106 protein-coding genes and 1 tRNA gene (1 of these 107 only partly in view) are annotated in these 114,261 nt (G+C 57.6%); 68 read left to right on the forward strand and 39 right to left on the reverse strand.

All coding sequences use genetic code 11. The features are described from left to right. Positions 1-91 precede the first annotated feature (91 nt). The 3 genes from ACW5XD_RS08605 (at position 92) to ACW5XD_RS08615 (ending at position 4,163) form a co-directional block, all read left to right on the forward strand. Positions 92-1,852 carry a polysaccharide deacetylase family protein gene (locus ACW5XD_RS08605; RefSeq protein WP_456494531.1) on the forward strand — a complete coding sequence of 587 codons (1,761 nt, stop codon included), beginning with the start codon at positions 92-94 and terminating at the stop codon, positions 1,850-1,852. Then, on the forward strand, positions 1,836-3,149 hold the full coding sequence (locus tag ACW5XD_RS08610) for an O-antigen ligase family protein (protein ID WP_456494532.1): 1,314 nt from the start codon (positions 1,836-1,838) through the stop codon (positions 3,147-3,149). The genes ACW5XD_RS08605 and ACW5XD_RS08610 overlap by 17 nt, the downstream gene beginning before the upstream one ends. A 93-nt stretch (positions 3,150-3,242) precedes the next feature. After that, a complete protein-coding gene (locus tag ACW5XD_RS08615; protein WP_456494533.1) occupies positions 3,243-4,163 on the forward strand; it encodes a glycosyltransferase family 2 protein in 921 nt (306 codons plus the stop codon). 325 nt (positions 4,164-4,488) lie between these two features. Here ACW5XD_RS08615 and ACW5XD_RS08620 read toward each other — a convergent pair whose 3' ends face one another. Beyond that, the gene (locus ACW5XD_RS08620; RefSeq protein ID WP_456494534.1) at positions 4,489-5,505 is read right to left on the reverse strand and encodes a glycosyltransferase family 9 protein; all 1,017 of its coding nucleotides are present in this window, start codon (positions 5,503-5,505) and stop codon (positions 4,489-4,491) included. A 167-nt stretch (positions 5,506-5,672) separates the two neighbouring features. Continuing rightward, the gene (locus ACW5XD_RS08625) at positions 5,673-6,536 is read right to left on the reverse strand and encodes a YicC/YloC family endoribonuclease (protein WP_290066155.1); all 864 of its coding nucleotides are present in this window, start codon (positions 6,534-6,536) and stop codon (positions 5,673-5,675) included. A 281-nt stretch (positions 6,537-6,817) separates the two neighbouring features. Here ACW5XD_RS08625 and rph point away from each other — a divergent pair, with 281 nt between their 5' ends. From rph to ACW5XD_RS08670, 9 genes are all read left to right on the forward strand, one after another. Continuing rightward, positions 6,818-7,534, forward strand: a complete 717-nt coding sequence (gene rph / locus ACW5XD_RS08630) for a ribonuclease PH (protein ID WP_456494535.1) — start codon at positions 6,818-6,820, stop codon at positions 7,532-7,534. A gap of 75 nt (positions 7,535-7,609) precedes the next feature. Next, the gene (gene pyrE, locus ACW5XD_RS08635; RefSeq protein WP_456494536.1) at positions 7,610-8,263 is read left to right on the forward strand and encodes an orotate phosphoribosyltransferase; all 654 of its coding nucleotides are present in this window, start codon (positions 7,610-7,612) and stop codon (positions 8,261-8,263) included. A gap of 195 nt (positions 8,264-8,458) precedes the next feature. Continuing rightward, complete coding sequence (locus ACW5XD_RS08640) at positions 8,459-10,888, forward strand: heavy metal translocating P-type ATPase (protein ID WP_456494537.1); 2,430 nt, start codon at positions 8,459-8,461, stop codon at positions 10,886-10,888. Beyond that, positions 10,885-11,274 (forward strand): Cu(I)-responsive transcriptional regulator, encoded by a 390-nt coding sequence (gene cueR / locus ACW5XD_RS08645; protein WP_456494538.1) that lies wholly within the window; start codon positions 10,885-10,887, stop codon positions 11,272-11,274. The genes ACW5XD_RS08640 and cueR overlap by 4 nt, the downstream gene beginning before the upstream one ends. Before the next feature lie 125 nt (positions 11,275-11,399). Next, the gene (locus tag ACW5XD_RS08650) at positions 11,400-12,554 is read left to right on the forward strand and encodes a diguanylate cyclase domain-containing protein (RefSeq protein WP_456494539.1); all 1,155 of its coding nucleotides are present in this window, start codon (positions 11,400-11,402) and stop codon (positions 12,552-12,554) included. Positions 12,555-12,585: 31 nt separating this feature from the next. Further along, positions 12,586-12,849: a YihD family protein gene (locus ACW5XD_RS08655; RefSeq protein ID WP_042870400.1), complete on the forward strand. Its 264-nt coding sequence runs from the start codon at positions 12,586-12,588 to the stop codon at positions 12,847-12,849. 195 nt (positions 12,850-13,044) lie between these two features. Next, positions 13,045-14,493: a cytochrome c oxidase accessory protein CcoG gene (gene ccoG, locus ACW5XD_RS08660; RefSeq protein ID WP_456494540.1), complete on the forward strand. Its 1,449-nt coding sequence runs from the start codon at positions 13,045-13,047 to the stop codon at positions 14,491-14,493. Between the two features lie 131 nt (positions 14,494-14,624). Next, the gene (locus tag ACW5XD_RS08665; protein ID WP_456494541.1) at positions 14,625-15,614 is read left to right on the forward strand and encodes a serine/threonine protein kinase; all 990 of its coding nucleotides are present in this window, start codon (positions 14,625-14,627) and stop codon (positions 15,612-15,614) included. Between the two features lie 182 nt (positions 15,615-15,796). Beyond that, positions 15,797-16,405: a thiol:disulfide interchange protein DsbA/DsbL gene (locus ACW5XD_RS08670; protein ID WP_456494542.1), complete on the forward strand. Its 609-nt coding sequence runs from the start codon at positions 15,797-15,799 to the stop codon at positions 16,403-16,405. Positions 16,406-16,510: 105 nt separating this feature from the next. Here the strand turns inward: ACW5XD_RS08670 and phnE are convergent, their stop codons facing one another. The 5 genes from phnE to ACW5XD_RS08695 all read right to left on the reverse strand — a co-directional run bounded on the left by phnE (position 16,511) and on the right by ACW5XD_RS08695 (position 21,689). Next, positions 16,511-18,046, reverse strand: coding sequence for a phosphonate ABC transporter, permease protein PhnE (gene phnE, locus ACW5XD_RS08675; RefSeq protein WP_456494696.1), 1,536 nt, complete (start codon positions 18,044-18,046; stop codon positions 16,511-16,513). Then, positions 18,046-18,807 carry a phosphonate ABC transporter ATP-binding protein gene (locus tag ACW5XD_RS08680; protein WP_456494543.1) on the reverse strand — a complete coding sequence of 254 codons (762 nt, stop codon included), beginning with the start codon at positions 18,805-18,807 and terminating at the stop codon, positions 18,046-18,048. The genes phnE and ACW5XD_RS08680 overlap by 1 nt, the downstream gene beginning before the upstream one ends. Further along, positions 18,804-19,649 carry a putative selenate ABC transporter substrate-binding protein gene (locus ACW5XD_RS08685; protein WP_456494544.1) on the reverse strand — a complete coding sequence of 282 codons (846 nt, stop codon included), beginning with the start codon at positions 19,647-19,649 and terminating at the stop codon, positions 18,804-18,806. The genes ACW5XD_RS08680 and ACW5XD_RS08685 overlap by 4 nt, the downstream gene beginning before the upstream one ends. A 124-nt stretch (positions 19,650-19,773) precedes the next feature. Then, the gene (gene pncB / locus ACW5XD_RS08690) at positions 19,774-20,952 is read right to left on the reverse strand and encodes a nicotinate phosphoribosyltransferase (RefSeq protein WP_456494545.1); all 1,179 of its coding nucleotides are present in this window, start codon (positions 20,950-20,952) and stop codon (positions 19,774-19,776) included. A 101-nt stretch (positions 20,953-21,053) separates the two neighbouring features. Next, complete coding sequence (locus ACW5XD_RS08695) at positions 21,054-21,689, reverse strand: nicotinamidase (RefSeq protein WP_456494546.1); 636 nt, start codon at positions 21,687-21,689, stop codon at positions 21,054-21,056. A 75-nt stretch (positions 21,690-21,764) separates the two neighbouring features. Here ACW5XD_RS08695 and ACW5XD_RS08700 point away from each other — a divergent pair, with 75 nt between their 5' ends. Beyond that, the gene (locus tag ACW5XD_RS08700; RefSeq protein WP_456494547.1) at positions 21,765-22,415 is read left to right on the forward strand and encodes an NUDIX hydrolase; all 651 of its coding nucleotides are present in this window, start codon (positions 21,765-21,767) and stop codon (positions 22,413-22,415) included. Beyond that, a complete protein-coding gene (locus tag ACW5XD_RS08705) occupies positions 22,412-22,909 on the forward strand; it encodes a DUF523 domain-containing protein (RefSeq protein ID WP_456494548.1) in 498 nt (165 codons plus the stop codon). The genes ACW5XD_RS08700 and ACW5XD_RS08705 overlap by 4 nt, the downstream gene beginning before the upstream one ends. On the opposite strand, the gene ACW5XD_RS08710 is transcribed toward ACW5XD_RS08705, so the two are convergent. The 3 genes from ACW5XD_RS08710 to ACW5XD_RS08720 form a co-directional block, all read right to left on the reverse strand. Beyond that, positions 22,840-23,799: an acyltransferase gene (locus ACW5XD_RS08710; protein ID WP_456494549.1), complete on the reverse strand. Its 960-nt coding sequence runs from the start codon at positions 23,797-23,799 to the stop codon at positions 22,840-22,842. The genes ACW5XD_RS08705 and ACW5XD_RS08710 overlap by 70 nt on opposite strands. Positions 23,800-23,808: 9 nt before the next feature. Then, positions 23,809-24,708, reverse strand: a complete 900-nt coding sequence (locus tag ACW5XD_RS08715; RefSeq protein WP_456494550.1) for an acyltransferase — start codon at positions 24,706-24,708, stop codon at positions 23,809-23,811. 135 nt (positions 24,709-24,843) lie between these two features. Further along, positions 24,844-26,358 (reverse strand): YifB family Mg chelatase-like AAA ATPase, encoded by a 1,515-nt coding sequence (locus ACW5XD_RS08720; protein ID WP_456494551.1) that lies wholly within the window; start codon positions 26,356-26,358, stop codon positions 24,844-24,846. A 384-nt stretch (positions 26,359-26,742) separates the two neighbouring features. Here ACW5XD_RS08720 and ilvG point away from each other — a divergent pair, with 384 nt between their 5' ends. The 6 genes from ilvG to ompA all read left to right on the forward strand — a co-directional run bounded on the left by ilvG (position 26,743) and on the right by ompA (position 34,498). After that, positions 26,743-28,389, forward strand: coding sequence for an acetolactate synthase 2 catalytic subunit (gene ilvG / locus ACW5XD_RS08725; RefSeq protein ID WP_456494552.1), 1,647 nt, complete (start codon positions 26,743-26,745; stop codon positions 28,387-28,389). Further along, positions 28,386-28,649: an acetolactate synthase 2 small subunit gene (ilvM, locus tag ACW5XD_RS08730; RefSeq protein WP_456494553.1), complete on the forward strand. Its 264-nt coding sequence runs from the start codon at positions 28,386-28,388 to the stop codon at positions 28,647-28,649. Before ilvG ends, ilvM begins: the two co-directional genes overlap by 4 nt. Before the next feature lie 12 nt (positions 28,650-28,661). Then, positions 28,662-29,606 (forward strand): branched-chain amino acid transaminase, encoded by a 945-nt coding sequence (locus tag ACW5XD_RS08735; protein WP_456494554.1) that lies wholly within the window; start codon positions 28,662-28,664, stop codon positions 29,604-29,606. A gap of 142 nt (positions 29,607-29,748) precedes the next feature. Further along, positions 29,749-31,590 (forward strand): dihydroxy-acid dehydratase, encoded by a 1,842-nt coding sequence (gene ilvD, locus ACW5XD_RS08740; RefSeq protein WP_456494555.1) that lies wholly within the window; start codon positions 29,749-29,751, stop codon positions 31,588-31,590. Positions 31,591-31,593: 3 nt separating this feature from the next. After that, complete coding sequence (gene ilvA, locus ACW5XD_RS08745) at positions 31,594-33,114, forward strand: threonine ammonia-lyase, biosynthetic (RefSeq protein WP_456494556.1); 1,521 nt, start codon at positions 31,594-31,596, stop codon at positions 33,112-33,114. Positions 33,115-33,391: 277 nt separating this feature from the next. Next, positions 33,392-34,498 (forward strand): porin OmpA, encoded by a 1,107-nt coding sequence (gene ompA / locus ACW5XD_RS08750; protein ID WP_456494557.1) that lies wholly within the window; start codon positions 33,392-33,394, stop codon positions 34,496-34,498. Between the two features lie 48 nt (positions 34,499-34,546). On the opposite strand, the gene ACW5XD_RS08755 is transcribed toward ompA, so the two are convergent. After that, on the reverse strand, positions 34,547-34,999 hold the full coding sequence (locus ACW5XD_RS08755) for an HPP family protein (RefSeq protein ID WP_456494558.1): 453 nt from the start codon (positions 34,997-34,999) through the stop codon (positions 34,547-34,549). Positions 35,000-35,077: 78 nt separating this feature from the next. Here ACW5XD_RS08755 and ACW5XD_RS08760 point away from each other — a divergent pair, with 78 nt between their 5' ends. Both ACW5XD_RS08760 and ACW5XD_RS08765 read left to right on the forward strand, forming a co-directional pair. Further along, positions 35,078-35,632 (forward strand): TetR/AcrR family transcriptional regulator, encoded by a 555-nt coding sequence (locus ACW5XD_RS08760; protein ID WP_456494559.1) that lies wholly within the window; start codon positions 35,078-35,080, stop codon positions 35,630-35,632. Positions 35,633-35,684: 52 nt separating this feature from the next. Then, positions 35,685-36,782: a hypothetical protein gene (locus tag ACW5XD_RS08765; protein WP_456494560.1), complete on the forward strand. Its 1,098-nt coding sequence runs from the start codon at positions 35,685-35,687 to the stop codon at positions 36,780-36,782. Positions 36,783-36,852: 70 nt separating this feature from the next. On the opposite strand, the gene priA is transcribed toward ACW5XD_RS08765, so the two are convergent. Beyond that, positions 36,853-39,060, reverse strand: coding sequence for a primosomal protein N' (gene priA, locus ACW5XD_RS08770; RefSeq protein WP_456494561.1), 2,208 nt, complete (start codon positions 39,058-39,060; stop codon positions 36,853-36,855). 146 nt (positions 39,061-39,206) lie between these two features. On the opposite strand from priA, the gene rpmE reads away from it, so the two are divergent. The 3 genes from rpmE to ACW5XD_RS08785 all read left to right on the forward strand — a co-directional run bounded on the left by rpmE (position 39,207) and on the right by ACW5XD_RS08785 (position 42,398). Beyond that, the gene (rpmE, locus tag ACW5XD_RS08775) at positions 39,207-39,422 is read left to right on the forward strand and encodes a 50S ribosomal protein L31 (RefSeq protein ID WP_033129027.1); all 216 of its coding nucleotides are present in this window, start codon (positions 39,207-39,209) and stop codon (positions 39,420-39,422) included. A 116-nt stretch (positions 39,423-39,538) separates the two neighbouring features. Continuing rightward, on the forward strand, positions 39,539-40,972 hold the full coding sequence (locus tag ACW5XD_RS08780) for a DUF2867 domain-containing protein (RefSeq protein WP_456494562.1): 1,434 nt from the start codon (positions 39,539-39,541) through the stop codon (positions 40,970-40,972). Between the two features lie 181 nt (positions 40,973-41,153). Continuing rightward, entirely contained in the window at positions 41,154-42,398 is a 1,245-nt protein-coding gene (locus ACW5XD_RS08785) for a malic enzyme-like NAD(P)-binding protein (protein WP_456494563.1), read from the forward strand. 76 nt (positions 42,399-42,474) lie between these two features. Here the strand turns inward: ACW5XD_RS08785 and ACW5XD_RS08790 are convergent, their stop codons facing one another. The 4 genes from ACW5XD_RS08790 to trmA form a co-directional block, all read right to left on the reverse strand. Next, positions 42,475-42,657, reverse strand: coding sequence for a hypothetical protein (locus ACW5XD_RS08790; RefSeq protein ID WP_456494564.1), 183 nt, complete (start codon positions 42,655-42,657; stop codon positions 42,475-42,477). Positions 42,658-42,711: 54 nt separating this feature from the next. Further along, positions 42,712-44,037, reverse strand: coding sequence for a two-component system sensor histidine kinase RstB (rstB, locus tag ACW5XD_RS08795; protein WP_456494565.1), 1,326 nt, complete (start codon positions 44,035-44,037; stop codon positions 42,712-42,714). Positions 44,038-44,076: 39 nt separating this feature from the next. Further along, entirely contained in the window at positions 44,077-44,787 is a 711-nt protein-coding gene (rstA, locus tag ACW5XD_RS08800) for a two-component system response regulator RstA (RefSeq protein ID WP_456494566.1), read from the reverse strand. 249 nt (positions 44,788-45,036) lie between these two features. Continuing rightward, on the reverse strand, positions 45,037-46,143 hold the full coding sequence (gene trmA, locus ACW5XD_RS08805) for a tRNA (uridine(54)-C5)-methyltransferase TrmA (RefSeq protein WP_456494567.1): 1,107 nt from the start codon (positions 46,141-46,143) through the stop codon (positions 45,037-45,039). A 173-nt stretch (positions 46,144-46,316) separates the two neighbouring features. On the opposite strand from trmA, the gene ACW5XD_RS08810 reads away from it, so the two are divergent. The 7 genes from ACW5XD_RS08810 (at position 46,317) to ACW5XD_RS08840 (ending at position 52,604) form a co-directional block, all read left to right on the forward strand. After that, positions 46,317-47,462, forward strand: a complete 1,146-nt coding sequence (locus ACW5XD_RS08810; RefSeq protein ID WP_456494568.1) for a DUF5610 domain-containing protein — start codon at positions 46,317-46,319, stop codon at positions 47,460-47,462. A gap of 90 nt (positions 47,463-47,552) precedes the next feature. Beyond that, positions 47,553-48,086, forward strand: coding sequence for an ATP--cob(I)alamin adenosyltransferase (locus ACW5XD_RS08815; RefSeq protein ID WP_456494569.1), 534 nt, complete (start codon positions 47,553-47,555; stop codon positions 48,084-48,086). 99 nt (positions 48,087-48,185) lie between these two features. Next, positions 48,186-49,868, forward strand: a complete 1,683-nt coding sequence (locus ACW5XD_RS08820; protein ID WP_456494570.1) for an HAD-IIIC family phosphatase — start codon at positions 48,186-48,188, stop codon at positions 49,866-49,868. Beyond that, positions 49,861-50,091 (forward strand): acyl carrier protein, encoded by a 231-nt coding sequence (locus ACW5XD_RS08825; protein ID WP_456494571.1) that lies wholly within the window; start codon positions 49,861-49,863, stop codon positions 50,089-50,091. The genes ACW5XD_RS08820 and ACW5XD_RS08825 overlap by 8 nt, the downstream gene beginning before the upstream one ends. After that, positions 50,088-50,852, forward strand: a complete 765-nt coding sequence (locus ACW5XD_RS08830) for an AAC(3) family N-acetyltransferase (RefSeq protein ID WP_456494572.1) — start codon at positions 50,088-50,090, stop codon at positions 50,850-50,852. The genes ACW5XD_RS08825 and ACW5XD_RS08830 overlap by 4 nt, the downstream gene beginning before the upstream one ends. Beyond that, a complete protein-coding gene (locus ACW5XD_RS08835; RefSeq protein ID WP_456494573.1) occupies positions 50,842-51,246 on the forward strand; it encodes a VOC family protein in 405 nt (134 codons plus the stop codon). Before ACW5XD_RS08830 ends, ACW5XD_RS08835 begins: the two co-directional genes overlap by 11 nt. Next, a complete protein-coding gene (locus ACW5XD_RS08840; protein WP_456494574.1) occupies positions 51,243-52,604 on the forward strand; it encodes a DUF4910 domain-containing protein in 1,362 nt (453 codons plus the stop codon). Before ACW5XD_RS08835 ends, ACW5XD_RS08840 begins: the two co-directional genes overlap by 4 nt. Positions 52,605-52,637: 33 nt before the next feature. On the opposite strand, the gene ACW5XD_RS08845 is transcribed toward ACW5XD_RS08840, so the two are convergent. The 6 genes from ACW5XD_RS08845 to pseF are packed head-to-tail and all read right to left on the reverse strand — an operon-like array spanning position 52,638 to position 57,308. Next, positions 52,638-52,772: a hypothetical protein gene (locus ACW5XD_RS08845; protein WP_456494575.1), complete on the reverse strand. Its 135-nt coding sequence runs from the start codon at positions 52,770-52,772 to the stop codon at positions 52,638-52,640. Next, positions 52,769-53,029 (reverse strand): hypothetical protein, encoded by a 261-nt coding sequence (locus tag ACW5XD_RS08850; RefSeq protein ID WP_456494576.1) that lies wholly within the window; start codon positions 53,027-53,029, stop codon positions 52,769-52,771. Before ACW5XD_RS08850 ends, ACW5XD_RS08845 begins: the two co-directional genes overlap by 4 nt. Beyond that, positions 53,026-54,321 (reverse strand): motility associated factor glycosyltransferase family protein, encoded by a 1,296-nt coding sequence (locus tag ACW5XD_RS08855; RefSeq protein ID WP_456494577.1) that lies wholly within the window; start codon positions 54,319-54,321, stop codon positions 53,026-53,028. Before ACW5XD_RS08855 ends, ACW5XD_RS08850 begins: the two co-directional genes overlap by 4 nt. Continuing rightward, positions 54,314-55,360 carry a pseudaminic acid synthase gene (gene pseI, locus ACW5XD_RS08860; protein ID WP_456494578.1) on the reverse strand — a complete coding sequence of 349 codons (1,047 nt, stop codon included), beginning with the start codon at positions 55,358-55,360 and terminating at the stop codon, positions 54,314-54,316. The genes ACW5XD_RS08855 and pseI overlap by 8 nt, the downstream gene beginning before the upstream one ends. Positions 55,361-55,366: 6 nt before the next feature. Further along, positions 55,367-56,623 (reverse strand): UDP-2,4-diacetamido-2,4,6-trideoxy-beta-L-altropyranose hydrolase, encoded by a 1,257-nt coding sequence (gene pseG / locus ACW5XD_RS08865; protein WP_456494579.1) that lies wholly within the window; start codon positions 56,621-56,623, stop codon positions 55,367-55,369. Next, positions 56,613-57,308: a pseudaminic acid cytidylyltransferase gene (pseF, locus tag ACW5XD_RS08870; protein ID WP_456494580.1), complete on the reverse strand. Its 696-nt coding sequence runs from the start codon at positions 57,306-57,308 to the stop codon at positions 56,613-56,615. Before pseF ends, pseG begins: the two co-directional genes overlap by 11 nt. A 163-nt stretch (positions 57,309-57,471) precedes the next feature. Between pseF and ACW5XD_RS08875 the strand changes: the two genes are divergently transcribed. The 22 genes from ACW5XD_RS08875 to ACW5XD_RS08980 all read left to right on the forward strand — a co-directional run bounded on the left by ACW5XD_RS08875 (position 57,472) and on the right by ACW5XD_RS08980 (position 81,710). Continuing rightward, positions 57,472-58,011, forward strand: a complete 540-nt coding sequence (locus ACW5XD_RS08875; protein WP_456494581.1) for a GNAT family N-acetyltransferase — start codon at positions 57,472-57,474, stop codon at positions 58,009-58,011. A gap of 2 nt (positions 58,012-58,013) precedes the next feature. Continuing rightward, a complete protein-coding gene (locus ACW5XD_RS08880; RefSeq protein WP_456494582.1) occupies positions 58,014-58,241 on the forward strand; it encodes an acyl carrier protein in 228 nt (75 codons plus the stop codon). Further along, on the forward strand, positions 58,241-58,990 hold the full coding sequence (locus ACW5XD_RS08885) for an SDR family oxidoreductase (protein WP_456494583.1): 750 nt from the start codon (positions 58,241-58,243) through the stop codon (positions 58,988-58,990). Before ACW5XD_RS08880 ends, ACW5XD_RS08885 begins: the two co-directional genes overlap by 1 nt. After that, complete coding sequence (locus ACW5XD_RS08890; protein ID WP_456494584.1) at positions 58,990-60,360, forward strand: AMP-binding protein; 1,371 nt, start codon at positions 58,990-58,992, stop codon at positions 60,358-60,360. The genes ACW5XD_RS08885 and ACW5XD_RS08890 overlap by 1 nt, the downstream gene beginning before the upstream one ends. Continuing rightward, positions 60,360-61,418 (forward strand): LuxE/PaaK family acyltransferase, encoded by a 1,059-nt coding sequence (locus tag ACW5XD_RS08895; RefSeq protein WP_456494585.1) that lies wholly within the window; start codon positions 60,360-60,362, stop codon positions 61,416-61,418. Before ACW5XD_RS08890 ends, ACW5XD_RS08895 begins: the two co-directional genes overlap by 1 nt. Further along, on the forward strand, positions 61,415-62,602 hold the full coding sequence (locus ACW5XD_RS08900) for an acyl-CoA reductase (protein WP_456494586.1): 1,188 nt from the start codon (positions 61,415-61,417) through the stop codon (positions 62,600-62,602). The genes ACW5XD_RS08895 and ACW5XD_RS08900 overlap by 4 nt, the downstream gene beginning before the upstream one ends. A gap of 170 nt (positions 62,603-62,772) precedes the next feature. Then, entirely contained in the window at positions 62,773-63,726 is a 954-nt protein-coding gene (locus tag ACW5XD_RS08905) for a glycosyltransferase (RefSeq protein WP_456494587.1), read from the forward strand. After that, complete coding sequence (gene glf / locus ACW5XD_RS08910) at positions 63,723-64,883, forward strand: UDP-galactopyranose mutase (RefSeq protein ID WP_456494588.1); 1,161 nt, start codon at positions 63,723-63,725, stop codon at positions 64,881-64,883. Before ACW5XD_RS08905 ends, glf begins: the two co-directional genes overlap by 4 nt. 23 nt (positions 64,884-64,906) lie before the next feature. Continuing rightward, positions 64,907-67,312 carry a hypothetical protein gene (locus ACW5XD_RS08915; protein WP_456494589.1) on the forward strand — a complete coding sequence of 802 codons (2,406 nt, stop codon included), beginning with the start codon at positions 64,907-64,909 and terminating at the stop codon, positions 67,310-67,312. After that, a complete protein-coding gene (locus ACW5XD_RS08920) occupies positions 67,309-68,526 on the forward strand; it encodes a glycosyltransferase (protein WP_456494590.1) in 1,218 nt (405 codons plus the stop codon). The genes ACW5XD_RS08915 and ACW5XD_RS08920 overlap by 4 nt, the downstream gene beginning before the upstream one ends. A gap of 145 nt (positions 68,527-68,671) precedes the next feature. Beyond that, on the forward strand, positions 68,672-70,141 hold the full coding sequence (locus ACW5XD_RS08925) for a glycosyltransferase (RefSeq protein WP_456494591.1): 1,470 nt from the start codon (positions 68,672-68,674) through the stop codon (positions 70,139-70,141). A gap of 54 nt (positions 70,142-70,195) precedes the next feature. After that, positions 70,196-71,374, forward strand: coding sequence for a glycosyltransferase family 2 protein (locus ACW5XD_RS08930; RefSeq protein WP_456494592.1), 1,179 nt, complete (start codon positions 70,196-70,198; stop codon positions 71,372-71,374). A gap of 31 nt (positions 71,375-71,405) precedes the next feature. Continuing rightward, on the forward strand, positions 71,406-72,806 hold the full coding sequence (locus ACW5XD_RS08935) for a class I SAM-dependent methyltransferase (protein WP_456494593.1): 1,401 nt from the start codon (positions 71,406-71,408) through the stop codon (positions 72,804-72,806). Between the two features lie 156 nt (positions 72,807-72,962). Next, complete coding sequence (locus ACW5XD_RS08940; RefSeq protein WP_456494594.1) at positions 72,963-74,252, forward strand: hypothetical protein; 1,290 nt, start codon at positions 72,963-72,965, stop codon at positions 74,250-74,252. Positions 74,253-74,702: 450 nt separating this feature from the next. Further along, positions 74,703-75,296 carry a D-sedoheptulose-7-phosphate isomerase gene (locus tag ACW5XD_RS08945; RefSeq protein ID WP_456494595.1) on the forward strand — a complete coding sequence of 198 codons (594 nt, stop codon included), beginning with the start codon at positions 74,703-74,705 and terminating at the stop codon, positions 75,294-75,296. A 2-nt stretch (positions 75,297-75,298) separates the two neighbouring features. After that, a complete protein-coding gene (locus tag ACW5XD_RS08950; RefSeq protein ID WP_456494596.1) occupies positions 75,299-76,315 on the forward strand; it encodes a Gfo/Idh/MocA family protein in 1,017 nt (338 codons plus the stop codon). After that, positions 76,305-76,970, forward strand: coding sequence for an SDR family NAD(P)-dependent oxidoreductase (locus ACW5XD_RS08955; protein WP_456494597.1), 666 nt, complete (start codon positions 76,305-76,307; stop codon positions 76,968-76,970). The genes ACW5XD_RS08950 and ACW5XD_RS08955 overlap by 11 nt, the downstream gene beginning before the upstream one ends. Then, on the forward strand, positions 76,967-78,040 hold the full coding sequence (locus tag ACW5XD_RS08960) for an AroB-related putative sugar phosphate phospholyase (cyclizing) (protein WP_456494598.1): 1,074 nt from the start codon (positions 76,967-76,969) through the stop codon (positions 78,038-78,040). Before ACW5XD_RS08955 ends, ACW5XD_RS08960 begins: the two co-directional genes overlap by 4 nt. A 17-nt stretch (positions 78,041-78,057) precedes the next feature. Further along, positions 78,058-78,984 carry a phosphoglycerate dehydrogenase gene (locus ACW5XD_RS08965; protein WP_456494599.1) on the forward strand — a complete coding sequence of 309 codons (927 nt, stop codon included), beginning with the start codon at positions 78,058-78,060 and terminating at the stop codon, positions 78,982-78,984. A 1-nt stretch (position 78,985) separates the two neighbouring features. Further along, the gene (locus ACW5XD_RS08970) at positions 78,986-79,684 is read left to right on the forward strand and encodes an SDR family NAD(P)-dependent oxidoreductase (protein WP_456494600.1); all 699 of its coding nucleotides are present in this window, start codon (positions 78,986-78,988) and stop codon (positions 79,682-79,684) included. A gap of 15 nt (positions 79,685-79,699) precedes the next feature. Continuing rightward, positions 79,700-80,824 carry a cytidylyltransferase domain-containing protein gene (locus tag ACW5XD_RS08975; RefSeq protein WP_456494601.1) on the forward strand — a complete coding sequence of 375 codons (1,125 nt, stop codon included), beginning with the start codon at positions 79,700-79,702 and terminating at the stop codon, positions 80,822-80,824. 103 nt (positions 80,825-80,927) lie between these two features. Next, positions 80,928-81,710 (forward strand): hypothetical protein, encoded by a 783-nt coding sequence (locus ACW5XD_RS08980; RefSeq protein WP_456494602.1) that lies wholly within the window; start codon positions 80,928-80,930, stop codon positions 81,708-81,710. Between the two features lie 18 nt (positions 81,711-81,728). On the opposite strand, the gene pseC is transcribed toward ACW5XD_RS08980, so the two are convergent. The 11 genes from pseC to ACW5XD_RS09035 form a co-directional block, all read right to left on the reverse strand. Further along, positions 81,729-82,856 (reverse strand): UDP-4-amino-4,6-dideoxy-N-acetyl-beta-L-altrosamine transaminase, encoded by a 1,128-nt coding sequence (gene pseC / locus ACW5XD_RS08985; RefSeq protein ID WP_456494603.1) that lies wholly within the window; start codon positions 82,854-82,856, stop codon positions 81,729-81,731. Beyond that, positions 82,853-83,857, reverse strand: a complete 1,005-nt coding sequence (gene pseB, locus ACW5XD_RS08990; RefSeq protein WP_456494604.1) for a UDP-N-acetylglucosamine 4,6-dehydratase (inverting) — start codon at positions 83,855-83,857, stop codon at positions 82,853-82,855. The genes pseC and pseB overlap by 4 nt, the downstream gene beginning before the upstream one ends. A gap of 221 nt (positions 83,858-84,078) precedes the next feature. Beyond that, on the reverse strand, positions 84,079-85,908 hold the full coding sequence (gene malZ / locus ACW5XD_RS08995; protein ID WP_456494605.1) for a maltodextrin glucosidase: 1,830 nt from the start codon (positions 85,906-85,908) through the stop codon (positions 84,079-84,081). A gap of 5 nt (positions 85,909-85,913) precedes the next feature. Further along, positions 85,914-86,762, reverse strand: a complete 849-nt coding sequence (locus ACW5XD_RS09000; protein ID WP_456494606.1) for an HDOD domain-containing protein — start codon at positions 86,760-86,762, stop codon at positions 85,914-85,916. A gap of 70 nt (positions 86,763-86,832) precedes the next feature. After that, entirely contained in the window at positions 86,833-87,252 is a 420-nt protein-coding gene (locus ACW5XD_RS09005) for an META domain-containing protein (RefSeq protein WP_456494607.1), read from the reverse strand. Positions 87,253-87,440: 188 nt separating this feature from the next. Further along, positions 87,441-88,802, reverse strand: coding sequence for a molecular chaperone (gene yegD / locus ACW5XD_RS09010; protein WP_456494608.1), 1,362 nt, complete (start codon positions 88,800-88,802; stop codon positions 87,441-87,443). 178 nt (positions 88,803-88,980) lie between these two features. After that, complete coding sequence (locus tag ACW5XD_RS09015; RefSeq protein ID WP_456494609.1) at positions 88,981-89,970, reverse strand: 2-hydroxyacid dehydrogenase; 990 nt, start codon at positions 89,968-89,970, stop codon at positions 88,981-88,983. 77 nt (positions 89,971-90,047) lie between these two features. Further along, positions 90,048-90,539: a CreA family protein gene (locus ACW5XD_RS09020; RefSeq protein ID WP_456494610.1), complete on the reverse strand. Its 492-nt coding sequence runs from the start codon at positions 90,537-90,539 to the stop codon at positions 90,048-90,050. A 21-nt stretch (positions 90,540-90,560) separates the two neighbouring features. Beyond that, positions 90,561-91,007 carry an Mpo1 family 2-hydroxy fatty acid dioxygenase gene (locus tag ACW5XD_RS09025; protein ID WP_456494611.1) on the reverse strand — a complete coding sequence of 149 codons (447 nt, stop codon included), beginning with the start codon at positions 91,005-91,007 and terminating at the stop codon, positions 90,561-90,563. Between the two features lie 114 nt (positions 91,008-91,121). Then, the gene (locus tag ACW5XD_RS09030; protein ID WP_456494612.1) at positions 91,122-91,985 is read right to left on the reverse strand and encodes a hypothetical protein; all 864 of its coding nucleotides are present in this window, start codon (positions 91,983-91,985) and stop codon (positions 91,122-91,124) included. Positions 91,986-92,170: 185 nt separating this feature from the next. After that, positions 92,171-92,557, reverse strand: coding sequence for a TraR/DksA family transcriptional regulator (locus tag ACW5XD_RS09035; protein WP_042870327.1), 387 nt, complete (start codon positions 92,555-92,557; stop codon positions 92,171-92,173). A 466-nt stretch (positions 92,558-93,023) separates the two neighbouring features. Between ACW5XD_RS09035 and ACW5XD_RS09040 the strand changes: the two genes are divergently transcribed. The 9 genes from ACW5XD_RS09040 to ACW5XD_RS09080 all read left to right on the forward strand — a co-directional run bounded on the left by ACW5XD_RS09040 (position 93,024) and on the right by ACW5XD_RS09080 (position 102,168). Next, positions 93,024-94,355: a glutamine synthetase family protein gene (locus tag ACW5XD_RS09040; protein ID WP_456494613.1), complete on the forward strand. Its 1,332-nt coding sequence runs from the start codon at positions 93,024-93,026 to the stop codon at positions 94,353-94,355. A gap of 90 nt (positions 94,356-94,445) precedes the next feature. Further along, a complete protein-coding gene (locus ACW5XD_RS09045) occupies positions 94,446-95,807 on the forward strand; it encodes an aspartate aminotransferase family protein (RefSeq protein WP_456494614.1) in 1,362 nt (453 codons plus the stop codon). Positions 95,808-95,861: 54 nt separating this feature from the next. Beyond that, entirely contained in the window at positions 95,862-96,959 is a 1,098-nt protein-coding gene (locus ACW5XD_RS09050) for an extracellular solute-binding protein (RefSeq protein ID WP_456494615.1), read from the forward strand. A 139-nt stretch (positions 96,960-97,098) separates the two neighbouring features. Next, positions 97,099-98,160: a polyamine ABC transporter substrate-binding protein gene (locus tag ACW5XD_RS09055; protein ID WP_456494697.1), complete on the forward strand. Its 1,062-nt coding sequence runs from the start codon at positions 97,099-97,101 to the stop codon at positions 98,158-98,160. A gap of 75 nt (positions 98,161-98,235) precedes the next feature. After that, entirely contained in the window at positions 98,236-99,390 is a 1,155-nt protein-coding gene (potA, locus tag ACW5XD_RS09060) for a polyamine ABC transporter ATP-binding protein (protein ID WP_456494616.1), read from the forward strand. Beyond that, positions 99,387-100,292 carry an ABC transporter permease subunit gene (locus ACW5XD_RS09065; protein ID WP_456494617.1) on the forward strand — a complete coding sequence of 302 codons (906 nt, stop codon included), beginning with the start codon at positions 99,387-99,389 and terminating at the stop codon, positions 100,290-100,292. The genes potA and ACW5XD_RS09065 overlap by 4 nt, the downstream gene beginning before the upstream one ends. Further along, positions 100,289-101,131 carry an ABC transporter permease subunit gene (locus ACW5XD_RS09070; protein ID WP_456494618.1) on the forward strand — a complete coding sequence of 281 codons (843 nt, stop codon included), beginning with the start codon at positions 100,289-100,291 and terminating at the stop codon, positions 101,129-101,131. Before ACW5XD_RS09065 ends, ACW5XD_RS09070 begins: the two co-directional genes overlap by 4 nt. A gap of 89 nt (positions 101,132-101,220) precedes the next feature. Next, entirely contained in the window at positions 101,221-101,937 is a 717-nt protein-coding gene (locus ACW5XD_RS09075) for an MOSC domain-containing protein (protein WP_456494619.1), read from the forward strand. 154 nt (positions 101,938-102,091) lie between these two features. Continuing rightward, a tRNA-Pro gene (locus ACW5XD_RS09080) sits at positions 102,092-102,168 on the forward strand. A 332-nt stretch (positions 102,169-102,500) separates the two neighbouring features. On the opposite strand, the gene ACW5XD_RS09085 is transcribed toward ACW5XD_RS09080, so the two are convergent. Both ACW5XD_RS09085 and ACW5XD_RS09090 read right to left on the reverse strand, forming a co-directional pair. Then, positions 102,501-103,028 (reverse strand): AbiTii domain-containing protein, encoded by a 528-nt coding sequence (locus ACW5XD_RS09085; RefSeq protein ID WP_456494620.1) that lies wholly within the window; start codon positions 103,026-103,028, stop codon positions 102,501-102,503. A 122-nt stretch (positions 103,029-103,150) separates the two neighbouring features. Continuing rightward, positions 103,151-103,615, reverse strand: coding sequence for a thioesterase family protein (locus tag ACW5XD_RS09090; protein ID WP_021138466.1), 465 nt, complete (start codon positions 103,613-103,615; stop codon positions 103,151-103,153). A gap of 133 nt (positions 103,616-103,748) precedes the next feature. Between ACW5XD_RS09090 and recQ the strand changes: the two genes are divergently transcribed. Next, entirely contained in the window at positions 103,749-105,572 is a 1,824-nt protein-coding gene (gene recQ / locus ACW5XD_RS09095) for an ATP-dependent DNA helicase RecQ (RefSeq protein ID WP_456494621.1), read from the forward strand. Positions 105,573-105,665: 93 nt separating this feature from the next. Here recQ and ACW5XD_RS09100 read toward each other — a convergent pair whose 3' ends face one another. After that, positions 105,666-105,965: a c-type cytochrome gene (locus tag ACW5XD_RS09100; protein WP_456494622.1), complete on the reverse strand. Its 300-nt coding sequence runs from the start codon at positions 105,963-105,965 to the stop codon at positions 105,666-105,668. A gap of 104 nt (positions 105,966-106,069) precedes the next feature. On the opposite strand from ACW5XD_RS09100, the gene ACW5XD_RS09105 reads away from it, so the two are divergent. From ACW5XD_RS09105 to ACW5XD_RS09115, 3 genes are all read left to right on the forward strand, one after another. Further along, positions 106,070-107,497: a protein adenylyltransferase SelO gene (locus tag ACW5XD_RS09105; protein ID WP_456494623.1), complete on the forward strand. Its 1,428-nt coding sequence runs from the start codon at positions 106,070-106,072 to the stop codon at positions 107,495-107,497. 10 nt (positions 107,498-107,507) lie between these two features. Further along, the gene (locus tag ACW5XD_RS09110; RefSeq protein WP_456494624.1) at positions 107,508-107,795 is read left to right on the forward strand and encodes a DUF3630 family protein; all 288 of its coding nucleotides are present in this window, start codon (positions 107,508-107,510) and stop codon (positions 107,793-107,795) included. 133 nt (positions 107,796-107,928) lie between these two features. Further along, positions 107,929-108,603: a 7-cyano-7-deazaguanine/7-aminomethyl-7-deazaguanine transporter gene (locus ACW5XD_RS09115; RefSeq protein ID WP_005328443.1), complete on the forward strand. Its 675-nt coding sequence runs from the start codon at positions 107,929-107,931 to the stop codon at positions 108,601-108,603. A gap of 269 nt (positions 108,604-108,872) precedes the next feature. On the opposite strand, the gene rraA is transcribed toward ACW5XD_RS09115, so the two are convergent. Further along, positions 108,873-109,358 (reverse strand): ribonuclease E activity regulator RraA, encoded by a 486-nt coding sequence (rraA, locus tag ACW5XD_RS09120; protein WP_456494625.1) that lies wholly within the window; start codon positions 109,356-109,358, stop codon positions 108,873-108,875. A 146-nt stretch (positions 109,359-109,504) separates the two neighbouring features. Here rraA and ACW5XD_RS09125 point away from each other — a divergent pair, with 146 nt between their 5' ends. Next, positions 109,505-111,358: a methyl-accepting chemotaxis protein gene (locus tag ACW5XD_RS09125; protein WP_456494626.1), complete on the forward strand. Its 1,854-nt coding sequence runs from the start codon at positions 109,505-109,507 to the stop codon at positions 111,356-111,358. A 71-nt stretch (positions 111,359-111,429) separates the two neighbouring features. Here the strand turns inward: ACW5XD_RS09125 and mgtE are convergent, their stop codons facing one another. Further along, the gene (gene mgtE / locus ACW5XD_RS09130; RefSeq protein ID WP_456494627.1) at positions 111,430-112,854 is read right to left on the reverse strand and encodes a magnesium transporter; all 1,425 of its coding nucleotides are present in this window, start codon (positions 112,852-112,854) and stop codon (positions 111,430-111,432) included. Positions 112,855-112,995: 141 nt separating this feature from the next. Continuing rightward, positions 112,996-114,261, reverse strand: the 3' portion of a protein-coding gene (gene cysG, locus ACW5XD_RS09135) for a siroheme synthase CysG (RefSeq protein WP_456494628.1). It continues 141 nt past the right edge of the window; only the last 1,266 of its 1,407 coding nucleotides appear in the window; its start codon lies beyond the right edge, outside the window; it ends in the stop codon at positions 112,996-112,998.

The raw sequence follows: 114,261 nt of genomic DNA on the forward strand, positions 1-114,261 counted from the left end.
CGGGGGGCCCCTTACCGCTCCCGGGCCCCCCGGGGTTGCCCCCCCCGGCGGCGGGGGCCCCGCCCCCCCCCCCTCGATCGGATACGCTTCCATGAACATATTGATGGCACTCTCCCAGCTCGAAGTGACGGGAGCTGAGGTCTATGCTACCACGGTCGGTAACGAATTGACCCGGCGTGGTCATCAGATTTTCTACGTATCGGACACGCTGACCAAGCCGACCCGGGGCCCCGTGTTCAAGCTGCGTTTCAACAAGCGCAGCATACTGCGCCGCTTCTGGCATGTGTTTTATCTCATCTACCTCATCAAGAAGCACCGTATCCAGTTAGTGCATGCACACTCCCGAGCCTCCGGCTGGAGCAGCTATGTGGCCTGCAAGCTGACCGGTACTCCCATGATCACCACGGTACATGGCCGCCAGCCGGTACACGCCTCCCGCAAGGCTTTCCATGCCCTCGGGTTCCGGGCCGTTGCCGTCTGCGAGGATATTGCCCACCAGATCGTCGACAATCTGGGGGTGGATCCGGCCATAGTGCAGGTGCTGCGCAACGGCATCGAGACTGACAAGTTTCAGCCCGTGCCGGCCCCGGACAATGCAACGCCGGTGATCGCCATCATAGGGCGGCTGAGCGGCCCCAAGGGCGAGCTCTGTTATCGCCTGCTGGACGAGGTGCTGGATCTGGATGCCTGTCAGGTAAGGGTGGTGAGCGGCAGTCAGCTGCCAGAGCGTTTCCACCGCTTCCAGAACCAGGTCGATTTCGTTGGTTATGTGGATGATGTCCCCGCTTTGCTGGCGGGATGTGATCTGGTGATCGGTGCCGGCCGGGTGGCGATGGAGGCACTGTTATGCGGACGTCCTGCTTTTGCCATCGGCGAGGCCAAGGCGATTGGACTGGTGACGGAACAGAACCTGGCCGAGGCGCTGGCCAGCAACTTTGGTGACATAGGCCCCCGAGATCTGGCGATCGATTTTGCCGCTTTGAAGACACAGATAGCACCCGCATTGGCCAGCAAGAGTGTGCCTGAGGCCGTTCGCCAGCGCATTCAGGTCGAATATGGCTTGGCGGGGGTGGTGAGCGGGCTGGAGTCCATCTATCAGGATGCGGTGGTCGAAACCCTGCGCCGCGAGATGCCGGTCATCATGTACCACCGTTTCATCGAGCACGAGAGCGAGAAGGGGGTGCACGGCACCTGGATGCCGATCGCCATGTTCGAGAAGCATCTTCGCTTAATGAAATGGCTGGGTTATGAAACTCTGACCTTCCGCGATCTGGCGGACAAGGGCTTTATCCATCGCCTGGAATATGGCAAGAAGTTCCTGATGATCACCGCCGACGACGGTTATCAGGACAACCTGACTCGCATGCTGCCGCTGCTTGAAAAATACGGTTACAAAGCCGTGGTGTATGTGGTGACCGGAGAGGAGCATAATCGCTGGGACGTGGAGCATGTCAGCAACCCGGATACTCAGGTTTCCTTGATGAATGGGGAACAGATAAAGGCCCTTGTGGCCTCCGGCCATGTGGAGATCGGTGGCCATACCCTGACTCACCCCAGGTTGAGCAAGCTGGCATCCGAGCAGCAAGCCCATGAAATTCAAGAGAACAAGCGACAACTCGAGATCCTTCTAGGCCACCCCTTGCTATCGTTCGCCTACCCTTATGGAGATATGGATGAGAGTGCCAAGGTGCAGGCACGGGCCGCAGGCTACCGTTTTGCCGTGGCGACCAACAGTGGTCCCAGAGCCATGCATCAAGATCCTTACCGGATCCGTCGCATCGCTATTTTCCCTCGTACCGATGTTTTTGGCCTGTGGCGCAAAATCCGGGGGAATTATGTATTCAGAAAATAAGGCTATGGTAGAGAGAAATATGCCGTTAAAGACAGAAATTTCAGTCAATAAGTACCCCTTGTGGCTGCGCAGTGACCAACTTTTCCCTCTGTTAGTTCAATTGTCAGCCTTTCTGTTTGGTGTGTTGGCGCTGGCCGTGCCTAGTGGTTATTCCTACGGCCCCGCCCTACTGTTACTGGCAGGTCTCGGTTTTATTGGCATCAAGCGCTCTGCTTGGAGATTGTCGCGTGAGTTCCAATTTATCGGACTTGGCTTGTTGACGTATTTTATCGTTATGGCTATTTCTGTCTGGCTGGATGGTGGCAAGATAAGCGAAATCGACAGGGCCAGCCGAGCATTGATGGCTGTCGTAATGTTGCCCTTACTAGCTAGCGTACCAGTACGCCTGCCTATACTGCTGTCAGGTTGTGGTGTCGGTGCTCTCCTCGCATTTGGCATCGCCATTCATGATAAGTTTATCTTGGGTTATGAACGGGCATTTAACGATATAATGCCGATTCAGAGTGGCAATATTGCAATGTCGTTGGGATTGTTTTGCCTGTGTGGCCAATTTTGGGCGCAGAAGACGGGACGGTTCATTTTCTCGCTATTTATGTTGCTTGGGACCTGTGCTGGGATGGGGGCCAGTTTCCTCTCGGGTACGCGCGGGGGTTGGGTACTGTTACCAGTTATTTTATTTACTATCGCGATGTTGTTTAAGGAGTGCCTGTATCGCAAGGCGACCTTGGCTATGATTGTAGGGGGCTTGTTATGTGGTGGATTTTTGATTGTCCAACCGCAGAGTGGTGTGGAAGCGCGGATAGAGATCGCTCAGAAAGATATCAGTCAATATCTCGACAAAACCAACCTCAACACCTCTTTAGGCATAAGGTTTCAGCTTTGGCAGAGTGCTTGGCAGAGCTTTACCGAAAAGCCGTTATTTGGTTGGGGTAACCATGGGGTTAGGGAGTCTCAGAAAGCGCAGTTGATACGTGGTGAGATCAGCCAGTTTATCTATGATTTTAACTCCCATGCCCATAACCAATTCCTCGATGAAATGGCAAAACGAGGTATTGTTGGCCTTGGTACGTTGCTGATGCTGCTGTTGATTCCCCTACTCTTAGTAAAAAAACGTTTGCACCTACCCCATGATTATGATGTGCATTGTGGGGCTGCATTAGTTATTGTTACTGTCTTTTCATCGGTAGATTACTGTCTCAGTCAGGCTTTTTTTGGTCACAATTCAGGTATTACTTTTTTTGTTTCATCCTTGGTTATGGCTGCATCTATTGTTTTAAAGGGAAGTCAAAGCAAATAAAAAATTAATGACGCTAAATAGGAAGGTTATACAGTTTTATGAGTATGGTTAGTTTTATAATGAACTCTAATATGAAAATTAAAGAGGTGTGGTGTGAGGGTTTGCATTTCAATTATAGTTTTAAATTATAACTCCTCAAAATATACAATTAATTGTATTGATAGTATATTAAAAGGTTCATATCAGCAGTATGAAATAATACTGGTTGATAATAATTCGAATGCAGATGAACGTGGTATTATTATTGATTACTTGAATGTCAAAAATAATGATAAAATTCTCTTTATAGAGAATGATATTAATTTTGGCTTTGCTCTTGGCAACATATTTGGAGTGTCGGTAGCAAAAGGAAAATACATATTTATTCTTAACAATGATACTCTGGTGGATGAGTGCGCGCTTGATATACTTCATTCATTTATGGAGGATAATCCAGACGTATCGTTGTGTATACCATCTCAGTATAATAAAGATGGTGTATATCATCCATCCTTTGCCTATTTACCATCAGTAGCTAATCAGTGGTTTGGTAACGGGTTGTGTCGAATGTTAAAACCATCAGAATATATGGATAGGAGGAAGGAATATAAAGCTCCATTTCGTATCCAAATGGGCAGTGGAGCATCAATGTTTTTTCGCGCATCTGATTATTTTAAAATTGGAGGTTTAGATCCTAATTTTTTCCTTTACTGCGAGGAAGAGGACATCTGTATTAGAATGAGAAAAGAAAAGATGAATATATTTTTTGTCCCAGATGCAAAGATAATTCATTATGGTGGTGGGAGTACGAATAGAAATATAGAGGTGGAAATAGAATTTTATAGATCTTTGTTTTATTTCTTTGACAAAAACTACAAATATTTTTCTGCAAAACTTCTTAAGTTTAGATTTTTTATTAAAGAACTCATAAAGTCATGTAAAAAACCAACCAGACTTAAGCTACTTTTTGCCATGATAATATATTCATCACTGTCTCACTCATTAAGACATAAACAACGAGGTTTGAAGGGTTAGTTTTATTAAATAGTTGGTGATCTTGATAGAGGGTAACTTAAATTGGGTTGCTGTCTTCGTATTTTTAAGATGATTGGGTTTATAATAACGTAAATTTAAATTTTTTTAATTTTAGTTTATAATCTAATCATCTTGAAATTTTAAAAAAACTACCTGGAGAGAATATCTTTAACCAAATTTTAAATATTAAAATATGTGCCGGGTAAGGAAATTATTATATTAATAGTGAAACCTATTTTCGTGTGAAGCGGGCACACCAGTAACTGGTGAAAGAACTATTCTGTTCTTTTCGTTACTGGCGAGGCGTATATTCGTAGTCAATTATTTATATCTTGTCGTGAGCTATACCTACCTTAGTCCAGAGTTGGGCCAGTCTATCTTGCACATTCAGGACTTCCTGCTCGGGATCCCGGTGGTCGGTGTCGATGAACTGATAGCGGGGGTGGGAAACAGGGTTGGCAATGGTCGAGTGGCCCAGCGGGGAGACAATTGTCAACAGTGGTATGTCCAGTGCCTGTGCAATATGGCGGGGGCCGGTATCGTTGCCGACAAACAGTTGGCAATGGGCGAACAGCCCCACTAGCTCCCGCACCGAGCGGGTCTTGATCTGATCAAACACGCTGGCCTGCAAGGCGGTAGGCAGCAGCGGCTTGAGACCGCGGTTGTACTCCTCCTCTCCCGGTCCGCAGTAGATCAGGATCTGGGCGTTGTGCTGTTCGATGAGCCATTGGGCAACTTGGGCGAAGCAGTCGATGGGCCAGCGCTTGTAGTGCCCCAGCGAGTTGACGCCCATGGCGATCAAGGGCCGAGCGAGATCGACGCCAGCCGCCTGCAAGGTTTCCCGTCCCTGCTGCTTCTCCTCCTCGCTCAGCCAGAGATGGTAATTGCGATCTTCTTTGGCCAGTTTGAGGGGCTTGAGCAGCGAGAAGCGGTCGTCGATCAGGGTACTGTTGCCCTGGAATTCGGTGTCTTTGCGAAAGCGTACTATGTGGTTGTGGCCGAGCCGCCAGGGGAAGGAGTCAAATCCTATCCGCAACCTGGCGCCGGAGAAGAGACAGGTCAGCAGGCCTATCATCTGGCCTTGGCTGTTGACCACCACGTCATAGTGTTCGCGGCGGATATCCAGCAGCAGGCCCTTCATGTAGCGCCAGTCGTTGCGCCTGGCCTTCTCGATAATGAGGAGTCGATCGATATTGGGATTGCCCTGCGCCATACCCGCGCAATAATCCATGACCAGATAGTGAACTTCCCCGGTTGGATCGTTCTGCTTGAGGTTGTTGCACAGCGCGGTGGAGATCAGCACATCCCCTATCTGTTTGGTTTGTACTACAAGGTATTTCATAAGGCAGGCCTCAATAGAGGTCGTTGTTGAGCATCAGCGTGACAGCATACCGCACAAGCGAGTCAGATGCTGTCGGTCAGGAATGAAAATCCGATCTGGCTCAAGCCAATGGCGGTGTGGTACAGGCTTGGAGTAGAAGCCCGTCATTGACGGGCTTCTCGCAGCCATTACTCGATGTTCTGGATCTGCTCGCGCATCTGCTCGATGAGCACCTTCAACTCGACGGCGGACTGGGTCACCTCGGCGTTGATGGACTTGGAGCCCAGCGTGTTCGACTCGCGGTTGAACTCCTGCATCATGAAGTCGAGACGGCGGCCACAGGCGCCACCCTTCTTCATGATCTTGACGGTTTCGCTGATGTGCATCTCCAGTCGGTCCAGCTCTTCGGCCACGTCGATCTTCTGGGCCAGCAGCACGATTTCCTGCTCGATCCGGGCCGGATCCAGCTCCACCTTGGCCTCGGTCAGGCGATCGGTGAGCTTCTGGCGCTGCCACTCGATGATCTGCGGCAGGTGTATGCGCACCTTCTTCACTTCCACCTGGATGCCATCCAGACGCTGCTGGATCAAGTTCTTGAGGTTGGCCCCTTCGCTGGCGCGGGAGGCGATGAAGTCTTCCATGGTCTGGTCAAACCCGCCGAGCAGCTCGGTGGCGACCGCGTCCATGTCCTGCTCGGCGGCGGCCATGACACCCGGCCAGCGCAGCACGTCGACCGGGTTGAGCTGGCCTTGGCCCGCTTCTTTCATTACCCAGTTGGCGCTGTCGATGATGAGCTTTGCCAGCTCTTCATTGATATGCAGCTGGCTGGCGGCGGCCTGAGCGGCTTCGAAACGCAGGTTGCACTCCACCTTGCCGCGTTGCAGCTTGGCACGGAAACGCTCACGCAGCACCGGCTCCAGGCTGCGCAGTTGCTCCGGCAGACGGATATAGGTTTCCAGATAGCGCTGGTTTACCGAACGAATTTCCCAAACGGCTGTGCCCCAGTCGCCCTTGAATTCCTTGCGGGCGTAGGCGGTCATGCTGTGAATCATTGATTGTTCCGGGCTTGATGAAGTGGGCAGCCAGTATACTCAGCCAGACTTGTCCCGTCAGCCATAGCCGTGGCGTTAGCACCCGTTCCGGCTTTTTGTGGGACTAGGCCCAGCACGGCCCAGACTCCTCAGCAAGGGTGATAGACACCGATTAGGGTGCGGTTCCTCACCGTTGTGATGGCCGTTCACGACTGATCGGGAATAGCTTCTTAGCGGCTGATATTTGGGGCTGGATCACTTATACTCCTTCGCCAATTTGAGCCAGCCCAGAGGTCCGTTCCATGTCACGTCCCAGCGATCGCAGTGCCGCGCAACTTCGCCCGGTTACCATTACCCGCAATTTCACCAAACATGCAGAAGGCTCAGTGCTGGTGGAGTTCGGTAACACTCGCGTGCTCTGCACCGCCAGCGTCGACACCAGCGTACCTCGCTTCCTGAAAGGGAAGGGCCAGGGTTGGGTCACCGCCGAATACGGCATGCTGCCGCGCTCCACCCATTCGCGCATGAACCGCGAAGCGGCCGCCGGCAAGCAGAGTGGCCGTACCCTGGAGATCTCCCGGCTGATCGCCCGCTCCCTGCGTGCTGCCGTCGATCTGACCGCGCTGGGCGAGCACTCCATCACGGTGGATTGTGACGTGCTGCAAGCCGATGGCGGCACCCGCACCGCTTCCATTACCGGTGCCTGCGTGGCGCTGGTGGATGCGCTGAACTGGATGGTCGAAAAAGGCATGCTCAAGCAGAGCCCGCTCAAGCAGATGATCGCCGCCGTCTCCGTCGGCATGTATCAGGGCGAAGCCATCTGCGATCTGGAGTACATCGAAGACTCCGCCGCCGAGACCGACATGAACGTGGTGATGACCGAAGATGGTCGCATCATAGAGGTGCAGGGCACCGCGGAGGCCGAACCCTTCACCCATGAGGAGCTGCTGGCGATGCTGGGGCTCGCCAAGGGCGGCATTGAAGAGATCATTGTGCTGCAGAAGCAGTCACTTGCATGATTTTAAAAACGCGGCCTGGTCCGCGTTTTTTTATACCCCCACACAAGTAAACGACAAGCCAAGCAAGGAGCCAGAATGAAAGCCTACCAGCGTCAATTTATCGAGTTCGCCCTGGAGAAGCAGGTCCTCAAATTCGGTGAATTTACCCTGAAATCCGGTCGTAAAAGCCCCTACTTCTTCAACGCCGGTCTGTTCAACAGCGGCCGCGATCTGGCCCGCCTCGGCCGCTTCTATGCCGTCGCCCTGATGGATGCCGGCATCGAGTTCGATGTGCTGTTTGGCCCGGCCTACAAGGGGATCCCCATCGCCTCCGCCACCGCAGTGCAGCTGGTGGAGCAGCACGACGTGGACGTGCCCTGGTGCTTCAACCGCAAGGAGGCCAAGGATCACGGCGAGGGCGGCAATCTGGTGGGCAGCCCGCTCAAGGGGCGCATCATGCTGGTGGACGACGTCATCACCGCCGGCACCGCCATCCGTGAATCCATGGATCTGATCCAGGCCAACGGTGCCTCCCTGGCTGGCGTACTGATCGCGCTGGACCGTCAGGAGAAGGGCAAGGGGGAGCTCTCAGCCATTCAGGAGGTGGAGCGCGACTATGGCGCTCACATCATCGCCATCATCCAGATGAGCGACCTGATCCAGTATCTGGAAGAGAAGCAGGCCGAGCAGCCGGCGCTGGCGGCGCAACTGGCCGCCATGCAGGCTTATCGCGCCCAGTACGGCATCTGATAGTCGGCTGGCCTTATAAGGCGTGACGTCAATACGGCGGCGCCCGTCGCCTGCCCGGGGGATCCGGCAGGGAGCGGGCGCCGTTTTTTCATGTTTAAAAAAGTGCGTGTCGTGGCTTGAGCTTACCCTTACAGTAAAGGTTAGGGTTTAGCGGTCGGCAGCCAGTTTGGCCGATTGGTTCCGAGGAGGAACAGCATGAGCACCCAACTTCAACCCCCCATTCATCTGCAACTGCCGCTCAGCGGCATGAGTTGCGCCAACTGCGCCAGCCGCATCAGCACAGCCCTCAACCAGCTCGATGGCGTGACGGCCACCGTCAACTTCGCGCTGGAGCAGGCCGCTATCGACCTTGCCAGCCCTGACCGTTTGCCGGCAGTGCTGGAGAGCATCAAGGCGCAGGGTTACGGCTACGGCCACGAGACCCTCTCCTTCCAGATCAGCGGCATGACCTGCGCGGGCTGTTCAGCACGTCTCAACAAGATGCTGGCGGCGCTGCCGGGCGTGCTCTCGGCCGAGGTCAATTTCTCCATCGAGCAGGCCCGCATCGAGCTGGTGCCTGGCATGCAGACCCCGGCCTCGTTGCGCGAACAGATAGAGGCGCTTGGCTTTGGTGCCCAGCTGGCGCAAGGCTCGGCCAGTGCGCGCCGCCAACAGTTGCAGGCGCGTGAAGAGCAGGAGGCCGCCGCTGCGCACAAGGCGTTGATCCAGGTGGTTATTTCGGCCCTGCTGACCCTGCCGCTGCTGGTGGGCATGATCGCCATGGCGGGGTTGCTTCCCTGGCATATACCTGCCTGGCTGGAGCTGATGCTCGCCACCCCGGTGCAGTTCTGGATTGGGGCCCGCTTTTATCGCGGCGCCTGGCTCGCCCTCAAGAATCGCTCCGCCAACATGGATGTGCTGGTGGCGACCGGCACCAGTGCCGCCTACTTCTACAGCCTCTACCTGCTGCTGACCTTAGGCGTGGCCGCCAGCGGTAAACTCTATTTCGAGGCGAGCGCCATCATCATCACGCTCATTTCGTTGGGAAAACTGCTGGAGGCCCGCGCCCGCCGCAGCACCCAGTCCGCCATTCGCGAACTGATGGCGCTGCGGCCGGAAACCGCCACCGTCTGGCGCGGCGAGGCGTGGCAGAGCGTGGCCATAGATGAAGTGCTGCGCGGTGATCGGCTGCGGGTGCTGGTGGGCGAGCGGGTGCCGGTGGATGGCAAGATAGTGAGCGGCGAGAGTGAGCTGGATGAATCCATTCTGACCGGCGAAAGCCTGCCGGTGCCGCGGGGTATCGGGGAGAGCGTGCTGGGCGGCGCCATCAACCGCTCTGGGGTGCTGGAGATCGAAGCCACCACAGTGGGGGAGGATTCCAGCCTCAGCAAGATCATCGCCCTGGTGGAGAGCGCCCAGATGGGCAAGGCGCCGCTGCAACAGCTGGTGGACAAGGTGTCCGCCGTGTTCGTACCGGTAGTGATGGCCATCGCCCTGTTCACCCTGCTGGTGTGGTACGCCATCGGCAACGACTTTGGTCAGGCGCTGCTGGCGGCGGTGGCCGTGCTGGTGATCGCCTGTCCCTGTGCGCTGGGGCTGGCCACGCCGGCGGCCATTGTCACCGGTACCGGGGTGGCGGCACGCCACGGCATTCTGATCAAAGATGTCGATACCCTGCAAAAGGCCCATGCCATCAAGGCGCTCATCTTCGACAAGACCGGCACCCTGACCCAAGGCCGGCCGGTGCTGGCCAGCTGGAGCGGCAACGACGAGCAACTGCGGCTCGCCGCCGCTCTACAGCAAGCGAGCGAGCATCCGCTGGCACTGGCCATGCGCGAGGCGGTCGGCACAGACGTGGCGCTGCCCCAGCCGGAAGCGGTGGAGGTGCGGGTCGGTGCCGGTATTGTCGGCCAGGTGGCGGGTCACTCGGTCGCCATCGGCAATGGATCCCTGCTGGCTCAGCTCGGGATTGAGCTGCCGCAGCAGGATGAACAGCCTGTCGACGGCGCGACCCGGGTCTGGCTCGCCATCGACGGCGTGGTTGTCGGCATCGCCGCCCTGGCCGATACCCTGCGGCCAGAGAGCCCGGAAGCCATCGCCACCCTGCGCCAGCGCGGCATCGCCAGCTGGCTGGTGAGCGGCGATGCGCCGGCACCCGTGGCCCATATCGCCGCCAAGCTGGGGCTGGACGGGGCATTCGACTCAGTCCTGCCCGCCGGCAAGGTAGACAAGGTGGAAGCGCTGCGCGCACAAACCAGCGGGCTGGTAGCCATGGTGGGGGACGGGGTGAATGATGCCCCGGCGCTGGCGGCGGCGGACGTGGGCATCGCCATGGGCTCCGGCTCGGACGTGGCGATGGAGACGGCCTCCATCACGCTCATGCGTTCTGACCCGCGGTTGGTGGCCGATGCCATCGACATCTCGGCGGCCACCTGGCGCACCATACAGCAGAACCTGTTCTGGGCCTTCGTGTTCAACATCATCGGCATTCCGCTGGCGGCGCTGGGGTATCTCAGCCCCGAGCTGGCGGGCGCGGCCATGGCTCTGAGCAGCATCACGGTATTGAGCAATTCCCTGTTACTGAAACGCTGGCAGCCCAGAGCGGGCAGCCGGCGCCAATCTGAATCGCAAAGGAGTCACCCATGAACATCAGCAAGGTTGCCAAGGCCACGGGGCTGACCGCCAAGACCATCCGTTATTACGAGAGCATCGGCCTCATCTCGGCGCCGGTACGCAGCGATAACGGCTATCGCAGCTACACCGAGGGGGCGCTGCGGGAGCTGCGCTTCGTCAAGCGGGCGCGGGAGACCGGCTTCAATCTGGAGGAGTGTCAGGAGCTGCTGGCGCTCTATCGGGACGAGCACAGAACCAGCGCCCAGGTGAAGAAGCTGGCACAGGAGAAAATAGTCGATCTGCGTACTCGCATTGCCGGCTTGCAGGCCATGCTGGCCTCCCTCGAGGGGCTGGTCTGCTGCTGCCATGGGGATGAAAGCCCAGAGTGCCCCATCCTGGACGAGCTGGAACGCGGCTGAGCGGTCCTGCCGGCAGGCCGGGATCTGGCGTCATCGACTGACCAACTGCTTAATAACAGACGTTTTATTGTTGGCCCGGAAGGGGTAGTGGTAGACTGTGCGGCTCTTGTACAGGGAGTACGCAGTTGACTCAGAGTGTGACACGTCAGGTGAAGCAGGCCATCATGGCCCAGCTCTATACTCACGCCTCATTCAGCCTGCCTTGCCTGGGTCTGCTGGCGCTCGGCTGGAGCCTGTTGTTCCACGATTACCTGCCCGCCGGCGAGGCGCTCGGCTGGCTGGCGCTGGTCAGCCTGCTGCTGCTGTGTCGCGGCTGGCACCTGCGCTGGCGTCAGCCCCGGCTGGCGCAGATCCCCTTGCCGGTGCTGGAGCGCGAACTGTTCATCGGGGTGACCATCACCTCCATCATCTGGGCGCTCGGCGTGCTGCTCTACATGGACAAGCTGCCCGACACCTATCGCGCCGCCATGATGATGCTCTCCAGCCTGATCCTCACCGGCAGCGCCATCATGCTGTTTGGCAGCCGCCGCTCCCTCTACGGCGCCGTCTTGCCGCTCGGGCTGGCCATGTTGTTCGAGCTGGGGGCCGGCAACGAGCAGGAGCGGATCGTCTCCTGCATGCTGGCGGGCTATCTGTTTGTCTTCTTGCCGACTTTGCTGCGCCGTCTGCGGCGGGATCAGGTCGCCTCCCTCTATCACCGCTTCTCCAACGCCGATCTGGTGGCCGAGCTGAAGGCGGTCTCAGAGCACCTCAAGCTCACCTCCCGGCTGGACGGATTGACCGGCATCGCCAATCGCGCCCACCTCGACTATTGCCTTGAGCGGGCCTGGCGCCGCTGTCATCGCGCCCGGGCGCCTTTGTCACTGGTGCTGGTGGATGTGGATTACTTCAAGCAGTTCAACGATCTCTATGGTCATCAGCTGGGTGATGAATGTCTGCAGCAGGTGGCGGGTCTATTGGCCGAAGTGCAGCGCCGCGAGGATGATCTCGCCGCTCGCTACGGCGGGGAGGAGTTTGCTCTGCTGCTGCCCTGTACCAGCATGCAGGGGGCGCTGCAGATCGCCGAGAACGTGCGGGTGGCGCTCAAGGAGCTGGGCATTCCCCACCAGAAATCCCTGGTCTCCGGCCGTGTCAGTTGCAGCTTCGGAGTGGCGACCCTGGTGCCGGATCAGAGCGGCTCCATCGCGGAGCTTATCCAAAAAGCGGATGCGGCCCTCTATCAGGCCAAGCATAATGGGCGGGATCGTATCGAAGTAGCCTTGATGGGTAAGGTTGCCTGAGTTTCACATGACAGATTTAAAGAGGTTGTCTATGCAATGTCATCGTATCGAAGAGCTGCTGGAGTTGTTGCAGCCTGCCTGGATCAAGGAACAGGACCTCAGCCTGGTGCAGTTCGTGGCCAAACTGGCGGCGGAAGCCGGCTATGAGGGTGCCTTGTCCGACCTGACCGACGACATGCTGATCTACCACCTCAAGATGCGGGAGTCCGACAAGCAGGCGATGATCCCCGGCCTGGCCAAGGATCATGTACCCGACTTCAAGGAAGCCCTGCTCAAGGCGCGCGGCATCAAGTAAAGATTGCTCCAGATGGAGCCTTTGATGGTGTTCAAAGGAATCTCTGAGAAAGGCGTTTCGTCAACTGGCGACACGCCTTTTTTGTTGCTTGAAATTGCGACATCACTCGAACATTAGATACATTTTACCCACACAATTAGCAGGTTGTTTAAGATATAATCCGCCCCATAACAAATAAGGGAGCTGTGTCTTGCAATGGCCGATCATGAAAAAATCGATATCAAGGATGTCACCGGCGATGTAACGGGGACGTACAACCCCAATACCTTCAAAGCCGGCGATGACAGGTTCAATCCCGGCAACCGCATCTACGTGAGGGCGCAACCCGGTTACTGGCAGCGGGTGCGCAAGGCCATGGGCTGGTTCTTCGTGGTGCTCTTCGTCGCCATTCCCTGGTTGCGCTACGACGGTCGCCAGGCCGTGCTGTTCGACATCGGTCACCAGCAGTTCCACATCTTCGGTGCCACCATCTGGCCGCAGGATCTCACTCTGCTGGCCTGGATCTTCATGATCGCCGCCTTCGCACTCTTCTTCGTGACCACCTTCCTCGGCCGGGTCTGGTGTGGCTATCTTTGCCCGCAGACCGTGTGGACCTTCATGTTCATCTGGTTCGAAGAGAAGCTGGAAGGGGCGGCCAACAAGCGGCGCAAGCTGGATGCGGCGCCCTGGAGTGGCGAGAAGCTGGCCCGCAAGGGCGCCAAGCATCTGGCCTGGATCCTGCTGTCGCTGGGTACCGGTCTTACCTTCGTCGCCTACTTCCAGGATGCGTTCCAGCTGGTGCCTGACTTCTTCACCCTGCAGGCGAGCGGTTGGGTCATCTTCTGGGTGCTGTTCTTCGCCGCCTGTACCTATGGCAACGCTGGCTGGATGCGCGCCATCATGTGTATCCACATGTGCCCTTATGCCCGCTTCCAGTCCGCCATGTTCGACAAGGACACCTTCATCGTCGGCTACGACACCAAGCGTGGCGAGACCCGCGGTGCCCGTGCCCGCAAGGCCGATCCCAAGGCGCTGGGGCTGGGTGACTGCATCGACTGCGATCTCTGCGTGCAGGTCTGCCCGACCGGCATCGACATCCGCGATGGCCTGCAGTACGAGTGCATCAACTGCGGCGCCTGCGTCGATGCCTGTGACCAGACCATGGATCGCATGGGCTATCCGAAGGGGCTGATCAGCTATACCACCGAGCACAAGCTGGCCCACAACAGTACCCATGTGGCGCGGCCCAAGCTGCTCGGCTACGGCCTGGTGATGGTCATCATGCTGGGGGTGTTCGTCTACAACGCCATGTCCATCATGCCCATGGGGCTCGACATACTGCGGGATCGCAACCAGCTGTTCCGCGAGAACAGCGAGGGGCTCATCGAGAACACCTATACCCTCAAGATCCTTAACAAGACACTGCATGCCCAGACCTATCAGCTGGATGTGGAGGGGCTGCCGGAGCACCAATGGTTCGGTCCGCGCGAAGTGACCCTGAAGGCGGGCGAGATCTACACCCTGCCGGTGAGCGTGGCCGTCGACCCCTTCAACCTGAAGAAGCCGACTCTGGACATACAGTTCGTGCTCAAGCGGGATGGAACGGCAACCGATGACAACAAGGGCACCCTGCGCCAGGCCAGCAAATTTATCAGCCGGCTGTGATGCCTGAGAGAGCTATGGGTGGCCGCCCCCCAGTGACCGCAGTGATGGCAGGAAAGCGTGGCGCAACCGGTTGGGTTGAACGCCATTGAACCGAGTGGTGATAGACTGGGGCGCAACGGCGCCCCTTTCTTATGGTGGATGACATGCGTTTCAACTATTCCGACCTCAATCCCGATCTCATCATGGACGCGCTGGATCTCAGCGGCCTGCGTATCGACTCCGGCCTCATCGAGCTCAACAGCTACGAGAACCGGGTCTACCAGTTTCAGGACGAGGATCGTCGCCGCTACGTGGTGAAGTTTTATCGTCCCGGTCGCTGGAGCCGGGCCCAGATCCTGGAAGAGCACGACTTTGCCGCCCGCCTCAATGAGGCGGAGATCCCGGTCGCCGCCCCCATCGTCTTCGCCGGCGAGACCCTGCTGGAGCATCAGGGCTACCCCTTCGCCATCTGGCAGAGCGTGGGGGGCCGCCAGTTCGAGGTGGACAACCTGGATCAGCTGGAGTGGGTGGGGCGCTACCTTGGCCGTATCCACCAGATAGGCGCCAGCCGTCCCTTCCATCATCGCGTCCGGCTGGATGTAGAAAGCATGCTGCACGAGCCGCGTCAGCTGCTGGCGTCCGGCGAGTGGTTGCCGAGCGGGCTGGCCAAGTCCTTCTTCGGGGTACTCGACGAGCTGATCAAGCACGTCTGTGACGCCATGACTCTGGATGTGGCACAGATCTCCCTGCACGGCGACTGCCATCCAGGCAACATACTGTGGCGCGACGGTCCCATGTTCGTCGATCTCGATGACTGCCGTACCGGCCCTGCCATCCAGGATCTCTGGATGCTGCTCAACGGCGAGCGTCACGAACAGCTGATCCAGCTCGATACCCTGCTGGCGGGCTATGAGGAGTTCATGGAGTTCGACCCGCGGGAGCTGGCGCTGATCGAGCCGCTGCGAGCCATGCGCATAGTCCACTACATGGCCTGGCTGGCCCGGCGCTGGGAAGATCCGGCGTTTCCACGCCACTTCCCCTGGTTCAATACCGATCACTACTGGCGCCAGCAGATCGCGACCCTGCATGACCAGCTTGAGGCGCTCAAGGCGCCACCGTTGACGCTGACGCCGGGCTGGTGAGTATAAGAAGGGGATGCGGGTTGTCGGCATGGGGCCATGGCGATTGCCAGTGGATGGCGCGCCCAGTCGTTGAACCGCCGGTGCGCCCCTTTGCCATTGACGCCAGCTTGGCGACGCAATAGGCTTGGCACTGCTTCGGTTCGCCGGGCGTGCCTCACAGTGATCCCTTTACAGGAAACGTCATGAAAAAAGTACTATTTTTCCTCGCTGCCATGCTGATGATCCCCATGGTTCACGCCGCCCCCGAATTCAAGGAAGGCGTTAACTACGACGTGGTCAAACAGACGGGTAGCGCCCAACCGGAAGTGCTGGAGTTCTTCTCCTACTTCTGCCCCCATTGTGCCAAATTCGAGCCGATTGCCGCGGATCTGAAAAAGAACCTGCCGGAAGGCGTGCCGATGAAGAAAAACCCGGTGGCCTTCCTGGGTCGCGAGATGGGCCCGGAGATGCAGCGTGCTTATGCCGTTGCCAGCCTGCTGAATGTTGAAGGCAAGCTGACCCCGGCCATCTTCGACAAGATCCACACCCAGCGCCAGATCCCGCAGAGCCGCACCGACGTGAAGCAGATCTTCGTGGATAACGGCGTGCCGGCCGAAGAGTTCGACGGTGCCGTCGACAGCTTTGCCGTCTCCGGCATGGTTTCCCAGTTTGACCGCAACACCGAGAGCTACAACATCCGCGGTGTGCCGGCCTTTCTGGTGAATGGCAAGTACATGGTGAAGATCGAATCCATTACTTCCCAGGAGCAGTTCAACCAGCTGGTGAAATTCCTGCTGGCCAAGAAAGATTGATTGCTGACTGACCTGATGAAAAAAGCCCGCCGGTGCAAACCGGCGGGCTTTTTGTTTATCGGGGCTGGAGCCGGGACTGCTCGACGCTGAGAGGTTATTCCCGATTCAAATTTGGCAGTCCCGTTGGGAGGGCGCTGGGCGCGGCAACCGGGAGCGACGGCTGATGCCCTCTGCCAGCCAGACCAGCAGCAAGATGGCCAGGATCAGGGTGGCAGCCTGATCGTAACGGAACAGACTCAGGGACACATAGAGCTGCTGCCCCAGCCCGCCTGCGCCCACCACCCCGAGTATGGTGGCGGCCCTCAGGTTCATCTCGCCGCGATAGAGGCTGTAGGCCAACCACTGGCGTGACACCAGTGGAAACAGACCGTACCAGAAGCTGGCAACGGGGCCGGCGCCGCTCAATTGCAGGGCGAGGCGAGGGGCCTGATCCGCGTTCTCCAGCGTCTCAACGAACAGCCTGGCCAGCACCCCAGTGGTGTGCAGGGTGAGCGCCAGTATGCCCGCCACCGGCCCCAGCCCGACCGCGATCACCAACAAGCTGGCGAAGATGAGCTCCGGCACGGACCGCAGCAGGTTGAACAGCAGCCGCAGCGGCCAGCAGTGGCGGGCGAGGCAGGCCAGCGGCAGGGCCAGCAGGGCGCTCAACAGGGTGCTCAGCAGCGCCATCTGTATCGTATCGAGCAGGCCGGTGCCGACCGTCAGCAGGAAGGGTGTCGACCAGTCCGGTTGCAGAAACTCGCCAACAAACTGGCCCAACCCGCCGAGGGAGAAACTCAGCATGCGCCAGTCGAGCTGGTGGAACGCCATGGCGCTGGCCAGCCCCAGGCAGACCAGCAGTTGCAGACCGGGTGAGCGGGTGTGGCGCAGCCAGGCGCTGAGGCCGTCAGCCAGTGTCACCAGCAGGATGAAGGCCAGCAGCAGGGTCACCACCTCACCGCCGGCAAACATGCGCAACGAGAGTTCGAGCTGCTGACCGAGCCCGCCGGCACCGACGAAGCCCATGATGACGGAGGCGCGCAGGGCACACTCCCAGCGATAGACGGTGTAGGAGAGCAGCTCCTGACGCACCGCGGGCAACACGCCGTACCAGAGCGCCTGCAGCCGGCCGCTGCCACCGAGCAGCAGGGCGCGGGCCGGTTGCAGGGCACCGCTCTCCATGATCTCGTTGTAGACCTTGGCCAGCATGCCGCCGTAGCTGACGGCGATGGCCAGGATGGCGGCCAGGGGGCCGAGCCCGGACAGGCGCACGAACAGCAGCGCCCAGATGAGCTCGGGCAGGCTGCGCAGCAGAATGGCGATGAGTCGGCTGAAGGCGCGCAAGGCGCCGCGCAGCGGGCTGGGGATGGGGCCCAGCTCGGCCAGCGACAGGGCGCGGGAGCCGAGGAGGGCGAACGGAATGCCGAGCAGCAGGGCGCCGGCCAGCCCCAGGGTCGCCACGGCCAGACTCTCCAGGGTGGCGGTCAGGGTCAGGGCGAGAAAGTCCTTATCAACGCGGGGTGGCCAGCTGGTGGCGAGGAAATTGCCCATCTGCCGCCAGCTCTGGCCATCGAGCAGACCGAGCCAACTGTCGGCCTGTTGCCACAGGCTGTAGCCGACCAGAGCCAGCAGCCAGGGCAGGGGATGGTGCCAGCGGCTCATCAGTCGCTGCACGGCAGTGCCTCCTTGTCACCGGCGTAGAGCGCGGCCAGCATGGCCGGGGTGACGGCGGCGGCGGGACAGTCGAACAGCACCCGTCCCTCGCGCAGGCCTATGATACGGGGAAAGCGCTCGAGCGCCAGTTCGACCGCGTGCAAACTGGCGATCAGGGTGCTGCCGCGAGTGCGGGCTTGTGCCAGCAGGGCATCCAGGCTGCTCTGGGCGAGCACGGGATCGAGGGCGGAGACGGGTTCATCGGCCAGCATCAGGTCCGGCTGCTGATAGAGCACCCGGGCTATGCCGACCCGCTGCAACTGGCCGCCGGAGAGCTCGCCACAGCGCTGTTGCCACTTGTCGGCGAGGCCGAGGCGAGCCAGTTCGGCCTGTGCACCTTGCGGATCGCAGGGGCGCAGCAGCGAGAGCAGGGCGCGACAGAGGGACCACTGGCCGAGTCTGCCAGCCAGCACGGCGGTCACCACCGGCTGGGAGGCGGGCAGCGGAGGCTGCTGCCAGACCATGCCGATCCGGCTGCGCAACCGCTGGCGGGCGCGGGTGGAGAGGGCCCAGGGATCTTCCCCCCAGAGGGAGAGTGCCAGCTCACCGCGCAACTCGGTGCCGATCAGCCGCAGCAGGCTGGTTTTGCCCGCGCCGCTCGGCCCTATGATGGCGACACACTCCCCAGCCTCGATCTGCAGGCGAAGCGGATGCAGGATGCGACTCTCGCCGAGCCGCAGCCCTGCTCCGTCCAGCGCAACGGCGATCACTTCAGCAGACCGGCCTGGGTCGCGGCCGCTTCGATGCCCTGATAGTTCTCGGGCCTGGTTTCGATGAAGCGGCTGGCTCGTTGCAGCTTGAGGATCTCGGCCTGGGCCGGGACGGCAGGATCCAGGCTGAGGAAGGCCTGCTTGATCTTCTCCTGCAGCGCTGGATCCAGGTCGCCGCGCACCGTCCAGTTGTAGTCAAAGTAGGTCGGCGTGGTCCAGATCACCTTGACCTTTGCGGTATCGACCTTGCCCTCTTCCACCAGCTTGTCCCACACGGAGGCGTTGAGCGCACCGGCCGGCACCTTGCCGGAGGCGACCCAGGCGACGGTGGCGTCGTGGGCGCCGGAGAAGGCGACATGGGCGAAGTCACGCTCCGGATTGATGCCCTGCTCGGCCAGGAAGTGGCGCGGCATCAGGTGACCCGAGGTGGAGGAGGGGGAACCGAAGGCGAAGTCCTTGCCCTTGGTGTCGGCCAGGGTCTTGATGCCGCTGTCGGCGTTGGCGATGAACTTGGAGGTGAACTGGGCATCTTCCTGACGTTGTACCAGCGGCACCACCTTGTCGGCCCGACGATGAGCCTGTACATAGGTGAAGCCCCCGAGCCAGGCCATGTCGAGCTTGCCGGCGGCCAGTGCCTCGACCACGGCGGCGTAATCGTTGACCGGCACAAACACTACTTCGCGCCCAGTCTTCTCGGCCAGGTACTCTCCAAGCGGGGCAAACTTGCGCTGCAGCTCGGTGGGGGCTTCGTCCGGGATGGCGGAGACCCGCAACGGCTCGGCGGCGGTGGCACCCAGGCTGGCCAGCAGGGTAGTGAGGGCAAATATCCATTTAGGGGTCATGAGCAGTTCCTTGTGGTCTGTCGTTCAGGCAAGAGAAAGGCCCGACACGAGTCGGACCTTTCAGTGGGGTCATGGTAGGGGGCCACTGGCGCTCTGCGCAAGATGGGCCCCTCAAAAAGGTACGTTACACCCCGACGTGGAACGCCTGCTTGAGATTGCGGATGAAATCCGCATCCCGGCAGAGGGTCTTGCCAGGGCTGTCGGAGATTTTGGCGACCGGGCCGCCGTTGCACTCCATCAGCTTGAAGACGATGTTCATCGGGCTGACGCCGGGCAGATCGCAGGTGAGCTTGGTGCCGATGCCGAAGCTGGTGTTGATGCGGCCCCGGAAGTGGCGGAACAGCTGCACCGCCTTGTCGAGATTGAGGCCATCGGAGAAGACCAGGGTCTTGTCGGTGGGATTGATGCCGAGCCGCTGGTAGTGGCTGATGGCCTTCTCGCCCCACACCACGGGATCGCCAGAGTCGTGGCGCAGCCCCTGATAGCGGCTGGCCAGCTCGAAGTCGAAGTCACGCAGGAAGGCGTCCATGGTGATGCAGTCGGTCAGGGCGATGCCGAGGTGGTTGGTGAACTCGTCCAGCCAGCTGGTGAGGGCGGCACGCTGGCTGTGTTCCAGCGGGAAACCGAGCTGCTGGTGAGCCTGGAACCACTCGTGGGCCTGGGTACCCACTGCGGGTAATTGGTACTTCTGGGCCAGCAGGTAGTTGCTGGTGCCGCGAAACGCTGGCAGCCGCTCCTTGAGGCGGCCCACCACGGCATCCTGCACCGCGTGGGAGAAGCGGCGGCGAGTACCGAAGTCGATGAGGTTGAACTCGCTCATCTCCTCGGCGCTGAGCTCCTGCTCCAGCTTGTCGATCTTCTGATCGAGCCGATCCAGCGCCTGACTGACGCCAAACTGGGGGTAGCGGAAGCGGTTGCGCATCTCGCTGATGATGGCGAGCACCGGGATTTCCCACAGGATGACATCCTGCCAGGGCCCTTCGACCCGCACATTGATGCGGCCATCCTGCTCGAATACTTTCAGCAGGGAGGCATCGAGCGGCTTGCGGCGCAGGTGGTCGAGGTAGTCGGCGGTGAAGAAGGGGCGCTCGGCCAGAAAATTGAGCTCGGGTCTGGTGAGGCGCAGGGAGCCTGCGAGGCGCAGCTGCTCCTCGATCTGGCCCATCATGGGCAGCAGATCCTCTTCGTTGCGGCTGTGGAACTCGGCCACCACCTCGGCATCCGGATAGCGATGGAACACCGCCTGCTGCATATGCAGCTTGTAGGCGTCGGTGTCGAGCAGGCTGGTGAGAATCGGTGGCATATCAGGCTCCCTGCAGGCTGGCGAGCGCGATGACGCGCTCCTGCTGCATAGGTAATGTGCAGACGCCGGTATCGGGTTGGAGGGTGAGGATCGGCGGCATATCAGGCATCCAGCAGGCGTTGTATATCGGTCAGGGTCTGGGCCAGTTCGGCGCCGGCCTCGATCATCTGGGCGCGGGCCTGGGCGACCGTCTCGGGGGCGATACCACGGCAGGCATCGAGGTGGACGATGACCCGGAAACCGGCGCGGCGCAGCTGCAGCACGCTGGTCTTGACGCAGTAGTCGGTGGCGAGGCCGCCGGCCAGCACTGTGTTGACGCCACGGGCTTGCAGAAACTCGATGAGTCCGGTACTGCGTCGTTCGGCCAGATCGTGGAAGCAGGTGCCGTAGGGGTGCAGATCCGGCTCGACCCCTTTCCAGACGAAGAAGTCGTAATCGATGGGGGCGGGCAGGCCGTCGAGCAGTTCGAAACCCCGGGTGCCTGGCACGCAGTGCGCCGGCCAGGTGAGATCGGCATTGGGCAAGTCCAGCGGCAGCAGCATGCCGGCGGGGTCGGAAACGGCCCAGGCGGCGTTGGCGGGGTGGGCGTCCTTGCTGCCGATCCGCAGCGTGGCGAGGGTGGCCTGAGCGTTGAGCGCAGCCACAATATCATCCCCGCCCACGACGGGCAGTTCGTTCGGGCAGAGGGGGGTAAAACCCTTCTGCGCATCAATATCCAGGCTGGCGACGGTTCCCATTGAGTGGCTCCTGCACATACTATTCATGTGATATTATCTACCAAACATTAATGGAAGGCGAGCAGGGCGATCGGCATGCTGAGAATGAGTCTGGATATGGTGGTGCTGCGGTTGCATAACGAGCGGCTCGAGCTGCTGCTTGAAACCCGCGATCGCCCGCCTTTTGCCCACTGCTGGCAACTGCCTGCGTTGCGCATCGACGAGACTCGGGATCGGGATCTGGACGCGGCTCGCCACCGGCTGCTGGGGGAGTGGGGACTGGGCCACTGCTACAGCGAGCAGGTCTGCACCCTCGGCAATCTGGAGCGGGATCCCCGTGGCTGGTCCACGACACTGGTCTATCTCTGTCTGGTCGAACCGGATGTTGAGGCCATTCACGGCTGCTGGCATCCGCTCTCGGCCCTGCCCGGCCTCAGCCTCGCCTTCGATCACACCCAGCTGATCGCCAGAGGGCTGGAGCGGCTGCGGATCAAGAGCCGTTACAGCACTCTGCCGCTGCAACTGCTGGGGCCCGAGTTCACCCTCTCCGAGGTGCAGCGCGCCTTCGAAATCATCCTGCAAACTCCCATGAACACGGCCGCGTTTCGCAAGCGGATCCATCGTGCCGACATTCTGGTGGATACAGGTCGCAAGCGGACCGGCAAGCAGCGTCCCGCCATCCTCTACCGGATGGAGAGCCCCTGCTGCGTCATGTTCGATCAGGTGATGCATGGAGCGGAAGCATGAACAAAACGCCATCCCGGGTGCTGGTGAGTGCCTGCCTGCTGGGTCAGCCGGTGCGTTACGACGGCCAGAGCAAGGGGATCGTCAGCGACTGGCTGACGGCGCTGGGGGCCGAAGGGCGGGCGTTGGCCTTCTGCCCCGAAGTGGCGGGCGGCCTGCCGACCCCGCGTCCCCCCGCCGAGCGACAGGGCGATCTGGTGCTGACCGCGATCGGGCTGGATGTGACTGCCGAGTTTGATCGTGGCGCCGAGCTGGCGCTGGAGATCTGTCAGGCGCAGGGTATTCGCTTCGCTCTGCTGAAAGAGGGGAGCCCTTCCTGTGGCAGCGGTCGCATCTACAACGGCCGCTTCGAAGGTGTGTCAGTGGCGGGCGAGGGCATGACCACGGCCCTGTTACGCCGCCACGGGATAGTAGTCTTTTCCGAAGATCAGTTGGCCGATCTGGCCTCTGCACTCTCTTTGGATCCCTCTTTGGCGGCAACCGGCAGCGGTTCCTGATCCCGCTGCCAGACGTCCAGCACCTCGTCCTTCTCCTGCCAGCGCTGGTTCAGCCAGCCCTGAAAACCCCGCTTGAACTGCTTGTCATTGAAATAGTCACCGACCAGCGCCTCATCCACCGGCAGCTCCTCGATGCGCACCCTGATGCGCTTCATCCGCCCCATCAGAAAGTCTTTGAACGGGGTCTCAGTGTTATCCGGATAGCTGATAGTGACGTTGATAAGGCTGTCAAACTGCTCCCCCATAGCCGCCAGAGTGAAGGCGAGCCCGGCTGCCTTGGGCGGCATCAGGTGACGGTAGCGGGAACGCGCGGCATCCCGCTTGGGTTCGGTGAAGCGGGTCCCCTCCACGAAGTTGATGACGGTGGTGGGGATGTGGCGAAACTTCTCGCAGGCGTTGCGGGTGGTCTCTATGTCCTTGCCGCGCAGATGTGGGTTGCGCAGCAGAAACTCCCGTGAATAGCGGCGCATAAAGGGCATGTCCAGCCCCCAGCAGGCAAGCCCCAGCAGCGGTATGTAGATGAGCTCGTGCTTCATGAAGAACTTGGGCACCGGCAGCCGATCCCGGAACAGGTGGCCCAGCACCACTATGTCGGTCCAGCTCATGTGGTTGCTGACGATGAGATACCAGCCATCCTTGTGCAGCTGCGTGTCATCCTCGATCTGCCAGTCGATGCGGGTGGTGAGGCGGATCACCAGTGCGTTGCAGGCTAGCCAGAGGCGCATGAAGCGGTTGTTGAGGCGGCTGCAGGCACGGCCACAGGCCGGCATGGGCAGCAGCAGCTTGGCCAGCGACACCAGCAGGATCAGGCTGGCGCACAGGGCGGTGAACAAAATGGTCAGGCTGGTGCTGATGAGCAGCACCAGGGGGCCGGGGAGCAGGGTTGGCATGGGCGTCGTTTACTGCGTCTTGTCCGCCAGCAGCTGGTCCAGAGTCTGGTCCTTCTCGCGCCAGATCCCGTTCAGCCACCGTTGAAACTCTTGTTGGAACTCGGGGTCATTGAAGTAATCCCCCACCAGATTGCGTTCGATCGGCAGAAAGCGGACCCGAACCTTGATCTCCTTGACCCGACCGCACATGAAGTCCCAGTAGCTGGGGATACCGTCCGGATAGGCGATGGTCACATCCACCAGCTTGTGCAGTTGATCGCCCATAGCCGCCAGAGTGAAGGCGATGCCGCCTGCTCTCGGGTGCAGCAGGTGGCGATAGGGCGGGGCCTGCTTGTCGTGTTTGTGGGCGGTGAAGCGGGTGCCCTCCACGAAGTTCATCACACTCACCGGAATGTGGCGAAACTTGGCACAGGCCTGGCGCGTTGTTTCTATGTCTTTTCCCTTCAGATGCGGTCTTTTTTCCAGAAATTTTCGGGAATAACGTCGCATGAAGGGGAAATCCAGCGCCCACCAGGCCAGACCGAGAAAAGGTACCCAAATCAGTTCTTTCTTGAGGAAAAACTTCAGGAAGGGGATTTTCTGATTGAAAATCCGCTGCAGCACCAGTATGTCGACCCAGGATTGATGGTTGGCAATGACCATATACCACTCATTCCGGCTCCCTTTGTCCACTCCGACCACCTCGAAAGGCGTTTTGATGATGGTTTTCTGGATCAGATTGTTGAAACCGATCCAGCAACTGGCGCAGCCGTCCAGCAGGGCATTGCAGAGGGTGCGCCAGCCCTTGAGCGGCAGCAGCAGCTTGATCAGGCCAAGCAGCAGTATGGGAACAAACCAGAAGAGAGTGTTGAGGAAATAGAGCAGGGTCGAGAGGCTGCCGCGCAGTCGCTCTATCAGCTTGTTGTGCATGAGTCGGGTCCGTCTTGTTGTCTGTGGGTGGCAACCAAGTGGTCAGATCTGTGGCCATAATATCAGCCGATGGCCCGCTAGACCATGCACAGGGCCATCGGCAGCCCGGGACTCATGTTTTCTGCATGCTGCCAATCAGCCGCTGCGTAGCCGCGACAGCAGCCGGTCCATGGCCCTGTAGCCGAGCGCCTCGATCAGGTGCTCCTTCTCGATGGTGGGTCGCCCCGCCAGATCGGCTATGGTGCGTGACACCCGCAGGATGCGGTGCCAGGCCCGGATGCTGAGTCCCAGCTTCTGGATTGCATTCTCCAAAAACTCGGCATCTTGCGGTGATAATCGGCAAATGTCATCTATCTCACGACTATCCAGCAGATTGTTGAGTTTGCCATTGCGGCTCAGCATCCGCTCTCGCGCCGCCAGCACCCGATCGCGGATCTGCTGGCTTGACTCCCCCCGCTCCGCCTTGCCGGTGAGGCTCCCTTTGGGCAGCAGCGGCACCTCCACCGTCAGATCAAATCTGTCGAGGAAGGGGCCCGAGAGTTTGCCGAGGTAGCGCAGTATCTGATCCGGGCTGGAGCGGGTCTGGCCGTCGCCATAGTGGCCGCAGGGGCTGGGATTCATGGCGCCCACCAGCTGGAAGCGGGCGGGGAAATCCACCTGACGGGCGGCGCGGCTGATGGTGATGTGGCCGGTCTCCAGCGGCTCGCGCAGGGAGTCGAGCACCTTGCGCTCGAACTCGGGCAGTTCATCCAGAAACAGCACCCCGTTGTGGGCCAACGAAATTTCACCGGGCCGCGGGTGGCTGCCGCCCCCCACCAGGGCGACGGCGGAGGCGCTGTGGTGGGGTGTGCGATAGGGTCTGTGGTGCCAGTGACCGGCGCGCGGGGTCAGCCCGCCGATGGAGTGGATGGCGGCGGTCTGCTGCGCCTCCTGCTCACTCAGGGGTGGCAAGATGCCGGGCAACCGGCTGGCCAGCATGCTCTTGCCGGTACCGGGCGGGCCTATGAACAGCAGGTTGTGGCTGCCGGCAGCAGCGATCTCCAATGCCCGCTTGGCCTGTGACTGGCCGATCACATCCTGCAGATCCGGCACATCGGGCAGGGAGTCCGTGGTCTGGGGATCCGGCAGCGGCAGCTCATATTGGCCTGCCAGCCAGGCGGTGACGGCCAGCAGCTGGTGGGCGGTACGCACCTCGGCATCCTGAATGAGGGAGGCTTCGGGGCCATTTTCTCTCGGTACCAGCAGGGTGCGTCCCGCATCGCGGCAGGCGAGCACTGCGGGCAGCACCCCGAGCACGGGGCGGATCTCGCCGGTCAGGGCCAACTCTCCTAAAAATTCGTGATCGAGCAGGTATTTTGCCGGTATCTGCTTGGAAGCGGCGAGAATGCCGATGGCGATGGCCAGATCGAAACGGCCGCCCTCCTTGGGCAGGTCGGCGGGGGCCAGATTGACCGTGATGTGTTTGCTCGGGAACTCGAAGTTGCCGTTGAGCAGAGCGCTGCGCACCCGATCCCGCGACTCCTTCACCGAGGTTTCCGGCAATCCCACCATGTTGAAGGCGGGCAGACCGTTGGAGAGGTGAACTTCCACCGTGACTTGCGGTGCAGCGATCCCCAGGCTGGCACGGCTATAAACCACAGCTAATGACATAAATCCCATCCTTGGTTTGATGTATGTGCTGGTTAACCGTTTTTTATTAGTTTTTTATGCCAGCTATCGCAGCGCGGCTTAGTCAAAATCAGAGTCTTGTCAGGTAAAAAAGGCTTGCCCAATAAAATTCACCATGCTAGTTCTAATAGCCATTCGCGGTGCAAACCGCCCCAATTTCACAGGATTTCCGGTTGTAACTATGAACATGGCCTCCCGTTTCGTCAGCATTATTGTGGTCCTAGTGGTGATTATTATCTCACCGCTCGGGGCTCGTTTAGCTGCACGGAACAAGGGATAGACCCACCACCGGACAGAACGAAACAAGCGACCCCCGAGCCTCACGGCCCGGGGGTTTTTTTTCGACCAAAGGACAGGATTTTCCACATGAATGGCGCGCAGTTTTTGGTACAGGCTCTCAAGAAACAGGGTGTGACCCAGGTGTTTGGTTACCCGGGCGGAGCCATCATGCCGGTCTACGATGCCCTGTATGACGGGGGTCTTGCCCATCAGCTCTGTCGCCACGAGCAGGGGGCCGCGATGGCTGCGGTCGGTTATGCCCGAGCCTCCGGTCAGGTGGGGGTCTGCATCGCCACCTCGGGTCCGGGCGCCACCAATCTGGTGACCGGCCTGGCCGAGGCATTGCTCGATTCCGTGCCGCTGGTGGCCATCAGTGGTCAGGTGCCCTGTTCCGCCATAGGTACGGATGCGTTTCAGGAGGTCGACGTGCTCGGCATGTCCCTCTCCTGCACCAAGCACTCCTTCATGGTGACGGATGCCGCCGATCTGGGCAGGGTGCTGGCGGAAGCATTTGCCATCGCCACCGAAGGGCGTCCGGGTCCGGTGCTCATCGACTTTCCCAAGGATGTGCAACTGGCTGCCGTGCCGACCCAGAGCCCGCTGTTTGCGGTGGAAGAGCCGGAGGCGCTCAACCCATCAGAGTTGGCGGCTGCCCGTACCCTGCTGGCCGCCGCAGAGCGCCCCGTGCTCTACGTCGGTGGCGGGGTGGGCATGGCCAATGCGGAAGTCGAGCTGCGCGAGTTTGCCTCCGTCACTGGCATGCCGGCAGTCACCACCCTCAAGGGGATAGGGGCGCTGGACCCTGACAGCCCCGTCTATCTGGGCATGCTCGGCATGCACGGTACCAAGGCCGCCAACTACGCGGTGCAGCAGAGCGATCTGCTGCTGGTGGTCGGTGCCCGTTTCGACGACAGGGTGACCGGCAAGCTGGAGGAGTTCGCCCCCGATGCCAAGGTGATCCATCTCGATGTGGACGCCGCCGAATTCGGCAAGCGCCGCGCCGCCGAGGTGGGCATCACCACGGATCTCAAGCGGGTGTTGCCCGCCCTGGCCATGGCGCTGGCCATCGATCCCTGGCGTGAGCACTGCGCGAACATGGCCCGCGACTATGCGTTTCGCTACGACCACCCCGGCCAGCCCATCTATGCCCCGGCCCTGCTCAAGCAGCTTTCGGCCCGTCTGCCGGACACCAGCGTGGTGGCCTGCGATGTCGGTCAGCACCAGATGTGGGTGGCGCAGCACATGCGCTTCACCAGCCCGCGCAACCACCTCTCCAGCGCCGGCCTCGGCACCATGGGGTTCGGCCTGCCCGCCGCCATCGGTGCCAAGATGTCGCGCCCCGATGACGAGGTGGTGCTGGTGAGCGGTGACGGCTCCTTCATGATGAATGTGCAGGAGCTCGGCACCATCCGCCGCGCCCAGCTCAAGGTGAAGATGGTGCTGATTGACAACCAGCGTCTCGGCATGGTGCGCCAGTGGCAGGAGCTGTTCTTCGACGGCCGCTACAGCGAGACCATCCTCTCCGACAACCCGGATTTTGTCGCCCTGGCTGCCGCCTTCGGTATCCCCGGTGAGACCATCACATGCAAGGAGCAGATAGCGCCGGCGCTGGAACGCCTGCTGGCAAGCGAGAGCGCCTATCTGCTGCATGTGGCCATTTCAGAGGAAGAAAACGTCTGGCCCCTGGTCCCGCCGGGAGTCGCCAACCACAAGATGATGGAGCAACGCCCATGAACCCGCACACCCTTGCACAACACACCCTGCATATTCACGCCCAGCCCAGGCCCGAAGTGATGGAGCGGGTACTGAGGGTGGTGCGCCACCGCGGCTTCGCTCTCTGCGCTCTGAACATGGAGCAGGATTGCCAACAGCTGCGGATCACGGTTACTGTCGAGTCGGAGCGTCCCATCCAGCAGTTGTGGAGCCAGCTGGTCAAGCTGGTGGACGTCTCCCGGGTCGATGCACTGGAACAGCAACCCCGGATCAGAGCTTAAGGAGCAACTGCAATGTCACAGCCTTCCCAATCCCCCACTCAGCCCAAGTACATCTGGTTCAACGGGACTCTGGTGCCCTGGCAAGATGCCCAAGTGCACGTCATGAGCCACGCCCTGCACTACGGCTCCTCTGTGTTTGAGGGCGTGCGCGCCTACGACACCCCCAAGGGCACTTGCATCTTCCGGTTGCAGGAGCACTCCCGCCGCTTGTTCGACTCCGCCAAGATCTACTGGATGGAGGTGCCTTACAGCGAGGCCGAAGTGAATGAAGCCTGCCGCACCGTGGTGCGCGAGAACGGCCTGAAGAGCGGCTATCTGCGCCCGCTGGCCTTTGTCGGCAATGTGGGGCTGGGGCTGCATCCGCCGATGGATGCCAAGGCCGATCTCATGGTCGCTGCTCTGCCGTGGGGCGCCTATCTCGGGGAAGAGGGGCTGAAAAACGGGGTGGATGTGTGCGTCACCTCCTGGAATCGGCTGGCCCCCAACACGATTCCGACTGGTGCCAAAGCCGGTGGCAACTACCTCTCCTCCCAACTCATCAGCCGGGAAGCCAAGCGCAACGGCTACGCCGAAGGGCTGGCGCTGGATGTTAACGGCTACCTGAGCGAGGGGGCGGGGGAGAACCTGTTCCTGGTGAAAAACGGCGTGCTGTTCACCCCGCCCGCCACCGCCGCCATCCTGCCCGGCATCACCCGCGACACCATAATGACGCTGGCCCGGGATCTGGGCTACGAGGTGCGCGAGCAGGCGCTGCCCCGTGAGGCGCTCTACGTCGCAGACGAGATCTTCATGACAGGCACAGCCGCCGAGGTGACACCTGTGCGTTCGGTGGATCGGATGAAGGTGGGCGCCGGCTGTCGTGGTCCCGTGACCGAGCAGTTGCAGAACGCCTTCTTCGGCCTGTTCAACGGCCAGACCGAGGACAAGTGGGGCTGGCTGACGCCGGTCAACGACTGATGAGAGAGGGGAGGCGTGACGCCTCCCCGAGTCGCTTCCGGTCAGGGCATCAGCATCGTGCCATGACCAGGATCGATTCCCGATCCGCGAGTCACACATTCAAGAAATCATGCGCCCCATGGGCATTCAGGGAGTAGAGACAATGCCGAAGTTGAGATCCGCCACCACCACCCACGGACGTAACATGGCCGGGGCCCGCGCCCTCTGGCGTGCCACCGGCATGACAGATCAGGATTTTGGCAAGCCCATCATAGCCGTGGTCAACTCCTTCACCCAGTTCGTACCTGGCCACGTTCACCTCAAGGACCTGGGCCAGCTGGTGGCCCGCGAGATCGAGGCCGCCGGCGGGGTTGCCAAGGAGTTCAACACAATCGCCGTGGATGACGGCATCGCCATGGGCCACGGCGGCATGCTTTATTCGCTGCCGTCCCGGGAGCTGATCGCCGACTCGGTGGAGTACATGGTCAACGCCCACTGCGCCGATGCCATGGTCTGCATCTCCAACTGCGACAAGATCACCCCGGGGATGCTGATGGCCGCCCTGCGCATCAACATACCCGTGATCTTCGTCTCCGGCGGCCCCATGGAAGCGGGCAAGACCAAGCTCTCCGATCAGATCATCAAGCTGGATCTGGTGGATGCCATGATCCAGGGGGCCGATCCCAAGGTCTCCGACGCCCAGAGCGATCAGATTGAGCGCAGTGCCTGCCCCACCTGCGGCTCCTGCTCCGGCATGTTCACTGCCAACTCCATGAACTGCCTGACCGAGGCGCTGGGCCTCTCCCAGCCTGGCAACGGCTCCATGCTGGCGACCCACGTCGATCGCGAGCAGTTGTTCAAGCTGGCGGGCCAGCGCATCGTCACCCTGGCCAAGCGCTGGTATGAGCAGGATGACGAGACCGCCCTGCCGCGCAACATCGCCACCAAGGCGGCATTCGAGAACGCCATGGCGCTGGACATCGCCATGGGTGGCTCCACCAATACCGTGTTGCACCTGCTGGCGGCGGCTCAGGAGGCGGGTGTCGACTTCACCATGGCCGATATCGACCGCATGTCCCGCAAGGTGCCCCAGCTCTGCAAGGTGGCGCCCTCTACCCAGAAGTACCACATGGAAGACGTGCACCGCGCCGGTGGCGTGGTCGCCATCCTGGGCCAGCTGGAGAAGGCGGGTCTGGTGCACGGGGATACCCGCACAGTACTGGGCGGCTCCCTAGCCGAACTGCTCAACGAATACGACGTCAGCCGCCAGCCGAGCCAGGGGGTGGTGGACTTCTACCGCGCCGGTCCGGCCGGGATCCGCACCACCAAGGCGTTCAGCCAGGATTGTCGCTGGCCCGAGCTGGATGTGGACAGAGCCGAGGGCTGCATCCGCTCGCTGGACAATGCCTACAGCCTGGAGGGCGGCCTGGCCGTGCTCTCCGGCAATCTGGCCCTTGATGGCGCCATCGTCAAAACGGCCGGTGTGGATGACGAGAACCTCTGCTTCCGTGGCCCGGCCCGGGTATTCGAGAGCCAGGACACCGCCGTCGCCGGCATCCTGGACGGCACCGTCAAGGCCGGTGAAGTGGTGGTGATCCGCTACGAAGGGCCAAAAGGCGGTCCGGGCATGCAGGAGATGCTCTATCCCACCACCTATCTCAAGTCCATGGGATTGGGCAAGCAGTGCGCCCTGATCACCGATGGCCGTTTCTCCGGCGGCACCTCGGGTCTCTCCATCGGCCACGTCTCGCCGGAGGCGGCCTCCGGCGGCACTATCGGGTTGGTGGAAGATGGCGACATCATCAACATCAATATCCCGGCCCGCAGCATGGTGCTGGAGGTGGCCGACAGCGTGCTGGCCGCCCGCCGTGTGGCCGTGGAAGCCCGTGGCTGGAAGCCGCTCGATCGTCAGCGTCAGGTCTCCTTTGCCCTGCGCGCCTACGCCATGCTCGCCACCAGTGCCGACAAGGGCGCGGTACGAGATCGCAGCAAGCTGGAGGAATAAGACATGGTCTCTGCGGCAGATTATCTACGTAAGGTGTTGCTCTCCCCCGTCTATGAGGCGGCGCGGGTCACCCCCCTGCAAACCCTGAAGAAACTCTCCGAACGGCTCGGCAACCAGGTCTCCCTCAAACGTGAAGACTTGCAACCCGTGCACTCCTTCAAGCTGCGCGGTGCCTATCACAAGATCGCCACCCTGACCCAGGAGCAAAAGGATCGCGGCGTCATTGCCGCCTCTGCCGGCAACCATGCCCAGGGGGTCGCCCTGTCGGCGGCAAAGCTCGGCATCGAGGCCATCATAGTGATGCCCAGGACCACGCCGGACATCAAGATCGACGCGGTTCGCCGCCAGGGCGGCAACGTGCTGCTGTTTGGCAACAGCTTCGATGAGGCCTATGCCGAGAGCCGCCGCCTCTCCGAACTGGAGGGCTACACCCTGATACCGCCGTTTGACGACGTCGAAGTGATCGCGGGGCAGGGCACCATCGGCAAGGAGCTGCTGGAACAGGACACCCACCTCACCCACGTCTTCGTGCCGGTGGGGGGCGGCGGCCTGGCCGCCGGTGTGGCCGTCTACATCAAGCAGCTGCTGCCGGATGTGAAGGTGATCGGGGTGGAGGCGGAAGGCTCCGCCTGTCTCAAGGCGGCCATGGAGGCCGGCGAGCCGGTCAATCTGGATCGGGTCTCGCTGTTTGCCGACGGGGTGGCGGTCAAGCGCATCGGCACAGAGACATTTCGTCTGTGCAACCAGTATCTGGACGAGGTGGTGACCGTCTCCAACGACCAGATCTGCGCCGCGCTGAAAGACATCTTCGATGACTGCCGCGCCATCGCCGAACCCTCAGGCGCCCTGTCGCTGGCGGGGCTCAAGGCCTACAGCGAGCGCGAGCAGGTCAAGGGGGGGCGGATGGCAGCCATCCTCTCCGGCGCCAACGTCAACTTCCACAGCCTGCGCTATGTGTCGGAGCGCTGCGAGATAGGCGAGAAGCGCGAGGGCATGCTGGCGGTGACCATACCCGAGCGCAAGGGGGCCTTTCTCGACTTCTGCCGTCAGCTCGGCCCGCGCATGGTGACCGAGTTCAACTACCGCTACTCGGATGCGGCCCAGGCTTCGCTATTTGTCTCGGTGCGCCTCACCGGTGGCGACGAGGAGCTGGGCCAGATCATCGAGCAGCTCGGCGGCAATGGCTACCCGGTGGTCAATATGACCGAGAGCGAGCTGGCCAAGAACCACGTGCGCTACATGATTGGCGGCCGCCCGGCCCGGCCCCTCGGTGAACGTCTCTACAGCTTCAAGTTTCCGGAGCAACCGGGCGCCCTGATGCGCTTCCTGGAGACGCTGGGCTGTCGCTGGAACATCAGCCTGTTCCACTACCGCAACCACGGCGCCGACTATGGCCGGGTGCTGTGCGCCTTCGAGCTGCCGGACGAGGACGTGGCCGCCTTCCACGACTACCTGCGCGAGATTGGCTACGGCTGGAAAGAGGTGAGCGACGACCCGGCCTACCGGCTGTTTCTGGCCAGCTGATGACCCGCAGAACGCAAGCAGGGAGGCCGCAAGCCTCCCTCTTTTTTTTCGGTTGTGGCGGAACCGGCAGGGCCTGGTCGCTGCCCGCGCTCCCACGGCGATCCTGCATCTGCGCCGTTTTTCCAGTCGGGAATGTCGTCAGCTTCACACTCTTGATTCCCAAGTCATTTGAGGCCGGCGAGAGATGGGATAACCTGATGAACGGGGCCGGGTTCGCCCCATCAGGGAAGATAAGCGCATAGCGCGCCAATAACGACTCATTGCAGAGGCTTTCACCATGAACAAATCGATACTTGCCGTGCTGGTCAGCGGCCTGCTTGCCAGCGGGGCCGTACAGGCTGCCGCTCAGGACAACACCTGGTATGCCGGCGGCAAGGCCGGCTGGTCCAATTTCTTCGACGTGGATCAGAAGCAGGTTGTCTCGGATACCCTGGGCGCGCTGCAAAACACCAGTACCAGCAAGGATGCACTCGGACTGGGGGCGTTCGCCGGTTATCAGCTCAACCCCAATCTGGGCTTCGAATTCGGCTATGACTGGTTCGGCAAGTACACCTCGTCCGGCGAGCTGAGCGGAGTCAGGGTGGAAGGGGAAGCCAGGAGCCAGATGATCCAGGCCACCATGAAGATAGGGTTCCCGGTCAACGATGCGCTGGATCTCTATGGCCGGATCGGCGGTGGCTATGCCTGGACCAACAGCGAGCTGTCGGCCCAGACCGCAACCGATTTCATCAAGGACACGGGCAACAAGCATGGGGCCGCGTTTGTCGGGGCGCTGGGGGCAGAATACGCCATCGACCGTGACTGGGCTGCCCGTATCGAATACCAGTACACAACTCCGCTGGGGGATACTTCCCTCGATCGCTCAGGCATAGAGATGGACAACGGCTTGCTCTCCGTCGGCATGCTTTATCGCTTCGGCCAGCAGGGCGGCGAAGTGGTGGCACCTGCACCGGCGCCCGCTCCGGCTCCAGCCCCAGCTGTGGTGGTGGTACCCAAGACGTTCAGCCTGAGCTCGGACGTGCTGTTCGAGTTCAACAAGGCCACCCTGAAACCGGCCGCCAGTCAGGCGCTTGATACCCTGTTCAGCCAGATAGTGGCCGCCAATCCCAAGGATGGTGTGGCGACCGTGATCGGACATACCGACCGCATAGGTTCCGATGCCTACAACCAGTCCCTGTCGGAGCAGCGTGCCCGCAGCGTGGCCGACTACCTGATCGCCAAGGGACTGTTTGCCGACAAGGTGCGGGTCGAGGGGCGTGGCAAGTCTATCCCCGTGACCGGCAACAACTGCACCAGCGGGTCCAAACCTGCGCTGATCGCCTGTCTGGCCCCGGATCGCCGGGTGGAAGTGCGGCTGGAAGGTGTCTCCCAGGCCGCCAAGTAAGGGTATAGGCGTAAATCACAACAAGGGAGGCATGGCCTCCCTTGTTGTTTATATGGCCTTGGGCCGCCACAGCCGCACCCGCTGAAAGCCGTGGCCCAGCAGGATCAGCAGCAAGGCACCGGGCAGCACGGTGTGCCACAGGAAGGGCCACGTCTGTCCTGTCATCAACACCAGCAGGGGGTTGGCGCCGGCGGGCGGGTGTATGAGGTTCAGGCCCTGCATCAGCGCGATAGCCAGCCCCACGCCCAGTGCCAGCTGCAACTCCAGCGGCAAGGGGATCGACTGTACCAGCAAGCCGACCGTGGCCGTCAGCAGGTGGCCCCCGAGTACATTGTACGGGTGGGCCAGCGGGCTGGCCGGCAGTGAAAACAGCAGCACGCAGCTTGCCCCGAAGGGGGCCATGATCAGGGCCGTGTGCCAGCTGATGTTCAGCCAGCCCAGCACCCCGATCGCCAGTGCCGCGCCCACGCCTGCCCATAACGGGCCATACCATTTTGTCATCACGTTTCCCTCTTGGTTTGTCTGACGTGATTAGGCACATTAGGTAGACAGATCGGTGTACTTCAAGGGGAAAATGACGTGAGTGAAAAACGGCAGCAGCTGATGGAAACCGCCTATCGGCTGTTCAATCGTCATGGCTTTCACGCGACCGGCATAGATCGCATCTGGGCGGAGGCAGGGAGCACCAAGCGCACCCTCTACCGTCACTTTCCCACCAAGGATGCGCTGATCGAAGAGGTGCTGCTGTCCCGTGAGCGGGAGTTTTTTGCTCTGCTCGAGACACGGCTCGCGGGTCGGGAGGGCAGAGAGGGTCGGTTGCACGCTCTGTTCGATGGATTCGGGGAGTGGTTTGGCCGCAGCGACTTCTATGGCTGCAACTTCATCAATGCCAGCGCCGAGTTTGCCGACCCGCGTCATCCGGTTCGCAAGTTGGTGGTGGCACACAAGCAGGCGCTGTTGAACTGGGTCAGGGCGCAGCTCGGGTGCAGCCTCTTGCACGCCACAGGGCTCTGTCTGTTGCTGGAGGGAGCTGTGGTAATGGCCCACAGCTATCAGCAGCCGTTGGCGCTGGAACAGGCCAGATCACTGGCCCTGGCCTTGTTATGTGCCGATGGCGAGGCAGCCACGCTCTGATATAGCCAATCGGTGTTAAGCCTGACGCGACATCCGGTCGATAACTGACCAGATGTATGGCGCCGAGGATCAACATATGCGCATCGATCACTACGATCTCCAGGGAGAGGTACAGCACCAGTATCAACAGCTGCAGGCTCGCAAGGTACGCAACCTCGGGCCAATCGCCCCTGCCGTGCCCGGGAGCCCCGCCGGGAATGAGGCCACGCCCACGACGGATCGGGTGGGGGCCGAGCTGATGCGCACCGTCAGCGCGAGCATCACGCAGGGGGGCGTGAGCCAGCCAGGCGGCGCCAGTGCCGAGAGCGTGCCTGCTCTGGTCAAGCCGGAAGAGGAAGAGGTCAGTCCCGACGACGGGCTGGATAATCGGCTGCGGCTCATCAAGCTGATGATAGAGGCCATGCTCGGCCACGAGATAGAGCTGCCGACGCCCATCAAACCCGCCGAACAGACCGCGGAGGGGGGGCCGACTCCGCCAGGGGAGGCAACTCAGGCTGCCCCCGAGCCGGATCAGGCGGTGGAGGTAACCGATACCCTGCTGCAGCGGGAGCAGCTCAACGTAGTGGCGGCAGCCAGCGTAGAGACCAAAGATGGCCAGAGCCTGCAACTCGATCTGGGCTTTGTGCTCGACTGGCGTCAGCTCGATATCAGCCAGCGCCGCACTACCCTCAATGCCCTCAAGGATCCGCTGGTACTCAGCCTGGATGGCAAGATCGCTGATCTGACCGAGGCGCGGGTCAACTTCGACATTGATCAGGATGGCAAGGACGACAGCCTGCCGGGTCTGAGCGAGGGCAGCGGTTTCGTGGCGCTGGATCGCAACGGCAACGGCACCATAGACGATGGCGGCGAACTGTTCGGGGCCCGCTCGGGCAACGGCTTCGGCGAGCTGGCGGCACTGGATGAGGATGGCAACGGCGTGCTGGATGAAGGCGACAAATCCTTCTCGGCCCTGCAGTTCTGGCGCCCGGACAATGCCCCCATAGCGTTGGTGGAGCTGGGGATTGGCGCCATCCTGCTGCACCCTCTGGATACCCCCTTCAATCACCTGGGCGAGGGCGGCAATCAGGGGGTCTTGCGCCAGTCCGGTCTCTACCTCACCGAGCAGGGCAAGGGCGGCTGGGTACAACAGATAGACCTGAGGGTCTGATCCCGGGTCCTGGCTGGCGAATCGCGGGATCGCGAGTCGCCGCCAGCACCTGAGCAATATACCAACTGGCTCAGTTCAGCTCAGTGGGGTCTATGTCCAGACTCCAGCGCACCTTCTTGGTCTCGGGCCAGCCGTCCAGCTCCTTGACCGCCCAATCCAGCAGTTGTGCCAGCGGGGCCCGGTTCGGCCCCTGCACCAGCAACTGCATGCGGAATTTGCCCGCCTTGCGTTCCATGAAGCCGCTGATGGGCCCCAGCACCTGCACGTGGGGGTAATGGGCGCTGCGCAGGGTATCGGCGAGGCGGGTGAGAAACAGCTGCACCTCGTCACGGCCGTTGGCTTCGGCCCGGAACAGCCCCTGATAGCTGAACGGCGGCAGCCCCAGCAGGCGGCGCTCCTTCAGCGCCGTGTCGGCGAAGTGGCCATAGCCGTTCTGGGTCAGATCCTGCAGCAGGGCATGTTCCGGGTGGTGGCTCTGCAACACCACCAGCCCGGGCTTGCTGGCGCGCCCGGCGCGCCCGGCCACCTGGGTGTAGAGCTGAGCCAGTTTCTCGGCGGCGCGAAAATCGGCGCTGAACAGGGCGCCATCCACATCCAGCAGGCTCACCAGCGTCACATCCGGAAAGTGGTGGCCCTTGGCCAGCATCTGGGTGCCGATCAGGATCTTGTACTTGCCCGCCTTGATGTCGCCGAGATGGGTCTCCAGTTCCCCCTTGCGGCGGGTGTTGTCTCTGTCGATGCGCACCACCGGGTATTGGGGGAAAACCGTGGTGAGCAGCTGTTCCAGCTGCTCGGTACCGACCCCCGAGCCGATCAGTTCCTTGCTGCCGCACTCGGGGCAGCTGTGGGGCAGGGGGCGCACGCTGTCACAGTGGTGGCAGTGCAGGCGACGCCCTGCCTGATGCCAGGTGTACCAGGCGTCGCAGCGCTCGCAGGCGGCGCTCCAGCCACACTGGTGGCAGATCAGCGAGGGGGCATAGCCACGGCGGTTGAGAAACAGCATCACCTGGTTGCCGGCTACCAGGTGCTCCGCCATCAGCTGCTCCAGCTGGGGAGAGAGCCCGGCCTGCAGCCGCACGCTCTTGATGTCCAGGATCACCTGGCGGGCGGTCTGGGCGTTGCCGGCGCGCCGCGTCAGGCTGAGGTAGTGATACTTGCCGGTTCTGGCGTTGTGCAGCGTCTCCAGCGAGGGGGTGGCCGAGCCGAGCAGGATGGGAATGCCGGCGCGATGGGCCCGCATCACCGCCAGATCCCGGGCGTGGTAGCGAAAACCGTCTTGCTGCTTGAAGGAGCCGTCATGCTCCTCGTCGATGATGATGATGCCGAGGTTCTTGAACGGGGTGAACACCGCAGAGCGGGTGCCGATCAGGATGGCGGCGCCGCCATCGCGGCAGGCGAGCCAGGCATCCAGCCGTTCCCGATCGTTCATGGCCGAGTTCATCGCCACCACAGGCACCTTGAAGCGGCGACGGAAGCGGTTGATGGTCTGGGGAGTGAGGCCGATTTCGGGCACCATCACCAGCGCCTGCTTGCCCGCCTTGAGCAGGGGCTCGAGTATGCTCAGGTACACCTCTGTCTTGCCTGACCCCGTGATGCCGTCCAGCAGGAAGGCGCCGAACTGGTTGCTCTGACTGGTGACGGCGGATACCGCCAGCGCCTGCTCGCCGTTGAGGCGCAGCCCCTCTCCTGCGTCAAAATGCCTTGCCCAGTCGCCGTCGTGGCTCGGTTCCAGCGATCGTTTCTCCAGCAGCCCTTTCTTCTCCAGCGCCGTGAGTGCCGCACTCTGGATCTCCTCCTGCTTAAGGGCTGACGGCGTCTGCGGCCCATTGCGAAGCAGGGCGAGGGCCTGTTGCTGCTTGGCGGCCCGCTTGAGCTCGTTGAGATCGACGGCCATGCCGGCCTCGGTGGCAAACCAGAACTCCAGCTCCCGGTAGGCGGCGGGCTCCCCCTTGCGCACCAGCACCGGCAGGGCGTGGGGCAGCACCTCTCCCAGTGGATGCTGGTAGTAGCTGGCGCTCCAGGCCATCAGCGCCAGTATGTCCGGCCCCAGCACGGGGGAGCTGTCGAGCACTCGCTTGATGGGCTTGAGCTTGTTGCGCGGCACCTGGCTGTCGGTCGGATGCTCCACCACCAGCCCGACCAGGGTCTGGGGACCGAAAGGGATCTCGACCCGACAGCCGGGCTCAGGCAGGGGCAAGGGAGAGAGATAGTCGAAGTGACGGCGTAACGGCACCGGCACAGCCACACGAACCAGATCCAGAGTTTGGGAAGAATTCACCAGGGATTGCCTATTTTTTCTGCGAAGCCACTTGCCTGATCTCAGGCATTTCCTATATTATTCGCAGCCTTTGAAACTGTGTTCAACAATCGTGTGGTGTCCGACAAGAGATCGGATGGCGACACGGCCTATTATCGAGGTTGTCCATGAAAGCTAATATCCATCCCGAGTACGTCGCCATCACCTGCAAATGCTCTTGCGGTAACGTCATCAATACCTTCTCTACCCTGGGTAAAGATCTGAACCTGGACGTGTGCTCTGCATGCCACCCGTTCTATACCGGCAAGCAGAAAGAAGTTTCTAGCGGCGGCCGCGTAGACAAGTTCAACAAGCGTTTCGGTGGTCTGACTGCCAAGAAGTAATTCTACTTCTGAAGAATTCTGAAAAAGGCGCCTATCGGGCGCCTTTTTTATTGCGTGGCGTTCTGTATTGAAGCGGTTTGCCCTATGGTGTTGGCTCAATCATGGGAGAAGAACAGATGCGCACATGTCTGGTGATGGGAGCGGCGGGGTATATAGGGTCTTATCTGGTGCCCCACCTGCAAGGGCTGGGTTATCGGGTGATCGCCGGGGCCCGCCGCCCCTGTCGTCTGCCGCCGGGCGTGGAGTTTCGCCTCGCCGACAGCCTCAAGCCCATTACCCTGCTGCCCGCGCTGGCGGGTATAGACACCGTCTTCTATCTGGTGCACGCCATGGGGGCCGGCGCCGATTTTCACCGGCTGGAGCAGCAGGGGGTGAAGAACTTCGCTGCCGCCGCCCGCGCCGCCGGGGTGCGCCGCATCATCTATCTGGGGGCTATCCAGCCCGAGCGTTGCAATAGCCGTCACCTCAACTCCCGCCGCCATTGTGGCGAGCTGTTTCGTGACTCGGGCGTGCCGACGGTGGAGCTGCGCGCCGGCATCATCATTGGGCCGGGCTCGGCCGCCTTCGAGGTGATGCGGGATCTGGTGTTCAACCTGCCCATGATGGTCACGCCCAAGTGGGTGCGTTCCCGCACGCCGCCCATAGCGCTCTCCAACCTGCTGCATTACCTCGGCGGGCTGGTGGAGGTCGAGGGGGTGGATGGCCGGGTGCTCAACGCCGTCGGCCCCGAGCTGCTCAGCTATCAGCAGCAGTTGCAGAAGTTCGCCGCCCATATCGGCAAGCGTTGTCCCATCATCCCCATCCCGTTTCTGAGTCCCCGTCTCTCCGCCTGGTGGCTGCAATTCGTCACGTCTGTGCCGCAACCCGTGGCCAAGGCGCTGGTGGGCGGCCTCAAGCATGACATCCCGGCCGATGACGGCCCGCTGCGGGCCCTGCTGCCGCAAACCCTGCTCAGCTTTGACGAGGCGCTCGGGGAGAGCCTGGCGCTGGAGCAGAAGCTGGGGGCCGAGCAGCAGGGGCAGGAGACGCCGCTGGGGCTGCGCTGGCGCCATCCCGAGTACGGCTTCTATGACCGCACCGCCAGCGGGGAGGCCATCTGTCTCGCTTCGCCCGAGGTGGTGTGGCAGGTGTTGCAGCAGCTGGGGGGCGAGCAGCGCTACTTCTACATGAACGAGCTGTGGGTGGTGCGCGAATGGATGGATCACCTGATCGGCGGCCCGGCCCGTACCCGAGGCCGCACCAACCCGGATCGCTTCGTGAAGGGGGACATGCTGGACTCCTGGCAGATCCTCGGGGTCGACGAGGGGCGCAGGCTGGATCTGCTGTTCAACATGAAGGCCCCGGGAGTGGGGCGGCTGGCGTTCAACATACTGCCGGAGGAGTCCGGTCTGACCCGCATCAAGGTAACGGCCCACTGGCATCCCCAGGGCGCCTGGGGACTGGCCTACTGGCTCGCCATGCTGCCGTTCCACCTCTTCATCTTCCAGGGGATGACGGAGGCCATCGCCAGACAGGCGGAGGCGAAAGCGGGCATCCCTGTGATGGGGTGAAACCATATCTATAACTAAATAGGTATTGGTGGTTGGCATGACATGCTGATTACTGGCTTGTCAGTGGCGGCTAGGCGATACTTTCCTCTGGGAAAGCCCGCTGGTTTTCTTTATGATCCCCAGCCCTCGCCCGCTGGCGAGCCAATGCACCACTCCATTCACTTCCGTATCGGGGTCCCCCATGTCCGATCTGCGTCAAGAAGCACTCGATTACCACGCCCAGCCCGTACCGGGCAAAATTGCCATCGCCCTCACCAAGCCCGCCGAAACCGCCCACGATCTGGCGCTGGCCTACAGCCCGGGTGTAGCCGAGCCGGTGCGCGAGATCGCCGCCAATCCCGATGATGCCTACCGCTACACCGGCAAGGGCAACCTGGTGGCCGTCATCTCCAACGGTACCGCCATCCTGGGACTGGGCAATCTGGGCCCGCTGGCGTCCAAGCCGGTGATGGAGGGCAAGGCCCTGCTGTTCAAGCGCTTCGCCGGCATAGATGCCATCGACATCGAGGTGAAGCACGAGACCAGCCAGCAGTTCATCGACACGGTGGCCGCCATCGCCGATACCTTCGGTGGCATCAACCTGGAAGACATCAAGGCACCGGAGTGCTTCGAGATCGAAGAGGCGCTGATCGCCCGTTGCGACATTCCGGTGTTCCACGATGACCAGCACGGTACCGCCATCGTCACCGCCGCCGGTCTGCTCAATGCGCTGGAAGTGCAGGGCAAGCGCATCGAACAGAGTCGCATCGTCTGCATGGGGGCCGGGGCTGCCGCCACCGCCTGCATGGACTTGCTGATCAAGTGCGGCGCCGCGCCACACAACATCTTCATGCTGGACCGCCAGGGGGTGATCCACACAGGCCGCACCGATCTCAACCAGTACAAGCAGCGCTTCGCCAACGACACGCCGCTGCGTACCCTGATGGATGTGATTGAAGGGGCGGATGTGTTTGTCGGTGTTTCCGGTCCGGACGTGCTGCCCGCCGAGGCGGTCGCTCTGATGGCGCCGCGCCCGGTGATCTTCGCCTGCTCCAACCCGGATCCCGAGATCAAGCCGTCCCTGGCTCACGCGGTGCGCGATGATCTCATCATGGGCACGGGCCGTTCCGATTATCCTAACCAGATCAACAACGTGCTCTGTTTCCCCTTCATCTTCCGCGGTGCGCTGGACGCCCGTGCCAGCCGCATCAACGATGCCATGAAGATAGCCGCGGTGGAGGCGATCCGCGGTCTGGTGAAGGAGCCGGTGCCTGCCGAGGTGCTGACCGCCGCCGGGGTGAGCGCGCTCAGCTTCGGCAAGGACTACGTCATTCCCAAGCCGATGGATGCTCGCCTGCTGCCACGGGTTGCCCGCGCCGTGGCGCTGGCGGCGGTAGCTTCCGGCGTGGCACGCGTCGCGCTACCGGCAGATTACATGCAGGAATAAACCGGCGACACCATGCCGACCACGACAGAAGGGGCCCCTGGGGGCCCCTTTTCATTACGGGAAGCTTGATACGTCGTTATTTGGTCTTGGGAGCGACCTTGACGGCCGGCGCCTTGGCATGAGTCGTCTTGTGATGCTTTTTCACTACCTTGGTCTGGGTCGCCTGGGGAGCTGCGGCCTTGGTGGGGGTGGCTGCCATGGTGAAGCCGGAGGTCAGGGCGAAGACAGCGGCCAGGCTCAGGGGGATCAGCTTGTTCATATTCCAGTTCCTCATTCGGGTTGATGACATGGAGCGTTTCTCCATGACTTCATCCTAGGGCTGTTCGAGCGACGCTTCAGTGAGTGGCTGGTGACGGTTTGTATCCAAATGTACAGGCAGCTTCAGGCAGAAGCGGGCTCCGGTCACGCTGGGCAGCAGCAGAACCTCGCCGCCGTGGTGGCGGGCTATGCTGCGCACGATGGCGAGGCCGAGGCCGGCCCCGCCGGTGCGGCGATCCCGGCTCTGATCCAGCCGCACGAAAGGCTCGAAGATCTGGGGGGCCAGCGCCTGATCTATACCGGGGCCGTCGTCGGCCACCTCCAGCAGATAGTGATCCTGCTGCTGGCTCATGGCAAGGGTCACCCGGCTGACGGCATGGCGCAGGGCGTTGCCGATGAGGTTTTCCAGTGCCCGATCAAGCAGGCGAGTGTCGCCGTACCAGGGCAGGGCCATGGCCGGACGCACGAAGTCGAGTCGCTTGTCTGCCCGCAGCGCCTGCCAGTCAGTGAGGCGGCTGCCGGCCCAGCTGCCGAGCTCCAGCTCGCTGCACTGCAGCGGCAGCTCGGGGCGATCGAGCCTGGCATAGGTGAGCATCTCCTCGATGAGGGCATCCAGCGCCCCGAGATCGCGATCAAGCCCCTGTTGCTCCTCTGTGGATGGCTGTGGATCCAGCATGGCGAGCCGGTAGCGAAGCCTGACCAGCGGGGTGCGCAGCTCATGGGCGATGGCATCGGTCAGCTGTTTGCGGCTGGCCAGCATGGCCTGTAACTGCTCAGCCATTTGATCAAAGGTACGACCGACCCGGCCCAGGCTGCTGCCGGCGGGCAGGTTGGTGCGGCAGGAGAGATCGCCATCACCGACCCGGCGGGCGGCCTGCTCGAGTTGCTGCAGGCCACGCCAGTGCGGGCGCAACCAGAGCAGTATGGGTAGACCGAGGGAGAGACCGATAACCAGCAGCAGCCCCACATCGACCCAGTGCAGTTCATGCAGGTAAGAGAGATAGGGGACAGGGCCGACAATCAGCACCTGATCCGTGTCAGGGATGCGTTGCAGGAAGGTGTCATCCTCCTCGACGATGACGATGTTGCCCGCCTCGAGAAAGGCCTGATCCTCGTTGGCCAGCGGCTGGTTGGCGAGGGCCCCGATCTGCAGCGGCAGGGTGAGTTGGTGGCTCTGTTCCGCCATGCGCGCGGACCAGTGTTCCGGCGGCAGTCGCGCCAGTTCACCGGTGAGCAGACCGAGGGAGCCTTGCATCATCCGCTCCAGATAGCGATCGCCTGCCCGCTCGGCGCTGACCTGATAGACGATGCCGACCAGCAGTATGGCCAGGGTGAAGCAGCCGATCAGCAGCAGGTAGAACTGAATGAAGAGGCGACGCATGGACGTTTTCTCCCGTAGTTGGCGAGTCGATGACCCGTTTTATTCCCAGGCGTGGGGCACCAGCAGGTAGCCCTTCTGGCGTACCGTCTTGATGCGAGTCGGGTTGTTGCTGTCATCCCCCAACTTGCGACGCAGACGTGAGACGGCCACGTCCATGCTGCGGTCCTGGCCATCGTAGTCGCGACCACGCAGGCTGCGAAACAGCGCCTCCCGCCCCAGGATCTGGCCGGCGTGGCAGGCCAGCTCCCACAGCAGGTCGAAATCGGCGGTGGAGAGCGGGATGCTCTCGCCATCGAGGCGCACATCCCGGCCCGGGCCGTCGATTTGCAGACGGCCGAACTGCAGGCGCTGGGGCGGTGTGCTGGCGACCACGGGTTGCGGTGTCTGCTGCCCTTGCTGGCGAAACTGGACCCGCAGCCGGGCCAGCAGCACGGGGGGCGGCGTGGTCTTGAGGATGTAGTCGTTGGCGCCCAGCTCCAGGCTCAGGATCTGGTTCATGTCGCTGTCGAGGGACGTGAGCATGACGATGGGGCCTTTGAAGCGCGGACGCAGATCCCGGCACAGGGAGAGGCCATCCTGCCCCGGAAGCATGATGTCGAGCAGCACCAGATCGGGCTGCTCGGTCAGGGCCCTGGCCAGCGCCAGGTCGCCTCTGGGTTCCAGCAGCACTTCCATGTCGTGGCGGGCCAGCCAGCTGCTGATGAGCTGGCCTATCTCGGGATCATCTTCAACAAAAAGAATGCGTTGCATGGTGGCATGACACCCAGACTGTGGCGCGGATGCGCGTGCCGCCAGCATAGCGGCTCCGGCCGCCGCATGCACTGGGATAAATAATCAAACAGGGCCCGCGGGCCCTGTTCTCATCTTGCTTGTCGAGAAGAGAGGAACGGCGTCCCCTGTAGCATCAACCCGCCTTGCGCTGGAGATAGACCCCGGCTTCCATGTGATGGGTCCAGGGGGAAGTGGCTCGGACAGGGCGAAGCGGTCTCCCCTGTGACATCAGCTCGCCTTGCGCTTGAGATAGACCCCGGCTTCCATGTGATGGGTCCAGGGGAACTGGTCAAACAGGGCGAAGCGGGCGATCTCGTGGGTTTCGCCGAGCACCGCCATGTTGGCCTGCAGGGTTTCGGGATTGCAGGAGATGTAGAGGATGTTGTCGTACTCCTGCACCAGTTTGACGGTGGCATCGTCGAGGCCGGCGCGGGGCGGGTCGACGAAGATGGTGTTGCACTGGTAACTCTGCAGGTCGACCCCCTTGAGGCGGTTGAACTCCCGCTCGCCGCGCATTGCCATGGTGAACTCTTCGGCCGACATGCGCAGTATGATCAGGTTGTCGACGTTGTTGGCGGCGATGTTGAACTGGGCGGAGTCCACGCTCGGCTTGGCGATCTCGGTGGCCAGCACCTTGCGAAAGTTCTGTGCCAGAGCGATGGAGAAGTTGCCGTTGCCGCAGTAGAGCTCCAGCAGGTCCCCCTCGCAGCCCCTGGTCACGTCCAGTGCCCAGCCCAGCATCTGCTCATTGATGGCGGCATTGGGCTGGGTGAAGCTGTTCTCCACCTGTTTGTAGACCAGCTCGCGCCCCTGCACTGTCAGTCGCTCGATGACGAACTCTTCCCCCAGGCAGATCTTCTGTTTATGGGCCCGGCCAATCAACTGAAGATCGAAGCCCTTGGCTCGCAGATCGGTTTGCAGTGCCTCGGCGGCCTGCTGCCATTCGTTTTCGAGCTTGCGATGGTAGAGCAGGCTGACGCAGAGCTGGCCGGACTGGGTGGAGAGGTAGTCTATCTGGAACAGCTTGCGGCGCAGCACGGGGTGCGGGCGCAGCCCTTCCAGCAGCACCGGCATCAGCTGATTGATAAGGCGGCTGGCGGTGGGAAACTGATCGACCCGGATGATCTCCTTGGTGGCCTGGGCATACATGCAGTGGAAGAGGTCATCCCCCTCGTGCCAGATACGGAACTCGGCGCGCATCCGGTAATGCTCGGCGGGGGAGGCATGCACCTCCAGTGAGGGCGGATTGAACCCGGTAAACAGCTGGGTGAGTCGCTCGCGTTTCTCGTCGAGCTGGGCCTGATAGTCGGCGGGAGTCCGCTGGGATTGGGTCATGATTTACCTCACATGCACGCCGGCAGGGCCGGGTCGAAATCGGGGGGGAAGGCAAAGGGCCACCCAAAGGGGGAGGATTTTAAAAGGCCGTTGCAGATTGTCCAGCATTTTGTGGTCAAGAAGTGTGCAGTCAGGCCGATAGCTGATCTACAGGCATGGTGGGAGGACACATTATGCAAATCGACGGTGTGGGCGCAGCCCAATCCAAGGGAGTGGGCGCTTCCCCCAAAGCACCCCAACAGGCACAAGAGAAGCAGACCAGCAGCGCAGATGAGGTTTCCCTGCACAAGCCCCCCAAGTGGGCCCAGGTGCTGGTACAACAGGCGTTGCAGTTTGCGTTGGAGATCAATGGTCAGGGTTATCAGGCACCCAAGGCGCAGGATCAGCCGGAAGAGGTGACCCCGGAGACTCTGTTCGACTTCCAGTCGGTGGCGGACAACGTGTTGCAGTTCGTTACCGGACGGCTGGGAGCCGCTCGTGCGGACGGCAAATCTGACGATGATCTGACCGGCATGATGGAGCAAGCCCGCAAGGGGGTGGACAAGGGCTTCGGTGATGCCAAAAAGCAGCTGGGGGACTGGGCGACCGACAATGAGGATATCAAGACCGGTATCGATCAGAGTTACAAGCTGATCCAGAAGGGGCTCGATCAGTTCGAGAAGGAGTTCTTCGGCAAGGTCTCTTCCACCGACATGGGGCAGGCCGAGATGGCCAGTCGCCAGCAGGGGTCGCTGGAGATCCAGACCAAGGATGGCGACAAGGTGGTGCTGCGCTTCAATGACAGCTGGCAGACCAAGTCCCAGAAAGACGACAGCGGCAGCCAGTTCAGTCTCAAGTCGAGCCAGAACTTCAGCTTCTCGCTGGAGGGCAACTTGAACAGCGAGGAGATGGACTCCATCGGTAAACTGGTCAAGGGGATCGACGATCTGGCAGGGAACTTCTTCTCCGGCAATTTCGACGACCTGTTGAAAAAGGCGGGTGATCTGCAACTGGATGACAGCCAGCTCGCCTCCTATTCCCTCAAGCTCAAGCAGAGCGCCAAGCTGAGCCAGACCTACCAGGGAGCCCACTCGTTGCAGGATATGCTCAAGCCACTGGCAGACTATCTGCCCAAGCTGGATCAGGTGCAGCAACAGGCAGATGCCCTGCTGCCTGCATCCCAACAGCAGGCATTGACGCCAGCGGTGCTGGCGGCCCGCGGCCAGAGCGAACCGGCTCAGGTCAGCAGCTTTACCAGCTTCAACCAGCGGATGCTGGAGGCGCTGCGAATGATCGGCCAGTTCCAGCCTGCGACCGAGCCGGCCAGCAAGAGCGTCTGAGTCGCCATCGCCCGGCGCCAGCCGTAAGCTGCCGTTTGCCAGCTCCCCCGGGGGCTGGCAAACTGGCTCTTTTCCCAATCCGGTTACCTTATGAACCCCAAGAAGCCCAGAGACAAGCGCGAGCTCTGCTACCCCTTCATCTTCGAAACCCAGTTCCAGTGTGATTACGAGATCGCCACCGACGAGCTCTGCTGTCAGGTGGGGGCCGTACTCTCCCAGTTGCCACTGGCAGAGGAAACTTGGGAGATGGTAGCCGATCTGGGGGCCCTGCAGCGGCTCATCTACAACCTCAACGGTTCGGTGCGCGGCAAGCTCGGTATCTTCGAGGAGGATCTGGCGTGGTTGAAGGGACGTTACGATCACTACAACGAGGCGAGCCGCGGCCGGGTCACCGGTTTCGTGTTGCCCCGTGGCCCCCAGCCGATCCCGACCCTGCACCTGTGCCGCTGCGGCAGCAAGAAGGTGGTGCGGCTGCTGGTGCGGCTCGAAGAGAGCGGGGTGCGCTTCGACCCCATCCTCTATCGCTTTGCCAACCTGCTGGCCAACGTCTTCTTCGTGCTGACCGTCTACCTCAAGCAGCTGTGGCAGGTGGAAGAGGTACCCTACGTCAGCATCAATTACTGACCAAGTGGCTGAAAAGGCTTTTATTTTTCGGGAAGATCAAAGACGATCCAGCCATGCCATTGCAATCTGGATGGCACCGATAGCGAAGCGGGGGAAGTCATGACGGCGATTCATCTCAGTGGCAGTTCATTCCTGATGCCGGGCAACCTGGCCTGGCGGTCGCTGGCTGCCCATGGCGAGGTGCAGGTCGCGCCCCATGGGCAGTGGCTGCAAACCCTGATGGCTCCAGCCGAAGAGGTCGCTTCCCAGACTCACATCATCATCTGGTTGTGGGAAGATCTGGTGCCGGCACAGACGCTGGTCGGGTGGAGCGGTTTGGCACAAGAGGCGCAGCAGCTGGCCGTGGCCGCCTTCGTCGCATCACTCTGTCAGCCCCTGCAACAGCGTCTGCAGCGTCGGCCGCAGGATCATCTGCTGGTCGGTGTCTGCAGTCGCTCCCCTGCCTCCGTATTTGGCGCGGCGCCCTCCGCGCTTGCCTGTCTGGCCCGTGAATTCGAGCGCCAGCTTGCCCATTTGCGGCAGCAGCATCCCGGCTTGGATGACCTGCACCTGCCGCTCTGGTTGCAACAGCAGGGTCGCCCCCACTGTTTCGACAACCGCAATCACTACCTGATGTCCTGCCCCTTCTCCATGGCCGGCTTGGCCAGTCTGGCGCAGTGGATTGCCCCCTTGCTGCAGCGGCTGCACAGGCCCGCTCACAAGGTGCTGGTGCTCGATTGCGACAATACCCTCTGGGGTGGCGTAGTCGGCGAAGATGACGTGGGTGGCGTCCTGCTGGGGCAGGATGGGGTGGGGCGTCTCTATCAGGCTTTCCAGCAGGCGGCTTGTCATTGGCATGGGCAGGGCATCATATTGGCGCTCTGCTCCAAGAATCTGGCCGACGATGTGTGGCGGCTGTTCGATGAGCACCAGGGCATGGTGCTTGAACGCCATCACATAGCCGCGGCCGAGATTGGCTGGGGCCCTAAATCGGTGGGCCTGCAGCGCCTGGCAGAGCGGCTCAATGTCGGGCTGGACAGCCTGGTGTTCTGGGATGACAGCGAGCTGGAGCGTGCCGAGGTACGCGCCAACTGCCCCGAGGCCACCGTCATCACGCCCCCCGCCGAACTTTGGGGCTGGCCCGATGCCCTGATGACGCTCGCCGAGCTGCAGAGCCGCCACCAGAGCCATGATGACAGCTTGCGCCAGGGCTCCTATCTGGCACAGGCAGAGGCGAATGCGGTGCGCCAGCAACTGGGCGACGAACAGGCCTTCTTGCAACAGTTGGGGCTACGAGCGAGCTGGCAACCGCTCACCCAGAGCAATCAGCTGCGGGCCGAGCAGCTGAGCCAGAAGACCAACCAGTTCAATCTCTCCGCCCGCCGCTATCAGGCGGGTGATCTGGCACAGCTTGCCAGTACGCAGGGCGAGGTTTGGCTGGCCTCGCTACAGGACACGTTTGCCGATCACGGCATGACAGCCCTGCTGGTGGTACGCCCACTCGATGACGGACAGGCGCTGCTGGATACCCTGGCCATCAGCTGTCGGGTGCTGGGGCGAGGTTTCGAATACTGGCTGCTCGCACAACTGGCTGCCCGACTGATAGCAAAGGGTGTTGACCAACTGGTGATAAGCGTGGTGCCCACGGATCGCAACCAGCCGGCGCGGGATTTTCTGGCGACCCTGCCAACCCGGCCGATAACCACGCCAGCGGGATTGACGCCGCTGGCGGACGAGATGTTTCTCTGCCTGGATCTCCCCTCTCTTTCTCTCCCGTTTCTGGAGTTTTATGCCAATGAATGACCTCATCGCGCTGGTTCGCCAGCAATTTCCCCAAGCCAGCATCAACGAGCAGGCCGCCCTTGGTCTCGGCAGCTTTCCCGAGTGGGACTCCCTGGGTCACTTCAATCTGCTGCTGCTCATCGAGCAGCACTTTGCCGTGCGGTTCGAGCCACAGGAGCTGGCCGAGCTGAAGAGCCTGGCCGATATCAGACAGGCTCTGCAGCGCAAAGGGGTTGCCGGGTGAAACAGGCCATCGAGCAGGCACTGAGCGAGCTGGGGATCCCCAAGGGGAGTGCCCTTATGGTGCACTCGGACGCCATGGTCGTGGCTCAGTTTCCCGGTATGGGCAATGCCCAGGGAATAGCCGCCTTCTGGACCTGTCTGGAGCAGTGGCTGGCGGGGGATCTGCTGGTGCCAACCTTCACCTACAGCCCAATGGCGGACGAGTGCTTTGACCCTGCCCTTACCCCGAGCAAGGTGGGGCTGATGACTGAGGTGTTCAGGCAGCGTGACGGCGTGACCCGCACGCGGGATTCCATCTTTAGCGTGGCCATCAGCGGCCCCCACGGGGCCGAGCTGGCGGCTCGGGAGTGTCACGACTGCTTCGGTCAGGAGAGCCCGTTTGGCTGGCTGGCGGATCAGGATGGCTGGTTGCTGGGCCTGGGCTGTCATCCGGACAGGATCACCTTCACCCACTATGTGGAGCAACGACTGGCCGTGCCCTATCGCTATCACAAACTGTTCGAGGGACAAGTGTGCGTTGCCGGCGTTTTGCGCGACTGGCAGGCCGACTACTATGTGCGCGACCTGTCGCTGGCCAGCGAGATCGACCTCTCCCGGCTGGTGGCCTTGCTGCAGGAAAGGGGCGCCTGGCATCAGACCCTGTGCCAGCGGGTGCCGGTCTGGGCCGTGTCCTGCCGCGATTTCATCCTGGCCGCCAGTGAGCTGGTGGCGACGGCACCATACGCCCTGATCCGGGCAGGAGGAGCATCTCATGCAATTTGACCATATAGGCCTGGTGGTGCCGGATCTCGCCAGCGGTGAGGCCTATTGCCGGGAGGTGTTGGGGCTGAGTCGCTTCTCGGTAGCGGTGGAAGATCCGTTGCAGAAGGTATGGGTGCAGTTCGTGCACGATGAGGGCGGACTTTGCTACGAGCTGGTGGCGCCGGCGACAGAGGATAGTCCTGTGACCCAGGTGCTCAAGACCCGGCGCAACGTCATCAATCATCTGGCCTATCGGGTGCACTGCCTCGCTGAGAGTGCCGCCAGACTGCGGGATCAGCGTCACCTTCCCCTCGGCCCCAGCCAGCCAGCCATCGCCTTCGGTGGCGCCCACGTCCAGTTTTTCCTGAGCCCCCTTGGCCATATCGTCGAGTTGATCGAGGCACCTGTCATATGAGTTCTTCTCACAAGAGCGACTATCTGCCCACCGACTGGGATGACCAGGCGCAGATCGGTGAGCAGCTGCATCGTTTGCTGACCCTGCTGTTCCCCCTCAACCGCAGCTTGACTGGCGATGGCGTACGCCAGACTCTGGCCCTGATTCGCCAGCACTGTCTGCCTGAGCTGCAGATCCGGGAGGTGGCCAGCGGCACCGAATGTTTCGACTGGACGGTGCCCGATGAGTGGAACGTACAGCAGGCCTACATAGTGGGGCCGGACGGCTGCAAGGTGGTGGATTTCAAGGATCACAACCTGCATCTGGTGGGCTATTCGGAGCCGGTGCGCTGCACCCTCTCGCTGGCCGAACTGCAGCTCCATCTGCACTCCCTGCCCGACATGCCGGATGCCATTCCCTATGTCACCTCCTATTACAAGCGTCGCTGGGGCTTCTGCCTGCCACACAGGGTGCGCGAGGCGCTGCCGGAGGGGGATTATGAGGTGGTGATCGATGCCAGCCTGGCGCCCGGCTCGCTCACCTATGGCGACTGGGTTCTGCCTGGAGAGAGCGAGCAGGAGATACTGCTGTCCAGCTACACCTGTCACCCCTCCATGGCCAACAACGAGCTGTCAGGCCCTTGTGTCGGTGTCTTCCTGATGGCCTGGCTCGCCTCCCTGCCAAAGCGCCGTTACAGCTATCGATTGATGCTGGTGCCCGAAACCCTGGGGGCCATCGTCTATCTCTCCCGCCATCTGGATCACCTCAAGCGGCACACCCTGGCCGGCTTCAACCTGACCTGCCTGGGCGATGAGCGCAGCTATTCCTTCCTGCCCTCACGCCAGGGCAACAGCCTGGCCGATCGCATCGGCCGTCATGTGCTTGGCCACCTGGCGCCGGGTTACAAGGCTTACAGCTTCCTGGAGCGAGGCTCCAACGAGCGTCAGCTGTGCGCCCCCGGTATCGATCTGCCGGTCACTACCCTGATGCGCAGCAAATATGGCTGCTATGCCGAGTACCACACCTCGCTGGATGATCTCTCGCTGGTGACCCCGGCTGGTCTGGCGGGTGGCTTCCTGGCGTTGCGCCGGGCCATCGAGTGTCTGGAGCTGGACGAGCGCTGCGAGGTGACTGTGCTGGGCGAGCCCCAGCTGGGCAAGCGGGGTCTCTATCCGGATCTGTCGACCCGCTATTCGGGCTGGCAGGTGAGGGAGATGATGAATCTGCTGGCCTACAGCGATGGCCAGCTGACCCTTTTCGAGATCGCCGAGACCATAAAGGTGCCTTTCTGGCGGGTGGCCCCACTGGCCAGCATGCTGCTGGAAGCCGGGCTGCTGCGTCGCCTCAGCCAGCGACCGGATTACTCTATCACCAGATAGGCCGGCCCCGGGTTGTGTGGGGTGCGGCAGATGCTATGGCAGTTTAGCCCCAGGTTGTTTTTCGTTTTGCAGCTCAGCCGGGGGCAGCGGGCTGGCGCGCAATAGTTCGCTGAAGGTCTGGCGGCGAGACAGCTCCTCGCCGGAGGCATTGGAAATCGCCTTGATCATGAAACATCTCCTGTGGTGGGGGAGGAAGGGGCTGTCAGGGTATGTACCAGCTCATATTCGAGGTAATCGGCCAGCCCCAGCCAGTCTTGTCGCTCCTGGCTGCGGAGCAGGGCGGCTATCAGCTCGGGTGACAGGCTGCCCCGTGCGGTGAGGGCCTCCTGCAGCAAACCGGGCAGGGTCTGGCTCGCGGCAAGCGACTGCCCCAGCCGGAACTGGTGTGCCAGCACCCTGATGCGGATTGTCAGGCTATCACTCATGACTCGTACTCCGGGTGGTAGCTGCAGCCCGCTATCTCGGCCCCTTCACGGCTGCTGTTCCAGAAATGCACCTCGGGATGGCGCGCTATGTATCGCTCAAGTTCGGTGCGATAGGCGGAGAAGTTAGGGTTGGTCTTGACCCGGCGCCCATGTCCGTCGAGGGTCCAGCTGAGCGCCTGGCTGGCACTGGGGCCGAGTGCGCCATCCGCCCATCCGGAGTGGGTGAGCTCGCCGGGGAAGGCAAAATCTGTCCCCAGCAGTATGACCTGCTGGCAGCCCATCTGTACGGCAAGATCCACGGCGGGATGAATAACGCTGCCGCCCGAGTGCAGGGTTCCCTTGGGGAGCTCCTGCCTCAGTGTCTGGTACATGGGACTGCGGGAATAGGCTGCCTTGCGCGGCCCCTGCCAGGCCAGCAGGGCTGCCGTCGGCACTGTGGGGTAGTAGACCAGGGTGGTCTGGGCCGATTGGTCGGCGGGCAACCGGCTGCCGTGGATGGCATCATCTATGGTGACCACTATGTCTGGCCGGATGTCGTGGCTTAGCAGAAAGGCCAGCGCAGTGTCGACGCTGATCAGCAGATAGTCCTGACGCCGGGTCTGCAACTGGGCCTGCAGGGTGGCCAGGTTGCGCTGCAGTGTCGGGCCGCTGGCGACGATCAGGGCCTGCTTGCCACGTGCCAGACCGAACAGGGACGCCACATCGCCGTCGCCGACCAGCAGCTCGCGGTTCTCGGCCAGTCGCCGAGTGACATCAGGGTGCTCGGCGTCGAATCTGGCGCTGGCAAACGGCCGCTCTATCTCGCTGACCAGCCTGTCCCGGATGCGGGCGGCGGCGTCTTCCACCAGCAGCAACTCGGGCGGCAGGGCGAAGAAGGGCAGGCGGATCTCGCTCTCGTCCCCCGCCATCATCAGTTCGATCCTGGGGTCTGCCAGCCAGTCCTGCTGGTCCAGCAGCCGCAGCACCAGCGCAAACAGGGCGCCATTCATGATCTTCACTTCCAGCCGCTTGAGGCCGGCGCGGCCCAGCAGGGCGCGTGGCAGATCGCCGAGCCCTGTGCCGTAGAGGTGCAGCACGGCCACCTCGGGCAGGCTGGCCGCCTGCAGCTCGGCCTCTTTCACCCGATCGTGCCGGCTGGTGAGCTGGATGCCATCGATGCTGAGGGTCGAGCCCAGCCCTTCGGTCAGCTCGGCCTGGATGCTCTCCACGTCCTGTGCAAGCAGGCGGGGCCAGAGGGCTGGCCAGCGCTGGCTGACGAGCCTGCCGTGCTGGGCGAACAGTTCATCACTCATCTTTGTCTATCCACTCCCAGCTCAGCGGCTGATTGGCCGTCATGTCGCGGCTGACCCGCTTGCCGATGAGTCGATCGTAATCGGCAGGAGGCAGGCCGAGGGCGGGGCGCACCGACTTGATGTGGGCGGCGGTGAGCGCCTCTCCGGCCGCAATATCTTTGACCAGATAGAGGGAGCGGCGAAAGGCGCGGTTGCCCTGCTCGCTCTGGGTGAGCTGGTAGTCGGCCACCCCGAGCGCCGCATGGGCGGTGTTGACCGAGGCAATGAGCTCGGTGAGTTCGGCCGGTTCCATGGAGAAGGCGCAATCCGGTCCGCCGTCGGCGCGGGCCAGGGTGAAGTGTTTCTCGATGAGGGTTGCCCCGAGCGCGGTGGCGGCGATGGCGGTCGCCGCACCCAGAGTGTGATCGGAGAGTCCGACCTCGACACCAAAGCGCTGGCGCAGCATGGGGATGGTGCGCAGGTTGTATTCGGCCGCCGGCGCCGGATAGCCGCTGACGCAGTGCAGCAGCGCCAGCTGGCCGCTACCGTGCTTGAGCGCCATCTCGACGGCGGCGGCGATCTCGGCCTCGTTCGCCATGCCGGTGGACATGATGAGCGGCTTGCCGGTCTGGGCTGCGTAGCGGATCAGGGGCAGATCCACCAGCTCGAAGGAGGCAATCTTGTAGGCCGGGCAGTCGAGGGATTCCAGCAGATCCACGGCGCTGAAATCGAACGGGCTGCTGAATACCGTCAACCCCAGCTCGCGCCCCTTGGCAAACAGGGCCTGATGCCACTCCCAGGGGGTGTGCGCCCACTCGTAGAGATCGTACAGACTGTGACCATCCCACAGACCACCGTGGATCTGAAACTCGGGCCTGTCGCTTTTGAGGGTGATGGTGTCGGGTCTGTAGGTCTGCAGTTTGACCGCACTGGCCCCGGCCGCCTTGGCGGCGGTCATGATGGCCAGCGCGCGTTCAAGGTTGCCGTTGTGGTTGGCCGAGAGCTCGGCGATCACGTAGGGCGCCTGCGCCGGGCCGATGGATTGATGGGCGATCTGCATCTGTGGTCAGGCTCCTGTGCCAAGTTGCCAGCCTTGCGGCACCGGCTGCCAGGGGGCAGGGGGCGCTATCTGCGGTGGCTCGGCAAGATAGAGGGGAAATTGGGAGAAAATGCATTGCAAGCGATGTGCCAGCTCTTGCCACTCCGCAGGTTGAAGTGGCCGGGCGGCCTGCCATGTCAGCCGCTGACCGCTCAGAGTCAGGGTGATCAGCGGCTGGTCATCGTAAAGGAAGCGCCACCGCGGGCCATCGGGCTGCAGCCGGCTGCCGGCTTGGGGCAGCAGCCAGGCGGTGAGCCGATCCAGCCCCAGCCCGTCCACCTGCTGCTGGCCGCGGCGGCGGTAGTCATCAGCCTGCTGCTCCAGTTGCTGCAGGGCTTGCAGGAGCCGCGCCGGCTCGGCTAGCTCGCTCAGCGTCAGCCGTTCGGCCAGCTGGAAGCGGGCGATAACTTGATCGTTGAACTGCTGGTTGTCGACGATGGGCACCGCCAGGGTCGGCAGGCCGAGACAGGCCCGCTCCCAGGTCATGCCGCCGGCGGCGCCGATGGCGAAGTCGTGCCGGCTCATCAGGTCGGCCATCTGGTCGCTCTGGCGCAGCAGCACGATCTTGAGCTCGGACAGCTCGGCCACCCTCTGCTCCAGCTCGGGCCAGAAGGGGTTGGCACCGCCTGCCACCAAGGTCCAGCGGATGGTACGGGCCCAAGGTAGCCGGGTCAGACTGTTGAAGGTAGTGAGGCAGGCACCGGCCGGGTCGGCGCCGCCGAAGCAGATGAGCCCTCGCTGCCACTGGCTGGTTTGTTGACGTGCCAGCTGGCGATAGGCTGGCCTCAGCAGGGCATAGTCGGTGCCAAGCAATAGTTGGCAATCCGCCGGGATCAGCGGTTGGTAATCAGCGGCTGTGCGCAGTGGTCCCTGATCCAGCAGCAACTGGCAGTGGTGCGGGCGATCGGCCAGATCATCGATCACCAGCAGCTGATTACAGTGGACCGCCAGCTCTGTTTCGAGCCGCTGGTCAATCCGGTAGTGATCGACGATCAGCCAGTCGGGCTGCAGGCGGGGCAGGGTGCCGGCGTCGTCCAGTGCACTCAGGGGATGATGGTGATGAGGCCGCAGCAGCGGCAGCAGATGTGCGGACAAGTCGTGGCAGAGGAAGTGGCACTCGGCCCCCGCAGCCCGCAGCCGATCGGCGATGGCCAGGCAACGCATCAGGTGGCCCAGCCCTATTTCGGCGCCTGCATCGAGCCGGAAGGCAACCTTAAACGTCATCTTGGGCCAGCACTTGAAAGAGCAGTTCGGCCAGGCGCCAATCTTCCGGCGTGTCTATGTCGACCACCCTGTGCCTTGGCAGAATATGGCCGATCCCTTCCCCGCCCACCGGGCTGATACCCCCCAACCAGGCCGCGCGGCTACCCCAATAGAATTGGCCGGCATCCTGGTAGGCGGGTTCCAGATCCTGGGATCGTTTCGCCATCTGCTCCGGCCAGAAGGGGCTGACTCTGCCCTGTGCGTCCATGCGTACCGCCCGCTGGATGGGGAAGCCGAACTCGGCGACCGTGTAGACGAAGGGCGCCTGGCTGGCGAGCAGGCGGTTGTGGGCGGCGCTCAGATCACTGGCCTGAATGAGAGGCACTGTGGCATAGATGCAGCAGTAGTATTCCGCCTGCATGCCGAGATCGTCGAGTCGCCGGATGGCATCGATCACCACTGGGGTGGTGCCGGTATGGTCGTCGGCCAGGCTGGAGGGACGCAGGAAGGGCACCTCGGCGCCGAGTTGGCGGGCAATGCCGGCGACCTCCTCATCATCGGTGGAGACCACAATTCGGCTGAAGCAACCTGCCGCCCTGGCCGCCTGAATGGCGTAGGCGAGCATGGGCTGGCCGCAGAAGGGGCGGATATTTTTGCGGGGAATGCGCTTGCTGCCGCCCCGGGCCGGAATGATGGCGATAGCCATGAAGTTCCCCTATGAGAAGCCGATAAGGCCTTATCGGCAGGATTGTAACCTGTTTTAAGTGGAGTATGGTCTGCTGCGTTGGTTTTGCAGGCGCTGGATGATTGATTGAAGCCATTGATGGTAAAAGAGATAATCAAAAAATCATGGTGAGGTAAACAATAATATGACAGACGTTGAAGGGTTTGCGCGCTATGGTGTCCGGCTGGTGCCGCTGGTTCAGGATGACATTGAAATGGTTCGTCAATGGCGTAACGATCCCAAGATTGCTGACCTGATGCTGGACAAGACTCATATCACGATCGAAATGCAGCAGCAGTGGTTTACTCGGCTACAGCTGGCGAATGACAGGTTTTATTATCTGGTTTGGTTTAAAGAACAACCTATTGGGGTCGCGTCCCTTATCAGAGTGAATCGTGAAGTTGGAAGTTGTGAGCCGGGTATGTATATCTATGTTGATGAGTATCGCAATAATATAGTGCCATTTTGTGTTGCCTTTGCACTCAATGACTTGGCTTTTGAAATGCTAGGTTTGTCGCAGCTATTTGGCAAAATTTTTGCCAATAATCCAGCTTCGATCCGCTTTCATGAGGCGGCTGGCTATCGTCGTTACGATGAGGGTGAGGATGGCCTTGGTTTGTATATTCTGGAGCGGGAACCCTATCTGGTTGCCCGTGCCAAAATAGCTCGTTTTATAAGGTATTGATGATGCAACTTGAACAGATTTTTTCCGAGGCATTGGGCATTCCACTAGAACAGATTTGCGATACGCTCAGTTATCAGGGGATCCCCCAGTGGGATTCCGTTGCTCATATGGGCCTAATTGCCCAGCTGGAGGATTGCTACGGCGTTCTGCTCGATACGGATGATATTATCGACATGAGCTCGGTCGCCAAGGCGCGGGAGATTCTGGCCAAATACGGGGTCGCCCCCTGATGCAGGGGTTGCTGCAGGGCAAGCGGGCTTTGATCACAGGGGCAGGGCGCGGTATTGGTCTCGCCATCGCGCGCCAGTACGCCGCGCAGGGGGCTGAGCTATGGCTGGGGGGCCGCAATGAAGCGGCCATGAGCCAGCTGGCGGCCGCTCTCGGCAGCGAGTTCGGCGTGCCCTGCCAGCCACTTTGTTTCGACGTAGCCGAGCCGCAGGCGGTCAAGCAGGCGTTTCAGCAGCTGTTTGCCCAAACCCGCCAGCTGGATGTGCTGGTCAATAATGCCGGGATTCTGGATGATGCCCTGATTGGCATGGTGGGCCAACATCAGATAGAGCAGACATTCTCGACCAATGCCTACGGTATTCTTTATTGCAGCCAGTACGCGTCCCGCCTGATGCAACGCACCGGTGGTGGCAGCATCATCAACATGGCTTCGATCATTGGCCGGGTAGGTAATGCCGGGCAAGCCGTGTATGCTGGCAGCAAGGCGGCGGTGATCGGTATCACCCAGTCACTGGCCAAAGAGCTGGCTGTCGGCCAGATCCGGGTCAACGCCATCGCCCCCGGTTTTATCGATACCGATATGGCTCGCGGGATCCCGGAAGCAAAGTTCGCTGAGCGCCTCGCCAGCATTGCCATGGGGCGCATCGGCACGCCGGACGAGGTGGCCAAAGTAGCGCTGTTCCTCGCCTCCGACCTGTCGAGTTACGTGACCGGTCAGGTCATAGGCGTGGATGGAGGCATGTTGGTCTGATGGATCACGCGCACGCACTGCTCGCCCATCTGCGGGAAGACAACCTGGCGCCAGCCTGGTGCGACCCGCAAGAAGGTTGGCTCTCCTACGGCGAGCTGGCACGGCGGGTCGCACGGCTAGCTGCCAGCTATCCGGACGAGCGCAGCCTATTCTATCTGCCCTTTTTCACCCGCACCGCCCACCTGCTGCACTATCTGGCTGTGCTCAAGCTGGGGCATGTCGTGATGCTGGCAGACCCCGCCCTCCCATCGAGTCAACACGATGCCAGCTGCCGGCAGTTTGGCGTGAGCTGGTGGATCAATGACGCCGGCCAGCTGGAGCGGCTCGCCGCGACGACGCCCACCTTGCACCCCGAGCTGGCGGTGTTGCTGCCGACCTCGGGCAGCATGGGCAGTGCCAAGTGGGTGCGGCTATCGGGCCGCAATCTGGCCGCCAACGCCGCCTCCATCGCCGATTATCTGGCGCTGGCGGCGGCCGAGCGGGCCATCACCAGCCTGCCGCTGTTCTACTCCTATGGCCTCTCGGTGCTCAACAGCCATCTGCTGGTGGGCGCCTCCCTGGTGCAGAGCGAGGGGAGCGTGCTGAAGCGCGACTTCTGGCAGCAGGTCGAGCAGCACGGCGTGAGCAGTTTTGCCGGGGTGCCCTTTACCTATCAGATGCTGGCCCGGCTGCGCTTTGACTGGGCCCGGTATCCCTCCCTGCAGACCCTGACCCAGGCGGGGGGGCGACTCGAACCCGCGCTAGCGCAGCAGTTTGCCGAACAGGCCCTGCGGCTGGGGCGCCGTTTCTTCGTCATGTATGGCCAGACAGAGGCGACGGCGCGCATGGCCTGGCTGGCGACGCACGAGGTGGTCACCCATCCGGATGCCATCGGCCGCGCCATTCCCGGCGGTCACTTCTCCCTGCGCGAGCTGGAGGGGGGCAAGCCCGGGGAGGGGGAGTTGGTCTATCGCGGTGACAACGTCATGCTGGGCTATGCCACTACCGTCGAGGATCTGGTGCAGGGCGCCCTGTTGCAGGAGCTGGCCACCGGCGATCTGGCCCGTTGTGACGAGGCGGGCCGTTACTACATCTGCGGCCGGCTCAGCCGTTTTCTCAAGCTGTTCGGCAAGCGGGTCAGCCTGGCTGAGGTCGAGAGCCAGCTCCATCGCTGGGGCTGGACGGGGGCCTGCGGCGGGTGTGATGACTGCCTGCTGGCGGTCGTCGAACCCCATGGTGAACTGACGGTCGACGGCTTACAGCGTGAGCTGGCGCAGTGGCTGCAAGCACCGCCACGGGCGGTGCGGGTGATACAGGTGGCACAGCTGCCGCGCACCGCTAACCACAAGATTGACTATGCCGCCCTGACCAGACTGGCGGAGGAGGCATGATGGAAAGCTTGCTGACCGCGCCGGTCTTCGCCCTGCCCCAGGCCGCCAAACAGGCGCTGCTGCTGGCGCGGCTCAATGCGCTGACTGCGCACCATCGGGCGCACTGCACGGCCTATGACAATGTGCTGCAAGCCTTCGGCTGGACGGCAAACGCTGCCGATTATGGCGAGTTACCCTGTCTGGCGGCCCGGCTGTTCAAGCTGGCCCAATGGCAGAGCGTGCCGCAGAGCGAGGTGTTCAAAGTGCTCACCTCATCGGGCACCACTGGCTCGCCATCACGGATCGTGCTGGACAGGGAGACCGCCGCACTGCAGAGCAAGGTGCTGGTGAAGATACTGCAGGAGTTTGTCGGCAAGCAGCGGCTGCCCATGCTGCTGGTGGAGCAGCCTGCTCTCATCCAGAACCGCAGCGGCTTTTCGGCGCGTGGCGCTGGCGCCCTGGGGCTCTCCTTCCTCGGCCGGGACCACACCTATGCCCTCGACGAGCAGATGCGGCCCAACTGGCCGGTGATAGAGGCGTTTTGCGACAAATATGCCGGTCAGCCTGTGTTGTTGTTCGGTTTTACCTTCATGGTCTGGCAATGCCTGCTGGAGCCGCTGCGCGAGCGCGGCCTGCAACTGCCGCTGACACAGGGCATTTTGTTTCACAGCGGTGGCTGGAAGAAGCTGCAGCATCTGGCGGTGGACAATCCCGCCTTCAAGGCGCGCTGCCGCGAGCAGTTGGGGCTGGGTCGAGTACACAACTTCTATGGCATGGTGGAGCAGGTGGGATCCATCTTCGTCGAGTGCGAGCAGGGGCATCTGCATGCCCCCGTGTTTGCCGATCTGCAGGTGCGGGATCCGCTCACCCATCAGTCGCTCGGGGTCGGTAGGTCCGGTTTGTTGCAGGTGCTCTCCGCCATTCCCGGCAGTTATCCGGGCCACAGCCTGCTGACCGAGGATCTCGGCGTGCTGTTGGGGGAGGATGACTGCCCCTGTGGCCGCCATGGCCGTTATTTTCAGGTATCAGGACGCCAGCAAGGCGCCGAGGTGAGGGGATGCAGCGACACCTTCCAATGACTCCGTCCGGAGTGAGCACCGGGTTCTGGCAGGAGGGGCCGGCGGTCAGCTTCGTGGCGCCGACGACGGGCTGGCAAACCTTCTACCCGCAGCCCTTGCCCTGCTTTGCCCCCGTCATCTGCGACTTCGTGGCGGCCCTGTCGACACGCCTGCAGCAGGAGGGGCGGCGTCATCCCGATCTGGCCGCGTTCGGCTTTTGGCTGCGGCCGCGCCAGCTGGCCAGAGAGCGGCAACGGCTGCAGGGGCGGGGGCCGGTGGGCGTCGTGTTTCACCTGGTGCCTTCCAACGTACCGACCGTGGCCTTCTACTCCTGGCTGATGGCCCTGCTGATGGGGAATCCCTGCGTGGTGCGGCTGTCGTCGCGCCGCGATCCGGTGCAGGATGCCATGCTGGCGATCCTCAATGAACTGTTCAGTCTCGGTGAATGGCAAGAGGTCACCGCCCGTACCCGCTTCATTCGCTATGACCACGACGAGGACATTACCGCCTGGCTGTCGGCTCGCTGCCGGCTGCGTATAATCTGGGGCGGCGACGAGACCATCCGCCAGGTGCGGGCCATTCCCCTGGCACCAACGGCGCAGGAAGTGGTGTTTCCGGATCGCCGCTCTATGGCGGTGCTCGACAACCGCTGGCTGGCCGGGCTGGATCCGCAGGGGTGGCAACGAACGCTGGATGCCCTGCAGCAGGACTGCACCCGCTTCAACCAGCAGGCCTGCGCCTCACCAACCACCCTCTGCTGGCTCGGTGAGCCCGACGAGGAGCTGCGCCGCCGTCTGCTGGAAGCTCTGTTTGCCCCCTTTGCTGTCGATCCCGCCCTGGCGATGGAACGACTCATCCACAGTCAACAAAATGCCGCCGAGCAGGGAGGAATGAAGGTGACCAGCTTGCCCAGCGTCACCTTATTGACTCCGGCGAGCGCGCTGCGGCTCGCACACGTCGGAGGAGGTACAGTTGCCGAATTTGTGGCCGATACCCTGAATGAGCTGCTGGCACAGCCCTGGGACATGCAGACCTGCGTATGGGTCGGTGGTGACAGGGCCGGGGTCGAAGCGGCGCTGCCGACTGCCCCCACATGCCGGATTGACCGGGTGGTGGCGCCGGGACAGGCGCTCGCATTCGAATGGCACTGGGATGGCATCGACATGCTGCAACTGTGCAGTCGTGGCCTCCGCCGACGCGAATAATCGGGTGTGGCTCACATAAATCCCGCAGCTTCAATGGATTAGCTTGGTCAGGCATACCTCTTGCAGTAAAACCTGACAGAGAGGGAGAAGGGTTGACAGGGACCGTGCGGTAGCCTTGCCCATTTTCTCCCATCCGCTTCTTTTCTATTCATTTTCCCTTGGATTTCCCTATGAAAGTCAGCGTATTGGTGCCCGTCTACAATCTGGCGCGCTTCATCGAACCCTGCCTGCTCAGCCTGCTCGAGCAGCAGACGGATTTCGAGTTCGAAGTGATCGCAACCGATGACGGCTCGAGTGATGACTCCTGGTCCATCATGCTACGGCTGGCACGGCAATGGCCGGCACTGCGGGCCCTGCAAAACGAACGGAACATGGGGCTGGCCAGAACCCAGAAGCGGCTGCTTGGCGAAGCAAAAGGGGCCTACCTTGCCTATGTGGATGGCGACGACCTGGCCTTGCCTGGCAAGTTGCAGGTACTGGCCGACTATCTGGATGTCCATCCCGGCTGCGCGCTCTGTTATCACGAGGCAGAGGTATTTGACAGCGAAACAGAAGAGGTTACGGCCCATTACAGCCGCGATTATTACAATGCTGCTTATATTCCCCGTAAGGCCAGTGCAGAACACTTGATCCGCTACGGCTGTTTCCCCAATGCCAGTTCGATCGCCTTTCGGCGCCATCCTCACTTGCAGGAGGCGGTGGATGCCGATTGCAAGATCATCCTCGACCATCCGTGGCACATCCTCAACGCCTTGTATGGCAAGGGGAGCGTCGATGGCATTCCGGAGGTTTATGGACGTTACCGGATCCACTCCCACAGCTTTGGGGGACAAACCAAGCGTTCGCCAGAGCGGCGTGAACAGGTACTGGCTGATCAACTCAAAGCCTGTGATAACGCTCGTCCATTCGGGATCGCCGACTCGGTTATCGCGGCAGGCAAGGCGCACTACCGTTTCGCGACGGCACTCTATTTTCTCAAGCAAGGCGATGTGGCGCGTTTCGAGCGCTTCATCAATGAATCCGTGGTGGATGGCTGGTTCTTCGATGGGCGACATCAATTGGCCTGGGAGAATCGTGCTCAACCCACAATCGTAGCTCAACAGCTTTTCGGTGCTTCTCAATGAGTTATCAGGCGATTGTCATCGGTACCGGCCTATCTGGTGCCGTGATGGCCGAGCGGATGGCAAGTCAGCTTGGCTGGAAGGTGCTGGTGCTGGAGCAGCGTAACCACATTGGTGGCAACTGCTTCGATGAGTATGACGAGTATGGTGTGCTGGTACACCGCTACGGACCCCATCTCTTTCACACCGATAACCATGAGGTGTGGGAGTATCTGTCGGCCTTCACCGAGTGGCATCCCTACGAACATAAGGTGTTGTCACGTATCGACGGGCAATTGGTGCCGATCCCGTTCAACCTGACCAGCATCGAACGCTGTTTCGAACCCGATACCGCTGCCGCCATGATAGCAGCCCTGCGCGAACGCTTTGGCGATGGGGCCAGGGTCCCCATTCTGGAACTGCGCAAAGAGGCTGATCCCCTGCTGGGTGAATTGGCTGATTTCATCTATCGCAAAGCGTTTGTGAACTACACCAGTAAGCAGTGGGGTGTGCCGCCCGAGCAGATCTCCCCCGAAGTTACCGCAAGAGTGCCCGTGGTGGTGAGCCGGGACGATCGCTATTTTACCGACGCCTACCAGGCGGTACCGAAGGACGGCTATGCCGCCATGGTCAGCCGCATGCTGGCGCAACCGGGTATCGAGTTACAGCTTGGTGTCGCGATGGATGAGCGAGTGGTACTAGATTGGGAGGGAAAACGAATTCTGCTTGATGGCGAACCCTTCTCCGGCCCGCTGATCTACACCGGTATGCTTGATCAGCTCTGTCCTCAGGTTGCATCGTTGCCTTATCGTTCGCTGCGCTTTGAGCATCGCCATCTGGCGCAGGAACAATTTCAAACGGTCACCACTGTTAATTATCCGAATGAAGAAGCCTTCACGCGGATCACAGAGTTCAAGCATTTCAGCGGGCAGGTACATCCCGGCACCAGCATTGTGTACGAATATCCCTGTGACTATCAGTCAGAACAGGGGCTCGAGCCTTACTACCCGTTGTTTACCGATGATGCGAAGCAACGCTACCTTGCTTGTTGTACCGAGTTAGCTCAATTTCCACAAGTAATCGCATTGGGGCGTTTGGCCGAATACCGTTATTTCGATATGGATGATGCGATTTCAAATGCATTGAAAAAATTTATTCGTAGCGTCCTTCATCATACATAAAAATACCGATTAAGAATTTTGGTATGAGTAGACAAGAACAAGTAAAAATACGATGCAAAGTAGGTGTGGATATGACCTGTCAGGAAAATTGGAAATTGCCATCAAAATTATATGAGATCGCATGGCACAGCTATGCACTAGTGTCTTTTGATATTTTTGATACTCTGCTGCATAGAGCCTTAATTAATCCCAAAAGTCTTTTTCTTGAATTAGGGCGTAAGGCCATTTCCTTAGGGTTACTTGATGAATCCATATCACCTGCAGACTTCGCTCAATTGCGTATCGATTTGGAGCATGAAGCAAGGCGTTTGAGTGTAGGCAAAAGCACTGAAGTGACGTTGTCCCAGATATGGGAACAGGCTCCGGTAACATTGCCGATAATTGAATTAATGGCACTGGAATTAGATGTCGAATATGCTTATTCTTTCGCCAACCCTTACAGCAGTACGCTAATCAAGCAACTGCAGGAAAATAACATTAGGTTCTGCCTGACCAGTGATACATATTTTCCCCGCGATTTCATTGAGCGATTATTAGCCAAGGCTCGGATCGATATATCAGGGATCGATCTTTTTCTCTCCTGTGAAGAAGACGCCAACAAAGGTACGGGGACTCTGTTCCAGAAGTTATTGGAAGTTACCGGGAAAATGCCTGAACGGATATTACATATAGGGGATGACCTGACAGCTGACCATCTACAGGCTAAAAGAACCGGTTTGATAAGCTGCTATCTCGAACACATTCATTTACCAACAGTTATCGGACAGCATGAAATGTTATTGGGGATGGATTGTTTGCAAGACCCGTTACATTCAATTCGCCGGCTTGGTCATTTTGTTCATCCATTAAAGGATGAGCCTGCAGCATTTTTTCGCTATTTCGGTGCGAGTGTTTTGGGTCCTGGACTTTGTGCTTTCGCGCTCTGGGCTGTCAAAGATGCCATTGCAAAAGGGATAAATCTGATTTGCCCAATAATGAGAGAAGGGGCAATTTTAGCACCACTACTGGAAAATGCGATTTCTCTGTTAGATGCAAATATTAAGGTTAAGCCATTTTATATTTCCAGACGAGCCGCATTTCTTCCAGCCATGAGAGAATTAAATGAGCCGGCTCTCAGACAATATTGCAGTCGTCGCCAATTTTCACTGGCTGCACTGATAGACGAGTTGGTGTTACCGGAGGTACCGCTAGCTTTGCAAGAGCACTTACCGAAAATGCTCAATGATATTCCCTGTCAGGAAGTGCTCAAGGAATATCTTTTCTCGGTATCGGTGCAGGAAGCTGCACGCAAAGCAAGCAAGGAAGCAAGAACCTGTTTGAGGGACTACACCTCCTCGTTATGGCATGGACACCAGAAAGTCGCGATGATGGATCTGGGGCCAGGAGGAAATTCTTTAGCGTGGTTGGCCGATAGTTTAGGTGAGTTGGCTGACCGCATAACACTCAATTACCTATTATATTCTGTACCTGAGTTGGCCAAACACAGACGCCATGGTCATCGATATGCTGTATTTATGCCACATACATCAGAATCGTTGCCTTTGTTACGGCTATTTAACCGCAGTCCTGAGCCTATAGAAATATTGCTAACGGGTCGCCATCAGACCACGTTAGGTTACCAGCGTCTTCAAGATGGTACAGTCTCGCCATTGCTGGGCCGAGCCTTTTACGATCCGCAACAGGAGTTATTGTTGGAGGAGTTTTCCAAAGGTGTTGATCTGGCTTGGCAACATTTTTCCCATGCTTGTCAGTATGTGGATAATGATTGGTTCACTGGCGAAGAAGTTCGAATAGTAGAGCTAAAACATATTCAGAGGTTATTAGAGTTGCCAACCAAACAGGAGGCTAAATACCTCGGGGATCTGTTATTTGATGACAATGCCGGTTCTGATTCATATGGTCGCATTTGTGCAGAGTATGATGAAGAGTTGTTGAGGTTGATTGGGGCTGAGGATTTTCTTCGTCAGGCCCGTCAGCAATGGGGCTACCAGAGTCGTGGGGTGCGTTGGCCTCAAGGGGTAGTAACTCGGCACCATCCCGACACATTGGCAGCTCAGCGTCGGGTTTTATTTAATGATGTGGAGCACAAGCTGCTGTGTGTCACCCTACTTGAACAGATAAAGCTGGCCGGGCATAGAAGGGCAACCCTTTATGGTGGTGGCAAGCTGGGGCATGAGATGCTTCAGGAGGCGATGGCGAGGGGAATAGAGATCGATTTTGTTGTCGACAGCAATGTAGCACTTCATGGCCTAAGGGTGCTGGACAGGGAGATAGTGCCACTGGCTCGTGCTGCCAGAGATGGTTGTGGCCAATATCTGGTTGCTTCGGCGGCCTTCTCTGTCGCTATCGTAGAAGGCATCGTTCGTTATTACCAAGAACAAAATTTACCGTGTCCCGCTATTTACGCCATAAAGGGGGTCAGACCTTGAAGATAGCTTTTTTGTCCAAGGCTGATGCTGCTGGGGGGGGGGCCAGCCGTATCGCACAAGACTTGGCAGAAGGATTCAGGGAGCAGGGACATGAGACAGTCCATTGGGTTTCGTGGACACACACCGGTTATGACACACATCGTCGTCGCCTCTATGGTGAGCGTTGGCAGCGCAGTTTTTACCGTTACAGCAAAAATATCAAAAGTTGGTTTGCACCTGATGTCATTCCTTTTGAATGGCCCAATCTTTATTGGCAGAATTTACCGGTTAATTTTGATTTGGTTCATGTCCACGATATCTCTTCAGCTATGTCCAGTTGGAGTGTGCAGAGACTGGCTAAGCAGATGCCTGTTCTGTGGACTCAGCATGATTGCTCTGCCTTCACGGGTGGCTGTATCAATCCTTTGAACTGTACCAATTATCGTAGTGGCTGTGGTGATTGCCCACAACATGGCCAATGGCCATTGGACAGCCGGTTTGATTACAGCCGTTTGAAGAGGCACCTGAATCAGCAGGCTCTTGATGTCTCACAGCTGACATTGGCAACGCCTTCTCGCTGGTTGCAGCAGTGGGCATTGGATAGCGGTCATATACGAAAACCTCCTTTATTGCTTCGAAATGGAGTAAATACAGATATTTTTATTTATGTTTCGAGAGCATGCAAAGAGATACCAGTCCTAGTTGTTGCTGCTGCATCACTTTCTAGTCCCTATAAAGGTGTGGGTGATGCAATAAAAGCTCTAAAACTTATTCCAAAGCATCAAAAATATAAGTTAATAGTGATCGGTGAAGCAGATAATAATACCAAGCTAGGATTTGAAGGGCTGCCCGTGACCTTTACTGGCCATATCAGTGACCAGAGTATGTTAGCTAGTTATTACCACCAGGCAGATCTATTACTGATGCCAAGCCTGGCTGATAACCAGCCTTTGCAGTTATTGGAAGCTATGGCCTGTGGCCTGCCTACGGTGGCGTATGCAACTGGAGGAATACCTGAGTTATTGGGAAATAATGAAAGAGGATGGTTGGTACCAACAGGTGATGTGACTGCTTTGGCAAAAGCATTGGATATTGCACTACTTTCTTTCCCTGAACGTATAGATAAAGGTATGAGGGCAAGAGATTGGATAACAGCTAATCACAGTAAGAGTGTTATGTTGGCAGAACATTTGGCTGTTTACCAAAAAGTGATAGCTACATGGCAAGCAGGGTGAGAACATGAAAAATATTTATCTAACCAAAATTTAAGATGAAGAGCCATGTCCCATTTATCGTGCCATAACTTTATAAAAATCATGGGCCATGTAGGAATAATTTTGTATTTTTGGCTGAATCGTAATTAGCTTGACGGGTATAATTATGAAGAAAGTGATTGCCTTCGGTGCTGGTGGCTTGTTTAGAGCGTTCTCACCGTTTATAAAATCCAACTATCAACTAGTTGCTATTTCAGACAATGACATAAAACAACATGGTAAATTGAATGATGGGGTTAGGATTATATCTCCTTCGGATATTATTTATCTGAATTTCGAACTTATTATTATCACTAGTATGTATTTTGAGGAGATAAAGGAAAAACTAATTTCTCTTGGTATAGATGATAATGTTATTGTAAATGTGTATGATGATCTTTTGATTCGCGAGAGTGTGGCTCATTATTTAGTTGCGCATGACGAATTTATGCGAGCAACAAATAGGATATCATTATTATCATTAACAAAGAAAAAATTGATAGTAATGAACTCTTTAGGAAATGGTGGGGCTGAGAGAGCATTATTAAATTTATGCCGTAGGCTTGAAGATAAAGAAAAAGTATTTGTGATTGTCATTGAAGGGGGGGGAGAGTATTTTGATGCACTTAGCCATATTCTTGCCGTAGTAGAGATCTTTTCATCTATTGAAAACAGGTTGCTTTCTCGTTGTTTTTTTATGTATTTTTCCGCCAAGGAGATATGCTCCCGGTTATTCGGTAGAAATAAATACGATGTTGCTATTGCATATATTGAAGGGCTTTCTACCTATCTTGTTTCAGGAATAAATAGCATCTATAAAGTCGCTTGCGTACATGCAAACCTACGCTCTCATCATGTCAGTGCTCCTTATTATGCATCATTGAAAGCAGAATATGATGCTTATACCAATATCGACCACATGATCTTTGTATCTGGTTCTGTTAAGCATGGCTTTAATGAGAGAATCGGATGGCAAGGTTGTGAGTCCAGCATCATAGGAAATATTTTTGATATTGAAACTATTACTAGCATGTCCAACATGGAGAATGATTCACAAATCTCATCTCCATATATCGTTGCAGTTGGGCGATTGGTTGCGGTCAAAGGGTTCGATAAGTTAATTTGTGCCTTTGCCAAGATTAAAAGAAATAGTCTGGAAGATATCAAGTTAGTTATTATCGGGGATGGCCCCATGAAATCAGCTTTGGGTGATTTGATATCTTCATTAGGAATGAAAGAACATATAATCTTATTGGGGAAGAAAGAAAATCCTTATCCATATATTAAGTCCGCTCAATGTTTAGTATCGTCCTCAGTCAGTGAGGGGCATCCACTTGCTATTGGTGAAGCCATAGCTCTCGGGACTCCTATTATCGCGACGAATTGTAGAGGAAACTCTGGCATGTTGGCACATGGCCATTATGGTTATTTGTGTGATAATAGTGAAAGTGGATTGGTGAGTGCATTAAGATATTTTCTTGATTCTCCAATGCATTGGGCTGTATTACAGTTTAAATCTGTTTGTGGGCAAGCTAGCGTAGCTGGTCAAAATGAAGTCGATAAATGGAATGAAATTTTAAACTATTCAGATAATTAGTTTATGCAGACTTTTATATTCTTTCCCCGTCATCTATTCTCTCGGTGAATATATATGAATATAGTAAATAAAAAAGATATTCTTGTGTTTGGTACAGGAAGTCTCTATAAGCTGAACAAGCAAGATCTGTTAGATAGATTTAATATCATATCCTTCATTGATAACAATGTGCATTGTAATTTGAATGAATTAGATGGTGTTATTATAAGAAGGCCAGAGGAAATCATATTTCTTCATTATGACCTGATAGTTATTGCGAGTTCTTTCGAAAATGAAATATATAAACAATTGTTAAATCTACATGTTCCAACGCACAAGATAGTTCTTCTTCGGTCAATATTAAAAATTAGTCAATCAAAAATGATTGCACATTCAGATAGTTATGGACTGTTCTATAAATCGATTGGTATTAATGGTGAAAACCTTGCCATTGTTATTCTATCCTATGGCCGAGTAGATATGACTGTCAGGCTATTGACATCAATAAAAGATAAGATGCCAGACTTTTCTGGAGAGATAATTTTATTTGACAATGGTTCTAAACATGAAGAGTTGATTATTTTACGGTTCTACCTAGACGACTTCTCCATAAACTATAAATTAATATTAAATAATGAAAACTATGGTGTTGCAAAGGGTAGAAACTACGCTATGCAACATGTTACGAAAGAATGGGTATTCTTTGTGGATAACGACATTTTCTTTATCGATAATCCACTTCATTCTATTCATCAAACAATAGTGAGATTTCAGACACCATATATAAACTTACCATTGTTAAATGGAGATGGTAATACAATATATTCATTCGGTGGAAATGTTGTAATTAATGGGAATGATGTCAGTGTTACACCCTTCATCCCTGGGGGATGTCATAAATTAATTGTTGAAAATACCATGGAGTCAAGGATTGTCTTTGGTTCATTCTTATTTGGTGGTGCTGCTATTTATCATGTTACTTCTTTTATATCTCACGGGCTGTTTGATGAAGACATGTTTATTGGATTTGAAGATATAATATTTTCAATATCTCTATTGAAAAAAGGTATTAGGGTTGCAAACATATCTGATTTTTATATGATTCATGATCATGCTAGATCATCTGACGAAGAATATAACAGCGTGAGGTACGATTTGAAAACTATAAAAAATTCAGCTGATGTTGCGCTTTCTAAGTATGGTGTTCGAATGTATTCAGATGATGTTGAAGCGTGGCTTTTGCAACGTAAATAAAACATTTTACTCCGCAGAGTAAGGGCAATACATGTTTATTGATGAAAACGTTTTTTTTTCTTCTATGTCTTCTATAAAAGCAGGTAATATATATCTCTCTCCATATAACGATCTGTCATTGAAATTAAACTCGAAGATGTTAGAGTATCATTGTATTGTTTCTGGTTATATTGATGCAAAGAAAGAAAGTGCTAACATATACAGATCGTCAGTTCTTAGGACGGATGATGTGGTTATTGTAAGTAGCCCTGTATATTGGAATGAGATAGTACAGGATATGTTGCATGCAAAGATTTATCTCAATACTAGACATGGTTTTGTAGAGTATCAAGAATATAAATTGTCGATTGCCAATAAAAAATATAGTGAGTTAAGTATTAGACTGTTTGATCAAAATGACATACAACTTGTAAATGAGATTCTTAGTAGATTAAGAAACAAGTTTTACTCTATCGCCATTATATCTAATAACCCGTTACTATTTGAGGGAGAATTAATTGGATGGGAAGAAAATAGTCTGAATTCTCGAGAGTGCTTTTTCTCACTATCTATAAATAGTATTGTTCATGAGTCATCAGTATCTAACTTGTCAGTACTGCTTTCGAAAAGTAGGGCTGAACCTCCTATAGTTAAACCTAATGGGAATAATATATCCTATACAAATGTAATATCTTTTGATGGTACTTATCCCTTAAGAAATACATTAACTAAGAATGAGGATACATGTATTGGGCATCCCTCAGTGGATGTGCCGACTGCAGCACATGTGATAGATAAAGATATTGACATCCTAACTACTAGCCCTTCCTCTAAATATATGGATTTAGTCGATTCATCAAAATATGGAATACCATATAAATATTTATCTCCAAATAAATACTATCATTATAACGACCTTGAAGAGACAGATAATTGGCAATTGGAAGTATATCTTTTTGCTTTAGGATTAATGATTAAACATGACTTTTTAAGTATAGCTGATATTGGATGTGGTTCTGCACATAAACTAATGACTTATTTCAAAAAATATAATACATTGGGTATAGAATTGCCAGAAAATGTTGCGGCCCTTCGTAAAAGATATCCAGATAAGACTTGGTTAGAAAGTGACTTCAGTCCTCGTAATGAGTTCAGCGCCGATATTATTATTTTCTCTGATGTTATTGAACACCTTCCTGATCCTGATGATGCGTTGGAGTATATAAAAAAACAAAGCTTTAAATACCTACTAATCTCTACACCAGCTAAAGATTTTCTATATGGAAAAAATGACCCATTCTTCTATGGTCCCCCTAAGAATCCCGCACATCAACGGGAATGGACAATGAGTGAGTTTAGGGATTATATAGGGCAACATTTTTCTATTCTGGAACAGCGTCTAACTAGTTACTCACAATCTACACAAATGATTATTTGCGAGCCTGTCAAATAAGCTTGATAAACCTGTATCATGTAAATATATGAGGCACGATGATTCGTTCTTAATTCTTGCTATGTTATGGTTATTACTTATAATAAGTATATGTAATGCATCATTAGTTTTCAATTTTGTGTATAAAATTTAAATTTATTCACTAGGACGTTATATATGTCATTTATAATTCCTTCTGGGTCTAAAGTATATGTATCACCACTCAATAATATCACGAGCTCACTAGCAAGCGGTCTGGATGATAGCATCTGCTTTATGGGGTTCATTGATAACTTTAAAAGTGGTGATGGAGTGATAAGGCCGGGGCAGGAAAGTGACTATGATTACCTCATAGTTGCTAGTCCAAACTATTGGAAAGAAATATCAAGTCAATTTAATAAGGGCAAGGTTTTACTATATGAAAAAATGAATAAAGAGTATGTTGAGCTTCTTGAGTATGAAAGAGCGATACATGAAAAGTTATCGGTAGATGTTATTTTTTTTCCATTTAATAAATCAAATATAATCGACTTATCTATTGTTTCAAGAGAATTGAAAAAAATAAATATTAATAGTGTATTGGTTGACGTAGGCTCATATAAAAATATGAACATAAAAGAGGGGATTGTTGAAAATAATGATGTTAATTATATTTCTTATGATCTCGTCCCATATATAGATTATCGCTGCTTAGTTACGTCGATTGATTGGCACTCAGAATACAAAGCCTTTTTTAAGAATGAAAGAGCAAGAGGGATAATAACCATTGGTATGGTTGATGGGATAGAGGACTTTGAGGACGCAGACTACGGAATAGATAGACATGCATATGAAACCATTGAATACGTATTATTAATGGGAGAAGATGAGAAAAAGTATTTCCCATATAAAATAGACAAAACAGAAGTTATCGGTTTGCCGAAATTATGGGATATTTATCATTCACCAGTTTCATTTCCGGATACAACTTTGGTGATGATCAATCTTAACTTCACATATGGGTATTTTGAGGATGTTCGAGATGTGTGGCTTAGCCAAGTCATAGCTACATGTGATGCATTAGGCTACGATTATATTATCTCTCAACATCATGCGGACAATGGTGCTATTGATGCAGAAAAGAAATCAAAAAAAAATGTATACGAAACAATAAAATCTGCTTCAATAGTAGTAAGCCGTTTCAGTACTATCATTCTAGAGTCATTGGCATCAGGAAAGCCTGTAGTATACTTTAATCCACATGGCGAGATGGTTAAAATATATAAGGAGCCAAGAGGTGCATTCCAAGTCGCAACGACACAGTCTCAACTAATGACTGCACTTCGTGATGGTGTTGATCAAAAAGACTACACTCATCAACGTGCTCATGATTTTTTGGATGCGAAATGCTTTATTTCGTCATCTCATCCTCCAGGGGAAGCTGCTGCTAATTACATTAACGCTCTATTGTCGAAAAAGAAGAGCTAATCTGAGTTTTATTTTGTTAGGATGTAGTGAAATAATAGATCATTTTTATTATATTTTAAATATGGATGATCTTTTAACTTAGTCTCTAGACTCTTTGTCATCGCCACCATTTACTTGAAATTTCAATTGATTATTGTAGACGATGGATATTTCTATTATCTACTGTAGTTCATTTTTTGAAAAGCATAAAACCTCCATATTTATAAAAAAGAGAATGGTAGGTTAAGTGCTGCTCGTTTGAACAAAATGTGTCGCTTATTGCTAATATAATGTATTTGTCTTTTCTGCAAAGTGCTAGCGATATCATCGTCGCCTACTCTACGACCATAAGAAACATACAATAATATTGTTATTACGTTTTTTAGTCGCGAGGTGATGATTAAGCATCATGTTATTGATAGGTGAGATGTTGAACCAGAGTATATAGTCATCTTTGATAGGAACATAAATATGAATAATTTCATTAGTGAGTATATCAATAAAATGGTAGCTGTTATTCAAAACATTAACATAGCTGAGGTCCAGAGAATAATCCTTGCTCTAGAGAAATGTCATGATGAGAGTGGCGTTGTGTATGTCATGGGGAATGGTGGGAGCTCAGCTACTGCATCTCACATGGCAAATGATCTTTCTGTAGGGATTAAGCTTCGAGAAATCAGAAATTTTAATGTTATAAGCTTGGCTGACAATGTACCTGTCTGCACCGCGATCGCCAATGATATTGGCTATGAGAACATATTTTATGCTCAACTTAAAAACAGATTACAGCCGAAGGATGTTGTTATAGCGATCAGCTGTAGTGGCAACTCACCGAATATTCTAAAGGCTGCCTATTATGCTAAGGATGTCGGGGCGACTCTTGTTGGTTTAAGTGGGTTCGATGGTGGAAAATTGAAGGAGATTTCTGATATAAGGTATCACATAGCTACGGAAAAAGGAGAATATGGGATTGTTGAAGATGTTCATATGATGTTGGACCATATAGTTTACTCATATTACATCTCATTAAAGCCTGAAAACAAGACCAATTATACTCTGAGGTAATTATGAGAAAGCTGAAAATTGCGATTTCTGGTTATGGCAAAATGGGTAAGATTCGCGAGAAATTTATCCTGAAAAACCATGATGCTGAGTTGATTGGCATATATGAGCCTAATGAGGAACTGACACTGAATGTTAGCGATAGAAGCTTAATTTGTTCATCATATGATGAGCTGTTAAGTCGTAGTCCTGATGCTGTATTTATCTGTGCATTTAATAATGTTGCAGCAGAGTATACAAAGTTAGCGTTAAAAGCTGGCATACATGTCTTCTGTGAGAAGCCACCAGCAAGAACATGTGAAGAGCTAAAAGAGGTTATTGAAACAGAAAAGAATAGTAATTGTATTCTTAAATATGGATTTAATCACCGCCTTCACTATAGCGTCATAGAAGCTAAGAAAATTATTGATTCGGGTAATCTTGGCGAAATGCTTTGGCTCCGAGGTGTCTATGGTAAAGCTGGTAGTATTGATTATTGCAAAAACTGGAGAAATTATAAACCATACTCAGGCGGAGGTATATTGTTAGATCAAGGTATTCATATGCTTGATCTGTTTCACTTCTTATCTGGTCGTGAATTCGATGTTGTTTCTAGTGTTCTCAGTAAATGCTATTGGAATGTTGATGTTGAAGACAATGCATTTATAACTCTCCGCTCTGATAAGTTAATTGCAACAATGCATTCAAGTGCTACTCAATGGAGGCACAAGTTTTTGTTGGAAATTTGTTTTTCGGAGGGGTACTTAGTACTTGATGGAATCCTTTCTGAATCAAGGAGTTATACCCCTGAGACGCTGATTATTGGTAAGCGAGAGTTTGAAGATATAACATTCGCGATGGGAAAGCCTGCTGAAAAAATAGTTTGGTTCGAGAATGATGATAGCTGGAAAAAAGAGCTTGAAGAGTTTTTATCAGCTGTAAGAGGAAAAGGATTGATTGAGAATGGTACGAGTAAAGATGCGTACCAAGTCATGAATCTCGTCGAAAACATATACCGTGAAAGTGGTTTCTATGGTGAGTAGGAAGAAACGCGTTTTAGTCACTGGTGGTAGTCGTGGTATTGGTGCTGCGATTGTTAGCCGGCTTATGGATGAGTATCAAGTTGTTGCACCAACACGTGATGATTTAGATCTGAGTCGTAGTGACAGCATCTTAAGATATTTTGAGATGAACAATGAGTTTGATGCGGTAGTTAATAATGCAGGAATTAACATAATCAAACCGTTAGCCGAAATTTCAATCGAAGATATAAAACTTATTAATTCAATAAACCTTGAGGCTCCGTTATTAATTGCAAAGTATTGTACTCCATATATGAGGTCAAGGGAGGGAGGGCGAATCGTCAACATCAGCTCGATCTGGGGTGTTAAATCTAAAGAATATAGAACATTATACAGCGGTACTAAATTTGGTATAATTGGGTATACAAAAGCTTTAGCTAATGAATTGGCATGTGACAATATTTTAGTCAATGCAGTGTGTCCTGGCTTTACCAATACAGAGTTGACTGCTAGCAGTCTTTCATCTGATCAGCTAAATAGTATTTTAGCTTCTGTACCCATGCATAGAATGGCAAGCCCTGAAGAAATCGCCAATGTGGTATTATTTTTACTTTCTGAGGCGAACAGCTTTATTACTGGGCAGGCAATAGTGGTTGATGGAGGTTTTCTAGCATGATCACAATAACTATTCCTTCAAAAATACATGATTATACAGTAAACATATTTGAGCACGCTTCCAGCATAGAACGGCTTATTAAGGTAGAGGGGGCCATATTTGTAATAGATAGAGTAATCTACGAGTTGTATGGTCCATTGTTTTCTTCTTTTCCTAAAGAAAATATATTTATAATAGATGCAATAGAAGAAAAAAAGAATCTCGATGCTGTAATCGAGCTCTATAAATTTATGCTTCAATTCAAAGAACGTAGACGCTTAACACTTGTCAGTTTTGGTGGAGGAATTGTTCAAGACATCACGGGCTTCGCAGCTTCAACCCTCTATCGTGGAGTTCGCTGGATCTATTTTCCAACAACATTATTAGCTCAAGCAGATAGTTGTGTTGGAAGTAAAACATCACTAAATTTTGAGCATTTCAAAAATACGATAGGGACCTTCTATCCACCTCATAATGTCAATATTTGTACTGAGTTTTTGAACACCTTACCTGCAGATGCAACCTATAGTGGTGTAGGTGAAATAATAAAGTTTATGATGCTGGATGATGAGCGTGAAGTCTCGATAAGTAATATTAAGACAATTATTTCGGAGATACACAATAAAAAAAAGTATCTGGCTGCACTCGAAAATACGCATAGGATAAAAAAGTCATATATATTGCAAGATGAATTCGATATGGGAAAACGGAACTTATTTAATTATGGACATTGCTTCGGACATGCTCTTGAATACAGTTCAGACTATAAGGTCCCTCATGGAATAGCTGTGACAATTGGGATGCTATTTGCAAACATCATCAGTTTTAATCGACATTTAATTTCTATGCGATGCTTTAATGAGATTAGCTATGAATTATTGTTGCCAAATATTGTGTTAAAACTAGAAAAAAAGTATTTCTCTGCAGAGAAACTACTAGTCGCTATAAGAAATGACAAAAAAAGAGTCGGTGAAAAACTATCTATTATTATTTTAACTTCAGATAACTTTACTGCTGCAAAAATTGATGACTTGTCTGACGAAGAGTTTTATTTTTCTTTGTCAAATCTCATGACTATATTTGAAATGTAATAAACACGAGAGGAACTATGAAAATTGCAGTGACATCAAAAGCATTTTCTAAAAATGAAGAGCTGATCTCTCTGCTTTCTGAGCACTTTGATGACTTTAAGCTTAACTATGCACCAACTAAACTTACGGATTCTCAGTTAATTGATTTCTTGAGTGATTGTGAAGGAGTAATCTTAGCCCTTGAGTCTATAAATGAGAATGTTCTTTCACATTGCCCAACATTGAAAGTGATCTCTAAGTTTGGTGTTGGGATCGACAATATAGATTTTAAGGCTTGCGAGAAATATTCAATATCTGTTCTTCACACCCCTGGTATTAATAGCACATCTGTCGCTGAACTCACCTTGGCTTTTTCCTTAATTTTGTTGAGGAATTTATTTGTTTCTGCTTCTAAACTTTCATCCGGTATCTGGGATAAGAAGGGTGGTCAAAGCTTATATGGCAAGACTGTCGGTATCATCGGTTGTGGACATGTTGGTTTAGAGTTGATTAATTTGTTGAAACCGTTCGGTTGTAATATTTTACTTAATGATATCATTGATAAAAGTGATGTTTGTCAGCTATACGGTGTTAAGCAGGTGTCGTTAGATGAACTCTTACAAGCTGCAGATATAGTAACATTACATGTGCCGCTCACTGACTTGACTATGTGGATGGTTGATAGCCAATTTCTGCATAAAATGAAAAATACAGCATTCCTTATTAATACATCAAGAGGTGATAATCTTGTTATTGATGATCTTTACCAAGCTATGATTGGTGGGGTCATAGCGGGAGCGGCCATTGATGTGTACCCAATTGAGCCTCCACAGTGCTCTGCACTATTGGCACTTCCAAATATTATTCCAACACCCCATATCGGGGGTAATTCGCGAGAAGCCACTTATGCTATGGGAAAATCAGCGATAGAAAATATTTATGAGTTTTTTAATAAAGGCATTTAGGATGAAAACTGTACTGATAACCGGTGGTATCAATGGTCTTGGTAAGTCAATTGCTGATCAGTTTGTCTTAAATGGTTATAGGGTGTTTGTTACATCGCGCTCGCTTCTAACACTCTCTTCTAAAGTCACATTGATTCCACTTGACCTATCTACACCCTTATCTGTTTGTGAGTTTATCAATAGGGCTGAGGATCTAATTGACGGGTTAGATGTATTTATTAGTAATGCTGGGATATTGATCCCTGAAACAATAAATGACATGAAGCCGGAGTCTCTTGAAAAAATGATTGCTGTAAATTTGTCGTCACCACTGCTTTTAACTCAGTGGGTATGCAGAAAAATGAACGATGATGGCCATATTCTTTTCGTCAGTTCAATTGCCTCCATAGTTTCTAAACCAACATCAGTCGCTTACAGTGCAGTTAAGTCTGCGATTATTGGTATAGTAAAATCCTTGGCATTAGACTTAGCATCAAAGAGTATTCTAGTGAACTCTATTTCTCCTGGACCAATCAATTCTGATATGGTTGACAGATTAGTGTCTGAGAATGAGCGAGTTAATATTGTAAATTCGATTCCTCTAAAGCGATTGGCTAAACCAGACGAAGTTGCACGAGTTGTATTTTTCTTGTGCTCTGAAGACAATACATATCTTACGGGTCAAAATATTATTATTGATGGTGGATTCACTTGTAGGTGATATATGGAAAATAATATGAAAATTGTTGCAATGATTCCGGCTCGTCTCGGAAGTAAGCGTGTTCCTAAAAAAAATTTACGTTTATTAGGTAATAAGCCATTAATTTCATATGTGGTTGAGACCGCAATCCTGTCTGATGTGTTTGATGAGATATATATTAACTCTGAAGCTAAAGTATTCTCAGATATTGCGGATGAGTTGGGTGTTTCATTTTACCAACGTAACGAAGCGCTAGCATCTGACGAAGCCAACAATGATCAGTTCCTCTTAGATTTCTGTGAACATGTAAATGCAGATGTTGTTGTCCAGATTTTGCCTACGTCACCATTCTTAACTGCTGATGAAGTTCGTGGTTTTGTGACGAAAATGTTGGACGAATCGCTTGATACACTTATTTCAACTGTTGATCATCAAATTGCATGCGTTTTCAAAGATAGCCAGGTGAATTTTTCTAAACTCGAACCTCATATATCTTCTCAAAATATGGTTCCTGTTTCCTCCTATGCGACAGTATTAATGGCATGGCGGCGTAATTTTTTCTTAGATGCCATGGCAAAATATGGTTTTGGTTATCATGGAGCTGATGGTAAGACTGGTTATTTTTCTTTGAAAGGTTTCTCGACAGTTGACATTGACAATGAACACGACTTTTTATTTGCTGAGACTGTACATCAACACTTGTCCAAACCCTCATCTAGGCTAAGTGAACCACGATATTACACTGGTCATACTCATGCAGAATCTGATGTTCCTTCAATATTAAAAATTGATGGGATTGATTATTCTGATTTCAGCCATGAAAATCTCCCATTATCGAATATTAAGAGTGTTATCTCGAGCATGGATAACTCCCGTTCATGGTGTTATAGAATCGTAAATAGTGAGAGTAATAGTGCAACTCTAATATCACAATTACCAGGGGAAGGCAATCGAAGACATTATCATCCCGATTGGAACGAATGGTGGTACATTGTTGCTGGCAGTTGGCAGTGGGATGTCGAGCAGGAATCATTTATTGTTAATCCGGGGGATGTGGTCTTTATTGAAAAAGCAAAATGGCACAAGATTACCGCTTTGGGTGACGTTCCTGCAATCAGATTGGCAGTCAGTCGTGCGGATGTACTGCACGTGTATGAATAATACCTTATAGTATTAAGTTTATCATTGTTTAATATATGTGAGTGAATGAGGCGACATTATCGATGTCGTCCTTTCGTTATAGATTTTGGTAGTGAGAATATTGATGAAATATAGCACCTTAGACAATCTTTCTGACTATTTTTTTTCATGTCGCAATGAGGGGGATTTTGGCGCGCAACTTGCCAAACCAAAGGATTTGATAGAGGCATATTATATACAGCACTCAAACTATGCTAGATTGGGTGAAATAGGCGGTTGGAAATTAGGTGGTTGCTCACCTGCTAGCAGGGAATTTTTTAATGTCGAAGATATATACTATGGTCCTATTTTTAAGGATAAGATCTACTCTTATAAATCAATTATTAATGCAGGCCCTTGTCAAGAAAATTTTTGGGGTGAGTTAGAAGTTGTATTTCGTTTTTCTGTGGCCATTGCTGATTATTTGGATTTTGAGGTGACTTCTGATAATGCTCAGAAATATATTATGTCTGTTTTCCCTGCAATTGAGATGCCCAGATTTATGTTTCAAGTCAGTAATGATAGCCTCGCCATGATTATTGCTGATCAGTGCGTCTCTGGTGGGCTAGTCCTTGGTAATGAAGTGTTTTTTAATAAAGATATACTAAGTTCCACAGCTAATATTTTAGCGACTCTGGTCAGCGCACAGGACGATATATTGGATGGTGAATCCCGCGACATTATTGGTGGGCCATTTAATGCATTTTGCGATTTCCTTAAATTAGCACAGCAACATAAGTTAAATTTATGTCCTGGGCAGTATATTTCAACTGGTGCTTTTTCAACGTGTAAGAGATTGCCATTTAATTCACTGCTGCAAGCTGATTTTGGTGCGTTAGGAAATTTTGAATTCTCGATTAACACTTAGAAAACCTTTAAAGATAATTTAAATTAATATTTTTGAAATGATTCTTAACTGTTCGCTTGGTTTCATCTCTGGGAACAAGGGCAGCGTAATAGCACTGGTATAAAAAAACTCTGTATCTGATAGCTTTAAGGGATGATTTTTCTGATGCCAGGGCTGGTTATAGATCGGCATATAGTGGACATTGGCGCCTATGTCATTTTCGCGCAGTCGCTGGAACAGGGCGCTGCGCTGTTCGGGTGCTACATGATGCACATAGAGATGAAATGCACTGCGCCGCTCTGCATTGAAATAACTGGATAACAGTTCAGGGGCCAGCGCTTCAAAGTAACGATGGGCGATCTCGCTGCGCTTGGCGATCCAGGCTTCAAGATTGCTCATCTGGCTCAACCCCAGCGCCGCCTGGATATCCGTCATACGGTAGTTGAAGCCGAGCATCTGTTGCTCGTAGTACCAGGGGCCGTCCGGTTCGTTGATGAAGTCTTCCGGTTCACGGGTGATGCCATGGCTGCGCAGCATGCGCATGGTTTTGGCTAGCGCCGGATCATTGGTCATGGCCATGCCGCCTTCGCCGGTGGTGATGATTTTCACCGGATGGAAGCTGAAGACTGTGATGTCGCTGTAGCGGCCATTGCCGGTCGGTTCGCCGTGATAGCGGGCGCCGAGGGCGTGGCAGGCATCTTCTATGATGCGAAAACCGTACTCCTGGCCCAGACGGTGGATCTCTTTCATATCGCAGGGCAAGCCTGCGAAGTGTACCGGAATGACCACCTTGGGCAGGCGTCCTTGCGCCTTGGCGACAATCAGTTTGCGCTCCAGCTCCAGTGCGCACATGTTGCCGGTATCCGGTTCTATGTCTACGAAGTCGACCTGAGCACCGCAATAGAGTGCACAATTGGCCGAAGCGACGAAGCTAATGGGGGAGGTCCAGACCCAGTCCCCCGGGCCGACACCCAGAGCCAGACAAGCGATGTGCAGAGCGGCGGTGCCGGAGTTGACGGCAACCCCGAAGCTGGCGCCGCAGTAATCGGCGACCGCCTGCTCGAAACGGGGCACGACCGGGCCCTGCGTCAGAAAGTCTGACCTTAACACCTCGACTACCGCCTCGATATCCGCTTCGCTGATCGACTGCCTGCCGTACGGGATCATTCCATTACCACCTTGTCATTCAACGCTTTCAGTTGCGCCACCGTCAGGAAGTCGCTGTTGTTGCGTGAGTTGTACTCGAATCCCTGTTCGACCATGCATCCCTTCTCGCCTGTCGCCGTGACCGAGAAGTCATTGTTGCGATTGTTGAAGTTGATGGTGGGGCCGATGATGAAGAAGTCGTCGAACTCGAAGGTATGATAGGAGTCATCGGATGGGCACATTACCTCATGCAGCTTCTCGCCCGGACGAATACCGATAATTTCCTGAGTCAGCTGGGGCGCCATGGCGGTAGCCAGGTCAGTAATACGCACCGAAGGCAGCTTGGGCACGAAAATCTCTCCCCCTTTCATGCGCGGGAAGTTGTTCATCACAAAATCCACACCCTGCTGCAGGGTGATCCAGAAGCGGGTCATCTCGGCATGGGTGATGGGGAGTGTTCCAGCACCCTGGTCGATCCGTTTCTGGAAGAAGGGGACGACTGACCCACGTGATCCCACCACGTTGCCGTAGCGCACGACCGCGAAGCGGGTCGGATCCTGGCCTGCGATGTTGTTGGCGGCGACGAACAGCTTGTCGGAAGCCAGCTTGGTGGCGCCATACAGGTTGATGGGGTTGGCGGCTTTGTCGGTGGAGAGGGCGATTACCTTCTTGACCTGATTGAGCAGGGCGGCCTGGATAACGTTCTCTGCGCCATGGATGTTGGTCTTGATGCACTCCATGGGGTTGTATTCGGCGGCAGGCACCTGCTTGAGTGCGGCCGCATGCACGACGTAATCAACGCCGCGCATCGCCATGGTGAGCCGGTTGGCGTCTCGCACGTCGCCGATGAAATAACGCATGCAGGGTTCGTTGAATTCCTGTTGCATCTCGAACTGCTTCAATTCGTCGCGGGAGTAGATGATGAGCCGCTTCGGCTTGTAGCGTTCCAGCACTGTCTTGACCAGCATCTTGCCAAACGAGCCAGTGCCGCCGGTAATCAATAGGGTTTTATTGTCGAACATGACGGATTCTCGCTAGTGATGCCAAGAGGAAAGCAATAAATGTGCCTTGAGCCAGTTTAGCCGAAAAGAGCTGCAAGCAGTTCTGCATGATGCCAGTTTTATTCCACTCTGCGTGAAGTAACTAGATGATTCATAGAGAAATCCAACCCAGCTCAAACAACTTTATGCGATTTTGGGTGCTTTAACAAAAAGCGGAACACCCGGTTCCGTTTTTTTGACGCTTAGCTGGAGAGCAGCACCCTGGCCGAGTTGGCCGGGATGGTCAGTTGCACCTGTCCCTGTACCACTTCGTACTTGTCGCCGTTGAAGGCATCGGTGAAGCGGCTGGCGGGGCTGGCGGTCTGCCACAGGGGCAGCTTGATGGTGCGCGGTTCAGTCGGATGGCGGTTGCAGGCAACTACCACCTGATCGCTTTGCAGAGTACGGGCGAACACATAGCTGTGCGGGCCGGCGTAGAGGGTCTGGATGTCGCCGCGGCGCAGGGCTGGCCGCTGCTTGCGGATCTGGATCAGCCGGCGGTAGTGATCGTGCAGCACGTGATCCCAGGCCGTAGTCTCCCAGGGGAAGCAGCGACGGCAGTCCGGGTCGTTGCCACCCGACAGCCCCACCTCGTCACCGTAGTAGATGGACGGCACACCTATATAGGTGAGCAGCAGGGTGGCGGCCAGGGCCATGCGCTGCTTGTCTTCGCCCAGCAGGTGGAGGAAGCGGGCGGTGTCGTGACTGTCCAGCAGGTTGAACTGGGCCAGCTGGTTCTTGAACGGGATATGGGCCCGCGCCAGCTTGAGCCAGCGATCCAGCTCTTCGGCGCTGATCTTGATGGGGTGGTAGGCGATGTCCTGCCCCGCGAGGAAGGCGCGGATCGGGTGGGCGAAGCCATAGTAGTTCATGGCGCCATCCTCCTGATCCCCTTGCAGCCACTGACTTGCCTCGAAGAAGTGTTCACCGAGCACATAGGCGTCCGGGTTCTCCTGCTTCACCGCCCCGCGAATGGCACGCACATGGCTACGGTTACCCTCGGCGGTGCCGCGCTCCCCCAGCATGTGGATGACGTCAAAACGCCAGCCGTCGATCTGATAGGGGGCGCGCATCCAGTAACGGAGGATGGCGTCGTCGGCCCGATAGACGGCGTCCTGCACCTTTTCGCAGGAGAAGTCGAGCTTGGGCAGGCTGCGAATGCCCTTCCAGCTGACGTAATCCCCCTCGTTGTCAAAGGTGTAGAAGCTGCGCCACGGGGAGTCCGGGTTGCTGTTGGCCCCCAGCGGCGGGCAGAACCAGGGGTGCTGGGTCGAGGTGTGGTTGACCACCGCATCGAGGATGATCTTCATGCCGCGCTGGTGCAGATTGCGGGTCAGCTCGGCGAACTGCTCGTTGCTGCCGAGGTGGGCATCCACCTTGAAGTAGTCCTGGGTGTCGTACTTGTGGTTGCTCGGCGAATCGAAGATGGGGTTGAGGTAGAGCGCCGTCACCCCGAGAGATTGCAGGTAGTGCAGCTTGGCATCGATGCCAGCCAGATCGCCGCCATAGAATTCGCAGGCGCCGTGGCCCTCTTCATGGCGACTGACCGGTTCGCCCCACGCCTTGCTGATCACCGCCTTGCCACGGTACTCATACTCGTGATGCTTGACGCTGAGGGACGGATCGCCGTTGCAGAAGCGGTCGGGGAAGATCTGGTAGAACACCTGATCCTGCACCCAGGCCGGTGGCTGGTGCAGACTGTTGAAGCGAAAATGCTGCTCCCGTGGCGGCATGGACGCGCTGACGCCCGCCCCGTGCAGCCACCACTGCGACTCGTCGGTGAGGCACTTGAAGCAATAGAGGTGGATATCCTGCCCCTTGCCAAGCGGCAGGGTAGCCTGCCACACCTGCAGCCGGTCGCGGGTCGAGACCGCCGTCATCGGGATCAGGTACTCCTCGTTATCCGGCTCGTGGCGCAGCCACACCTCGCGGATCGGGGCGTCCAGTTCGGTGAACAGGGTCAGTTGCAGTGCGTCGGCGCTCTCTTTGAACCAGGGCGCCACCTGGGGATGAAACAGAAACGGATGGGTCATGATGCTTATTGAGTCAGAAGATCGGCGAGGGCGTTACCCTGTTCGTGGAGCGTTTCGAGCTGGCCTGCCAGCGACTTGGGATCCAGTCCCAACTGGTCGGCGAGCGGTTTGGGGAAGCGGGCGATGATGGCCTGGGCAGGCACGCCCGCATTCCAGGCGAAGGAGATAAACACGGCGAGGCGGATCAGCACCGCCTCCTTGCTGACCGGATCGTGGGAGAGCGGGTCAAGCTGCTGGGAGATAGCATCGACGAAGGCCTCGGAGAGGTTCCAGCGCCGCGCCAGCTCGGCGCCGAGCTGAGCATAGTCGTAGCCCAGCATCTCCCGCTGAGCCTCGACCCGGCTGCTGCCGTTTTGGATCGCCATGTTGATGAGCTCGGCCTCTTCCGGCAAGGTGCTCTGGATGAGCAGCTCGCCGATGTTGTGGATCAGGGCGCAGGTGAAGGCGGTCTCGGGATCGAGCACCTTGGCCTCTTGAGCCAGGGTCTTGGCGATGGTGGCAACCTGGAAGGTCTCGGTCCAGAACTTGTTCTTGTCGAAGCTGGGGGGGGCTTTGAAGCTGCCGATGATGCCGGAGGCGACCACCACGGAACGCAGCCGGTTGAAACCGAGGCGGATCACCGCCTGTTCAATGGAGGTGACCTCATTGCCGCGGCGCAAGGCGGCCGAGTTGGCCATCCGCAGCACCTTGACGCTGATCACCTGGTCCATGGCGATCTTGGCCGCGATCTCGTCGATGCGGGCATTTTCATCATTGAAGCTCTGCATCAACTCATGCAGCAGCTGCGGGATAGTGGGGAGTTGTTTGATCTTGTCAAACAGACGATCCATCGACATGGCTGAGGCAGCCTCCATTGCGAACACTGCCTCATATTGTGCCACAGGCGGGACACATGTTCCTGTTTGTGATGTCGGTTTGTGAGCCCTAGAGCACCCAGTCACGCAGGGTGTATTCCAAACGGTGCCGTTTCCCCTGCAGGATCAGGGTCTGGGTGGTGCCGCTCAGTGTGGCCCCTTCGGTCAGCGTGGTGATGACGGCTTGCTCGATGACGTCGAGTTGAGCCTGACAGGCCATCTCGGTACTGCCCAGGCTGGTGACCCAGAATCTGTCGTCCTCGAGGTGCCCTTGGCCAAAGTAGCGATTGCAACCGGCGATACCGTTGACGGTGAAGTGCTCACCTATCTCGAGGTCGGGCGGGTTGTCGCGAGAGGCTGTGATGGCCTGGCCATCCAGCTTGTCGAGCACCCAATGATGGTGTTGCAAGTCTTGCTGGACGAACGAGGGAGTACTGCTGCAAGCGCTGAGCAGGATCAGTGCGAGCAACAGTAGCAAGAATCTGGGCATGGAAGGGCTCCAATAGTGGGAGCGACAAGCATACCGCCTGCGCAGCCCCTGGGGCAGGGTGAGGGGGGCCGCCCCCGACCGCTTCTGTCGCCCTGCTGGTCAGCCCGGTGTCGTTAAATGGCAACACTTGCGAGCTGGCGGGATACGTTCGATGCCCAAAAGATGACCTGACACCTCGTCGCTCTGTGTCAGCGGTTGAACAGGCGTTCGGCGTAACGGGCAAGTCCTGCTGCCACCGAGCCGAAGTCATCACCCCCCTCAAGCGGAATCGTGGGCAACTTCTGACGAATGAAGGCGGCGATGAGCGGTGAGCGGGCGCTGCCGCCGGTGACGAAGATACGATCCGGCTGTACCCCGGCGGCAGCAATGGCTTGGTCCATCAGCTCGCCAATCTTCTCCAGTAGCAGGGCCGAGGCATTGGCCAGCTGCTCGCGATTGAGCTCAGCCTCCAGTCCCTTTTCCAGCTCGCTCAGAGACTGATGATTCGATTCTTGCTCCGAGAGGGCGATCTTGCTCTGCTCGGCGCGCCACACCAGCTGGTGGCTTAGCTTGTGGGCCCGCAGGTTGGCGAGGCGACCCAGCTTGCTGCCTGGCTGGCTGTCGAGCTGCAGATCCTGCAGCTGACGGGCGGTATCCAGGCTGTAGAAGCGGCCCTGGGCACTGACGTCGTTGATGGCGGCCGCATCCCAGAACAGCGGGTGGGGCAGTGGCTTGCCGGTCTTGAGGGTTTCGTGCATGCCGAGCAGCGGCATCATGCCTTCTACCGTCAGCCGAATGTCGAAGTCGTTACCGCCGATGCGCTGGCCGCTGTGGCCGAGCAGATCGCCGCTGCGATCCAGCTGGTCACGATAACTCGGGCCCATGCGCAGCATGGAGCAGTCCGTGGTGCCGCCGCCGATATCCACCACCAGCACGACGGCGTCTTCATCCAGCCGTGCCTCGAACTCGAAACCGGCCGCCACGGGTTCATAGAGGAACTCCACCTGCTCGAACCCGGCCAGACGGGCCGCCTCGGTCAGGATGGCGATGGCTTGCTGGTTGCTTTCTTCCCCGGCCAGTCCCTGGAAGTTGACCGGGCGGCCGATCACGGCGCGACGCACCTGAGTGCCGAGCTGCTGCTCCGCCTGGCGGCGTACGTGCAGCATCATGGCGCAGACGATGTCTTCGAACAGCGCGATCTGGGGGGCCTTGAGGCCGTAGGCGCCGAGGAAGGATTTCGGCGACTTGATGTAGTAGCCGTCGTCTGGCTCCTCCAGATAGCGTTCCAGCGCTGCGGCACCGAAGCTGAGCTCGTCGATCAGCCCCTCTTCCCGCATCTGGCGGCGCACGGCCTGGGCCCGGGTGACCACCGGGCCGCGCAGCTTGAGGTATACCGCCTGCTGGGCAGGTGCCAGCCCTTCGGCCAGCAGGCCGGCGATGGCATCTCTGTGTGGCGCGTGCAGCGTGGAGGGGAGATAGCGGGAACCGCACAGGGTCAGCAGCCTGGGGCTGCCTTGTTCCATCACGGCGACGGCACAGTTGGAGGTACCGTAATCAAATCCGATAAACATGGGCAGCCAGACTCCTGAATAAAAAAGGGCTGGTAGCCTACCCGATGGCGTCGGGTCTCACAACCCGGCGCCATGGTTATTGCGGCCGCAGGGGAGAATTGCATGACGAAGAGCAGGTCTGCGTACAAAACAGAGGGAGTGGCTCCCTCTGTCGTTCATGGCTGCGGGTGCGAGAGGATTACTCCACCTCGTTGTCGCTGCGGCCCTGGCCTTCGATGGCCTTGAGGTTGCCGAGGGTGGTATCGGCGATGGCGTGCAGCGCTTCGCGGGTCAGGAAGGCCTGATGGCCGGTAAACAGCACGTTGTGGCAGGCGGAGAGGCGACGGAACACATCATCCGTGATCACCTCGTTGGACTTGTCGGCGAAGAAGAGATCTTCCTCTTCCTCATAGACGTCCAGTCCCAGCGCACCGATGCGGGAGGTCTTGAGCGCCTCGATGGCGGCATTGGAGTCGAGCAGGCCGCCCCGGCTGGTGTTGATGATCATCACTCCATCCTTCATCTTGGCGAACGCCTCCTTGTTCAGCAGGTGGTAGTTCTCCTTGAACAGCGGGCAGTGCAGGCTGATGACGTCGGACTGGCGGAACAGGGTGTCGAGATCCACGTATTTGGCCCCCAGCTCGATGGCCGCCTGGTTCGGATAGGGGTCACTCACCAGCAGACGCATGCCGAAGCCCTTGAGGATGCGCAGGGTGGCGATGCCTATCTTGCCGGTGCCGATAATGCCGGCGGTGCGGCCGTGCATGTTGAAGCCGACCAAGCCTTCCAGCGAGAAGTTGGCATCGCGGGTGCGTTGATAGGCCTTATGGATGCGGCGGTTGAGGGTCATCATCAGCCCCACCGCGTGTTCGGCGACGGCTTCGGGGGAGTAGGCGGGCACCCGTACCACTTTCAACCCCAGCTCCTTGGCGGCGACCAGATCCACGTTGTTGTAACCGGCGCAGCGCAGAGCGATCACCTTGGTGCCGTTGGCGGCCAGCTCGGTCAGCACCTCGCGGTCGGCATCGTCATTGACGAACAGGCACACCACGGGGAAGCCGTGGGCCAGCCGGGCTGTCTTGGCCTCCAGCCGCACGTCGAAGAACTCCAGCGCATAGCCGTACTGGCTGTTGGCCTGGTTGAAGTGCTCTTTGTCATAGCTCTTGGTACTGAAAACGGCGACTTTCATGGTGCGCTCTCCGCAAATAATAATGTAGTTAAATTACAACAAATAAAACGCTTCATCACGGCTTAAATGGCGACATTTCAGCCCCACGGCATGATGGGAACTGCGCTCACCGCGCTTTTATACGAGCCATCCACCAATTTGGTGCTGTAGGTCAGATAGACCAGGGCATTGCGCTTTTCGTCGTAAAAACGCACCACTTTCTGCTCCTTGAACACCAGCGAGGTGCTGACGTCGAACACCTCTTCCCCCGCCTTCAACTTGGCAGGCAGGGTGATGGGGCCAATCTGGTGGCACGACAGTGAGGCGTGGGAAGGGTCTTCCGCCAGCCCCAGCCCGCCCTTGACGCCGCCGGTCTTGGGGCGCGCCAGATAGCAGGCAACGCCCGCGATGCGGGGGTCATCGAACGCCTCCACCAGGATCTTGTGGTTGGGGCCCACCAGCTTGAAGGCGGTGCTCACCTCACCTATGGGATCGGCCTTGTCGGCCAGGGCCGGGCCGGCGAGCAGGGCCCCCAGCAGCAGGGGCAGGACAGGACGAAGCCTGTTACTGAGCGTGTGGCGGTATGACATTGTCTCTCCTGTTGGTCTCCCTCAGTAGGGAATGCCCAGACGACGATAGAGGCTGGCCAGCACCCAGGCGGGGCCGATCAGCAGAAATTGCAGGTCGGCGAGGAAGGAGGGGCGTTTGCCCTCGATCCTGTGACCGACGAACTGGGCTATCCAGAGCAGCCCGAAACCGGCAAGGGCGGGCCAGAGCAAATGCCCCTGCCACAGCTGACAGAGCGCCAGCCCCAGCGCGGTCAGCCCCGCCATCCCCACAAACAGTGGGAACGACAGCCGCAGATAGAAGGCCAGCATAGGGATGGCCGCCAGCGCTGCCCAGTTGAGCGAGGGCGGCAGCGGGCCGGCCGGCAGACACCAGAGTAGCGCCAGCGAGCAGAGGTAGATGCCGGGCACGGCCAGCTTGTGAATTGCCACATTGACGGGGTGCTGGTGGCTCTGGCCGTAGTCGCTGAACCATTCATCTAGTCGTTTCATGGCACCTCCCTGGTGCTGCGGGTTGAAACTGGTTGGGCTCGCCGATTCCCTGCGGGCCCGTGGTCTCCTGCCGGGGCGGGCAATCCCCATCATGTGAGAGCCGCAAGAGAGCCGTTATTTTCCCTGTTGCGTTGGATAGTCCCAATATTGGGCCGGAATGCTCCTGAGCAAAGGGGTCATGTCCGGATTGGGTAGCGAAATAGTGATCCGCTGGTTCAGATTGGCACTGGCGAGGGCCTCACGGACCTTGGGATTATCGCGGAAGAACGTCATGAAGCTGCCGTCGGCATAGGCGCGTTCCAGCCCGGTCTGGATCGCCTTGGCCAGCTTGGGTGATTCCGGACTGACGAAGAAGAACTCGGCGAAGGGGTAGCGGATCAGCAGGTGCTGATCGATGACCAGATTGGGATATTGCGCCACCAGTTCGCTGCGTTCGGCGAAAATTTCCACCAGATTACGCGGGAAGAAGTCGAGCTTGTCGCCGTCGTTGATCAGGCGAAACAGGCTGCTGTAGCGCCCGGAATAGGTAGGGATGCCGGCATTTTCCAGGATCTTGTTGTCGGCCCAGCCCACCCCTTGGGCCGCCTTCAGCCGCTTGAGATCCGCCAGCGAGTTGACCTGATTGAACTTTTCCTGGGCATCGCCGTGGATGAACGACAGCCGCAATCCTTCCAGACCGCGAAACAGCGGGATGGGGACCGCGATGAGGGAGGATTCGAGTGCGCTGGAGGTACCCATCCAGAACACGTTGATGGTCTTACCTTTGCTCAGCTGTTGCTGCAGGCTGTACTGGTTGAGGTTGAGCTCCACCTGCTGGATGCGAAATGGCTGTCCGGAATGAGTCAGCGCCAGTTCCAACAGTTTGAGCTGGTATTCCTTGTCGAGATCGTTGATCGGTCGGCTGGGGACCTTGACCGTGAGGGTCTGTGCTTGTGCCAGCAACGGCAGACACAAGCACAGTTTGAGGAACCATTTCACTCTCTGTTCTCCTGTAGATTCCGGGCTTGCCCGGAGTCTAACAGAACTTGTCACTCTCTTGTGCGACGCCGTGATCAGGGCTCATGTGCAGGGTTGGGTTCGCATTTATCAACATAAACGCCGGTTCCTGCACTGCACCTTGCTGACGACTTATCACAACCGGCGAGTGACGGTTCTTCGAAGAATCAGGCGACGCGACGATACACGTGGGTATCGTTGAATTCCTTGGTACTCTGGCATTCGACGCAGAAGCGGGACTCAGGGCGAGCCTGTAGCCGCTTGAGGGAGATCTCGTCACCGCAGGATTCGCAGTAACCAAACTCTCCTTCGCCGATGCGCTTCAATGCCCCTCTCAGCTTGCGCAGATGCAGCTTGTCATGCTCGATGCGGTTCAGCTCCAGACGACGGGCTTCCTCGATACTGGCACGGTCAATTTCATCTGCCATCTCGTTGGTATCGGTGGCGATGGCCTGGCTGGCCTGGGAGTTGAGACGATCCTCGAGTTCGAGGATCTGGCGCTCGATCTGCCCCTTGTAAAAGGCCAGTTGGTCTTTAGTCATGAAATCACACATACGGTTTACTACCAGTCAGTTACTAACCCAATTATCCCTGTTTATGGGGGCTGTCTGCCTGCAGACCAAGCCCTGTGTCCTGCATTTGCACCAAATCCAAGCAAGAGAGTGCAAATCAGGGCGGGCCTTGTACCAAAAAAATGCAGGCATGCAAAGCAAATGGGGCAAAGATTGTGCGCCCTTGCAAGAAAATGACCCGATTCGGACAGGGTCTGACTGAGAACATGGGGATCCCGTGTCCTCATTGGCATTGGGATTGCAGTGAGCCGTGGGTGAGCCAGGGTGTTTAGTATTTGGTGTCGCCATGGTCATTATATGCACCGTTATTTATAGTTTTTTAAACACCACCGCTTGACATCGGCCTTGCTGGCGGGCTTTTATGGTGGTGTTGATTACAATTTGATAACAAGGGTGTTCCATATATTAGACACCCTTGCCAATGGCAACCGTAAAGTCGGGGTTTAACATGGACAGTATCAAGGGCTGGATGGAGAGCAATCGCATCACGGAAGTGGAGTGCCTGTTTCCGGATTTCACCGGTAATGCCCGGGGCAAGATCATTCCAGCCAACAAATTTTTGCGCGAAGGCGGCATGCGGCTGCCCGAGGTTATCTTCACCCAGACGGTGACCGGCGAGTACCCGGATGACGACAGCATGATTGATCCGCTGGAGCGGGACATGCAGCTCTATCCGGACCCCAACACCATTCGTTTCGTGCCCTGGGCACTGGAGCCGACCGCTCAGGTGATCCACGACTGCTTCGACATCAATGGCAAGCTGATCGACATAGCGCCGCGCTCCGTGCTGCGTCGGGTCCTGTCATTTTATGAGAAACAGGGCTGGAAGCCGGTGGTGGCACCCGAACTGGAGTTCTATCTGGTCAAGCGCAACGAAGATCCCGACTACCCGCTCGTGCCGCCCGTCGGTCGCAATGGCCGTCCCGAGACCGCCCGCCAGTCGTTCAGTATCGATGCGGTCAACGAATTCGATCCCATCTTCGAGGACATGTACGACTACTGCGAGGCGCAGGAGCTGGAAGTGGACACCCTGATCCACGAGTCCGGCGCCGCCCAGATGGAGATCAACTTCCTGCACGGCGATGCCATCGATCTGGCCGATCAGGTATTCCTGTTCAAGCGCACCATGCGTGAGGCGGCTCACAAGCACGGCATCTACGCCACCTTCATGGCCAAGCCGATGAGCGACGAACCGGGCTCCGCCATGCACATCCACCAGAGCCTGGAAGATGTGAACGGTCGCAACCTGTTCGGCATGGAAAATGGCGGCAATTCCGAGCTGTTCATGCACTTTATCGCCGGCCTGCAGAAATACACTCCGGCAGTGACCGCCCTGCTGGCGCCAAACGTCAACTCCTACCGTCGACTCACCTTCGGCGAGAGTGCACCCCGCAACGTGCAGTGGGGCGTAGAGAACCGCACCTGCGGCCTGCGCGTGCCCTTCTCCGAGGCCGGTGCGCGCCGCGTCGAAAACCGCTTCGCTGGCGCCGACGCCAATCCGTATCTGGCCCTGGCCGCCACCCTGGCCTGTGGTTATCTCGGCATGATGGAAAAGCTGGAGCCGCTGCAGGAGATGAAGTCGAGCGCCTATGACCTGCCCTACAGCCTGCCTCGCTCGCTGGAGGAGGCTCTGAGCCACCTGGAACAATGCGACCCCATCAAGGAGATGCTGGGGGAACGCTTCATTCGTGCCTTCGTCGCGGTCAAGCGCAAGGAGTACGAGACCTACTTCGGGGTGATCAGTCGCTGGGAGCGGGAGTTTCTGCTGCTGAACGTGTGATCTGGATGCGTGCTTGTCACGCATCACCCCGGCACGGGGAGGTCAATGATGACCCCTCCTGCTCATATCGAAGGAACCGAGGAGCAAGCAATGAAGCAGACCACACGTGAGTGGCAGCAACTGGATGCCAACCACCACCTGCACCCCTTTACCGATTTTCAAGCGCTCAACAAGAAGGGCAGCCGCATCATCACCAAGGCCGAAGGTGTCTACCTGGAAGACTCTGACGGGCGCCGCATTCTGGACGGGATGGCGGGCCTGTGGTGCGTCAACATGGGTTACGGTCGCCAGGAGCTGGTGGAGGCTGCCACCCGTCAGATGCAGCAGTTGCCCTATTACAATCTCTTCTTCCAGACCAGTCATCCGCCTGCGGTCGAGCTGGCAACCCTGCTGGCCGAGATCACCCCCTCCCATCTCAACCATGTTTTCTTCACTGGCTCCGGTTCCGAGTGCAACGATACCGTGCTGCGCATGGTGCGCCACTACTGGGCCAGCAAGGGACAACCCCAGAAGCAGGTGATCATCAGCCGCCACAATGCCTATCACGGCTCCACGGTGGCAGGCGCCAGCCTGGGCGGTATGAAGGGCATGCATGCGCAGGGTGGCCTGCCCATTCCCGGCATAGTACACATCGATCAGCCCTACCACTTCGGTGAAGGGCAGGGGATGAGCGCCCATGAGTTCGGCCTGGCCCGTGCCCGTCAGCTGGAGGAGAAGATTCTGGAGCTGGGAGTGGACCAGGTGGCGGCCTTCATCGGCGAACCCATCCAGGGCGCCGGCGGCGTCATCATTCCGCCCGACAGCTACTGGCCCGAGATCCAGCGCATCTGCGATCACTACGGCATCCTGCTGATCGCCGACGAGGTGATCTGCGGCTTTGGTCGCACCGGTCACTGGTTCGCCAGCGAGGGTTTTGGCATCAAGCCGGACCTCATGTGCCTGGCCAAGGGCATCACCTCCGGCTATTTGCCGATGGGGGCCGTGATGGTGGGAGACAGGGTTGCCAAGGTGCTGGTGGAGGAGGGGGGCGAATTCAACCACGGCTTCACTTATTCCGGTCATCCGGTGGCCTGCGCCGTCGCCATTGCCAATATCCAGCTTATGCAAAGTGAAAGCATAGTTAAGCGAATTCATGATACCATCGGCCCCTATTTGCAGCGCCGCTGGGCGGAGTTGGCGGACCACCCGCTGGTGGGAGAAACCCGTGGCAAAGGCCTGGTGGCCGCGTTGGAAATAGTGCAGGACAAACAGACCAACAGCCGCTTCCCAGCTGAGTTGCATGCCGGTATGACCTGCCGGGAGTTCTGCTTTAACAATGGCTTGGTGATGCGGGCGGTCGGCGATACCATGATCATATCGCCCCCCTTGGTGATCACCGAGGAACAGGTGGATGAATTGGTCAATCTGGCCAGGCTCAGTCTGGATCTGACGGCTGCAAAGCTGAAAGGGTAGGCGAGTGCCGGGCAGGCTGGCTTGCGCATACAATTTGCTTAGGAGACAAGGACGATGTCTTTCAAAACGGGAATGATCGCAGCCTCGGTGGCGCTGATCATGATGAGTACCGGAGCGATGGCCGAGGACAAGGTGTTGCACGTCTACAACTGGAGCGACTATATCGCGCCGAATACTCTGGAAGACTTCCAGAAAGAGACGGGCATCAAGGTGGTCTATGACGTGTTCGACAGCAACGAAGTGCTGGAAGCCAAGTTGCTGGCGGGTAGCTCAGGCTATGACATCGTCGTGCCGTCCAACCCCTTCCTGGCCAAGCAAATCAAGGCGGGCGTATTCCAGAAGCTGGACAAGTCCAAGCTCTCCAATTGGAAAAATATGGATACCTCGTTGCTCAAGGCGCTCGAACCGAGTGACCCGGGCAACCAGTACTCCATTCCCTATCTATGGGGCACCATCGGTTATGCCTACAACCCGGAGAAGGTGAAAGCCGTGCTGGGTGACAAGGCGCCGGTGGACTCCTGGGATCTGGTGTTCAAACCGGAAAACATGGCCAAGTTGAAGGAGTGCGGTGTCTCCTTCCTCGACTCACCGACCGAAATGCTGCCGGCCGCCCTGCAATACCTGGGCTTCAAGCCGGACAGTCAGAAGCCGGACGAGTTGAAGAAAGCCGAGGCGCTGTTCCTCTCTATCCGTCCCTATACCGCCTATTTCCACTCCTCCAAGTACATCTCGGATCTGGCCAATGGCAACCTGTGCGTAGCGGTCGGTTACTCCGGTGACTTGCAGCAGTCCAAATCCCGGGCGCTTGAGGCCAAAAACGGCATCAATCTGACCTATGTGATTCCGAAAGAGGGGGCAGGCAGCTTCTTCGACATGCTGGCCATCCCGGCGGATGCGAAGAATGTGGAGGAGGCCCATGTGTTCTTGAACTATCTGATGAAACCTGAAGTGATCGCGCAGATCTCCGATGCCGTCAGCTACCCGAGCGGGAACAAGGCCTCGGTGCCGCTGGTGTCCGAGAAGATCCGCAACGATCCAGGCATCTATCCGAGCGACGAAACGCTGGCGAAGATCTACACCTTCCCGGATCTGCCGGCCAAGGTGCAGCGTCTGATGACGCGTAGCTGGACCAAGATCAAGTCAGGCAAGTAAGTGATGAGTGCCCCTCCCGGTCTGCAGTTCGGCCGGGAGGGTGGTGACAACCCGACAGGTTGGACGGCGCGTATGGATGCGCAGCTGGCATACCAAAAAACATGAGGACTGATACGTGCACACAACCAAGATAGTGACGATGGCCCTGGCTCTGGGGTTGGCAAACGTGGCCCAGGCTGCCCCTGTGGTTCATTTTTACAACTGGTCCGACTATATCGGCGAGACCACCCTCAATGACTTTCAGCAAGCAACCGGGATCCAGACCGTCTATGACGTGTTCGATTCCAACGAGACGCTGGAAGGCAAGCTGCTGACCGGACGCACCGGTTACGATCTGGTGGTGCCCTCCAACAATTTCCTGGCCAAGCAGATCAAGGCGGGGGCGTTCCAGAAGCTGGATCCCGCCCTGCTGCCCAATCTGGTCAATCTGGATCCCCTGCTGCTCAAGCAGCTCGACAAGGTGGATCCGGGTCACCAGTACGCCGTGCCCTACCTGTGGGGCACCAACGGCATCGGTTATAACGTCGACAAGGTCAAGGCCGTGCTGGGGGTCGACAAGATTGACTCCTGGGCCATGATCTTCGAACCGGAGAACATGCAGAAGCTGGCTCGCTGCGGTGTCGCCTTCCTCGACTCGGCCGACGAGATGATCCCGGCGGTGCTCAACTACCTCGGGCTTGACCCCAACAGCCAGGATCCGGCGGACCTCAAGCGTGCCGAAGAACAATTGCTCAAGGTGCGCCCCTATGTGACCTACTTTCACTCCTCCAAGTACATTGGCGATCTCGCCAACGGCGACATCTGCGTGGCGGCGGGTTTCTCCGGCGACATCCTGCAGGCGGCGGCCCGTGCCAATGAAGCAGGCAAGGGGATCAAGATTACCTATAGCATCCCGAAAGAGGGAGGCAATCTCTGGTTCGACATGATGGCGATCCCGGCGGATGCCACCAATGTGAAAGAGGCGCACGCCCTCATCAACTACGTACTCCGTCCCGAGGTTATTGCCCAGATCAGCAATCATGTGGGTTATGCCAACCCCAACGCCAAGGCGGGAGAGTTCATGGAGGAGAGCGTACGCAATGACGAGTCCGTCTATCCACCCCAGGCGGTGCTTGAGCGGCTGTATGTGCAGCAGGCTCATCCCCGTGCGGTGCAGCGTCTGATCACCCGGAGTTGGACCAAGATCAAGTCCGGAACCTAACCTTGGCGCCCATCTTGGGGCGCCAGACTGTTTTATGGATCGGCCCAGGCCGGTATCACGTTTGGGAGTTTGGTAATGGCGATAGCCTCCAGTGCCTACAAGAAAGCCCTCGAGGGCAACCAGCAACGCAAAGAAGTGCTGGTGAAGATTGACAGGGTAAGCAAGCAGTTTGATGAAACGCTGGCGGTCGACAATGTGTCCCTCAACATCCACAAGGGCGAAATTTTCGCCCTGCTGGGGGGCTCCGGCTCCGGCAAGTCGACCCTGCTGCGGATGCTGGCGGGATTCGAGCGTCCCACCGAGGGACGACTGTTCCTCGATGGTGTCGACATCACCGACATGCCGCCCTATGAGCGTCCCATCAACATGATGTTCCAGTCCTATGCCCTGTTCCCCCACATGACGGTGGCGCAGAACATCGCCTTTGGCCTCAAGCAGGACGGCCTGCCCAAGGCTGAGGTCGATGCACGGGTGGAGGAGATGCTCAAGCTGGTGCAGATGACCCAGTATGCGCGCCGCAAACCGCACCAGCTCTCCGGTGGTCAGCGCCAGCGGGTTGCCCTGGCCCGTTCCCTGGCCAAGCGCCCCAAACTGTTGCTGCTGGATGAGCCCATGGGGGCACTCGACAAGAAGCTGCGCTCCCAGATGCAGCTGGAGCTGGTCGAGATCATCGAACGGGTCGGGGTAACCTGCGTCATGGTGACCCACGATCAGGAAGAGGCCATGACCATGGCCGAGCGTATCGCCATCATGCACCTCGGCTGCATTGAGCAGATAGGCAGCCCGATGGACATCTATGAAACCCCAGCCAGCCGACTGGTGTGCGAGTTCATCGGCAACGTCAACCTGTTTGACGGCCTGCTGGTGGAGGATGAGCAGGATCACGCCACCATCGCTTGCGCCGACCTGGAGCAACCCATCTATGTGGGACATGGCATCAGCTCCCGCGCCGAAAACAAGAAGGTGAGCTATGCCTTGCGGCCGGAAAAACTGCTGATGAGCACCCAAAAACCGACCGAAATCGAGCACCCGGATTTCAACTGGACCAAGGGTGAGGTCTATGACATCGCCTATCTGGGTGGTCACTCGGTTTATCACATCCAGCTGCCCTCGGGCAAAATCGTGCAGGCCTTCATCGCCAACGCCGAACGCCACGGCAAGCGGCCGACCTGGGATGACCAGGTGTTCCTCTATTGGGAAGATGACAGCGGCGTGGTGTTGCAATCATGAAGGCATTGAGACGACTGAAGCGACTGGGCGGGCGCCAGCTGGTGATCGGCATCCCCTTCTTCTGGCTGTTCCTGTTCTTCCTGCTGCCCTTCATCATAGTGGTGAAGATAAGCTTCGCCGAAGCGGACGTGGCGATCCCGCCCTACACCGACGTGGTGAGCTGGGCAGACGATCAGCTCACCATACTGCTTCACATGGGTAACTACCTGTTGCTGCAGGAGGATGATCTCTACATAGCGGCCTATCTCGGCTCCCTCAAGATGGCCTTCGTCAGTACCCTGCTCTGTCTGCTGATTGGCTATCCGATGGCCTACTCCATCGCACGGGCCAACAAGGAGACCCAGACCGTTCTGCTGCTGCTCATCATGATGCCGACCTGGACCGCGATCCTGATCCGGGTTTACGCCTGGATGGGGATCCTCAGCAACAACGGCCTGCTCAACAGCCTGCTGATAGGCATTGGCCTGATTGACGAGCCGCTGACCATACTCAACACCAACCTGGCGGTCTATATCGGTATCGTTTATTCCTACCTGCCGTTCATGGTGCTGCCGCTCTACGCCAACTTGGTGAAGCACGATCAGAGCCTGCTGGAGGCGGCTTCGGATCTCGGCGCCCGCAACCTGACCCGGTTTTGGCAGATCACTGTGCCGCTATCCAAGAACGGCATCATCGCCGGCTGCATGCTGGTGTTTATCCCGGTAGTGGGTGAGTTTGTCATCCCGGAACTGCTCGGTGGCCCGGAAACCCTGATGATAGGTAAAGTGCTGTGGCAGGAGTTCTTCAACAACCGTGACTGGCCGGTGGCCTCAGCTCTGGCGGTGGTGATGCTGGCGGTCTTGATAGTTCCGATTATCCTGTTTAACCGCAACCAGGCCAAAGAGCTGGAGGGCAAGGTATGAAGCGTTTCGGTTTTGCCACGCTGATGTTGTGGCTGGGGCTGCTGTTTATCTACCTGCCCATGGTCATCATGGTGATCTACTCCTTCAACGCCTCCAAGCTGGTGACTGTGTGGGGCGGCTGGTCGCTGAAGTGGTACTTCGGCCTGCTCGACAACAAGCAGCTGATAGGCTCTGTGCTGCGCTCGCTGGAGATTGCGCTCTACACGGCGGTTGCCGCCGTGGCGCTGGGGACTGTGGCGGCTTTCGTGCTGACCCGGATCCCGCACTTCCGTGGCCGGACCCTGTTCGGGGGACTGGTGACGGCCCCCCTGGTGATGCCCGAAGTGATCACGGGTCTGTCGCTGTTGCTGCTGTTTGTGGCCATGGCCCAGCTGGTGGGTTGGCCTGCCGAGCGGGGCATGGTGACCATCTGGATCGCTCACACCACCTTCTGTACCGCCTATGTGGCGATCGTGGTGTCGGCGCGCCTGCGGGAGCTGGATCTCTCCATTGAGGAGGCGGCCATGGATCTGGGGGCCAAACCCTGGAAGGTGTTCTTCCTGATCACCATCCCTATGATAGCCCCCTCGCTGGCGGCGGGTGGCATGATGTCGTTTGCCCTGTCGCTGGATGATCTGGTGCTGGCGAGCTTCGTCTCGGGTCCGGGCGCCACTACCTTGCCGATGGAAGTCTTCTCGGCGGTGCGGCTCGGGGTGAAGCCCGAGATCAACGCGGTAGCCAGCCTGATCCTGCTGTCAGTTTCACTGTTCACCTTTGGCAGCTGGTATCTGATGGCCAAGGCGGAAAAGCGCCGTCGTGCCGAGATCGCCATGACCACCCAGATGCAGGCCGTCGCCTGACCCCGAGGCTGTTGACGCCGCAACATGGCTTGCGCCGCAGCGTCAACAGCCCCTAAGATCCGCATTCTCTCATTTGTCAGGAGAATGGAATGCGGATCTCCCTCTTTATCGGCCAGAGCGCCGAGATGAATGCCGAACTGGCTCCCGCTCTCGTCAGTGCCATCGACAAGCATGTGGCAGGCAACCCCCTGTGGTGCAGTTTTTCTGGCCTGGAGGGAGATGAACAGAGCGATCGGCGCCATCACGGCGGCCCTGATAGGGCACTGCACTACTACCCTGCAGAACATTACCCCTGGTGGCACAACTGGCAAACGGCGCTGGGACTTGCCGTCCCCCGCACCCCCTGGCAACCCGCCGCCTTTGGCGAGAATATGTCCGGGGTCGGACTGACCGAGGCGCAGGCCTGCATCGGCGATGTCTATCGACTTGGTGAGGCGCTAATCCAGATAAGTCAGCCGAGATCCCCCTGTTTCAAGCTCAACCAGCGTTTCGGCTATGGCCAGATGTCACAGGTGATGCAACTCAATGGCCGTTGTGGCTGGCTGTTGCGGGTGCTGGAGGAGGGAACGGTCGCACCGCAGGAGGCGATGGAGCTGGTCGACAGGCCCTATCCCGCCCTGACGGTGAAACGCACTGCCGATATCTTGTTCAATCAGCTACTGGACGAAGCGGATCTGCTGTTGCTGCTGGAGAATCCAGCGCTCTCTCCCAATTGGCGTCAACATGCGGCCAACTGGCTGGAACATGGGGTGGTGGCCGACTGGCGTCGCCGCTTGCTGGGGCCGGACGAATTTCAGCTTCCCTAGAATGGGTTGGAAAAATGTCACGCCCTTGCGCCCTTTCTGTGAACCCGGCACCAAAGCGCTGAATAGTTGAACGAACGGCCATTTTTTTCCTTTAAAACAAAAAAAAGGCTTGTGTCATGTCGGGGCATTAGGTAAATTCTCGCCCCGCAGACATCGGTGTGTAGCGCAGCTTGGTAGCGCACTTCGTTCGGGACGAAGGGGTCGGAGGTTCGAATCCTCTCACACCGACCATATTAGAAAAGGCCGCTCAATGAGCGGCCTTTTCGCATCTGGATTTTACCGATCCCGGTACGGAATATCTTGGTTGCTGGTTGCTGGTTGCTGGTTGCTGGTTGCTGGTTGCTGGTTGCTGGTTGCTGGTTGCTGGTTGCTGGTGGTGGCCTATCGATGCCGCTGCGACTTTCTTGCTCATCTGTCCGGTTGCCGTCGTGGTGCGCAGACATTAAAAGGGCCACCGCTCGGTGGCCCAGGGTGGAGTCTGATCCTGACTCCGGCACTCTAGATTGTGGCAATTTCGCTATGGGTCTTGTCTATGGTGCCCTCCTTGCGCGCCAGGCGCTTACTCAGATATGCCAGTGCTGATGCCGCAATGCCTTGAAGCTGTGTTGAGGTTGCAAGGCCGCGTGCTTGGGGTACTCACTAATGAAATGTTCGATTCCCTCCATCAGTTGTGAACGTAATGAAAACACGGGCTCATGCCAGGCTTGCAGGCATAAATGGCCGGGGATCAACTGCTCCTGATAATCTTCCAGCAGCTGTTCTGGCCAGGGTTCAATACCGGAATTGCGTTGCAGTAGATAATGGGCGGCGGGTTCACGGGCGTAGATGAACTGAATCTGGGCCAGATCGCGTTGGCATAGCGTTTGACTGTTGATATGACAGGTCAAATATTTTCCCGTCTTCAGATCCAAGAAGTGACCGCGTTGCCGACAGGCTACGATGCGATACCAAGGCAGGGGCGAACAGAGAGAGTATCCCTCAAGCTCCTGTTCCAGCCAGTGGCGACACTCGGGTGTCTGCACCTCGTCGAGCATGGACTCGAGCTGTGTCAACAAGGCTCTGGATGGTTTGGTGGCCAGTTTCGCACTCATCGCCTGCAATCCTCCCTCTGCATACAATCCCGAATTTCAGTATGGACCCGTGGGCGACAGAGGGGTAACGATTCTAATGATTAAAATCAGATTAGCAGCGTGGTTTTTATGCAATGAGTGAGTTAGCCCACCAGATAGGTGCCGGTACCGAAGGCGATGTGGGTTCCCTCTTCGTTGTGCAGCTCCATACGAGCGACGGCGACCTTGCTGCCCGCCCGGATGATGTGGGCGGTGGCGATGAATTCGTTGCCACGGCCCGGACGCAGGTAGTCCACCCGCAGATCTATGGTGCCGAGGCGGGAGAAGCGTTCCTTGAGGTAGTTGGGGGAGAAGTCCTCCAGCTCGTCGATGCAAGAGGCGGCGACTATCATGCCGCCGGCCACGTCGAGCAGGCTGGCAGTAACGCCGCCGTGCAAGATGTTGTGGAAGGGGTTGCCGATCAGCTTGTCATCCATCTTGATGCGCAACTCCACCTTCTCGAAGTCGTAGTGGGTCACCTGCATGCCAATCAGCTTGTTGAAAGGCATCCGCTCGGCGAACAGGTTGGCAATGCCACTGAGCGCCATCTTCTTCAGCATGTGTTTCATTCTCTGATACCGATCCCTGTCATCAAAGCCGAGTAAAAACTCCAGCCAGTCTGCAACACTTCCTTAACAGTCGCAATGGCAGGTTTATTGTGAGCGGCGGCTGCTTTAGAATGGCGACCCCAAAGGAGAGCCCATGACCGTCATTGCCGAAACCTTGCCCGATACACCACTTGCCTTGTTGCAGGCGGTATTCGGCTACCAGCAATTTCGGCCGGGCCAGCTGGAGATCATCGAGCAGATAGTGGCGGGACGCGATGCCATGGTGCTCAAGCCCACCGGTGGCGGCAAGTCACTCTGCTTCCAGATACCGGCGCTGCTGCGACCCGGGCTGGGCGTAGTGGTCTCCCCGCTTATCTCGCTGATGAAGGATCAAGTCGACAGCCTGCGCGCCAACGGTGTGGCGGCCATTTACATCAACTCGGCCCTGAGCCGGGAGGAGATGATCCAGAACTTTGCCGCCATGCGTCGCGGCGAGATCAAGCTGCTCTACGTCTCCCCCGAGCGCTTGTTGCAGCATGAATTCATGGATCGGCTGGCGGAGCTGCCGCTCGGCCTGTTCGCCATCGACGAGGCGCACTGCGTCTCCCAGTGGGGCCACGATTTTCGCCCCGAATACGCGGCGCTCGGGCGGCTCAAGCAGTGGTTCCCCCAAGTGCCTGTGGTGGCGCTCACCGCCACCGCCGACGAGGCGACCCGGAGCGACATGCTGCACCGGCTGGAGCTCAACGATCCCTTTATCCATACCGCCAGCTTCGACAGGCCCAACATCCGCTACAGCCTGGTGGAGAAGTTCAAGGCGGCGGAGCAGTTGCTGCGCTATGTGCAGAGCCAGAAGGGCAACTGCGGCATCGTCTACTGTTCCAGTCGCAATCGGGTGGAAGAGGTGGCCGAGCGCCTCTCCCGCCACGGCAGCAAGGCCGCGCCCTACCACGCCGGTCTGCCCCTGGCCCAGCGCCAGCAGGCCCAGGATGCCTTCCTCAAGGATGACATCGAGATCGTGGTGGCGACGGTGGCGTTTGGTATGGGTATCGACAAGCCGAACGTGCGCTTCGTGGTGCACTACGACATCCCCAAGAACATCGAGTCCTACTATCAGGAGACGGGCCGGGCCGGCCGTGATGGTACCCCGGCTGAGGCACTGCTGCTGTACGATCCCGCCGATATAGGCCGGGTGCGCCGCCTGCTCGACAACATAGAAAACCCCCAGCAGTTGCAGGTTGAGCAGTACAAGCTCAACGTGATGGCGGCCTTTGCCGAGGCGCAGACCTGCCGTCGCCAGGTGCTGCTCAACTACTTCGGTGAATACAACGACAAGCCGTGTGGCAACTGCGACATCTGTCTGGATCCGCCCAAGAGCTACGACGGCACCGAGGATGCCCAGAAGGCGCTCTCCTGCGTCTGGCGGGTGGGTCAGAACTTCGGGGTGGGTTACGTGGTGGAGGTGCTGCGCGGCTCTCTCAACCAGCGCATCAAGGATCACGGCCACGACAAGCTGTCGACCTACGGCATCGGCAAGGATCAGAGCCACGAGTACTGGATGAGCGTGATCCGCCAGCTGATCCACAAGGGGCTGCTGACCCAGAACATCACCCGCAATCTGGTGCTGCAGCTGACCGAGGCGTCCCGCCCCGTGCTGCGTGGCGAGATGAAGCTGGAACTGGCGGTGCCACGGCTGCAGCCCATCTCCAGTCGCAAGGAGAAGCGCAACGGCCTGCTCGACAATGCCAATTACGACAAGCGGTTGTTCAAGGAGCTGCGTGGCCTGCGCAAGCAGATCGCCGAGGATGAAGAGGTGCCGCCCTACGTGGTGTTCAACGATGCGACCCTGGTGGAGATGGCCCAGCTGATGCCGATGACCGAGGTTGAGATGCTGGCCATCAACGGCGTCGGGCATCGCAAGCTGGAGCGCTTCGGTGAAGCCTTTATGGACCTTATCATCGACTACTGCCGGCGGTAGGCAGTGACCCCGGCCTCCCTCCTCAAGAATGGAGGGGCACTTTTACACCCCCTCTTTGCAAGGGAAGGGCCGGGGTTGTCTGGGTAAGGCGGGTTATTTCAAGCTGGCGTAATAGGCCGCCAGGTTCTCCATGTCGGCCTCGGTGAGCGGCGCCATGAAGGGCAGCATCAAGGGTTCCTTGCGACTGCCCTCCTTGAAGGCTTTCAGCTGTTTCACCAGATAGGCGGCATTCTGGCCGGCCAGATGGGGATAGTTGGGGATCAGTGCCTTGCCCTCGACCCCATGGCAGGCGGAGCAGACCGCCGCCTTGGCCTTGCCCGCCTCTATGTCGGCCGCCTGGGCCTGTCCCCACAACAATATCAGCAGGGGCAGGGCGCCCAGCCATCTTTGCATCTTCTTCTCCTTGAAATGAAATAGCGCGATCGCCTGTTAGCCGAACTCGGCCGACGGCGGTATAAAGAGTGACACGAGCATACGCAGGGACGAATCGCACTACCATGAAGCTGATCAACACTTTCGCCACCGAACTGCCCTGGGCCTGTGAGCCCGTGGCCCCCCAGCCGCTGCACGAGCCTAGCTTGCTGCACCTCAACCACAGTCTGCTGAACGAGCTGGGACTGGGCGATGTCGGCGCAACAGACTGGCTTGCCTGTTGTGGGCTGGGGCAGCCGCTGCCCGGCATGCAGCCGGTGGCCCAGGTCTATGCGGGTCATCAGTTCGGTGGTTACAGCCCGCGGCTCGGTGATGGCCGCGCCCTGTTGCTGGGGGAGCAGCTTGCACCGGATGGTCAGGGCTGGGATCTGCATCTGAAAGGGGCGGGCAAGACCCCCTTCTCCCGTTTCGGCGATGGTCGCGCCGTGTTGCGCTCCAGCATCCGCGAGTATCTCGCCTCCGAGGCGCTGCATGCCCTCGGCATTCCCACTACCCGTGCGCTGGTGCTGGTGGGGAGCAGTGAGCCCGTTTACCGCGAACAGGTCGAGACGGGAGCGACAGTGCTGCGCACAGCTCCCAGCCACCTGCGCTTCGGTCACATCGAATATTTCGCCTGGAGTGGTCAGGGGGAGAAGATCCCGGCTCTCATCGACTATCTGCTCCGTCACCACTTCCCCGAGCTGAGCAACGGGGCCGAACTTTTTGCCGAGGTAGTACGGCGCACCGCGCGGCTCATCGCCAAGTGGCAGGCCGCCGGTTTCTGCCACGGCGTGATGAACACCGACAACATGTCGCTGCTCGGGCTGACCCTGGATTACGGCCCCTACGGCTTCATCGATGCCTATGTGCCGGACTTTGTCTGCAATCATTCGGATCCGGGTGGCCGCTACGCGCTGGATCAGCAGCCGGCGGTGGGTTACTGGAATCTGCAGAAGCTGGCGCAAGCGCTGGCGGACCATGTGGACGGCGAGGCCCTGGCCGCCGCGCTGGCCCAGTATGAACATCAGCTGATGCTGCACTACTCCGAGCTGATGCGCGCCAAACTCGGGTTGTCGGTGTGGGAAGAGGAGGACCCGGCGCTGTTCCGCGAGCTGTTCCGGCTGCTGGCGAGCCAGAGAGTGGACTACCACCTCTTTCTGCGCCGACTAGGTGAGGTTACTCAGCAGGGTGATTTTCCTGCCTCCCTGCTGGCACTGCTGCCGGATCCTGCGCTCTGGCAGCAGTGGCTCGCGCTCTATCGGGCGCGACTGGTGCGGGAGGGAAGCGAGGATGCCGCCCGCAAGCGGCAGATGGATGCCATCAATCCCAAGTACGTGCTGCGCAATGCCCTGGCCCAGCAGGCGATAGATGCCGCTGAGGCGGGAGATATGACCTCGTTCGAGCGGTTGTTTGCGGCCTTGCAGCACCCCTATGACGAACAACCCGAGTATGACGACCTGGCGACACCGGTTCCCCAGTGGTATTGCGGTGGCGAGCTTTCTTGCAGCAGTTGAGGACCAGCAGATGAACTGGGGTATCACGCAGATAGACAATGAAGCAGGGGTGGTGACGCTGGTGAACCCTGCGCTCGACTGGGACAGCTTTCCGACTCTGGCCGAGGCCCTGTTGCAGGAGTGGGAGCTGGTGGAGCTCAAGCGGGAGTGTGGCGCCGATCGTCACAGCTGGTTGCTGGAGTTCGAGGGGAGCCGCATTCGGCTCGAATACGAACACTACAGCGGTTGCTGGCTGGCGGCGGAGCAGCCGGCCGATGTTGAGGTGCTGCTCTGGCTTGCCCGCCTGCATCAGGGGTGAGTAGGGGGCAGCAGCATCAATCAACCGCATAAAGATTGAACTATCAGTTGGGGGGCGTATAATCTCGCCCCTCAATTATCGCCAATGGTGGCGGTATGGGTTCCCTAACCCCATTAACCAAAAAGGTCACAATATGAATCTGACCCCTGCTCAGCACCAGACGGCGCTGGTGCGCCTCTCGTTGTTCCACATCCTGATCATTGCCAGCAGCAACTATCTGGTGCAGCTGCCGATCACCATCTTCGGCTTTCACACCACCTGGGGTGCCTTCAGCTTCCCGTTTATCTTCCTGGCCACCGATCTGACGGTGCGGATTTTCGGTGCCGGTCTTGCCCGCAAGATCATCCAGACCGTGATGCTGCCTGCGCTGGCCGTTTCCTATGCGCTCTCCGTGCTGTTCTTCGAGGGCAGCTATCAGGGCATGGGCAACCTGGCAGAGTTCAACCTGTTCGTGGCGCGCATCGCGCTGGCCAGTTTCATGGCCTATCTGGTGGGCCAGTTCATGGACGTGGTGGTATTCAACCGGCTGCGGCTGCTCAGGGCCTGGTGGGTGGCGCCAGCCGCTTCGACCCTGTTTGGCAATCTGGTGGATACCATTGCTTTCTTCAGCATCGCCTTCTGGCGTAGCACGGATCCCTTCATGGCCGAGCACTGGGTCGAGATCGCAACCGTGGACTATGTATTCAAGTTGCTGATAAGCCTTGGTTTGTTTGTGCCTCTCTACGGCGTCTTGCTGCGTTATCTCAGCCGCAAGCTGGTGGGCGAGGCCGGATTGGCCAGCCTGCAAACGGCGACGCGCCAAGCCTGACGATATTGACCACCCCAGCGGTGGTCAATTTTTTTGCATTTTTGGCAAATAAGGGTTGCTTAGTTAAATGAGAATGATTATTGTTAACTTGTTTTCCGGGAAAGACTTCATTCGTTCCAACGTGATGGACTTCTTGTGAAGGCACGACATTGCTCACATTGCTTCCAGTTATAGGGCCAGTTCTTCTGGCCCTCTTTTTTGATTTTTTTCAGCAAGTTGCAGCCATAAAAAATGGGAGCCAAGGCTCCCATTGTCATGTTGATTTCGGCTTACTCGATATCGAGTGCCTCAGGGGAGAGGATCACCCCTGTGGTGTCTGCGTAGAGATGATCATCCGGCAGGAAGGTGACGCCACCGAAGTTGACCGGCAGATCCGTCTCCCCCACGTCCTTGCTGTCGGCGCCCACCGGAATGGCGGCCAGTGCCTGAATGCCGATATCCAGATCTTCCAGGATGTCGACTTCTCGCACGCAGCCGTAGCAGACGATGCCTTCCCACTCGTTCTCGGCTGCCGTAGTGGCGATCTCGCTGTCGATCAGGGCACGGCGCATGGAGCCACCGCCATCGATCAGCAGCACGCGGCCGACGCCGTTCTCTTTGACGAGGTCACGGATCAGGCCATTAGATTCGAAGCATTTGACTGTGGTGATGACGCCGCCGAAAGAGGCGCGGCCGCCGAAGGAGCAGAGCATGGGTTCGAGCACATCCACCATGTCCTGATAGATGTCGCACAGTTCTGAAGTGTTGTATTCCATAGTGTCAAATCCACGGCTGGAAACAGGTGGGATCCAGTATAAGGAGTGGGACTGGCATTTCAATGAATATTCCTTGAACAACAACAGGGACAGCGTTTTCTGCATAAGCTCAATGCAGTCCATTCCCTGTTCGTGAGAGGTCCATCGTGCTGATCCGTCATAAGTTGATTCTGAATACAGCGCTGGTGGCCGTTGCCATGCTGGTGTTGAGCGGTCTGTTCCTTTACTCCAATCAGGTTAGTCGCCACTTGACCGAGGCCCAGCGCAATGTAAACAAGCTCGAGATCGCCATGCTGCACCTGAGGCAGGCCGAGAAGGATTTTCTGATCCGCAAGGATCTGGCCTTTGTCGGGCATTTCAATCAGGAGCTGGCCGATTTTCACAAGCTCGACCAGACCCTGAGTGCCGATGACAACCTGGGGGCTGTGCATGGCGAGCTGGCTCGGCTGGATCAGCAGATGGGGGCCTATGCCAAGGCCTTCAATGACTTGGTTGCGCAGCAGCAGGTCATAGGGCTTGGGCCGGAAGATGGCCTTTATGGTCGACTGAGGGCGGCGGTGCATCAGGTCGAGGAGGGACTCAAACAGCTGGATCAGCAGGGGTTGATCATCACAATGCTGCAGCTGAGACGGGCGGAGAAAGACTTCATGCTGCGCTCCGACATCCAGTATCTGGATCGCTTCCAGACCTTGCACAAGAGTTTCCAGGAGAGCCTGGCAAGCCTGCCGGAGGCCGATCGCGGCAAGCTGGAACAGGCCAGCCAGCAATATAGGCAAGATTTCGTCGCCCTGGTGCAGGGCATGCAGGTGCTGGGGCTCAAAGAGGATGAGGGACTGCGCAACCAAATGCGGGATCTGGTGCATCAGACCGAGCAAGGCTTCACCACCCTCGGTCAGCACATAGCCAACGAGCTGGTGCTGCAGACTTCGCGCCTCAACAGTCTGATGCTGGTCTGCGGCGGCGTGATCATAGTGCTCATCGGCATCATGAGCCTCTTGCTGGGCCGCAGCATAGACAGGCCCATCTCGCGGGTGAACGACACAGTCAACCGCATCCGTCAGGACAATGACTTGCGCCTCAGGATAGATCTGCAAGGGGCCGATGAGATGGCACAGCTGGCAGGCAATCTGGACGTGATGCTGGGAGGTTTTCGTCATCTGATCGGCGATGTGAAGCAGAGCGTACATACCCTGACCGAGGCGGCGGATCACCTCTCCAGCAACGTCAGACGCACCAGCGAGGGGGCGTCACGCCAGTTGCAGGAAACCGACATGGTGGCGACGGCTTCCACCGAGATGGGCTCCACCATAGAGGAGATCGCCCGCAACACGGAGCAGGCTGCCAACAATGCCCAGGCCACCAACAACAAGGCGATGGAGGGGCGCACCGCGGTCGAGAACACGGTTCGCCAGATCCGCTCGCTGGCCGGCAATCTGGAGAGCTCTTCTCTGGAGGTGGCCCAGTTGAAGAAAGAGAGCGAGACCATAGGCTCAGTGCTGGACGTGATCCGCGGCATCGCCGAGCAGACCAACCTGCTGGCGCTCAATGCGGCCATCGAGGCTGCGCGGGCGGGGGATCAGGGCCGTGGGTTCGCGGTGGTGGCGGACGAGGTGCGCAGTCTCGCCATCCGCACCCAGAAGTCGACCCAGGAGATAGCCGGCATCATCAGCTCGCTGCAGAAGCAGACCGGCAGCATAGTAGGCATGATGGCGACCTGTCGCGAGCAGGGCAACAGCAGCTCGGAACAGGCCAGCACGGCGGGCGATCTGCTGGGGCAGATCACCCAGGATGTCACCCACATCATGGACATGAGCACCCAGATAGCCGCCGCCATCGAGCAGCAGAGTCTGGTGGCCAATGAAGTGAACCGCAACGTCAACAACATCCGCGACATCGCCCAGGAGTCGAGTCTGATGGCGGAGGAGAATGCCAAGTCCAGCCAGGGCTTGACCGAGCAGGCCAAGCTGCTCAATCAGGCGGTGGCCAAGTATCGGGTCTAGCGGCCCGCCCCCCCGAACAGCAAAAAGGGAGCCGTGCAGGCTCCCTTTTTCATCGAGACGACTCGCTCTTGCTAGATGAGGAACAGGGTCGCCAGCCCGAGGAAGATGAAGAAGCCGCCGGTATCCGTGATGGCGGTGATCATCACGCTGGCGCCGATCGCCGGATCCCGGCCGAGACGCGACATCGTCATGGGGATGATGACCCCCATCAGGGCGGCGACCAGCAGGTTGATCATCATGGCCAGCGTCATCACGGCGCCCAGCGCCGCATCCTGATAGAGGGCATAGGTAGCCAGCCCCATGGTGCCGCCCCACACCAGGCCGTTGATCAGTGCCACCCCCAGCTCGCGCCACAGCAGGAAGGAGACATTGCCTGCCTGTATGTGCTGCAGCGCCAGTGCCCGCACTATCATGGTGATGGTCTGGTTGCCCGTGTTGCCGCCGATCCCCGCGACTATGGGCATCAGGGCCGCCAGCGCCACCAGCTGCGAAATGGTGTGCTCGAACATGCCGATCACCCTAGAGGCCACGAAAGCGGTGCAGAGGTTGATGGCGAGCCAGGCCCAGCGAGTCTTGACCGCTTTGCTGACCGGGGCGAATACATCTTCATCCTCACTGATCCCCCCCATCCGGCGCAGGTCTGTGTCGCTCTCCTCATACACCAGATCCACCACCTCGGCGACGGTGAGGCGGCCCATCAGCTTGCCGCGGGCGTCCACCACGGCGGCTGAAACCAGGTCATCCCGCTCGAAGGTTCGGGCCGCTGCCTCGTCGTTGTCCTCCGGATCGAAGGTGACCGGATCCCGCTCCATCACCTCGGCGACCAGGGTCGCTGGCTTGTGCAACAGCACAGTGGTGAGCGGCAGCTCCCCCTGCAGCCGGTTGCGCCTGTCAATGACGAACAGCTTGTCGGTGTTGACGGGGATCTTGCCGCGCAGGCGCAGGTAGCGCTGTACGGTCGCCAGGCTCACCTCGGCGCGTACCGTGATGAGCTCGAAGTCCATCATGGCGCCAACCGTGTGCTTGCCGTAGCGGATTACCTCTCTCACCCGATCGCGCTGGGGGGGAGCCATGGAGGTGAGCAGCCGGCCCATCAGGTTGCGGGGCAGGTATTGGCCGAGGTAGATCTGATCGTCGATGTCCAGGGTGTGCAAGGCGTGCAGCAGAGCCTTGTCGCTCATGCCGCTGATCAGGCTGTCCCACACAGTCTCCGAGGCCTCGACCAGAACCTGGCCATGCTTCTTCTCATCCACCAGTTGCCACAGCACGTGGCGCTCGTCTGGTGGCAGGGATTCCAGTGCATCGGCGATGTCGGCGGCGGGCAGGCTGTTGACCAGGCGGGTGATCTCGCTGGTCTGGTCGCGCAGCTCGGCATCCTGCACCCCCTGCGGATCCAGCAGGCTGTCGGTGAGGGCATCATCGGCCAGCAGCAGGGTGAGAATGCGCGATCTGTCTTGTTCACGCTGCTTGGCGCTGTTCTTGACGGGGAGAGACATGAAACAGAATTCCTGAATTCGGTTGGCCGGATGACCTTCCCCATAGGATACCAGACCCAAAACAATAGGTTATGACTGTAAATACAGTAAAAACGCCACCCTCAGGTGGCGCTTGGAATACAGGACGCAATGAGCGCCGGATCAGGCGGATGCCACCGTTTGCTGCAGGTCGCTGGCTTGACCGAACCAGGCGAGCTTGTCGGCTAGCGTCACCACCGAGCCCACCATGATGAGAGCGGGACTCTCCACCCCGATGGCCAGCTCCGGTAACTGGTCGAGCGTGCCGCGGATGACCCGCTGGCTTGGCTGGGTGCCGCGCTCGATCAGCGCCACCGGCGTGCTGCCCGCCTTGCCGTTGGCCAGCAACTGCTCGCGGATCACGGCGCAGGAGGAAAGCCCCATATAGAACACCAGGGTCTGCTTGTCTCTGGCCAGCAGCGGCCAGTCGAGATCCTGTGCGCCACCCTTGCCGTGGGCGGTGACGAAGCGCACGCTCTGGGCGTGATCGCGGTGGGTCAGCGGAATGCCGGCGTAGGCGGCGCAGCCGCTCGCCGCCGTGATCCCCGGCACCACCTGGAAGCCGATGCCGCTGCCGACCAGCGTCTCCAGCTCCTCGCCGCCACGGCCGAAGATGAAGGGGTCGCCCCCCTTCAGCCGTACTACCCGCAGCCCCTTGCTGGCTTCCTCCAGCAAGAGTTGGTTGATCCCCTCCTGGGGCACGCAGTGGTTGCCCGCCTGTTTGCCGACGAAGATGCGTTTGGCGTCCCGGCGCACCAATGCCATCACCTCGTCCGACACCAGACGGTCATGGACCACCACGTCCGCTTGCTGCATCTGGCGCAGGGCGTGCAGGGTGAGCAGACCGGGATCGCCGGGGCCTGCTCCCACCAGGATCACTTCCCCTTTGGCAGCGGCATCCTCGGCAAACAGAGCGTCGGCCAGCTGGTTGGCCGAGGCCTTGTCACCCCGTGCCAGCGCCTGACCGAGCCGGTCTGCGCCAAGCAGCCGCTCCCAGAAGCGGCGCCGCTCGCCCATGCTGGCGAAGCGGGCCTTGACCCGCTCCCGCAGGCTGCCGGCGAAGGCTGCGATGGCGCCCAGATGCTGGGGCAGCAGGGCTTCCAGTTTTTCGCGCAGCAGACGGGCCAGCACGGGCGCCTTGCCACCGGAGGAGATGGCCACCATCAGGGGCGAGCGGTCTATGATCGACGGCATGATGAAGCTGGAACGTTTCGGGTCATCTACCACGTTGGCAAAGATCTGAGCCTGATTGGCGCTTTGGTAGACCAGCGCATTGACCTCGCGCCGATCGGTGGCGGCCACCACCAACCACTTGCCCGTCAACTGCGCCGGCTCGAATTCACCGGCCAGCCAATCGATGGTCCCGGCGTCGGCAAGGGCCGCCAGCTC

It is taken from the genome of Aeromonas enterica, from assembly GCF_054052465.1.

Bases quoted from the DNA above. Each gene is read 5' to 3' on its own strand.
- ACW5XD_RS08605 (WP_456494531.1), top strand. From the start codon at position 92: ATGAACATATTGATGGCACTCTCCCAGCTCGAAGTGACGGGAGCTGAG.
- ACW5XD_RS08610 (WP_456494532.1), top strand. From the start codon at position 1,836: ATGTATTCAGAAAATAAGGCTATGGTAGAGAGAAATATGCCGTTAAAG.
- ACW5XD_RS08620 (WP_456494534.1), bottom strand. From the start codon at position 5,505: ATGAAATACCTTGTAGTACAAACCAAACAGATAGGGGATGTGCTGATC.
- ACW5XD_RS08625 (WP_290066155.1), bottom strand. From the start codon at position 6,536: ATGATTCACAGCATGACCGCCTACGCCCGCAAGGAATTCAAGGGCGAC.
- rph (WP_456494535.1), top strand. From the start codon at position 6,818: ATGTCACGTCCCAGCGATCGCAGTGCCGCGCAACTTCGCCCGGTTACC.
- pyrE (WP_456494536.1), top strand. From the start codon at position 7,610: ATGAAAGCCTACCAGCGTCAATTTATCGAGTTCGCCCTGGAGAAGCAG.
- ACW5XD_RS08640 (WP_456494537.1), top strand. From the start codon at position 8,459: ATGAGCACCCAACTTCAACCCCCCATTCATCTGCAACTGCCGCTCAGC.
- cueR (WP_456494538.1), top strand. From the start codon at position 10,885: ATGAACATCAGCAAGGTTGCCAAGGCCACGGGGCTGACCGCCAAGACC.
- ACW5XD_RS08655 (WP_042870400.1), top strand. From the start codon at position 12,586: ATGCAATGTCATCGTATCGAAGAGCTGCTGGAGTTGTTGCAGCCTGCC.
- ccoG (WP_456494540.1), top strand. From the start codon at position 13,045: ATGGCCGATCATGAAAAAATCGATATCAAGGATGTCACCGGCGATGTA.
- ACW5XD_RS08665 (WP_456494541.1), top strand. From the start codon at position 14,625: ATGGTGGATGACATGCGTTTCAACTATTCCGACCTCAATCCCGATCTC.
- ACW5XD_RS08670 (WP_456494542.1), top strand. From the start codon at position 15,797: ATGAAAAAAGTACTATTTTTCCTCGCTGCCATGCTGATGATCCCCATG.
- phnE (WP_456494696.1), bottom strand. From the start codon at position 18,046: ATGAGCCGCTGGCACCATCCCCTGCCCTGGCTGCTGGCTCTGGTCGGC.
- ACW5XD_RS08685 (WP_456494544.1), bottom strand. From the start codon at position 19,649: ATGACCCCTAAATGGATATTTGCCCTCACTACCCTGCTGGCCAGCCTG.
- pncB (WP_456494545.1), bottom strand. From the start codon at position 20,952: ATGCCACCGATTCTCACCAGCCTGCTCGACACCGACGCCTACAAGCTG.
- ACW5XD_RS08695 (WP_456494546.1), bottom strand. From the start codon at position 21,689: ATGGGAACCGTCGCCAGCCTGGATATTGATGCGCAGAAGGGTTTTACC.
- ACW5XD_RS08700 (WP_456494547.1), top strand. From the start codon at position 21,765: ATGCTGAGAATGAGTCTGGATATGGTGGTGCTGCGGTTGCATAACGAG.
- ACW5XD_RS08705 (WP_456494548.1), top strand. From the start codon at position 22,412: ATGAACAAAACGCCATCCCGGGTGCTGGTGAGTGCCTGCCTGCTGGGT.
- ACW5XD_RS08710 (WP_456494549.1), bottom strand. From the start codon at position 23,799: ATGCCAACCCTGCTCCCCGGCCCCCTGGTGCTGCTCATCAGCACCAGC.
- ACW5XD_RS08715 (WP_456494550.1), bottom strand. From the start codon at position 24,708: ATGCACAACAAGCTGATAGAGCGACTGCGCGGCAGCCTCTCGACCCTG.
- ACW5XD_RS08720 (WP_456494551.1), bottom strand. From the start codon at position 26,358: ATGTCATTAGCTGTGGTTTATAGCCGTGCCAGCCTGGGGATCGCTGCA.
- ilvG (WP_456494552.1), top strand. From the start codon at position 26,743: ATGAATGGCGCGCAGTTTTTGGTACAGGCTCTCAAGAAACAGGGTGTG.
- ilvM (WP_456494553.1), top strand. From the start codon at position 28,386: ATGAACCCGCACACCCTTGCACAACACACCCTGCATATTCACGCCCAG.
- ACW5XD_RS08735 (WP_456494554.1), top strand. From the start codon at position 28,662: ATGTCACAGCCTTCCCAATCCCCCACTCAGCCCAAGTACATCTGGTTC.
- ilvD (WP_456494555.1), top strand. From the start codon at position 29,749: ATGCCGAAGTTGAGATCCGCCACCACCACCCACGGACGTAACATGGCC.
- ilvA (WP_456494556.1), top strand. From the start codon at position 31,594: ATGGTCTCTGCGGCAGATTATCTACGTAAGGTGTTGCTCTCCCCCGTC.
- ompA (WP_456494557.1), top strand. From the start codon at position 33,392: ATGAACAAATCGATACTTGCCGTGCTGGTCAGCGGCCTGCTTGCCAGC.
- ACW5XD_RS08755 (WP_456494558.1), bottom strand. From the start codon at position 34,999: ATGACAAAATGGTATGGCCCGTTATGGGCAGGCGTGGGCGCGGCACTG.
- ACW5XD_RS08765 (WP_456494560.1), top strand. From the start codon at position 35,685: ATGTATGGCGCCGAGGATCAACATATGCGCATCGATCACTACGATCTC.
- rpmE (WP_033129027.1), top strand. From the start codon at position 39,207: ATGAAAGCTAATATCCATCCCGAGTACGTCGCCATCACCTGCAAATGC.
- ACW5XD_RS08780 (WP_456494562.1), top strand. From the start codon at position 39,539: ATGCGCACATGTCTGGTGATGGGAGCGGCGGGGTATATAGGGTCTTAT.
- ACW5XD_RS08785 (WP_456494563.1), top strand. From the start codon at position 41,154: ATGTCCGATCTGCGTCAAGAAGCACTCGATTACCACGCCCAGCCCGTA.
- ACW5XD_RS08790 (WP_456494564.1), bottom strand. From the start codon at position 42,657: ATGAACAAGCTGATCCCCCTGAGCCTGGCCGCTGTCTTCGCCCTGACC.
- rstB (WP_456494565.1), bottom strand. From the start codon at position 44,037: ATGCGTCGCCTCTTCATTCAGTTCTACCTGCTGCTGATCGGCTGCTTC.
- rstA (WP_456494566.1), bottom strand. From the start codon at position 44,787: ATGCAACGCATTCTTTTTGTTGAAGATGATCCCGAGATAGGCCAGCTC.
- trmA (WP_456494567.1), bottom strand. From the start codon at position 46,143: ATGACCCAATCCCAGCGGACTCCCGCCGACTATCAGGCCCAGCTCGAC.
- ACW5XD_RS08810 (WP_456494568.1), top strand. From the start codon at position 46,317: ATGCAAATCGACGGTGTGGGCGCAGCCCAATCCAAGGGAGTGGGCGCT.
- ACW5XD_RS08815 (WP_456494569.1), top strand. From the start codon at position 47,553: ATGAACCCCAAGAAGCCCAGAGACAAGCGCGAGCTCTGCTACCCCTTC.
- ACW5XD_RS08820 (WP_456494570.1), top strand. From the start codon at position 48,186: ATGACGGCGATTCATCTCAGTGGCAGTTCATTCCTGATGCCGGGCAAC.
- ACW5XD_RS08825 (WP_456494571.1), top strand. From the start codon at position 49,861: ATGAATGACCTCATCGCGCTGGTTCGCCAGCAATTTCCCCAAGCCAGC.
- ACW5XD_RS08835 (WP_456494573.1), top strand. From the start codon at position 50,842: ATGCAATTTGACCATATAGGCCTGGTGGTGCCGGATCTCGCCAGCGGT.
- ACW5XD_RS08840 (WP_456494574.1), top strand. From the start codon at position 51,243: ATGAGTTCTTCTCACAAGAGCGACTATCTGCCCACCGACTGGGATGAC.
- ACW5XD_RS08845 (WP_456494575.1), bottom strand. From the start codon at position 52,772: ATGATCAAGGCGATTTCCAATGCCTCCGGCGAGGAGCTGTCTCGCCGC.
- ACW5XD_RS08850 (WP_456494576.1), bottom strand. From the start codon at position 53,029: ATGAGTGATAGCCTGACAATCCGCATCAGGGTGCTGGCACACCAGTTC.
- ACW5XD_RS08855 (WP_456494577.1), bottom strand. From the start codon at position 54,321: ATGAGTGATGAACTGTTCGCCCAGCACGGCAGGCTCGTCAGCCAGCGC.
- pseI (WP_456494578.1), bottom strand. From the start codon at position 55,360: ATGCAGATCGCCCATCAATCCATCGGCCCGGCGCAGGCGCCCTACGTG.
- pseG (WP_456494579.1), bottom strand. From the start codon at position 56,623: ATGACGTTTAAGGTTGCCTTCCGGCTCGATGCAGGCGCCGAAATAGGG.
- pseF (WP_456494580.1), bottom strand. From the start codon at position 57,308: ATGGCTATCGCCATCATTCCGGCCCGGGGCGGCAGCAAGCGCATTCCC.
- ACW5XD_RS08875 (WP_456494581.1), top strand. From the start codon at position 57,472: ATGACAGACGTTGAAGGGTTTGCGCGCTATGGTGTCCGGCTGGTGCCG.
- ACW5XD_RS08880 (WP_456494582.1), top strand. From the start codon at position 58,014: ATGCAACTTGAACAGATTTTTTCCGAGGCATTGGGCATTCCACTAGAA.
- ACW5XD_RS08885 (WP_456494583.1), top strand. From the start codon at position 58,241: ATGCAGGGGTTGCTGCAGGGCAAGCGGGCTTTGATCACAGGGGCAGGG.
- ACW5XD_RS08890 (WP_456494584.1), top strand. From the start codon at position 58,990: ATGGATCACGCGCACGCACTGCTCGCCCATCTGCGGGAAGACAACCTG.
- ACW5XD_RS08895 (WP_456494585.1), top strand. From the start codon at position 60,360: ATGGAAAGCTTGCTGACCGCGCCGGTCTTCGCCCTGCCCCAGGCCGCC.
- ACW5XD_RS08900 (WP_456494586.1), top strand. From the start codon at position 61,415: ATGACTCCGTCCGGAGTGAGCACCGGGTTCTGGCAGGAGGGGCCGGCG.
- ACW5XD_RS08905 (WP_456494587.1), top strand. From the start codon at position 62,773: ATGAAAGTCAGCGTATTGGTGCCCGTCTACAATCTGGCGCGCTTCATC.
- glf (WP_456494588.1), top strand. From the start codon at position 63,723: ATGAGTTATCAGGCGATTGTCATCGGTACCGGCCTATCTGGTGCCGTG.
- ACW5XD_RS08915 (WP_456494589.1), top strand. From the start codon at position 64,907: ATGAGTAGACAAGAACAAGTAAAAATACGATGCAAAGTAGGTGTGGAT.
- ACW5XD_RS08925 (WP_456494591.1), top strand. From the start codon at position 68,672: ATGAAGAAAGTGATTGCCTTCGGTGCTGGTGGCTTGTTTAGAGCGTTC.
- ACW5XD_RS08930 (WP_456494592.1), top strand. From the start codon at position 70,196: ATGAATATAGTAAATAAAAAAGATATTCTTGTGTTTGGTACAGGAAGT.
- ACW5XD_RS08935 (WP_456494593.1), top strand. From the start codon at position 71,406: ATGTTTATTGATGAAAACGTTTTTTTTTCTTCTATGTCTTCTATAAAA.
- ACW5XD_RS08940 (WP_456494594.1), top strand. From the start codon at position 72,963: ATGTCATTTATAATTCCTTCTGGGTCTAAAGTATATGTATCACCACTC.
- ACW5XD_RS08945 (WP_456494595.1), top strand. From the start codon at position 74,703: ATGAATAATTTCATTAGTGAGTATATCAATAAAATGGTAGCTGTTATT.
- ACW5XD_RS08950 (WP_456494596.1), top strand. From the start codon at position 75,299: ATGAGAAAGCTGAAAATTGCGATTTCTGGTTATGGCAAAATGGGTAAG.
- ACW5XD_RS08955 (WP_456494597.1), top strand. From the start codon at position 76,305: ATGGTGAGTAGGAAGAAACGCGTTTTAGTCACTGGTGGTAGTCGTGGT.
- ACW5XD_RS08960 (WP_456494598.1), top strand. From the start codon at position 76,967: ATGATCACAATAACTATTCCTTCAAAAATACATGATTATACAGTAAAC.
- ACW5XD_RS08965 (WP_456494599.1), top strand. From the start codon at position 78,058: ATGAAAATTGCAGTGACATCAAAAGCATTTTCTAAAAATGAAGAGCTG.
- ACW5XD_RS08970 (WP_456494600.1), top strand. From the start codon at position 78,986: ATGAAAACTGTACTGATAACCGGTGGTATCAATGGTCTTGGTAAGTCA.
- ACW5XD_RS08975 (WP_456494601.1), top strand. From the start codon at position 79,700: ATGAAAATTGTTGCAATGATTCCGGCTCGTCTCGGAAGTAAGCGTGTT.
- ACW5XD_RS08980 (WP_456494602.1), top strand. From the start codon at position 80,928: ATGAAATATAGCACCTTAGACAATCTTTCTGACTATTTTTTTTCATGT.
- pseC (WP_456494603.1), bottom strand. From the start codon at position 82,856: ATGATCCCGTACGGCAGGCAGTCGATCAGCGAAGCGGATATCGAGGCG.
- pseB (WP_456494604.1), bottom strand. From the start codon at position 83,857: ATGTTCGACAATAAAACCCTATTGATTACCGGCGGCACTGGCTCGTTT.
- malZ (WP_456494605.1), bottom strand. From the start codon at position 85,908: ATGACCCATCCGTTTCTGTTTCATCCCCAGGTGGCGCCCTGGTTCAAA.
- ACW5XD_RS09000 (WP_456494606.1), bottom strand. From the start codon at position 86,762: ATGGAGGCTGCCTCAGCCATGTCGATGGATCGTCTGTTTGACAAGATC.
- ACW5XD_RS09005 (WP_456494607.1), bottom strand. From the start codon at position 87,252: ATGCCCAGATTCTTGCTACTGTTGCTCGCACTGATCCTGCTCAGCGCT.
- yegD (WP_456494608.1), bottom strand. From the start codon at position 88,802: ATGTTTATCGGATTTGATTACGGTACCTCCAACTGTGCCGTCGCCGTG.
- ACW5XD_RS09015 (WP_456494609.1), bottom strand. From the start codon at position 89,970: ATGAAAGTCGCCGTTTTCAGTACCAAGAGCTATGACAAAGAGCACTTC.
- ACW5XD_RS09020 (WP_456494610.1), bottom strand. From the start codon at position 90,539: ATGTCATACCGCCACACGCTCAGTAACAGGCTTCGTCCTGTCCTGCCC.
- ACW5XD_RS09025 (WP_456494611.1), bottom strand. From the start codon at position 91,007: ATGAAACGACTAGATGAATGGTTCAGCGACTACGGCCAGAGCCACCAG.
- ACW5XD_RS09035 (WP_042870327.1), bottom strand. From the start codon at position 92,557: ATGTGTGATTTCATGACTAAAGACCAACTGGCCTTTTACAAGGGGCAG.
- ACW5XD_RS09040 (WP_456494613.1), top strand. From the start codon at position 93,024: ATGGACAGTATCAAGGGCTGGATGGAGAGCAATCGCATCACGGAAGTG.
- ACW5XD_RS09045 (WP_456494614.1), top strand. From the start codon at position 94,446: ATGAAGCAGACCACACGTGAGTGGCAGCAACTGGATGCCAACCACCAC.
- ACW5XD_RS09050 (WP_456494615.1), top strand. From the start codon at position 95,862: ATGTCTTTCAAAACGGGAATGATCGCAGCCTCGGTGGCGCTGATCATG.
- ACW5XD_RS09055 (WP_456494697.1), top strand. From the start codon at position 97,099: ATGGCCCTGGCTCTGGGGTTGGCAAACGTGGCCCAGGCTGCCCCTGTG.
- potA (WP_456494616.1), top strand. From the start codon at position 98,236: ATGGCGATAGCCTCCAGTGCCTACAAGAAAGCCCTCGAGGGCAACCAG.
- ACW5XD_RS09065 (WP_456494617.1), top strand. From the start codon at position 99,387: ATGAAGGCATTGAGACGACTGAAGCGACTGGGCGGGCGCCAGCTGGTG.
- ACW5XD_RS09070 (WP_456494618.1), top strand. From the start codon at position 100,289: ATGAAGCGTTTCGGTTTTGCCACGCTGATGTTGTGGCTGGGGCTGCTG.
- ACW5XD_RS09075 (WP_456494619.1), top strand. From the start codon at position 101,221: ATGCGGATCTCCCTCTTTATCGGCCAGAGCGCCGAGATGAATGCCGAA.
- ACW5XD_RS09085 (WP_456494620.1), bottom strand. From the start codon at position 103,028: ATGAGTGCGAAACTGGCCACCAAACCATCCAGAGCCTTGTTGACACAG.
- ACW5XD_RS09090 (WP_021138466.1), bottom strand. From the start codon at position 103,615: ATGAAACACATGCTGAAGAAGATGGCGCTCAGTGGCATTGCCAACCTG.
- recQ (WP_456494621.1), top strand. From the start codon at position 103,749: ATGACCGTCATTGCCGAAACCTTGCCCGATACACCACTTGCCTTGTTG.
- ACW5XD_RS09100 (WP_456494622.1), bottom strand. From the start codon at position 105,965: ATGCAAAGATGGCTGGGCGCCCTGCCCCTGCTGATATTGTTGTGGGGA.
- ACW5XD_RS09105 (WP_456494623.1), top strand. From the start codon at position 106,070: ATGAAGCTGATCAACACTTTCGCCACCGAACTGCCCTGGGCCTGTGAG.
- ACW5XD_RS09110 (WP_456494624.1), top strand. From the start codon at position 107,508: ATGAACTGGGGTATCACGCAGATAGACAATGAAGCAGGGGTGGTGACG.
- ACW5XD_RS09115 (WP_005328443.1), top strand. From the start codon at position 107,929: ATGAATCTGACCCCTGCTCAGCACCAGACGGCGCTGGTGCGCCTCTCG.
- rraA (WP_456494625.1), bottom strand. From the start codon at position 109,358: ATGGAATACAACACTTCAGAACTGTGCGACATCTATCAGGACATGGTG.
- mgtE (WP_456494627.1), bottom strand. From the start codon at position 112,854: ATGTCTCTCCCCGTCAAGAACAGCGCCAAGCAGCGTGAACAAGACAGA.